113 protein-coding genes, 1 tRNA gene and 1 pseudogene (1 of these 115 running past the window's edge) are annotated in these 113993 nt (G+C 56.2%); 67 read left to right on the top strand and 48 right to left on the bottom strand.

What is annotated here, in order from left to right; translation table 11 throughout:
- The first annotated feature begins 130 nt into the window (after positions 1-130).
- The gene (locus K7B04_RS14490; RefSeq protein ID WP_223802333.1) at positions 131-415 is read left to right on the top strand and encodes a hypothetical protein; all 285 of its coding nucleotides are present in this window, start codon (positions 131-133) and stop codon (positions 413-415) included.
- Between the two features lie 121 nt (positions 416-536).
- On the opposite strand, the gene K7B04_RS14485 is transcribed toward K7B04_RS14490, so the two are convergent.
- The 3 genes from K7B04_RS14485 to K7B04_RS14475 are packed head-to-tail and all read right to left on the bottom strand — an operon-like array spanning position 537 to position 1472.
- Positions 537-821: a hypothetical protein gene (locus K7B04_RS14485; protein ID WP_223802332.1), complete on the bottom strand. Its 285-nt coding sequence runs from the start codon at positions 819-821 to the stop codon at positions 537-539.
- Positions 822-831: 10 nt separating this feature from the next.
- Positions 832-1137, bottom strand: coding sequence for a hypothetical protein (locus K7B04_RS14480; RefSeq protein WP_223802331.1), 306 nt, complete (start codon positions 1135-1137; stop codon positions 832-834).
- A gap of 2 nt (positions 1138-1139) precedes the next feature.
- On the bottom strand, positions 1140-1472 hold the full coding sequence (locus K7B04_RS14475) for a hypothetical protein (protein WP_223804170.1): 333 nt from the start codon (positions 1470-1472) through the stop codon (positions 1140-1142).
- 86 nt (positions 1473-1558) lie between these two features.
- Here K7B04_RS14475 and K7B04_RS14470 point away from each other — a divergent pair.
- Positions 1559-2706 (top strand): IS3 family transposase gene (locus tag K7B04_RS14470; protein ID WP_223802330.1). Its coding sequence is split into 2 segments (ribosomal slippage): positions 1559-1796 and positions 1796-2706, totalling 1149 coding nucleotides; the frame shifts between segments, so codons are not numbered across the junction.
- A 251-nt stretch (positions 2707-2957) separates the two neighbouring features.
- On the top strand, positions 2958-3623 hold the full coding sequence (locus K7B04_RS14465; protein ID WP_223802329.1) for a hypothetical protein: 666 nt from the start codon (positions 2958-2960) through the stop codon (positions 3621-3623).
- Positions 3624-3740: 117 nt separating this feature from the next.
- Here the strand turns inward: K7B04_RS14465 and K7B04_RS14460 are convergent, their stop codons facing one another.
- On the bottom strand, positions 3741-4484 hold the full coding sequence (locus K7B04_RS14460) for an HNH endonuclease (RefSeq protein ID WP_223802328.1): 744 nt from the start codon (positions 4482-4484) through the stop codon (positions 3741-3743).
- A gap of 98 nt (positions 4485-4582) precedes the next feature.
- On the opposite strand from K7B04_RS14460, the gene K7B04_RS14455 reads away from it, so the two are divergent.
- Positions 4583-5341, top strand: coding sequence for a hypothetical protein (locus K7B04_RS14455; RefSeq protein WP_223802327.1), 759 nt, complete (start codon positions 4583-4585; stop codon positions 5339-5341).
- A gap of 45 nt (positions 5342-5386) precedes the next feature.
- Here the strand turns inward: K7B04_RS14455 and K7B04_RS14450 are convergent, their stop codons facing one another.
- The 5 genes from K7B04_RS14450 to K7B04_RS14430 all read right to left on the bottom strand — a co-directional run bounded on the left by K7B04_RS14450 (position 5387) and on the right by K7B04_RS14430 (position 11016).
- Complete coding sequence (locus tag K7B04_RS14450) at positions 5387-6181, bottom strand: hypothetical protein (protein WP_223802326.1); 795 nt, start codon at positions 6179-6181, stop codon at positions 5387-5389.
- 982 nt (positions 6182-7163) lie between these two features.
- Positions 7164-7685, bottom strand: coding sequence for a hypothetical protein (locus K7B04_RS14445; protein ID WP_223802325.1), 522 nt, complete (start codon positions 7683-7685; stop codon positions 7164-7166).
- A gap of 123 nt (positions 7686-7808) precedes the next feature.
- The gene (locus K7B04_RS14440; RefSeq protein WP_223802324.1) at positions 7809-8363 is read right to left on the bottom strand and encodes an HNH endonuclease signature motif containing protein; all 555 of its coding nucleotides are present in this window, start codon (positions 8361-8363) and stop codon (positions 7809-7811) included.
- A 150-nt stretch (positions 8364-8513) separates the two neighbouring features.
- The gene (locus tag K7B04_RS14435; RefSeq protein WP_223802323.1) at positions 8514-8696 is read right to left on the bottom strand and encodes a hypothetical protein; all 183 of its coding nucleotides are present in this window, start codon (positions 8694-8696) and stop codon (positions 8514-8516) included.
- Positions 8697-9132: 436 nt separating this feature from the next.
- A complete protein-coding gene (locus K7B04_RS14430) occupies positions 9133-11016 on the bottom strand; it encodes a recombinase family protein (protein ID WP_223802322.1) in 1884 nt (627 codons plus the stop codon).
- Positions 11017-11072: 56 nt separating this feature from the next.
- Here K7B04_RS14430 and K7B04_RS14425 point away from each other — a divergent pair, with 56 nt between their 5' ends.
- Positions 11073-11462, top strand: coding sequence for a MysB family protein (locus K7B04_RS14425; protein ID WP_223802321.1), 390 nt, complete (start codon positions 11073-11075; stop codon positions 11460-11462).
- Here the strand turns inward: K7B04_RS14425 and K7B04_RS14420 are convergent, their stop codons facing one another.
- The 3 genes from K7B04_RS14420 to mdoG all read right to left on the bottom strand — a co-directional run bounded on the left by K7B04_RS14420 (position 11463) and on the right by mdoG (position 15871).
- A complete protein-coding gene (locus K7B04_RS14420) occupies positions 11463-11690 on the bottom strand; it encodes a YceK/YidQ family lipoprotein (protein ID WP_163448138.1) in 228 nt (75 codons plus the stop codon). It lies immediately after the preceding gene.
- 124 nt (positions 11691-11814) lie between these two features.
- Positions 11815-14343 carry a glucans biosynthesis glucosyltransferase MdoH gene (gene mdoH, locus K7B04_RS14415; protein ID WP_223802320.1) on the bottom strand — a complete coding sequence of 843 codons (2529 nt, stop codon included), beginning with the start codon at positions 14341-14343 and terminating at the stop codon, positions 11815-11817.
- Positions 14336-15871 (bottom strand): glucans biosynthesis protein MdoG, encoded by a 1536-nt coding sequence (gene mdoG, locus K7B04_RS14410; RefSeq protein ID WP_223802319.1) that lies wholly within the window; start codon positions 15869-15871, stop codon positions 14336-14338. Before mdoG ends, mdoH begins: the two co-directional genes overlap by 8 nt.
- Positions 15872-16143: 272 nt before the next feature.
- On the opposite strand from mdoG, the gene mdoC reads away from it, so the two are divergent.
- Entirely contained in the window at positions 16144-17304 is a 1161-nt protein-coding gene (gene mdoC / locus K7B04_RS14405; protein ID WP_163448131.1) for a glucans biosynthesis protein MdoC, read from the top strand.
- Here mdoC and ymdB read toward each other — a convergent pair.
- A complete protein-coding gene (gene ymdB / locus K7B04_RS14400) occupies positions 17301-17858 on the bottom strand; it encodes an O-acetyl-ADP-ribose deacetylase (protein ID WP_163448132.1) in 558 nt (185 codons plus the stop codon). The genes mdoC and ymdB overlap by 4 nt on opposite strands.
- A gap of 633 nt (positions 17859-18491) precedes the next feature.
- On the opposite strand from ymdB, the gene K7B04_RS14395 reads away from it, so the two are divergent.
- Both K7B04_RS14395 and K7B04_RS14390 read left to right on the top strand, forming a co-directional pair.
- Entirely contained in the window at positions 18492-18899 is a 408-nt protein-coding gene (locus K7B04_RS14395; protein ID WP_223802318.1) for a hypothetical protein, read from the top strand.
- A gap of 1 nt (position 18900) precedes the next feature.
- Positions 18901-19143, top strand: a complete 243-nt coding sequence (locus K7B04_RS14390) for a hypothetical protein (RefSeq protein ID WP_167576209.1) — start codon at positions 18901-18903, stop codon at positions 19141-19143.
- 435 nt (positions 19144-19578) lie between these two features.
- Here the strand turns inward: K7B04_RS14390 and K7B04_RS14385 are convergent, their stop codons facing one another.
- Together K7B04_RS14385 and K7B04_RS24530 are read right to left on the bottom strand one after the other, a co-directional pair.
- Positions 19579-19887: a type 1 fimbrial protein gene (locus tag K7B04_RS14385; RefSeq protein ID WP_163448135.1), complete on the bottom strand. Its 309-nt coding sequence runs from the start codon at positions 19885-19887 to the stop codon at positions 19579-19581.
- A gap of 392 nt (positions 19888-20279) precedes the next feature.
- Positions 20280-20582 carry a hypothetical protein gene (locus tag K7B04_RS24530; protein ID WP_223804223.1) on the bottom strand — a complete coding sequence of 101 codons (303 nt, stop codon included), beginning with the start codon at positions 20580-20582 and terminating at the stop codon, positions 20280-20282.
- Between K7B04_RS24530 and K7B04_RS24525 the strand changes: the two genes are divergently transcribed.
- Positions 20581-21822 (top strand): hypothetical protein, encoded by a 1242-nt coding sequence (locus K7B04_RS24525; protein ID WP_275957277.1) that lies wholly within the window; start codon positions 20581-20583, stop codon positions 21820-21822. The genes K7B04_RS24530 and K7B04_RS24525 overlap by 2 nt on opposite strands.
- A 1031-nt stretch (positions 21823-22853) precedes the next feature.
- Positions 22854-23501: a biofilm master transcriptional regulator CsgD gene (csgD, locus tag K7B04_RS14355; protein ID WP_223802317.1), complete on the top strand. Its 648-nt coding sequence runs from the start codon at positions 22854-22856 to the stop codon at positions 23499-23501.
- 62 nt (positions 23502-23563) lie between these two features.
- On the opposite strand, the gene K7B04_RS14350 is transcribed toward csgD, so the two are convergent.
- From K7B04_RS14350 to ghrA, 4 genes are all read right to left on the bottom strand, one after another.
- Complete coding sequence (locus K7B04_RS14350) at positions 23564-24046, bottom strand: DUF1097 domain-containing protein (protein WP_163449622.1); 483 nt, start codon at positions 24044-24046, stop codon at positions 23564-23566.
- A gap of 96 nt (positions 24047-24142) precedes the next feature.
- Positions 24143-24694: a molecular chaperone gene (locus tag K7B04_RS14345; RefSeq protein ID WP_223802316.1), complete on the bottom strand. Its 552-nt coding sequence runs from the start codon at positions 24692-24694 to the stop codon at positions 24143-24145.
- 20 nt (positions 24695-24714) lie between these two features.
- Positions 24715-25452, bottom strand: coding sequence for a phosphatase (locus K7B04_RS14340; protein WP_064549036.1), 738 nt, complete (start codon positions 25450-25452; stop codon positions 24715-24717).
- A 66-nt stretch (positions 25453-25518) separates the two neighbouring features.
- The gene (gene ghrA, locus K7B04_RS14335; protein WP_223802315.1) at positions 25519-26457 is read right to left on the bottom strand and encodes a glyoxylate/hydroxypyruvate reductase GhrA; all 939 of its coding nucleotides are present in this window, start codon (positions 26455-26457) and stop codon (positions 25519-25521) included.
- Between the two features lie 261 nt (positions 26458-26718).
- On the opposite strand from ghrA, the gene K7B04_RS14330 reads away from it, so the two are divergent.
- Positions 26719-26806 (top strand) — tRNA-Ser (locus K7B04_RS14330).
- 83 nt (positions 26807-26889) lie between these two features.
- Here K7B04_RS14330 and K7B04_RS14325 read toward each other — a convergent pair.
- From K7B04_RS14325 to putP, 10 genes are all read right to left on the bottom strand, one after another.
- A complete protein-coding gene (locus K7B04_RS14325; protein WP_223802314.1) occupies positions 26890-27891 on the bottom strand; it encodes a methionine ABC transporter ATP-binding protein in 1002 nt (333 codons plus the stop codon).
- A gap of 10 nt (positions 27892-27901) precedes the next feature.
- Entirely contained in the window at positions 27902-28675 is a 774-nt protein-coding gene (locus K7B04_RS14320) for a MetQ/NlpA family ABC transporter substrate-binding protein (RefSeq protein WP_167576211.1), read from the bottom strand.
- A gap of 21 nt (positions 28676-28696) precedes the next feature.
- Positions 28697-29362 (bottom strand): methionine ABC transporter permease, encoded by a 666-nt coding sequence (locus K7B04_RS14315; protein WP_167576212.1) that lies wholly within the window; start codon positions 29360-29362, stop codon positions 28697-28699.
- Positions 29363-29370: 8 nt separating this feature from the next.
- Positions 29371-30594 (bottom strand): SfnB family sulfur acquisition oxidoreductase, encoded by a 1224-nt coding sequence (locus K7B04_RS14310; RefSeq protein ID WP_223802313.1) that lies wholly within the window; start codon positions 30592-30594, stop codon positions 29371-29373.
- Positions 30595-30878: 284 nt separating this feature from the next.
- Complete coding sequence (phoH, locus tag K7B04_RS14305) at positions 30879-31667, bottom strand: phosphate starvation-inducible protein PhoH (protein WP_064548999.1); 789 nt, start codon at positions 31665-31667, stop codon at positions 30879-30881.
- A gap of 23 nt (positions 31668-31690) precedes the next feature.
- Positions 31691-31945, bottom strand: coding sequence for a hypothetical protein (locus tag K7B04_RS14300; RefSeq protein ID WP_223802312.1), 255 nt, complete (start codon positions 31943-31945; stop codon positions 31691-31693).
- 320 nt (positions 31946-32265) lie between these two features.
- A complete protein-coding gene (gene efeB, locus K7B04_RS14295) occupies positions 32266-33540 on the bottom strand; it encodes an iron uptake transporter deferrochelatase/peroxidase subunit (RefSeq protein ID WP_223802311.1) in 1275 nt (424 codons plus the stop codon).
- Between the two features lie 5 nt (positions 33541-33545).
- The gene (gene efeO, locus K7B04_RS14290; RefSeq protein WP_223802310.1) at positions 33546-34673 is read right to left on the bottom strand and encodes an iron uptake system protein EfeO; all 1128 of its coding nucleotides are present in this window, start codon (positions 34671-34673) and stop codon (positions 33546-33548) included.
- 49 nt (positions 34674-34722) lie between these two features.
- Positions 34723-35556, bottom strand: coding sequence for an iron uptake transporter permease EfeU (efeU, locus tag K7B04_RS14285; protein ID WP_065356260.1), 834 nt, complete (start codon positions 35554-35556; stop codon positions 34723-34725).
- A gap of 269 nt (positions 35557-35825) precedes the next feature.
- Positions 35826-37334 carry a sodium/proline symporter PutP gene (gene putP / locus K7B04_RS14280; protein ID WP_163447948.1) on the bottom strand — a complete coding sequence of 503 codons (1509 nt, stop codon included), beginning with the start codon at positions 37332-37334 and terminating at the stop codon, positions 35826-35828.
- Positions 37335-37744: 410 nt separating this feature from the next.
- Between putP and putA the strand changes: the two genes are divergently transcribed.
- Positions 37745-41707 carry a trifunctional transcriptional regulator/proline dehydrogenase/L-glutamate gamma-semialdehyde dehydrogenase gene (gene putA, locus K7B04_RS14275; RefSeq protein ID WP_223802309.1) on the top strand — a complete coding sequence of 1321 codons (3963 nt, stop codon included), beginning with the start codon at positions 37745-37747 and terminating at the stop codon, positions 41705-41707.
- 38 nt (positions 41708-41745) lie between these two features.
- Here the strand turns inward: putA and K7B04_RS14270 are convergent, their stop codons facing one another.
- The gene (locus K7B04_RS14270; RefSeq protein WP_223802308.1) at positions 41746-43086 is read right to left on the bottom strand and encodes an MATE family efflux transporter; all 1341 of its coding nucleotides are present in this window, start codon (positions 43084-43086) and stop codon (positions 41746-41748) included.
- Between the two features lie 197 nt (positions 43087-43283).
- On the opposite strand from K7B04_RS14270, the gene K7B04_RS14265 reads away from it, so the two are divergent.
- The gene (locus K7B04_RS14265) at positions 43284-43679 is read left to right on the top strand and encodes a lysozyme inhibitor LprI family protein (protein WP_053390155.1); all 396 of its coding nucleotides are present in this window, start codon (positions 43284-43286) and stop codon (positions 43677-43679) included.
- On the opposite strand, the gene rutR is transcribed toward K7B04_RS14265, so the two are convergent.
- From rutR to K7B04_RS14250, 3 genes are all read right to left on the bottom strand, one after another.
- The gene (gene rutR, locus K7B04_RS14260; RefSeq protein WP_053390154.1) at positions 43676-44314 is read right to left on the bottom strand and encodes an HTH-type transcriptional regulator RutR; all 639 of its coding nucleotides are present in this window, start codon (positions 44312-44314) and stop codon (positions 43676-43678) included. The genes K7B04_RS14265 and rutR overlap by 4 nt on opposite strands.
- Before the next feature lie 117 nt (positions 44315-44431).
- Positions 44432-44608: a general stress protein gene (locus tag K7B04_RS14255; protein WP_053390153.1), complete on the bottom strand. Its 177-nt coding sequence runs from the start codon at positions 44606-44608 to the stop codon at positions 44432-44434.
- A gap of 249 nt (positions 44609-44857) precedes the next feature.
- Entirely contained in the window at positions 44858-45160 is a 303-nt protein-coding gene (locus K7B04_RS14250; RefSeq protein WP_163447944.1) for a hypothetical protein, read from the bottom strand.
- A 285-nt stretch (positions 45161-45445) separates the two neighbouring features.
- Here K7B04_RS14250 and wrbA point away from each other — a divergent pair, with 285 nt between their 5' ends.
- On the top strand, positions 45446-46051 hold the full coding sequence (gene wrbA / locus K7B04_RS14245) for an NAD(P)H:quinone oxidoreductase (RefSeq protein ID WP_053390151.1): 606 nt from the start codon (positions 45446-45448) through the stop codon (positions 46049-46051).
- 16 nt (positions 46052-46067) lie between these two features.
- Positions 46068-46295 carry a YccJ family protein gene (locus K7B04_RS14240; RefSeq protein WP_053390150.1) on the top strand — a complete coding sequence of 76 codons (228 nt, stop codon included), beginning with the start codon at positions 46068-46070 and terminating at the stop codon, positions 46293-46295.
- Between the two features lie 62 nt (positions 46296-46357).
- On the opposite strand, the gene K7B04_RS14235 is transcribed toward K7B04_RS14240, so the two are convergent.
- Genes K7B04_RS14235 through K7B04_RS14220 form a run of 4 tightly spaced genes read right to left on the bottom strand, consistent with a single transcriptional unit; the run spans position 46358 to position 49460 of the window.
- Positions 46358-47041 (bottom strand): amino acid ABC transporter permease, encoded by a 684-nt coding sequence (locus K7B04_RS14235; protein ID WP_053390149.1) that lies wholly within the window; start codon positions 47039-47041, stop codon positions 46358-46360.
- Positions 47031-47813: an amino acid ABC transporter permease gene (locus K7B04_RS14230; RefSeq protein ID WP_163447942.1), complete on the bottom strand. Its 783-nt coding sequence runs from the start codon at positions 47811-47813 to the stop codon at positions 47031-47033. The genes K7B04_RS14235 and K7B04_RS14230 overlap by 11 nt, the downstream gene beginning before the upstream one ends.
- Entirely contained in the window at positions 47813-48631 is an 819-nt protein-coding gene (locus K7B04_RS14225; protein ID WP_053390147.1) for an amino acid ABC transporter ATP-binding protein, read from the bottom strand. The genes K7B04_RS14230 and K7B04_RS14225 overlap by 1 nt, the downstream gene beginning before the upstream one ends.
- A gap of 1 nt (position 48632) precedes the next feature.
- Positions 48633-49460, bottom strand: a complete 828-nt coding sequence (locus tag K7B04_RS14220; RefSeq protein WP_053390146.1) for an ABC transporter substrate-binding protein — start codon at positions 49458-49460, stop codon at positions 48633-48635.
- A 428-nt stretch (positions 49461-49888) separates the two neighbouring features.
- On the opposite strand from K7B04_RS14220, the gene K7B04_RS14215 reads away from it, so the two are divergent.
- The 5 genes from K7B04_RS14215 (at position 49889) to K7B04_RS14195 (ending at position 52651) form a co-directional block, all read left to right on the top strand.
- The gene (locus tag K7B04_RS14215) at positions 49889-50299 is read left to right on the top strand and encodes a VirG (protein WP_053390145.1); all 411 of its coding nucleotides are present in this window, start codon (positions 49889-49891) and stop codon (positions 50297-50299) included.
- 41 nt (positions 50300-50340) lie between these two features.
- Entirely contained in the window at positions 50341-50556 is a 216-nt protein-coding gene (locus tag K7B04_RS14210; protein ID WP_223802307.1) for a late histone H1, read from the top strand.
- Between the two features lie 190 nt (positions 50557-50746).
- Positions 50747-51325, top strand: coding sequence for a TetR/AcrR family transcriptional regulator (locus tag K7B04_RS14205; protein ID WP_064548968.1), 579 nt, complete (start codon positions 50747-50749; stop codon positions 51323-51325).
- A 19-nt stretch (positions 51326-51344) separates the two neighbouring features.
- Positions 51345-52133: a winged helix-turn-helix domain-containing protein gene (locus tag K7B04_RS14200; protein WP_223802306.1), complete on the top strand. Its 789-nt coding sequence runs from the start codon at positions 51345-51347 to the stop codon at positions 52131-52133.
- A complete protein-coding gene (locus K7B04_RS14195; RefSeq protein ID WP_014839979.1) occupies positions 52133-52651 on the top strand; it encodes a FidL-like protein in 519 nt (172 codons plus the stop codon). The genes K7B04_RS14200 and K7B04_RS14195 overlap by 1 nt, the downstream gene beginning before the upstream one ends.
- 4 nt (positions 52652-52655) lie before the next feature.
- Here K7B04_RS14195 and fosA read toward each other — a convergent pair whose 3' ends face one another.
- On the bottom strand, positions 52656-53072 hold the full coding sequence (gene fosA, locus K7B04_RS14190) for a FosA3/FosA4 family fosfomycin resistance glutathione transferase (RefSeq protein WP_223802305.1): 417 nt from the start codon (positions 53070-53072) through the stop codon (positions 52656-52658).
- A gap of 449 nt (positions 53073-53521) precedes the next feature.
- Here fosA and K7B04_RS14185 point away from each other — a divergent pair, with 449 nt between their 5' ends.
- From K7B04_RS14185 to K7B04_RS14115, 15 genes are all read left to right on the top strand, one after another.
- Entirely contained in the window at positions 53522-53800 is a 279-nt protein-coding gene (locus K7B04_RS14185) for a BMC domain-containing protein (RefSeq protein ID WP_001540796.1), read from the top strand.
- A 16-nt stretch (positions 53801-53816) separates the two neighbouring features.
- Positions 53817-54101: a BMC domain-containing protein gene (locus tag K7B04_RS14180; protein WP_006821084.1), complete on the top strand. Its 285-nt coding sequence runs from the start codon at positions 53817-53819 to the stop codon at positions 54099-54101.
- Positions 54102-54115: 14 nt separating this feature from the next.
- Positions 54116-54394 (top strand): BMC domain-containing protein, encoded by a 279-nt coding sequence (locus K7B04_RS14175; protein ID WP_015585230.1) that lies wholly within the window; start codon positions 54116-54118, stop codon positions 54392-54394.
- Positions 54395-54447: 53 nt separating this feature from the next.
- A complete protein-coding gene (locus tag K7B04_RS14170) occupies positions 54448-56037 on the top strand; it encodes an acetaldehyde dehydrogenase (acetylating) (protein ID WP_163447936.1) in 1590 nt (529 codons plus the stop codon).
- Positions 56038-56063: 26 nt separating this feature from the next.
- Positions 56064-56321: a EutN/CcmL family microcompartment protein gene (locus tag K7B04_RS14165; protein WP_163447935.1), complete on the top strand. Its 258-nt coding sequence runs from the start codon at positions 56064-56066 to the stop codon at positions 56319-56321.
- A gap of 15 nt (positions 56322-56336) precedes the next feature.
- Positions 56337-57491 carry a 1-propanol dehydrogenase PduQ gene (locus tag K7B04_RS14160; protein WP_223802304.1) on the top strand — a complete coding sequence of 385 codons (1155 nt, stop codon included), beginning with the start codon at positions 56337-56339 and terminating at the stop codon, positions 57489-57491.
- A 25-nt stretch (positions 57492-57516) separates the two neighbouring features.
- Positions 57517-60903 carry a choline trimethylamine-lyase gene (gene cutC, locus K7B04_RS14155; RefSeq protein WP_223802303.1) on the top strand — a complete coding sequence of 1129 codons (3387 nt, stop codon included), beginning with the start codon at positions 57517-57519 and terminating at the stop codon, positions 60901-60903.
- 49 nt (positions 60904-60952) lie between these two features.
- Positions 60953-61900 (top strand): choline TMA-lyase-activating enzyme, encoded by a 948-nt coding sequence (gene cutD / locus K7B04_RS14150; protein ID WP_223802302.1) that lies wholly within the window; start codon positions 60953-60955, stop codon positions 61898-61900.
- An 11-nt stretch (positions 61901-61911) separates the two neighbouring features.
- Complete coding sequence (locus tag K7B04_RS14145) at positions 61912-62325, top strand: BMC domain-containing protein (protein ID WP_223802301.1); 414 nt, start codon at positions 61912-61914, stop codon at positions 62323-62325.
- Positions 62322-62942 carry a phosphate propanoyltransferase gene (locus K7B04_RS14140; protein ID WP_163447930.1) on the top strand — a complete coding sequence of 207 codons (621 nt, stop codon included), beginning with the start codon at positions 62322-62324 and terminating at the stop codon, positions 62940-62942. Before K7B04_RS14145 ends, K7B04_RS14140 begins: the two co-directional genes overlap by 4 nt.
- A gap of 11 nt (positions 62943-62953) precedes the next feature.
- Entirely contained in the window at positions 62954-63634 is a 681-nt protein-coding gene (locus K7B04_RS14135; protein ID WP_223804169.1) for a hypothetical protein, read from the top strand.
- A gap of 19 nt (positions 63635-63653) precedes the next feature.
- Positions 63654-64064 carry a multidrug efflux SMR transporter gene (locus tag K7B04_RS14130; protein ID WP_163447928.1) on the top strand — a complete coding sequence of 137 codons (411 nt, stop codon included), beginning with the start codon at positions 63654-63656 and terminating at the stop codon, positions 64062-64064.
- 17 nt (positions 64065-64081) lie between these two features.
- Complete coding sequence (locus K7B04_RS14125; RefSeq protein ID WP_065356243.1) at positions 64082-64411, top strand: multidrug efflux SMR transporter; 330 nt, start codon at positions 64082-64084, stop codon at positions 64409-64411.
- 678 nt (positions 64412-65089) lie between these two features.
- Positions 65090-66613 carry a sensor domain-containing diguanylate cyclase gene (locus K7B04_RS14120; protein ID WP_223802300.1) on the top strand — a complete coding sequence of 508 codons (1524 nt, stop codon included), beginning with the start codon at positions 65090-65092 and terminating at the stop codon, positions 66611-66613.
- Positions 66614-66776: 163 nt separating this feature from the next.
- Complete coding sequence (locus K7B04_RS14115) at positions 66777-68870, top strand: heparinase II/III family protein (RefSeq protein ID WP_223802299.1); 2094 nt, start codon at positions 66777-66779, stop codon at positions 68868-68870.
- Here K7B04_RS14115 and K7B04_RS14110 read toward each other — a convergent pair whose 3' ends face one another.
- Positions 68871-69566 carry a FadR/GntR family transcriptional regulator gene (locus K7B04_RS14110; RefSeq protein ID WP_163447925.1) on the bottom strand — a complete coding sequence of 232 codons (696 nt, stop codon included), beginning with the start codon at positions 69564-69566 and terminating at the stop codon, positions 68871-68873.
- 316 nt (positions 69567-69882) lie between these two features.
- On the opposite strand from K7B04_RS14110, the gene K7B04_RS14105 reads away from it, so the two are divergent.
- From K7B04_RS14105 to K7B04_RS14095, 3 genes are all read left to right on the top strand, one after another.
- Complete coding sequence (locus K7B04_RS14105; RefSeq protein WP_163447924.1) at positions 69883-71667, top strand: transporter; 1785 nt, start codon at positions 69883-69885, stop codon at positions 71665-71667.
- On the top strand, positions 71645-72421 hold the full coding sequence (locus K7B04_RS14100; RefSeq protein WP_223802298.1) for an SDR family oxidoreductase: 777 nt from the start codon (positions 71645-71647) through the stop codon (positions 72419-72421). Before K7B04_RS14105 ends, K7B04_RS14100 begins: the two co-directional genes overlap by 23 nt.
- Before the next feature lie 181 nt (positions 72422-72602).
- Complete coding sequence (locus tag K7B04_RS14095; protein ID WP_163448013.1) at positions 72603-74165, top strand: EAL domain-containing protein; 1563 nt, start codon at positions 72603-72605, stop codon at positions 74163-74165.
- Here K7B04_RS14095 and K7B04_RS14090 read toward each other — a convergent pair.
- Together K7B04_RS14090 and K7B04_RS14085 are read right to left on the bottom strand one after the other, a co-directional pair.
- The gene (locus K7B04_RS14090) at positions 74162-74539 is read right to left on the bottom strand and encodes a hypothetical protein (RefSeq protein WP_223802297.1); all 378 of its coding nucleotides are present in this window, start codon (positions 74537-74539) and stop codon (positions 74162-74164) included. The two genes, K7B04_RS14095 and K7B04_RS14090, sit on opposite strands and share 4 nt — an antisense overlap.
- Before the next feature lie 170 nt (positions 74540-74709).
- On the bottom strand, positions 74710-76068 hold the full coding sequence (locus K7B04_RS14085) for an NtaA/DmoA family FMN-dependent monooxygenase (RefSeq protein ID WP_223802296.1): 1359 nt from the start codon (positions 76066-76068) through the stop codon (positions 74710-74712).
- Between the two features lie 231 nt (positions 76069-76299).
- Between K7B04_RS14085 and K7B04_RS14080 the strand changes: the two genes are divergently transcribed.
- Genes K7B04_RS14080 through K7B04_RS14025 form a run of 12 tightly spaced genes read left to right on the top strand, consistent with a single transcriptional unit; the run spans position 76300 to position 91731 of the window.
- The gene (locus K7B04_RS14080) at positions 76300-77922 is read left to right on the top strand and encodes an ABC transporter substrate-binding protein (RefSeq protein WP_223802295.1); all 1623 of its coding nucleotides are present in this window, start codon (positions 76300-76302) and stop codon (positions 77920-77922) included.
- Positions 77919-78872, top strand: coding sequence for an ABC transporter permease (locus K7B04_RS14075; protein WP_163447921.1), 954 nt, complete (start codon positions 77919-77921; stop codon positions 78870-78872). Before K7B04_RS14080 ends, K7B04_RS14075 begins: the two co-directional genes overlap by 4 nt.
- Positions 78873-78874: 2 nt before the next feature.
- Positions 78875-79711, top strand: a complete 837-nt coding sequence (locus tag K7B04_RS14070) for an ABC transporter permease (RefSeq protein ID WP_223802294.1) — start codon at positions 78875-78877, stop codon at positions 79709-79711.
- 12 nt (positions 79712-79723) lie between these two features.
- Positions 79724-81364, top strand: coding sequence for an ABC transporter ATP-binding protein (locus K7B04_RS14065; protein ID WP_223802293.1), 1641 nt, complete (start codon positions 79724-79726; stop codon positions 81362-81364).
- 21 nt (positions 81365-81385) lie between these two features.
- Positions 81386-82792, top strand: coding sequence for an LLM class flavin-dependent oxidoreductase (locus K7B04_RS14060; protein ID WP_223802292.1), 1407 nt, complete (start codon positions 81386-81388; stop codon positions 82790-82792).
- Positions 82789-83940 (top strand): LLM class flavin-dependent oxidoreductase, encoded by a 1152-nt coding sequence (locus K7B04_RS14055; protein WP_223802291.1) that lies wholly within the window; start codon positions 82789-82791, stop codon positions 83938-83940. The genes K7B04_RS14060 and K7B04_RS14055 overlap by 4 nt, the downstream gene beginning before the upstream one ends.
- Positions 83941-83967: 27 nt before the next feature.
- Positions 83968-85188 carry an acyl-CoA dehydrogenase family protein gene (locus K7B04_RS14050; RefSeq protein WP_223802290.1) on the top strand — a complete coding sequence of 407 codons (1221 nt, stop codon included), beginning with the start codon at positions 83968-83970 and terminating at the stop codon, positions 85186-85188.
- Between the two features lie 10 nt (positions 85189-85198).
- Positions 85199-86407 carry a GNAT family N-acetyltransferase gene (locus tag K7B04_RS14045; RefSeq protein ID WP_223802289.1) on the top strand — a complete coding sequence of 403 codons (1209 nt, stop codon included), beginning with the start codon at positions 85199-85201 and terminating at the stop codon, positions 86405-86407.
- Between the two features lie 20 nt (positions 86408-86427).
- On the top strand, positions 86428-88182 hold the full coding sequence (locus K7B04_RS14040; RefSeq protein ID WP_223802288.1) for an ABC transporter substrate-binding protein: 1755 nt from the start codon (positions 86428-86430) through the stop codon (positions 88180-88182).
- Positions 88183-88191: 9 nt separating this feature from the next.
- Positions 88192-89832, top strand: coding sequence for an ABC transporter ATP-binding protein (locus K7B04_RS14035; protein WP_223802287.1), 1641 nt, complete (start codon positions 88192-88194; stop codon positions 89830-89832).
- Complete coding sequence (locus tag K7B04_RS14030) at positions 89810-90739, top strand: ABC transporter permease (RefSeq protein WP_223802286.1); 930 nt, start codon at positions 89810-89812, stop codon at positions 90737-90739. The genes K7B04_RS14035 and K7B04_RS14030 overlap by 23 nt, the downstream gene beginning before the upstream one ends.
- Before the next feature lie 2 nt (positions 90740-90741).
- The gene (locus K7B04_RS14025) at positions 90742-91731 is read left to right on the top strand and encodes an ABC transporter permease (RefSeq protein WP_223802285.1); all 990 of its coding nucleotides are present in this window, start codon (positions 90742-90744) and stop codon (positions 91729-91731) included.
- Between the two features lie 10 nt (positions 91732-91741).
- Here the strand turns inward: K7B04_RS14025 and K7B04_RS14020 are convergent, their stop codons facing one another.
- Entirely contained in the window at positions 91742-92350 is a 609-nt protein-coding gene (locus tag K7B04_RS14020; RefSeq protein WP_223804168.1) for a class I SAM-dependent methyltransferase, read from the bottom strand.
- Positions 92351-92501: 151 nt separating this feature from the next.
- Here K7B04_RS14020 and K7B04_RS14015 point away from each other — a divergent pair, with 151 nt between their 5' ends.
- Positions 92502-93317 carry an SDR family oxidoreductase gene (locus K7B04_RS14015; RefSeq protein WP_167576243.1) on the top strand — a complete coding sequence of 272 codons (816 nt, stop codon included), beginning with the start codon at positions 92502-92504 and terminating at the stop codon, positions 93315-93317.
- 16 nt (positions 93318-93333) lie between these two features.
- Here K7B04_RS14015 and K7B04_RS14010 read toward each other — a convergent pair whose 3' ends face one another.
- From K7B04_RS14010 to K7B04_RS13995, 4 genes are all read right to left on the bottom strand, one after another.
- On the bottom strand, positions 93334-94233 hold the full coding sequence (locus tag K7B04_RS14010) for a helix-turn-helix domain-containing protein (protein WP_223802284.1): 900 nt from the start codon (positions 94231-94233) through the stop codon (positions 93334-93336).
- Between the two features lie 184 nt (positions 94234-94417).
- Positions 94418-94747 carry an NIPSNAP family protein gene (locus tag K7B04_RS14005; RefSeq protein ID WP_163447908.1) on the bottom strand — a complete coding sequence of 110 codons (330 nt, stop codon included), beginning with the start codon at positions 94745-94747 and terminating at the stop codon, positions 94418-94420.
- Positions 94744-95859, bottom strand: a complete 1116-nt coding sequence (locus K7B04_RS14000; RefSeq protein WP_223802283.1) for an NADH:flavin oxidoreductase/NADH oxidase — start codon at positions 95857-95859, stop codon at positions 94744-94746. The genes K7B04_RS14005 and K7B04_RS14000 overlap by 4 nt, the downstream gene beginning before the upstream one ends.
- 14 nt (positions 95860-95873) lie before the next feature.
- The gene (locus K7B04_RS13995) at positions 95874-97610 is read right to left on the bottom strand and encodes an FAD-dependent oxidoreductase (protein ID WP_223802282.1); all 1737 of its coding nucleotides are present in this window, start codon (positions 97608-97610) and stop codon (positions 95874-95876) included.
- Positions 97611-97933: 323 nt separating this feature from the next.
- Here K7B04_RS13995 and K7B04_RS13990 point away from each other — a divergent pair, with 323 nt between their 5' ends.
- The gene (locus tag K7B04_RS13990) at positions 97934-98839 is read left to right on the top strand and encodes a helix-turn-helix domain-containing protein (protein ID WP_223802281.1); all 906 of its coding nucleotides are present in this window, start codon (positions 97934-97936) and stop codon (positions 98837-98839) included.
- On the opposite strand, the gene K7B04_RS13985 is transcribed toward K7B04_RS13990, so the two are convergent.
- Positions 98836-100569 carry a cytochrome P450 gene (locus K7B04_RS13985; RefSeq protein WP_223804167.1) on the bottom strand — a complete coding sequence of 578 codons (1734 nt, stop codon included), beginning with the start codon at positions 100567-100569 and terminating at the stop codon, positions 98836-98838. The genes K7B04_RS13990 and K7B04_RS13985 overlap by 4 nt on opposite strands.
- Positions 100570-100608: 39 nt before the next feature.
- Positions 100609-101598 (bottom strand): annotated as a pseudogene (gene benC / locus K7B04_RS13980) (benzoate 1,2-dioxygenase electron transfer component BenC); the annotation flags it as partial.
- Positions 101599-101842: 244 nt separating this feature from the next.
- On the opposite strand from benC, the gene K7B04_RS13975 reads away from it, so the two are divergent.
- The 15 genes in view from K7B04_RS13975 to K7B04_RS13905 are tightly spaced (at most 11 nt apart) and all read left to right on the top strand, a layout consistent with a single transcriptional unit that may run on beyond the window.
- Positions 101843-102565, top strand: a complete 723-nt coding sequence (locus tag K7B04_RS13975; protein WP_223802280.1) for a beta-ketoacyl synthase chain length factor — start codon at positions 101843-101845, stop codon at positions 102563-102565.
- The gene (locus K7B04_RS13970) at positions 102562-103383 is read left to right on the top strand and encodes a lysophospholipid acyltransferase family protein (RefSeq protein WP_163447902.1); all 822 of its coding nucleotides are present in this window, start codon (positions 102562-102564) and stop codon (positions 103381-103383) included. The genes K7B04_RS13975 and K7B04_RS13970 overlap by 4 nt, the downstream gene beginning before the upstream one ends.
- Positions 103358-103615, top strand: coding sequence for a phosphopantetheine-binding protein (locus K7B04_RS13965; protein WP_064548955.1), 258 nt, complete (start codon positions 103358-103360; stop codon positions 103613-103615). The genes K7B04_RS13970 and K7B04_RS13965 overlap by 26 nt, the downstream gene beginning before the upstream one ends.
- 11 nt (positions 103616-103626) lie before the next feature.
- Positions 103627-103878 carry an acyl carrier protein gene (locus tag K7B04_RS13960; RefSeq protein ID WP_064548954.1) on the top strand — a complete coding sequence of 84 codons (252 nt, stop codon included), beginning with the start codon at positions 103627-103629 and terminating at the stop codon, positions 103876-103878.
- A gap of 5 nt (positions 103879-103883) precedes the next feature.
- A complete protein-coding gene (locus tag K7B04_RS13955; RefSeq protein WP_223802279.1) occupies positions 103884-104465 on the top strand; it encodes a hypothetical protein in 582 nt (193 codons plus the stop codon).
- Positions 104462-105820 carry an AMP-binding protein gene (locus K7B04_RS13950; RefSeq protein ID WP_223804166.1) on the top strand — a complete coding sequence of 453 codons (1359 nt, stop codon included), beginning with the start codon at positions 104462-104464 and terminating at the stop codon, positions 105818-105820. The genes K7B04_RS13955 and K7B04_RS13950 overlap by 4 nt, the downstream gene beginning before the upstream one ends.
- Positions 105807-106160, top strand: coding sequence for a hydroxymyristoyl-ACP dehydratase (locus K7B04_RS13945; protein ID WP_223802278.1), 354 nt, complete (start codon positions 105807-105809; stop codon positions 106158-106160). Before K7B04_RS13950 ends, K7B04_RS13945 begins: the two co-directional genes overlap by 14 nt.
- Entirely contained in the window at positions 106151-107842 is a 1692-nt protein-coding gene (locus K7B04_RS13940) for a glycosyltransferase family 2 protein (protein ID WP_223802277.1), read from the top strand. Before K7B04_RS13945 ends, K7B04_RS13940 begins: the two co-directional genes overlap by 10 nt.
- Before the next feature lie 3 nt (positions 107843-107845).
- On the top strand, positions 107846-108268 hold the full coding sequence (locus K7B04_RS13935) for a thioesterase family protein (RefSeq protein ID WP_163447898.1): 423 nt from the start codon (positions 107846-107848) through the stop codon (positions 108266-108268).
- A complete protein-coding gene (locus K7B04_RS13930) occupies positions 108265-108870 on the top strand; it encodes an outer membrane lipoprotein carrier protein LolA (RefSeq protein WP_223802276.1) in 606 nt (201 codons plus the stop codon). The genes K7B04_RS13935 and K7B04_RS13930 overlap by 4 nt, the downstream gene beginning before the upstream one ends.
- Positions 108839-111151 carry an MMPL family transporter gene (locus K7B04_RS13925; protein WP_223802275.1) on the top strand — a complete coding sequence of 771 codons (2313 nt, stop codon included), beginning with the start codon at positions 108839-108841 and terminating at the stop codon, positions 111149-111151. The genes K7B04_RS13930 and K7B04_RS13925 overlap by 32 nt, the downstream gene beginning before the upstream one ends.
- A gap of 2 nt (positions 111152-111153) precedes the next feature.
- Positions 111154-111804 carry a DUF3261 domain-containing protein gene (locus tag K7B04_RS13920; protein WP_223802274.1) on the top strand — a complete coding sequence of 217 codons (651 nt, stop codon included), beginning with the start codon at positions 111154-111156 and terminating at the stop codon, positions 111802-111804.
- Between the two features lies 1 nt (position 111805).
- A complete protein-coding gene (locus tag K7B04_RS13915) occupies positions 111806-112975 on the top strand; it encodes a beta-ketoacyl-[acyl-carrier-protein] synthase family protein (protein WP_223802273.1) in 1170 nt (389 codons plus the stop codon).
- The gene (locus K7B04_RS13910) at positions 112972-113448 is read left to right on the top strand and encodes a 3-hydroxy-fatty acyl-ACP dehydratase (RefSeq protein ID WP_223802272.1); all 477 of its coding nucleotides are present in this window, start codon (positions 112972-112974) and stop codon (positions 113446-113448) included. The genes K7B04_RS13915 and K7B04_RS13910 overlap by 4 nt, the downstream gene beginning before the upstream one ends.
- Positions 113445-113993 carry the 5' portion of a 3-ketoacyl-ACP reductase FabG2 gene (locus K7B04_RS13905; protein ID WP_163447893.1) on the top strand. The gene runs 183 nt beyond the window's last position, so only the first 549 of its 732 coding nucleotides appear in the window; it begins with the start codon at positions 113445-113447; its stop codon lies off the right edge, out of view. The genes K7B04_RS13910 and K7B04_RS13905 overlap by 4 nt, the downstream gene beginning before the upstream one ends.

Raw genomic sequence — 113993 nt, 5'->3', positions numbered from 1 at the left:
ATGTAAACAGTACGGCAAAAGTCGAGCCGTCTACACGCACAGTGCAAATGCTAACCCTCACCTACCAAAAGGTACTGGGGTACAAAACACTATATGGAAATGTGAGAAATAAACTTAACAAGGGGATGAAGTGAAAAACTTTTTATTGTGGTTATGGTGTGGAGTTAAATTTATTCTCCTAGTAGCTTTTTTATTCTTTATTTTAGTCAAACTAAGAGAGTACTATTCATTATCTGTTGCATTAGGTTTAATCTCATTAGCCATGACGGTTTTACCTGGTACTACTATTGTTAAGACATATATACAAACAATTACAACACCAAGTGGTGAAACTCACGATATCTGGATGTTAGCCAGTATCAGCGTAGCCTTCTTTGCAGTTATACAAAGTCTACTGGAAAAAAGAATTAAGTGATGATGACAAAGCATACTTTTGGTTAATTGGGATACTTATCTTAACCATGATTGGCTCTGCCATATTAACAAAAATAAGCCGCAAATAGCGGCTTTAATTTATTGTTTCTTTAATTACTAAGTTATGAACCACCAACCATAATCAAAAGTACCTGTAGGAGTTGTCCTAATGGTACTTGAATAACGACGATCCCGAAATAATCCAGTACTGGTACGATTAACCAGTTATATGCAATAATAATAGTTAGAACAAATCCAAGGGCATTACGCCAATGTAGCGTATTCTTCTGGATTTCAATTTTATTGATTTCAAGCTGTCCCTCTTCTGAGGTTTCCTTTTCGATAGTTTTCGTTTTCACGAAAAATCTAAAGGCAGTTGTTACGAGTTTAATTAATGATAATAACATACGCCCCCCATTATTCATTGATAGCGACGACAACCAAATAGTAGTTATTACCCCTCACAAAAATCTTATCATTAGAAAGTACCGTAACATCCAGTACAACATCCTCTAATGTCCATGTGAGAGAATCCCCAATTTTTATTGCCTGTGGTTTTTCAAATGCAATATTCATTAAGTGCTCGGCGGGATATTGCTTCAATGTCTTTTTAATTAATTTATTCGTAAGTAGAAATTTATGGTACGGTAGACTATTCATAAATGGTGTAATATCGTTAACGCGGATATCCTGCGTTTTACCTTCATAATGATTTTCAATCATGTTTACTTCCCTATGGTATATTGTCCCTTGATTTGCGTAATGATTAAATCGATCCCCTGGTTTCCTTCTTTATACCAGTCATAGAATAAATTACGTGTTTTGTTTTCTTTTAGTGCAATTACTCGTTTGTCAGACTTCTTAACACGTGTATCAATAATTCTTTTAGTACCGTGCGATTCCACAACCTTATATCTACCGGACTTCAAATTACTTTTTAAACCTGTAATGTTACCTTGTTTTGTTAATTTGGCGGCACTGGTCGGAATGAACTTATCAATACTAGAAGGTTTAACTACAACATCGTATAAGTACCTCGCCTGTATATCTTTAACCATCAAGTTGATATTAATTCCCGTTGTGAATCGCCACGGGTTTAACAGACACCCCAGAGTCATTTAAGATGACTTAAAGAGAGGTGCCCATGAGCGGTAAGCGTTATCCTGAAGAGTTTAAAATTGAAGCAGTCAAACAGGTTGTTGATCGTGGTCATTCTGTTTCCAGCGTTGCAACTCGTCTCGATATCACCACCCACCGCCTTTACGCCTGGATAAAGAAGTACGGTCCGGATTCTTCCACTAATAATGAACAGTCAGATGCTCAGGCCGAGATCCGCCGACTCCAGAAGGAGTTAAAGCGGGTTACTGACGAACGGGATATATTAAAAAAAGCCGCGGCGTACTTCGCAAAGCTGTCCGACTGAGGTACGCCTTTATCCGTGACAACAATCGTTGCTGGCCTGTCCGCCTGCTCTGCCAGGTGCTGGATGTGCATCCGAGTGGGTTTTACGCCTGGCTTAAGCAGCCACATTCACGACGGTTTCATGCTGACCTGAAGCTGACGGGACATATTAAGCAGTTCTGGCTGGAGTCGGGCTGTGTTTATGGCTATCGCAAGATCTATCTCGATCTGCGGGATTCCGGGCAACAATGCGGTGTAAACAAAGTCTGGCGGTTGATGCAACGTGTGGGGATAAAGGCTCAGGTCGGATACCGAAGTCCACGGGCGCGTAAAGGTGAAGCCAGTATTGTGACGCCCAACAAGCTCCAGCGGCAGTTCAACCCGGAAGCACCGGATGAACGTTGGGTTACGGACATAACCTACATCCGAACCCACGAAGGCTGGTTGTATCTGGCCGTGGTGGTTGACCTGTTCTCCCGAAAAGTTATCGGCTGGTCAATGCAACCCCGAATGACAAAAGAGATTGTCCTGAACGCATTACTTATGGCGGTGTGGAAGCGTAATCCTCAAAAGCAGGTACTGGTTCACTCTGATCAGGGCAGTCAGTACACCAGCCATGAGTGGCAGTCGTTCCTGAAATCACACGGTCTGGAAGGCAGCATGAGCCGTCGCGGAAACTGCCACGACAATGCGGTTGCGGAAAGCTTTTTCCAGCTACTGAAGCGCGAACGGATTAAGAAAAAGATCTACGGAACTAGAGACGAAGCCAGAAGCGATATTTTTGATTACATCGAAATGTTTTATAACAGTAAGCGTCGGCATGGTTCGAGCGAGCAGATGCCACCAGTTGAATATGAAAACCTATATTATCAACGACTCAGAAGTGTCTAGGTTATCCGTGGCGATTCATATTGATGGGTTAGCATATCTGTCTGCTGAGTACCGGATGAATCAAAGCAGTGAAGAGTATGATTGGTTCTGCGAGCAGGGGGAACTACCTTTCTGAAGATTTCACGTACTGCTCACCCTAATAAAAATAACATACCCAACATGTGAGCAGTACGTGAAGGTATAGTTTACTTGATTGTGTTTCCGATGGTAAAGTATTTGCCCTCCTTCAATTAGTTCAGGAACTGCTCTTCATGGATTGTAGAAAATTAAATATCGCTCTTTTATCCACTGTATCAGTACTACTGGTTTTCACAATTTTAGTACTAATAAAATCACTCTTTGCTGGTTCTGAAGGTTTTGAATGGGGATCTGTCAGTGACTGGTGTGGTTCCATTGCAAATCTCTTAATGGCTGGAGCCGCTATTTATACAGCATGGAAAGCTAACAATTGGTTTACAATTAAAATAAAAGAAAACGCCTTGAATCAAGTTACGACATTCTGGACCAATTGCGATGCATTCTCCTTAGATATGCTCAACGCTTATAGCAATGTACATCGGCTTAATAATACAGAACCGGAGACAGAGTCTAAAAACTTTGCCCATTTGATTTTTACGCAAAGAGAGGATATAGATCTATTAAAGATTAAATTATCTGCTCTGGAAAATCAATTTCAGTCCCTTACTTTCTGGAATGTCTCACCCAAGGATGAAACTATTTTTAGGAACTATTTTCGTACTAACTGTACAGCTTTAGATACATTCAAAGATGCCATCAACTTTGATGTAAATGACATCTCTGAAAGATATGAATACAATATTAATTTTGGGCGGACACTTGCAAACACATACAGAAGCCTTTTAAAAACACACGAAGCATTGAAAAAAAACATGAATAATTTATTCACCCTCCCGTAATAAATCAATATTGAAAAGCGGTGACGATTATCACCGCTTAATTCTACAATTTACATTTAATTTAACGAATTTTGTATTCATAATTTTTAAAACATGCCCTATCAAGCCTAAATCAATTCAGCTTTGATCGCTGTCTTTAAACAACATTTCTTTTAATCTTTCTACACTTAAGACTTCACTACCCCGATGTACCATTGCGTGACAGTTTGGACAGAGTGGAAGCATATCAGTAATTGGGTTTACCACGTAGTCCTCGCCTACTGTATGTAGTGGCTTGATATGGTGAACATGTATAAAACCTTTCCCATGTTTACCATAAACTCTCTCAAAGTCGAAGCCACAGCATTTACAGTTTGTTCCGTGATGGTCAATACATGCCTGTCTTGCTTTGGGATCACGCTCATAGGAGTTTACCGTAACTTGTTTTTTTGCACCCTCAGCATAGTTTTCAGGTGAGGTAATTTCGTCAGGAAACGGATTAGGTAAAAAGTCCGCATACCAAACTGTTCCTTCTTTTCGGAGGTAACGCTTTTCAAGCTTTGGCGTAAAACGTTTGATAACAGCTACATCTCTATCCTCATCGTTTCGTCCCTGTTCCATATCAAACGTGAAAAGATCATAACCTTCAGCTATCAATTGGATATGTTCAATAGCTTGAATATACCCCAGATTTTTTCTTTCCCTACCATCCACTACTTTGGTTCTCCATCGCTCCCTCAGTATGACTGATCTTTCTTGCTCTTTCTGAACATCCCAAGCACCAAAAATCACCATTTTCTTGTCGTGATTCACAAATGACCAACTCCAAGTCCAGTTACTACAAGTAGCACCATGCGACTGGATGAATTGTTTTCTGTTCATATGAAACCTTTGTAAGCTAAATTATTCATATTACTTTTGCCAGCAATATATCCGCATAGTATACTACCAATTCTACATATTCAATAAGAACTATTAGCATGACCAAAATAATTAATAAACAACGTTTAACTTCAACATTGATAACAGCAGCAATCATATTTTTCGTGGTTGCAACCTTAGCACTTATAAAACTATTATTTTCTCATAGTAAGGGTTTTGAATGGGGAAGCGTTACTGATACGTTAAGTGCCGCCGGTTCTGTCGGTACATTAATAATCGCTATCATCGCATTAATGAAAGTACCGGATTGGATGGCACAAAAGCATTATGATATCGCTTACAGTATTATTGAAAATGCTATATATAAAGATCTTGCTGATGTACGCTTAAAAAGTTTACTTGCTAAAAATCTTATTTTAAATTTAACAAAAAATATCGTAGAAACTGTTAGAGTTGATGGCTATAATGACAACCCTACACTTCCTCTTGAAGAATTAATGGAAAAAGTTGAGATTGGTCTTGACGATTTCCTTCGTTCAACTAATGGCGTCTTAAATCAGGTTAAATCTATATCACGCACAGACTATGACATTAGTACCAATGCAATTGAAATAACGAATGCAATTCAACATGTAACTAAAGAATTTAATGCTATCTACAATCGAACTTTTAAAGTTTATGTTGAATACGAAACTTATTTTTTTACTGATATAAAAAACAAAGTTGATTTTGAAAAAGAATTGCATGAAATTCGCCATGATGCAATAAACAATAATAAGTACCTTTCAGACATGATTAATCAAGTTTATTATCTTAATCGACCAATAAAAGATTTCATTATTCGCAAGAAGAAATAAAGCCCCTTTGGGGCTTCTTCTTATACTACAGTTAAGATATGTTTTTTAATCATTCAATAGTGTAGACAGCATCGTTTTAATTTCATCCGTTATAGCCGGATGATTAGAGTTATAGATGATTTTGAGGGCTTCAATATTCTTACCATTTTTGAAAACTCTACGCATAGATGATGCTTTAGTTCTGGCTGTACTTTCCTTCCACTCTGGATGTTCTGTAACCATCTTCTCAACAAGCTCTACAGCATTCATACCTGATTCAACACATTGATAGTACTCAACGAATGTTTGCATTCCTATCGTCTGTACATCCCGAATAGTATTGGAATCTAACCTTTCTACTGTTTTTTCATATGTGACAGGTCTTTCTTGATAAAGAAACTCAATGATATTTTTTACTCGCGGATCAATTAGTAGGGAATTACTAATTCTGAGGGTATATCCATTTTGATGTTGGTTATAAAATCCGTACTCTTTCACTAATTCATGAGGTATAGAAATCGCATATCGAATAGAGAAATCGGTGTTATATATTACTGCAATGAGTTCATCAAATTGGTTTAGTTCATAGTTTCTGATAATACCAAGTACTAATGATTTGTTTTTAAGGTTATTTTTACGTGATTTAATCTGGATTCTTCGACCATCGAGAGTAGTAGCGTCATAACCCTTAGTACTTGGTGCTGCCAGTTCCATTTGCATTTTATCAGCAACCAACCATTCAGTGTACTCACTGACAGGGTTATTCCTGGTTCGAATGACTTCCCTTCGCTCTAACTCATCGAGGGTTAGTTGATTCAATTGCATCAATTCGACAGTACTCAACTGTGATAAATCCATCATCCCGCCCATCATGTCATTTGCACAACTCGTCTACTGGTAGTATGCCCCCATTGTCAGTACTCAAACAAGACATTAGAGGTTGTAACAGCACCATTATGAAGGGGAATTAATGGGATCGGGTATTTTGTCAGTACATAAAGGGCTTAAACAGCCCGATACCCCACCCTTTGAGCGAAGCGGTACAGCAAAATACTTTAGGCACGTAGTGTCGACCCCCTGCTATGAGGTACTTAAATGTTTATGTCCTTAATCAAATAAGTAATATCCAAGAAATGAATCTCTTTTTCTATGTACTCGCAGTATTGGGTACATTCAAGAACATGTACATTTGATACTTAGCGAGTACATAGAAAAAGAGATCGCCATCCGGCGGCCTACTTTCATATATTCCCCAGTACTTTTCTCAAGTACTTAACAACCAATTCTCTGTACTTGATTCTCACTTATCAGTATTGGTTTTCAGTACCTCCCTAATCCCTTTATCAGTACTTAATTGATAAGAGCAAAGCGAATTAAACTGTGTTGTTTTTCGAGTACTAACGAGAAAAAAACGCAGTTTTACGATCTTAAATTTTTGAGTCTGACTGAACGAAGTGAAGTTAGACTTAAGACTTTATGTAAGACATTAGTTCTTCCCTTGTACTTGATTCTCATTTGTCAGTACTTCTATCTGATCGAGCAAAGCGAGAAATCAACCCGGTGTTTGTTTCTCGTACAGCGAGAAAAAACGCAAGGTTGCGATCTAAATTGAGTTTTTTAAGAGACTAACGAGCAAAGCGAGTTAGGCTCTTAAGAGACTTAATTCAGTAAGAGAGTAGGAGATCCAATTAATATTAATATAGGGGGGACTAATTCGGGATAGTACATAAAACGAGCTAAAACATGCCTAAAAAGCCATAATTTTGTGTTTTTTCTAAGTGTTTTATCTTTAATGTACTAGTAATAACCCGAATTAGTACGATGCCCCTAAATTAGTACCCCACTATCGTACTAATTTAGGATGGGTAAATTTTTTGATAAATTCTGAGAGTTCTTTCTTGGTTGGGTTGCTCTCTAACAGACGAGTAAGTTTGTACAACTCTTCACCAGTAAGATATTCACCACCTTTCGGATCGTCAGTACGAATCGGTGTACCATTTTCGAACATCTCCCATAACTCTTTTGATACGCCTGTAAGTACTTTCTTGTAATCGTTCACCCTAGATTTTGAATAATCAGTACCTTCGAATTGTTCACTACGATCCAGTAGTAATTTAGTTTTGTCTAAACTAATATCACCCATCATTGTTAATAGAAAAAGTATGTTCTTTTTCAACATACCTTTTTTAGAACCTTTAGATACAGTCATATTATCAATATGTTTCTTGATAACGTTTTGTGCCGCACTGGTCAACTGATTTAGATTTTTAACACCTGCTAAATGACTACGCAGATCATTATTCTTATGTACCATTTCCTTTCTTCCACGTGGTTTTAGTTCATGTGGTTCTTTCTTTTTTGTCATGATAAATAACCCTGTATAAATAAATTAATCGTGACCCGTAGTGATTACAGGCCATTTAATAAGTTTGGCTTCATTGCCATTAAGTTTTGAAAAAATGCCAGTATTCCAGTACTGGCATTTTTTTTATGGTTTACGTTGAGTGGTTAGGGTTTGAATTCGTTGTCTCTGATTATTCGTGAGATATGTTGAGTACCATTTTGAATAGGTAGTACCCTTGAACATCTTACCTATATTCTGAGGACAAATATTAATACCAGTTAGATTAGAAAACCATTTTGTGATTGCATATTGAGATAGTTGTCCTTTAAGGTACTCTAAAACAATCATTAACCATTGTTTTAGCGTCAACTTCTTAGTACAAGTACCTTTATGTTTTCTATTAGAATTATTAACTTTCTGAGTTACCCAACGTAAATTTGTCACGTTATTATTCATTTTATCGCGGTCGATATGATCTACAGTGTATCGCCCTCCAATGGGTTTAGTACCATTGAATAACGAACAAACCAAAACATGCACGTATAATGACTTTCCATAAATAGAAACTTTTTTGTATCCACTAGATGGGTTTTTCGTCGCTATATACTGTTTTGTGTTATCATTATAAATATCGCCATTTTCAGATACGTAGTAATGTTTTGAATTTGGAATTAATTTCCATGTAATTTTAGGATTCATATAAACTTCCTTGTTGTTATTGCATCACATCCATGTGATGCATCGCTACTACTAGAGGCCAGTAGCATTTAGCCTATGTTCATCCGCCGATTAGGTAACTTCGATGTTACCTAATACTTCTGGATCACCAATTCGTTCATATGTGCTTCTTCATTCATTACCACCGCCATGTAAAATCATGTACTGATTAATTAAGTACTGTACACAGGCTGATAACGAATCCTTCTGTACCTTCCCACTACTAATTAACTGGTTAAGTACTTGTACTTGTTCGTTATTGAGACGTGCGGTTACTACATGATGTTTTCTCTCATTAGGTGTTATTTTTTTCATTTATATTTATCCTTATGGGTGTATTTGTATACTGTGTTTATAAATTCCAAATAAAAAGACACCTCTCGTAAGAGGCAATCTTAATTAAGGAGGGGAATATGATGTCGCTATATTATTTATAGTCAGAGTAGAGGGGAAATGCATTTTTTATGATACTATCAGTATAGCACCAAAATATTTTTCGTTTCATTTTTCTCACTACATATTTATTTATCACTGGGATCTTTAATGGGGAAAGCATTAGTACTAAAAACATAGATAAAAATATTAGTGCTATATATATTGGGAAAAGTACAACCATGTAGAAAAGTGTTGTTATTAGGTTCATAAACATTGTCGAACCTCCTGTTCTGTTTATATTATTTATGCTGAGCCACAAAAAAAGCCGCATAATGCGGCCTTTTCATATATATATATATATATATATATATAGTTCTCACGAAAATAGGGATATTTGATTATCCCTTAACCATGAACCAACTTTCTCTGCCCCTTCCACTCCATCTACATAGTTCATGAGTAGGCTGTAATCTATTAGGTTAAGCGGTTCTTCAGTAGTGATCATAGTAGGTATACTTGGATCATTAATTGTCTTTTCATGTTCTAGAACTACTGCATCATCATGTTCTACGTTGCTATCATTAACTATAAGTTTAAAACTAGGAGTCATGTAGACTGTACACTCTCCCTTTTTCCTGATAGAAATATTTGTTACCAGATTACATCTATTATCAGTTATCAATACATGTCTCAAAATATCTTTATGGTATGCAATATCAAAGATATATCTAACCTCTTCACCATAATCATAACGACCGCATTTGATAGCCTTGATAATCTTGCCAATATGAATGTTGGTTTTTCTTCTTAATGTACTATTGTCGTGATTACATATCTCTTCAACATCATAGTTATAATTAAGTGTTAAAACACTATCTTCATTTTCTAAAAGGTTGATCTTCGTTATTAATTCATCTCGTTCAGCCACACGCTTACGTTTAAAACTTAGTAGTAGGATTAAATCATCCTCATCTACTGCATTTTTCATGTTACCGTTCAATTCATCTATTTTTGCATTGACTGTTACTAGTTGATTTTGAAGTGCATCGATATTATTGTTCTCTGCATCATCCGGTTCAAAGATTAATTCTAAATTTAATCCTTGTATGTAATTTAACAGAAATCGTTCTGTTTCAACATAGCGTATAAGTTTAGATTCACATATTCCATTTTTTGACCGTTCCCGGTAACAACGCAAATATTGTCCCCCTTTTGACATAGCCTGTACAATCATCGGACTTCCGCAGTACATACACTTTGATATACCGTTAAAAAGATTTCTCTGTTTTGATGTAGTACTTTTCGGCTTACGTCCTTGTACATTCTTATCCATTAGTATTTGGACTTTTGAAAATAATTCGTCCTCAATGACAATTGGATAAATTCTAATCGCATTAATATTAGCCTCTTCCTTTGCCTTTTTATTTGATAGAACTCGCTGTTCTGTTTCAGCCGTACTTTCATTATCTTTTTTAGGTATAGTTTTGTACTTTCCTACCAAATAACCATTCAACCGTCTATCACGTAGTTTGTTGTATAGCGTTACTGTATTCCAGTTTCTGCCATTATTCTTATAACCTTCAGAATTCAGTGTTTTAACAATATCTGTCACACCTACACCAGATGCATATAAATTGAACATTCGGGTTATCAGAGTAACCTGTTCATAATCAATATTGTACGACTGTTTATCATCACTTAACGCTAACCAATCAGGTGTATTGTTATTCAATACACCTTTTTTTTCTACAGCTACACTTTTACGGTTTTGCCATGACTTTTTACTAATTCTAGATTTTCGTTTAGATTCTTGATACGCACGTTCTATGCTAGTTGAGAGCATAGATAATTTGTGCTCTAGTTTGTAGCTATAGATCTGACCAGTTTCAACCTCGATAATGTCAATATTGCGTGTTATCAGAAACATGAAATTGCCAACGGCATCATAGCCTTCTAGACGCCCAAATCTATCAACACTTTCTAACAACAGACAACCTTCCGTGATTTCACCACTAGCTACTCTCTCTTTAAATTTGCCAAGAGATCCCTTAGTCCAGTTAACACCTTTATAGCCGCTCAAACCTTTATCAGACTCTAAAACTTCATAGTTATTAGGATCTAATTGATAGCCAAGTTCATCTGGAAGTTTCGCTGAATCCAGGAAATCCATGACAGTATTGATCTGTCGATTAATCCCAAATAAATCAACCTGTTGCAGACTTGAGACTCGTGAATAAATGTACGCTTTGACAGTTTTCAACTCACCACCTATATGTTTTAGTTAAGCAGAACTACTCACGCAATCAGGGAGATAGTATGACATCACGTGATAATGTATTTTACAACACCCTTGAAGAAGCTATTGATGCGGCACGTGAAACTTTTCTCGCCGAGAATCCCGGTCTGGAGGAGAGCGAAGCGGACGTACAGCAGTTCAATATGCAAAAGTACGTTTTACAGGACGGTGACATCATGTGGCAGGCCGAGTTCTTCGCCGATGAGGATGAAGAAGGCGAATGTCTGCCAATGCTCAGCGGCGAAGCCGCGCAGAGCGTGTTTGACGGTGACTTTGACGAGATTGAGCTTCGTCAGGAGTGGGTAGAAGAGAATACGCTACACGAGTGGGATGAAGGCGAGTATCAGCTGGAGCCCTCTCTCGATACCGAAGAGGGCCAGACCGCTGCCGATGAATGGGATGAGCGCTAGTTACTCATAAGGCCCGTGGCTGGCGTCAATCGGCAGCAACAGGGTGTCGAACACCAGCGAGAACGGTAGATCGATAATGGTGACATAGCGCCAGGCGGAATCGCGCAAATCCCACTTTACGCCCGGATAATACTGGTTTCCATGGCCCTGTCCGGGAATCGTTCTACTGATAATGCTGCCGCATCCGCTCAGCACTATCGTCATGACGACAACCAGTAACATTCGTATCACGTTGTTCTTCCTCATTGTTACAGACAAAAAAATACCGGCTGGATGGCCGGTATTTCCTTACGGCAAATATCTCCCCTGACCTTCCCCGGCGGGGTTCCACCTCGACCGGGGACGCTCCGGGTTATTTGGCTTTTAACGCCTGCGGATTCAGCGTCAGCTTATCGTACTCAGCCACCCAGGAGGAATATCTCTCCGGCGCGGCCCAGACGCGGTAGTGCAGACGCGACAGGGTGACCGGGTCGCTCAGCAGCACCAGACGACGATCGCGGTTCAGCTTATCCGGCGTTTCGTTCAGCGCCTGTTCAACGTGGCGATCGCGGGCGATCTCCAGCACATGGCTCGCACGGTGACGCGCGGTTGCCATCGCCGTTGCCAGGGCGTTAAACGACGGATTAAACACCGCATGCATAAAGCCGTCGTCCAGCACGCGTGCGCGGTTCTGTTCCAGATACGCTTCGGTATCAGCCAGAACCTTCGGCGTGCTGTACTCTTCCGGAATCAGGAACAGCTTCCAGCGTTTGGTGCGCAGACCCACGGTCGAGCGGCTGGAGATCACCGACACGAACGGCGACAGAATCAGCGAGAACACAATCGGCGCCAGCCAGAACAGGAAGCGCAGATCCAGCCACGCCATGCCGACAGCCCACACCAGGCCCAGCAGCAGCTGAGAACCGTGACGCATAAAGGCTTCACTCCACGGCGTGGAGTCATCATCACGCTGCGGCGAGTTCCAGACCACTTCCCAGCCCAGGAACGCGCTGACCACGAATACGGTGTGGAACAGCATACGCACCGGTGCCAGCAGCACGGAGAACAGCACCTCCAACAGCAGGGAGACCGTCACACGTACAAAGCCGCCATACTCTTTCGAGCCTTTGCACCACACGAGAATGATACTCAGCAGTTTCGGCAGGAACAGCAGCACCATGGTCGAGGCAAACAGCGCGATCGCCAGCTCAGGACGCCACTGCGGCCAGACCGGGAACAGCTGACGCGGCTGCAGGAAGTACTGTGGCTCGGTTAGCGCATGCACTACCTGCAGCGCGGTCGACAGGGCCAGGAACATAAACCACAGCGGCGCGGAGAGATAGGACATCACACCGGTGAGGAACACCGCACGGTGAACCGGGTGCATCCCTTTTACCAGGAACAGTCGGAAGTTCATCAGGTTACCCTGACACCAGCGACGGTCACGCTTCAGTTCATCCAGCAGGTTCGGTGGCAATTCTTCATATGAGCCCGGCAGATCGTAGGCAATCCACACGCCCCACCCGGCACGACGCATCAGCGCGGCTTCAACGAAGTCGTGCGACAGAATCGACCCGGCGAAGTTACCGTCACCCGGCAGCGGCGCCAGCGCACAGTGCTCGATAAACGGCTTCACGCGGATGATGGCGTTGTGGCCCCAGTAGTGCGATTCACCTAACTGCCAGAAGTGCAGACCGGCGGTAAACAGCGGGCCGTAAACGCGGGTTGCAAACTGCTGGCAGCGGGCGTACAGCGTGTCCATACCGGAGGCGCGCGGCGAAGACTGGATGATCCCGGCATTCGGGTTCGCTTCCATCAGGCGCACCAGGTTGGTCAGGCAGTCGCCGGACATCACCGAGTCGGCATCCAGCACAACCATATAGCTGTACTGATTACCCCAGCGTCGGCAGAAGTCATCGATGTTGCCGCTTTTACGCTTCACGCGACGACGACGACGACGATAGAAGATCTGCCCTTCACCCTGCACCTCGGCAATCAGCTCCATCCAGGCTTTTTGCTCTGCTACGCAGATGTCCGGATTGTAGCTGTCGCTGAGGATGTAAACGTCAAAGTGCTTCTGCTGACCAGTGGCTTTCACTGACTCCCAGGTCGCACGCAAACCGGCGAATACGCGGGACACGTCTTCGTTACAAATAGGCATAATCAGCGCCGTCCGGTGTTCCGGATTCAGCGGCTCATCGCCCACGGTAGACGCAGAAATGCTGTACTTGTCGCGGCCAATTAGCAGTTGCAGGAAGCCCATCAATGCGGTCCAGAAACCGGCGGAGACCCAGCAGAACAGGACGGCAAAGAGGATCAGGATCCCGGTTTGCAGCAGATACGGCAGCAGCTGCATAAAGGAGACCCACAGATTCTGCCCGACCATATCGGCCGGGTTAATCAGCGCCCAGCCCTGATACGGCAGGATGGTCTTCATATACCAGGTCGCGACCACGGTCTGCGCCAGCGTCAGAATCAGCAGCGTGTAACGGCGTAAGGAACCCACCGTACGCCATTTCGCTTCACGTTCCTGCTCTTCTTTGGTCAGACGAGACAGGTAGCGCGGAGTGACATCGCGGCCACGCAGACGATCCCAGAAGCGACCAACCGGGTTGGTACGCCATGGGTCCGGGAACATAGAAGAACGCGTAGCTTTCGGCATCGCCTGCAGCTGCGTGCGCCCTTCCTCGTCTTTGATGAGCTGATCGCCGCCCAGAGAATCTGGCCAGCTCTCTTTCAGACGCGCTTTGACAGACGCCAACGGCGTGTCGTCATCGCGTGCAATTGTCTGATGCTCGTCATCCAGCGCTTCGTGCACGGCGCGCAGCGTCGTGTCCGGGAGCGCCGCTTTTTCTGCATCCGTAAGCGACAGTGCGTCGATATACTTCGTTGTCTTATTCATTTGCAGGCAGCTGATAGCTCCAGGTTTCACTCAGCGCTTGGTCCGCGTTGACCAGCGCAGCGCGCATTTCAGTGGTTTTCTTCGGATCTTTCACCTTCACGCGCAGCGTTAAACGCCAACCTTTGGTCACCGGGTTATAGCGAACGCTGTTTTCAACGATTTCACCGTTATCACCAATGCTCGTCTGCGCCGTTACCGGCGTATCCTGCGGCATTTTACGCATATCGGCACCGGTAAAGTCGACGATGAACGCCAAGGTACCGTCAGGCTGACGAATCAGGTTCGACTGTTTGACATCGCCGGTAGAACGGCGAGTCTGCATCACGTACGCGTTGTCCGTGGCATGCAGTTTGTCTTCGTCACGGGTAAAGGTGATGGTGTACTTGTAGTTCATCTCTTTACCGGCTTCCGGCAGTTTATCCGGCGTCCAGTAAGCCACGATGTTATCGTTGGTTTCGTCGTTGGTTGGGATCTCGACCAGCTCAATGGTGCCTTTGCCCCAATCGCCTTTCGGCGTGATCCAGGCGCTTGGGCGCAGATCGTAGCGGTCATCCAGATCTTCAAAACGAGAGAACTGACGGCCACGCTGCAGCAGACCAAAGCCCTGCGGATTTTCGGTCGCGAAGCTGCTGACGGCCAGATGTTTCGGGTTGTTCAGAGGACGCCAGATCCATTCGTCGTTGCCGGCGTGGATAGACAAACCGTTAGAATCGTGCAGTTCCGGGCGATAGTTGGTCGCGGCGGAAGGTTGGGTCGGCCCGAACAGGAACATACTGGTCAACGGCGCAACGCCCAGTTTACCCACTTTGTCGCGCAGATAAATTTTGCTCTGCACGTCGACGACGGTATCGCGACCCGGCATCACCACAAAGCGGTAAGCGCCAGTTGCACGCGGGGAATCCAGCAGCGCATAGATAGTCAGACGCTTATCGGTCGCTTTTGGACGCTCGATCCAGTATTCACGGAAGCGAGGGAACTCCTCACCGGACGGCAGCGCCGTGTCAATCGCCAGACCGCGGGCAGACAGGCCATACACCTGCCCCTGACCGAGCACGCGGAAGTAGCTGGCACCCAACATGCTGACGATCTCGTCGTTCTTATCTTTGCTGTTGATCGGATACAGCACTTTGAAGCCTGCAAAGCCAAGATCCTTCACGGTGTCTTTGTCATGCTTAACGTCGCCGAACGTGAAGTAGTCCGGGCTGTACTTAATTTTCCGCACGGAGGTCGCCGTGACTTCATTAATGGTCACCGGCGTGTCGAAATACATACCCTGGTGGTAGAATTCGAGCTTAAACGGGGTCTTAATGTTGCTCCAGTATGCCTTATCGTGGTTGAACTGGATTTGCTGGTAGTCCGCATATTTCATATCGCGGAAGACGGAAGGCAGGTTGCTTTTCGGCGCTTCATAGCTTTTATCCGCCAGCGACTTAGCCTGCTTTGCAACGTCATCAATAGTGAATGCCCATGCAGATGAAGTACACAGGGACAACATTACGGCTGCGCCTAACCAACGCAGTTTCATCATCTGTGGTTTCTGTTTCATATAACTAAGCACTTCCCCCTTTGTGTGCTTAAATCGATCCGATCCATTTTACTGGAAATTCAAGCAATCCGACAACATAATCCCCATATTGTTCAGCCCGGTGGCTTAGGTATTAAGCAACCGTCGACTGTGCTTTGCACTTTGCGTGCTTATCCTGGAGACAGGTAACCAGAGTTCGTGTAGGGTTGCCAACGAATGTAAACTTTCTCGTCTTAGTCTGTAAGGCGATTAGTCTGAGAATCGTACCTAACCCTATGAATAACAAACCCGCACAGCGTGAATATTTTCTCGACTCGATTCGGGCCTGGCTAATGTTGCTGGGGATCCCTTTTCACATTTCGCTCCTGTATTCTACCCACACCTGGCATATGAATAGCCCGACGCCGTCATGGTGGCTGACGCTTTTTAATGATTTTGTGCACGCATTTCGCATGCAGGTGTTCTTTGTTATCTCCGGCTACTTTTCCTACATGCTCTTTTTGCGCTATCCCATCAAAAAATGGTGGAAGGTTCGCGTTGAGCGCGTGGGTATTCCGATGCTAACCGCCATTCCGCTGCTCACGCTACCGCAATTCCTGATGCTGCAATACGTTAAGGGTAAGACGGAAACCTGGCATACGCTGTCGTTTTACGAAAAATATAATACGCTGGCCTGGGAACTGGTGTCGCACCTGTGGTTCCTGCTCGTTCTGGTGGTGCTGACGACTCTCGGCATTCTGGTCTTTCACCAGATGCGCCGCCGCCAGATGCGTCGTCGGGCCGATCTCTTCGACAACATGACCATGGGCAAACTTACGCTCATGTTCCTGCTGCTCGGGGTGGTTTACGCCGCTATCCGTCGGACGCTATTCCTTATCTACCCGCCGATACTGAGTGATGGCCTGTTTAACTTCGTAGTCATGCAGACGCTGTTTTACGTGCCCTTCTTTATTCTCGGCGCGCTGGCCTTTATTCATCCGAAGTTAAAAACGCTGTTCACCACCCCTTCACCGTGGTGCATCGTGGCAGCCCTGTTCGGGTTTATCGCCTATCGACTGAATCAGCACTACGGTTCTGGCGATGCATGGATGTATGAAACGGAATATGTGATTACGATGGTATTAGGCGTGTGGATGGTGAACGTGGTGTTCTCATTCGGCCACCGTATGCTGAACTTCCAGTCCGCACGCGTCACCTATTTCGTCAATGCTTCCTTATTTATCTATCTGGTGCACCACCCGCTGACGCTGTTCTTCGGCGCCTGGATTATGCCGAGCATTAGCTCAAATACGCTCGGCTTCCTGACCGGGTTGGTTTTTGTCGTGGGCTGTGCGTTGGTGTTGTACGAAATTCATCTGCGTATTCCCCTGCTGCGTTTCCTGTTTTCCGGCAAACCACAGCAAAAAGCACCTAAACCGCAGACGGCCGGCCACTAGGTGTTGGCGTCGTTGGCCAGCGCGGGGATCCGCGTCTGGCCAAGTATTTCCTGATATAAACGCGTGGTTTCGTCATCGAAGCAGACGAAAAAGACGATTTCCGGCAGGCTACGGCGAGTCAGAAACGCCGCCACCGTACTGATGGCAATTTCCGCGGCCTCACGATGAGGATAGCCGTAGGCCCCGGTTGAAATCGCCGGAAAGGCCAGCGTGCGATAGCCATTATCCAGCGCCAACTGCAAACTGTTGTGGTACGCCTGCTGCAAGAGCGAGGCTTCCTGTTCTCCCCCGCCCTGCCAGACCGGCCCGACAGTATGAATGACAGCTTTTACTTTCAGGTTTCCCGCGTGGGTGATCACCGCATGTCCGGTCGGACAGGTGCCCTGCTGCTGGCGAACAACGGCGCAAGCCTCCTGTAATGACGGCCCGGCGGCGCGATGGATTGCGCCATCCACGCCACCGCCCCCCATCAGTGAAGGATTGGCGGCATTGACGATAACATCCACCTCAAGGCGGGTGATATCCCCCTGCTGCACCTGAATTCGTTCGGTCATGCTCACTATCCTCTTACTAAGACGAATCGATTATCTACCATAGCCGTAGTTTTAAACCTATAAGAATCTGATTGAAATAGGTTTTCCTTAGCAACAACACTACTACTTGTGTAAAGTACCTCTTAGGAATAACTCATATAGCGAGTACCAATATCAAAGAAAGAGCCAGTGCATAAGGCACTATCTCGTTTCAGGTTCAGTTACGTAGTAAAGGCGTAGACAAGGCTTTCTCAAGATCGTTCATCGCTATAGATGCTGCTGAGCGTGAGCAAAAGTATAACGGTGCTACTACATCAAATCTGGAGGGTAAGCACTTTCATTGCAAACTTGATGAACTAATGAACAATCTTGATTTACTTATCTATCTCACGTTCTACTATAAAGGAATTGATTTACTATGCCTGTCTAACAAAAGATAGATAACCACTCTTTAACATTAGTGGCTATCTGTGAATACATTTGCAATCATGGATAGTCAACTTATAAGTAAGAAATCTATTTCCTTTCATGCTAATGAAAAGGTTTAATGTGCAGGGTTATTGCATAGATCCTGTACTACACGGTAAATTATGTTCAGAAAAAAATACAATGAAATATCCTTATTTTTATTTTTCAATATTGATGGTGGTTTAAATGAAAAAGATTGTGTTAGGTTTAACTTTATTAGCATCTGTATTTAATGTAATGGCTATAGGTCATTGTGACAAAGTAATTGTCGAAGATTCAATTCTTAACACTGGTGAAATTACCTCTCAGGGTGTTTCTAAGTATCCATTAGAATTCCTTGAAAATGGAAATTTAATGATGATTAAAATGCATGGAGTGAATTTTGATTTTCAAACTAGCCCTGTACGTAATGACAAGTGGAAGGAAGGGGATAAGATGCAAATGAGAACAGGATTGATTGAAACAAGTGAAGCCAGTAATCAATTAATCTACATCAAAGATGGTGAGACATATTCTGGAATTCAGATGGTCATAAAAGTCAGTGGTAAACAGCGTTCATTGATGGGCGTTGATTGTGTAGTGGATAGTGAATAAAATGAAAAAGATCTTTGCGATACTATGCCTATTTGCCTTGATTGGGTGTGATGATAAGCCAGAAGTAAAACCTGATGCAGAATGTTATTTCTCATCGAATAAAACAACTGCGACGCATTTCACTGATGGTAATGCTACTGATTTTGAGCTAGATTTTGATGGGAATAAAATGTCTGGATGGGGATGGGTTCAGAGGGTAACTAATTCTGTATCAGATGCTACATGCCATGAGATTAAAAAGTGACGGGATGATTTTTTGAGAAATGTATTTGTACTCGATTCACCACCTGTAGTCCGAGATGAACCCAATGATGAATAAAATAATTTGATGTTACTTCATACCCTTGCTGTAATTGCTCATATTGATGATGAGAAAATGTCAACGTTTCTTTATCGGAGTCCAAAATCATCCTTTTTACTCTCCCGTTTGAAGTAGCAAGCCATCTACATGCAATGATGAATTTAACTTACAGTGATTGTGGACAGGTTAGATGAAGAGAAAGCCAGCCCTGAGGCTGGCTTTAGTTGTTATGCTGTTATCACCCATCTCCAGCTTTCACGACATAGCTCAGTTATGTTGTGAACAGGGTTAGCTCTCTTGCTATCAACCAGATCGAAAATGAAGTGGCCAACTAAAACTGCCTACCATAAACAACACGCCCCGTCATTTCGTTTCGGGCTATTTGTACTGTACGGTGAGGATCGCTGCATTTTTATCCGTATTTAGCCAGTGCAGCGTGGCGGTGCTCTTGTCATTGACGAACTGCTGCCCCTGTAGCAGGGATTTCATTGATACTGTCTGAACATGATTCTTACCGTCCTGATAACAGTTCACGCTCATTTTGGTCGGCGAAGGTTGGTAATCACAGGGCGGCTCGACGATCTGCCCACGAAAGTGGATCACACCACTGTTTGCGGCCAGCGCGCTGAAACAGAAAAAGGCAAGCGAGGAGATGATAGCAGTGAAAAATCGCGGGAATGTTTGCATGGTAACTCTCCGATAATTTGAGATCTTCCATGAAGACGTTGCGTCCAGGATCTGCAATTCGAAGCGAGCACTCTAAATGTAAACATTTTTCTCACATTATGCTTACATTAAGACTTTTGCAACTCCGTTTTACATAGAAAATTTATATAGTTAGCTTCATTATCGGCAGTGTCAGTGCATTCTTTATAACGACTCTCAAACATAAAAAGGCCGCAGCACACCGGCTACGGCCTTCTGGAGAATAAACGTATATCGGTATCTCCCGACTAACATTTGACCTGATTAGCGGAAGTTACAGCCAATCGCCCCAGGCTGGTTGCACTTAGACGATCGAGAACTGTTGTTATCCGAGTTGTTATTACCCGCTTGTCCGCCGCGAACGGTTGTCGCGGTTATGCCTGAACCACCGCCGTTGCTACGACCACTGACGTTGTTGCTACCGCCACCGATGTTGTTGCCGCCACCGATGTTGTTGCCGCCACCGCCGTTGTTGCCGCCACCGCCGTTGTTACCGCCACCGCCGTTGTTGCCGCCACCGCCGTTGTTGCCGCCACCGCCGTTGTTACCGCCACCGCCGTTGTTACCGCCACCGCCGTGATTACCGCCACCGCCATGGTTACCGCCACCTCCGTGGTTGTCGCCACCGCCATGGTTACCGCCACCGCCGTGGTTACCGCCACCGCCATGATTTCCATGACCGCCAAACGGGTTATGGCCCTGGCCGCCTCCGTTACCATCACCCCAGCCGCCGCCGTGACCGCCACCATTACCGCCATGGTTGCCATGACCACCAAACGGGTTATGGCCCTGACCACCTCCATGACCATCACCCCAGCCGCCGCCGTGACCGCCACCATTACCGCCATGGTTGCCATGACCACCAAACGGGTTATGGCCCTGACCACCTCCATGACCATCACCCCAGCCGCCACCGTGACCGCCACCCTGGCCACCGCCGTTGCCGCCGCCCTGACCGCCGCCGTTGCCGCCTCCCTGACCGCCGCCATTGCCGCCTCCGTTGCCGCCACCCTGGCCGCCACCGTTGCCGCCGCCCTGACCGCCACCGTTGCCGCCGCCCTGACCGCCTCCATTGCCGCCGCCCTGACCGCCGCCGTTGCCGCCACCCTGACCGCCGCCGTTGCCGCCACCGTCGCCACCACCGTTACCGCCGCCATTGCTGCCGCCATTGCCGCCGCCCTGACCGCCGCCATTGCCGCCGCCGTCGCCACCACCGTTGCCGCCACCCTGGCCACCGCCGTTACCGCCACCCTGGCCGCCGCCGTTACCGCCACCCTGGCCGCCGCCGTTACCGCCTCCCTGGCCACCGCCGTTGCCGCCGCCCTGACCGCCGCCATTGCCACCGCCCTGGCCACCACCGTTGCCGCCTCCCTGACCGCCGCCGTTACCGCCTCCCTGACCGCCGCCGTTACCGCCTCCCTGACCGCCGCCGTTACCGCCTCCCTGACCGCCGCCGTTACCGCCTCCCTGGCCACCGCCTCCCTGGCCACCGCCGTTACCGCCGCCCTGACCACCGCCGCCACCCTGGCCGCCACCGTTACCGCCACCCTGACCACCGCCACCACCGTCGCCGCCGCCCTGACCGCCGCCGTTACCGCCTCCCTGGCCACCGCCACCCTGACCACCGCCGCCACCCTGGCCGCCGCCGTTACCGCCGCCGTTACCGCCGCCGTTACCACCGCCACCACCGTCGCCGCCACCCTGACCGCCGCCGTTATCACCGCCGCCGCCATTACCGTTAGCATTGCCGTTGCCGTTATTGCCGCTTCCGTTGCCGCCGCCTCCATTGCCGTTACCATTCCCGTTGTTACCATTGCCATTGCCTTGGTTATTTGCGTTTTGGCCGCTATTGCCATTTCCACCGCTATTGTCATTACCACCTGCAGCTACGGCATATATAGTCGTTGCAGGGTATAAAACGGTGAGCGCCACAATGATGGCGAGTTGCTTCATTTTCATGATTAACCCTTTCACGCGTTATAAAGTGCTGTGTGCTATTGCCGTAAAAATCGATTATTTTGTAATAAAAACAAAATAGAGCTGGTGATAATCACGACACCCGTTAATTAAATTACATAACGTTCTGGAGGTATGAGTGATAATTAAAAATAGATAATGCCATTTACTTCAATCAGTTATGGCGGATAACTGGAATATTGATATGCGGCGATATAAAATGAGTCGACAGAGATCCAGCGCAATCTATAAAGAAAATTGCGAATTGTTTTCATGGTCAAAAAATATCTTCTCTACCGGTTTCAGATAAAACCATAGTGGCTGATATTTACCATTTATCTGGATAATTCTATTTCATCATGATTTTTGAAGATTAACCGCCTTGCCGCGTCAGTGATACCGAGAGAAAGAGACGTAATGTTCACTGCACCGAAATACTGAGTGACTCGATGCTATACGGATGAGTATGCATATCAGCTTGGTATGACGATCTCAGTTCAAAGGTTGATTTATTTTTGAATAAGTCAACCTTTAGTATTAAACCCGCCATCAACACTCGCTATGAATAAGGTTTACGCAAAACAGTACGTTATAAAAAAGCCGATTCGACTAAAGTTTGAAAAGAGATAAAGGCCACATAAATTCATCATACAAATGTGTCATTGAGTTCTTATCATTACCCTCACCAACTTACCGATCATAATGATATTTAATAAGTTAATGGTAAAAAATCACATATGTATGATCATTAAGATTTCATGTTAAAAACTTAATAAAAATACTACATTTACATTTTGAAATTTATTTTTACATTATGTTTCATGATTATTTCTTGCTTTAGGATTACCAGCGTCTAAATTTTAAATTAAGCAGTGTTGATTCTTATTTTATTATTTTAAGCATACCAACCACACAGCAATCACATTTCAGCAGCACTTAAATTGATGATTTATAATACTTGCCTGCTGTGAAAACGATATTGGGGACTCATCATGGCAAAAGAGCTCACCTTTACTAACCAGACGCTTTCCTTAATCACCAGACCATCGCTGCAGTCATGCGCGTTGTCCCAGAACTTAAGGAAACTACTTAAGATGGATGTTAAAATCATCAACATTCATCTCGTTAGCATTGAGAACTTAAGCTCAGGCATTATCCTTTTCGATATGATGGAAACGGATAAACGTCTTATAAAAGCCTGGCAGGAAGAGCTGTGCAAACTCAGCAATGGCGTAAAGCTACTCCTGTTCAACACACCCGAAGAGTACTCTTACCCGGATATCGAGGTGTGGCCGCACATTAGCGGTATTTTCTATGCGCATGATGAAGAACCTTTTCTGGTGAAAGGTTTGCAGAAGGTTATGGAGGGTGAGTGTTATTTTTCGCGCAAGCTCGCCAGCTACCTGATCATGCATGCCGGCAACTATCGCTATGACAACTTAGAAAGCACTATCCTTACCTATCGGGAAAAAGAGATCCTGAATAAGTTGAGGATCGGCGCGTCCAATATTGAGATAGCCCGCGCGCTATTTATCAGCGAAAGTACGGTAAAAACGCATCTGTATCATCTGTTTAAGAAAATTGACGTCAAGAATCGCACGCAGGCCGTTTCCTGGGCCAACGACAATTTTAAACATTAGCTACGGGCACAAAAAAACGGCGGGAGGATGAATCCCCCCGCCGTTTTGTCCTCTCAACGCCATTACAGCGCCGATTCTTTTGTCTGTTTACTCTCTGCTTTACGGCTCGCCAGCCACAGGCCGCTGTTTTTCATGGCATAGCCAAACAACAGACCGACCAATAGCGAAGGGACTACCGCTCGCCAGTCCCCCTGCCCTGCAAACGTCGCACAAGCGCCGATAAAGGTGCCGGGAACGAAAGACAGCAGCAGCTGTTTTGACTGTATGCACATCAAAAAGGCCACCACCCCGGTCATCACGTAGCTGACGATCTCCAGATGCGGCGCCAGCGCGCTGCCATAGATAATCACCAGCGCCCAGATAACACCGCTCATGGTGGTACAGGCTGAAATAACCAGCCCTTTCAACCCGCCCTGCGGACAGGCGAAATAGGCCGTACAGCCAAGAAAACCGGCCCAGCTTAATAAACCCAGCGATACGGCTACCCATCCCCAGATACCGGAGAGAATGCCTGTCGTGATTGCGATAGCTAAAATAACGTTCATAGCGAGCATCTTAGCAGATGCTCGGCTTTATGATGAGATCACGAGCACGTTATTCTCATCATGTACATTTCATTTGCACTAAAGATGTGACTTAAATCACTCCTCATCTTCTTCCTGCAGTTCATCCCACATCGCCGCTATCGCTTCGCGCGTCATCGGCGCCATAGTACGCCAGAAGGCGGTCGTCGCATGGGCTTCCACTTTACCGAGAAACGTTTCAAACCACGGCAGCAGATACTCAGCAAACAGCGTTTCGAGCGCGTCGCTATCCTCTTCAACGTTATCTTCCAGCCAGGAAGCCGCCAGCAACAGCGTCCCCATCTGATCCGCCGGACCCTCGCCCAGCGGCATACCGTTGCTGGTCAGGAAGGTGCGCACTTCTGCTTCGCTCGCCCCTTCAACCCATGCGCTGCGCACTGGCGGAACGCGACACTCTTCACCCACGAACAGCGCGTTGTAGTCGGCAGCAATCTGCTGAATATCGCAGCTCTTTTGCAGACGAGCCAGCAGTTCATCCTGCTCCAGCGGCCAGTGTGCCGCCAGCTTGCCTTCCCGGATCAGGGTAAACAGCGGCACCAGCAGAGGATCCTGCGGCTGACGATAATACAGGGAACCCAGCGCGCGGCAGAGGATTGAAAACTCGTTCATTCAGTTATTCCAGTTAGTCATTAAAAATCAGCAAATTCAGGAATCGACGGCATCCCGCGCGATTCAAGGAAATTCAGGAAACGTCGTGGGGTGACGTTAAGGATCCGATCCTGTGGGAAATCAACGGCATCAAGGATCTTCTGGCATTCGGTAAACTCGCCCAGCGTAAACGCGGTGTGCGAGTCTGAGCCCAGAGCCAGCCAGCCGCCCGCATCGCGAACCGCAGCGGCTATCGCCTGGCAGTTTTGTTCGCTGCCAACGCGCGAGCTGACAAACGAGGAGTTGTTGATCTCCAACGCCACCTGATATTTCGCAGCGGCGGCGGCAATTGCCGGAATATCCACCGGGAACTTCGGATTACCAGGATGGGAGATCATGTGCACATTACCGCTCGCCATCGCGGCGATCATCGCCTGGGTATGCGTCTCTTTGTCCTGCGGAGCAAAGACCGGCTCGTGGAAACCGGCGATGATAAAGTCGAGCGAGGTTAACATCGGCCCGGTACAGTCGATTTCTCCCGCAATATTTTTGATATTGGCCTCGATACCGCGCAGGATACCGACGCCCTCTACAATTCGCGGCCAGATACGCATATTCACAAAGTGCCAGTAGTGCGGCGCATCAGCCATGTCCGGGCCATGGTCGGTAATGGCGAAGAGTTTAATCCCTTTACGTTTCGCCTCTGCAATATAGTCATGCAGCGTACTGTATGCGTGCGTGCTGGCAACGGTGTGCATATGTAAGTCAACAGGATACATCACTTTCTCCTCTCTCGTGATAAGCCAAGGATAGCAGGAAAGCCTTGCGTTTATTAGCCTGACGCATCAATAGCCACGCACCCGCTCGACCTGCCCGCTCGGCGTTTCGCCACGTTCAAGCTGGGTAATGGTCTGAGCAATATAGGCAATCGCCTCCTGTGGACGCGTCACAGCAGCCACGTGCGGCGTCATGGTGACGCGTGGATGAAGCCATAGCGGGCTCTCTTTCGGTAGCGGTTCACGGCTGAACACGTCGAGCATGGCGGCTTTGAGTTTACCGCTATCGAGAGCCGCCAGCAGGTCGTTCTCCACCACGTGGACGCCACGGGCGAGGTTCAGAACATAGCTGTTGTCTTGCAGCTGTTCCAGTAAGGAGGCATTGATAATACCCACGGTTTCCGCCGTGTTTGGCAGCAGATTAATCAGCACCCGCGTACCGCGTAAAAAATCGCCCAGTTCAGCATCTCCGGCGAAACTGGTCACCTGTGGCCAGCTTTTGCGGCTGCGGCTCCAGACGCGCACCGGGAAGCCCCACGCCAGCAGGCTCTCTGCCACTTTCGACCCCAGAACGCCTGCCCCCATGATCCCAATGGTAAATTCGTCATGGGTATAGTCGGCCAACGGTTGCCACGTAGACTCCCGCTGCAATGCCTGATAATCATCAAAGCGGCGGAACCAGTGCAGCACCTGGCTTACCGCATATTCCTGCATCTGGATACCCATGCCAGTGTCTTCCAGGCGGAACAACGGAATCGACTGGGGCAGCATTTCCGGATTGGCCTTCAGTTTGCTGAGGATGGAATCCACTCCCGCCCCCAGCGCAAACACCGCCTTCAGCGCACGGCCTTGTAACATCTCGACCGGTGGATGCCACACCAGCGCGTAATCTGCCGGCGCATTGTCCCCGCGCTCCCAGCCGCGAATACGCGCGCCGGGTAGCTTTTTGCTTAGCTCAGCAATCCAGTAAGGGGTATCAAACGTCGGGTGATAAAAGATGATCTCCATAGTGACTCCTGCTCAGAGCGCCCGTATTCGCGTCAACCAGGCGCGGTTTTCGATTATTTTTGTGGTTTCACAGAATAACAAATTTCGGATACCCGTCCGGAAAAATGCAGGGGTGATCGCAAAAAAGACGATTTATGAATGTTTAAGAAGCAATTTGCTTGAAGTTTGTCTAAACGCACGATTTTTCGAAAAAGTTTATTGACGCTGACGGCCCTTTTCCCTACATTAGCGCTCGTCCCAGCGATGCTGGGAAGACAATATGGTGAGGTGTCCGAGTGGCTGAAGGAGCACGCCTGGAAAGTGTGTATACGGCAACGTATCGGGGGTTCGAATCCCCCCCTCACCGCCATATTCGAGAAAGAGCTCGTACGCAAGTACGGGCTTTTTTTTCGCATGTTGCATGCCTACGGGAAGATGCCTCCTGTAACCAGGCTATCCCACCGCCACGCTATCCGCGACCTGGGCCGCCAGGCGCAGCGATTCCGCCTTAAGCGGAGTATCAACGCGGATGCGCAGCTGCCCGACGATCCGTCCCTGTATCGCTTCACAACTGCTGTACACCAGCTGTGAGCGACCGCCCAATACGCTCGCAATTTGCTGTAAATCCGGTTCCCGCCCATTCACGCCGTTAAAATGCAGCGTCACCAGCTGCTGCCCTGTGGTTAATAATTCGCGATTCTCCTCCCGCCCATGATGCAACGTTTGCAGCATCCCACGGGTCACCTCGTGCTGCGGGTCGCCAAAGACGCGCCATACCTCGCCTTGTTCGATTACACGCCCCTTTTCCAGCACCGCGACGCGATCGCAGAGCGTGCGAATCACATCCATTTCATGGGTGATGAGGATAATGGTCAGCCCCAGCCGCTGGTTAATCTCTTTGAGTAAACTCAGCACCGCCAGCGTGTTCTCCGGGTCAAGCGCTGAAGTCGCCTCGTCGCACAGCAGGATCTCCGGCTGAGTAACCAGCGCGCGGGCTATACCGGTGCGCTGCTTTTGCCCGCCCGACAACCGCGCGGGCCAGCTGTCACGCAGGACCTCCAGCCCGACCAGGCGCAACATATCGTCCACCCTGCGGCGACGCTCGGCGGCAGGAACCCCGGCCATTCTCAGCGGCAGCTCGACGTTCTCCGCCACCGTCTTCGTCGACATCAGATTGAAATGCTGAAAGATCATCGCCACGCGACGGCGCAGATCCCGCAGTTGTCCCCGCCCACCGCCGCTCATCGGCACCCCATGAATGGCAATCTCGCCGCAATCGGCGGTTTCCAGACGGTTAAACAAGCGCAACAGCGTCGATTTCCCCGCGCCGCTGCGTCCGATAATGCCGAACACCTCTCCGGCATGGATATCCAGATGAATATCGTCCAGCGCCTGCACGCCGTTGGCGTAGGCTTTACTGATGCCCTGCAGGCGAATATGCGGATGTTGCGTCATAGCCACTCTCCTAAAAACCGGGGGCAATTTTTCCCTGATACTTCGTCAGAATGAACTGGCGAACCGCATCGGAGTTCAGCGCTTTGGCCAGTTTCTGAATACCGGGATCGTTAATGTTATCCGGGCGCGCGACGAGGTATTCGATATACAGGCTTTTGCCCTTTTCGACGATCAGCGCTTTATCAGTATCAATACCGGCTTCCAGCGCGTAATTAGCGAAAATAAACGCCAGATCCACCTGACTCACCGCCCGGGCCAGCATAGCGCCTTCCAGCGGGCGAATCTTGAAGTGGTGCGGGTTGGCGGTGATATCCTTCTGGGTCGATTGCGGATCCTCCGGATGCTTTAACGTGATCAGCCCCGCCTCGCTCAGCAGCACCAGCGCTCGCCCGGTATTGACCGGGTCATTCGGAATGGCGATCGTCGCCCCCTCCGGCAGTTCACTCAGGCTTTTGTATTTGGTGGAATAAGCGCCAAACGGCTCGATATGCACGCCGACCACCGGGACCAGATTGGTGTGGCGGTTCTTGTTGTAATCATCGAGGAACGGGCGGTACTGGTAGTAGTTGGCATCCAGATTTTTTTCCGCCAGCTGCTGATTCGGCTGGATAAAGTCGTTAAAGACTTTCACCTGCAAATCAACGCCCTCTTTTGCCAGCGTCGGCTTCACAAACTCCAGAATTTCGGCGTGCGGCACCGGCGTCGCGCCGACCACCAGCGTTTCATTTGCGGCGGCAGAAAAGGAAAACAGCGCCAGCAGACCGGCAATCACAGTTTTTTTCATCGTTTCACCCTGTCGGTATCGTTATTTTCGGCTCATGCGGCGCACCAGACGGTCGCCGCTCATTTGTAATATCTGCACCAACGCAATCAGCAGCACGACCGTGACCGCCATGACATCTGTCTGAAAACGCTGATAGCCAAAGCGAATGGCGAGGTCACCCAGCCCGCCGCCGCCAATCACCCCCGCCATGGAGGTGTAATCCACCAGCACAATCGCCGTGACGGTCACCGCGGCAATCAAACCCGAACGTGATTCCGGCAACAGCGTGTGCCAAATGAGCTGCCAGGTATTGCCGCCCATCGCCCAGTTGGCTTCCACCAGCCCGTGATCGACCTCGCGTAGCGAGGTCTCAACCAGCCGCGCAAAGAACGGTGCGCAGCCCGCCACCAGCGGCGGTATCGTGCCCTGAACGCCCAGCGACGTGCCGGTAATCAGCGTGGTGAACGGGATCATCACAATCAGCAAAATAATGAATGGCAGCGACCGCATTATGTTCACCAGCAACGACAGCACGCGGTGCAGCAAGGGCGCATACAGCAGGCGCGGCTGTCCGGTCAGATACAGCAGGATGCCTAACGGCAAACCTATCAGAATCGTGAAGCCGAGCGCCCAGCCCAGCATGGTTAACGTATCGATTCCGGCTTCGGCCACATCCCGCCAGTCAATCTCAGCAAGAAAAGCGAGCATTCTCTCTCCTAGTTCCAGTCGTGACGCGCCGGAGCCTTGCCGTTGAGCACCCAGTTGCCAAGCAGGTGGTATTTCCAGCGCACCGGGTCGTGCAGCGTATGTACGCGACCATTACGCCAGTGGCGGTCGAAGTTGTAGCGGGGATGGGTTGAGCGCGTTCCCCCTAGCTCAAACAGCCTTGAGGCGGCCTCCAGCGCGGCTTCGGTGGTAAAGATTTTGGCGCGCGCCACGGCGAGCGAAGCCAGCGCCACCGTCTCTTCGCTCAAATGATGTTTATAGCGATCCAGTACCTTCCCGGCCTGCTCCAGCAACGCTTCCGCAGCGGCAATGCGGCTGTCGAGCACGCCAATCTGGTAAATGGTCAACGGATCGTCGCCCGCGCGTTCCACGCCGGCATCAATCCACGGACGCGCAAATTGATTCACAAAACTGACAGTGTCGTTCAGCGCCGCACGGGCAATTCCGGCGTCAATCGCCGCCGTCGTCAGCTGCGCAAACGGCCCGGCCAGGGTTGGCGTGTCGTACGACTTCCAGCTCGCAATCAGATTGAACGGCTCAACCGGCAGATTGTCGACCAGCACCGTGCCGCTCGAGGTTGTGCGTTGCCCCAGACATGCCCAGTCGTTAACCACCGTCAGCCCCGGCGTACGACGCGGCACAAACGCCAGTTGCGCTAGCCCCTCTTCGTCCAACGCCAGCACGCCCAGCCAGTGCGCATACAAAGAACCCGTGCAGTAACCTTTACGTCCGTTGATGCGCAGCCCATCTGCCGTACGGGTCAAGCGGGTCTGAATGTCCTGCACCGTCTTGCCGCCGGTTTCCGACAGCGCGTTGGCAAAGCGGTGGCCGCTGAGCGCCAGTTCAAAGAAATAGCGTCGCTGTTCGTCGCTGCCCTGTAGCCGAATATCTTCCAGCAGGCAGTAATGGTTTTGCGGGATTTGCCCCAGCGCCGGATCCGCCGCGGAGATAATAGCGATGACCGTCGCCAGCGTGGCCGCCGACACCTCCGCACCGCCATATTCACGCGGTATGGTGATGCCCCACAGCCCACTGTTGGAAAAAGTGTTTACCACCTCTGGCGGCACGACGCCGCTGAGATCGCGCTCTGCGGCGCCAGGCTGCAAATACGCGGCAATTTCATGGGCAATACTGATGGCTTCCTCATCGCTGGTAATGCGATAAGCATGAGGAGGGAGTTGAATATAGTCTGGGGTATCCTGGGTTACTGGCATAGCATCTTCTCTTCGATATTATCTGCGCGTGCCAACACAATTATCCGCTTGATATTTGTACATATCCCTTTATGGAATGAATTATTGTGTCTTTACGCTGTTAAGTTATATCTGTTGATAGCAAGCTTTGTGCCAGCCACGATGGTCATACATTTCAATGAATTAGAGAGTATGGGGTGCAATGCGCGGTGTGAAATGCAACTGGCTGGCGCCACGGCTGTCGCATTTGCAACAGCCACAAACAACAAAGCCCGGTTTCCCGGGCTTTGCAGACGTGACAACGGTTAGTAGTAGGCTTTCAGCGTACGCTGGCATAGCGCCGAACGTACGCAATCCTCTTTGGTGAATCGAACGATCCCAATCATCTCATCTTCTTCAAAACGCTCCAGCGCATCGCTAAGACCAGACTGCACGCCGCGCGGCAAGTCACACTGGGTGATATCCCCGTTGACGATAACCGTAACGTTCTCCCCGAGGCGGGTTAAAAACATCTTCATTTGTGCCGCCGTGACGTTCTGGGCCTCGTCCAGAATCACCACCGCATTTTCAAATGTTCGTCCGCGCATATAGGCGAACGGCGCGATCTCTACCTTACCAATTTCCGGGCGCAGGCAATATTGCATAAAGGAGGCACCCAGTCGTTTCACCAGCACGTCGTAGACGGGGCGGAAATACGGGGCGAATTTCTCCGAGATGTCGCCGGGCAGGAACCCCAGGTCTTCATCGGCCTGAAGAACGGGGCGCGTCACGATAATCTTCTCAACGTCCTTGTGGATGAGCGCCTCCGCGGCTTTCGCCGCGCTGATCCAGGTCTTGCCGCAGCCCGCTTCGCCGGTGGCGAAGATCAGCTGCTTACTCTCGATAGCATTCAGGTAGTGGGCCTGAGCGTCATTGCGGGCCGCAATCGGCGAGTGGTCACGGGTATCCCGCGCCATGCCTATCGCTTCCACACCACTCATCTGCACAAGCGAGGTGACCGATTCTTCTTCACGTTGTTTATGACTGCGTGAATCCCGTCTCAGCACACGTTTTGCTTCGCGACGAGCTTTGATCACTGCTTTTTGTCTTCCCATGGATAGCACCTTGAGTTGTTAGTTTACATCACACGCGCTAACAGCAGCGCGATTATGCGCACGAACGTCTGAGGTTTGGCTTCCTTGTAAGCCATAGCAACTGCCTGTCGAAATGACGCCAACGCACGGCTACGCGCACCGCGCATCGGGTCGGGAACTGCGAGTTGAATTTGATACAGGAGAAAATTTGAGGTGACGAAATCGCTGCCGGAGATGGGGCCTCCGCGCTGGATGGTGCGGGCTGTTGGTCTGTTGAGTCCAGTCAAGGACGCTACCATTCGCGATCTCCATAGTGAAACGGAAACTACCGCTTTATTTATTATTACATCTAAATCAACCAAAGATGCAACATAATATTTACACAAACTCAACGATAGATAACAGAGATAGCATCTGACACTTATATGACAGTTTTATATCAATCAGGGAAAAAATGGAAAAAAAGGACTGATTTTTGGCGATATTTTGGTACTGCAGAGAAAGAAAAGGGGCAAACGCACTGACAGCACTGTCCCCTCTCCCCTGTGGGGAGAGGGAGAACATTGTGCTAATACTGTATCTGGGGGATACCTCAGACATCAAAGCCTACAAAGCAATATCACGCACCGAGCAACGTACTCCCCAGATAGCTCTGCTCCGACGCCACGCCCGGCAGCACAAAGAAATACCCGCCGCCAATCGGCTTCACGTACTCCTCCAGCGCTTCACCGTTCAAACGCTTCTGCACCGTCAGAAAACCTTTCTCCAGATCGTGCTGATAGCAGACAAACAGCAGCCCCATATCCAGCTGACCCGAGTTCGTGACCCCCAGTGAATAGCTGTAGCCACGGCGCATCATCAGGCTCGACTGCGTCTCTTTCGTACGCGGGTTAGCGAGACGAATATGGCTGTCCAGCGCAATCACCTCACCGTTCGGATCGCGGCTATAATCCGGCACATCGTGCTCGTTACGCATCCCCAGCGGCGCGCCGCTGTGCTTGTCGCGGCCAAAGATCGTCTGCTGCTCTTTGAGCGGCGTGCGATCCCAGAACTCAACGTGGAACTGGATGATACGCACCGCCTGATACGAACCGCCCTTTGCCCACGCGGGCTCATCCTGATCGTCGGTCACCCACACCACCTCATCCATCAGCGGCTTATCGTGGCTGTCCGGGTTAGCGGTACCGTCCTTAAAGCCCAGCAGGTTCACCGGCGTCTCTTTACCCTTGCTGCGCGCGGCGTGGTCAGAGATAAACCCTTCCCGCTTCCAGCGCACGCTCAGCAGATCCGGCGTGTGCTTGATAATATCGCGCAACGCATGGATCACCGTGTCCTGCGTGTTGGCACAAATCTGCAGCAACAGATCGCCATGGCACAGCGCCGCGTCCAGCGAATCGTTGGGGAAGCGGACCATTTTTTGCAGCTTCTTCGGCGCTTTATCGGCCAGGCCAAAACGGCTATCAAACAGTGAATGTCCGACCGACACCGTCATGGTCAGGTTATCCGGGGCGATAAATGCCCCAAGAATGCCAGAATCCATCGGCGGCAGTCGCGGGTTCGGCGTATCCGGCGCGGGGCCGCCCTTCGTGAGAAAGGCAATACGGTCGGTCAGCAGACGGAACAGGCGCTCAAGATCGGCCTTATCCGCCGCCAGCACATCAAACGCCACCAGCATCATCGACGCCTGCTGTGGCGTCAGCACGCCCGCCTGATGCTCGCCGTAAAACGGCTGCGTCTCCATGCGGCTATTAGCCACCGGCGCGTCGCTGGCCTTCGCCGCATGCGCCACCGGGCAACCGCCGGAAATCGCCAGCGCGCCACCCAGCGCGCCGATCCCTTTTAATAAACGACGACGTGAAGGTTCATTCAGTTCGTCTGCGGAGTGCTTTGCCATCGTACTTAGTCCAGTCCCAGAATCCCACGCAGCTGCGCCAGATCTTCCGCCAGCGTGGTGATCGGCCCTTTCAGCGCATTACGGTCCGCATCGGTCAGCTTATCGTAGGTCTCAAAACCATCTTTGGTGCGATATTTGCCGAGGATACCGTCCACTTTCTTGAAGTTAGCGTCAACTTTTGCCAGCAGCGCACTGTTTTCTTTTTGCAGCTGCGGACGCAGCAGGTCGACAATCTTCTGCGCGCCATCGATATTGGCCTGGAAGTCCCACAGATCGGTGTGGCTGTAGCGATCTTCTTCACCGCTGATTTTGCTCGCCGCCACTTCCTCAATCAGGCCTGCCGCGCCGCCCACCACTTTTGAAGGCGGGAAGGCCAGCTCGTCGATGCGTTTTTGCAGCTCCAGCACATCGCTGTTCAGTTGGTCGGCATAGTGCTCCATCCCTTTGGTGCTGTTATCGCCAAACAGCGCTTTTTCCAGGCGGTGGAAACCGGTGAATTTCGGATCCGCCGCTTTCTGCTCGTAATCGTCTTCACGGGCATCAATGCTGCCGTCAAGGTCGGAGAACAGTTCAGCGATCGGCTCAATACGCTCGTAGTGCTGACGCGTCGGCGCATACAGGGATTTCGCTTTTTCGATATCGCCCGCTTTCACCGCATCGGTAAAGGCTTTGGTGCCCTGCACCAGCGCGGCGGTTTCCGCCGTCACATAGGTTTTATAGGCGGTGATGGCGTCGTTGAGGCTCAACAGCGCGTTGGTCTTCGCCGCGTCTTTGGTGGCTTCGCCTTTAACGATCAGCTTGCCTTTCGGGTTCGTCAGCAGGCCGCAGGTCATGTCATATTCGCCCGGCTGCAGGTTGGCGGTCATCTTCTGGGTGAAGCCCGGCGCGATATTTTCGCGCTCTTCCACCACCATCACCCCTTTGAGAATCTCCCACTCCAGCGCCTTCTGGCTGTGGTTCTGAATGATAAACTGGGTTTTACCGGCGTTCACGGTGATGGACATCGGTTCGCACTGCTTGTCATTGACGGTGACTTTAACCTGCGGAATATCCGCAGCCTGCCCCATAAAAGCGGATGAGAAAAGTGCAGCAATACCCAACTGCAACGCGCTGCGGCGGAAGTTCTTGGTCATGGTCCATCCCTTTCAAAAGTATGTTGTCACTAAGCAACCGTTATCAGCCTTATGGGGCGATACGTGATGTTGAAGTCGTTACGCGCGGCGGCCAGAAGAACAGCGCCAGCGCCGGAATCAGATACAGGAAATAGACCGCCACTTCGCTAACGCTCGGCGCTTCCTGATAACCAAAGATGCCTTCCAGCAGGGTGCCAAAAAGCGAATGCGTGGTCAGGGTGCCGCTAAGATCAAAGGCGACGTCCTGGAAGGCGTTCCACAGGCCAGCCTCGTGGAACGCGCGAATGGCTCCCGCAGCCAGCCCGGCGGCCACCAGCAGAATAAAGAGGCTGGTCCAGCGGAAGAAGACGCCAAGGTTAAGGCGAATTCCGCCCCAGTAGAGCAGAAAGCCCAGTACTATCGCTGTCGCCAGTCCCAGCATCGCGCCTAACGGCGGCCAAATGCCGAGATCCTGCTGGAAAGCCGCCAGCAGGAAGAAGACCGATTCCAGCCCTTCGCGCGCCACGGCGAAAAAGACCATCATAATCAGCGCCCAACCGTGGTTGTTGCCCTTCTGCAACGCGTTATCCACCGCTTGCTCGAGCTGCTGTTTGACGTTGCGCGACACTTTGCGCATCCAGAACACCATCCACGTCAGAATCACGACCGCCACCACGGCCACCAGCCCTTCAAACAGCTCCTGCTCTTTTTGCGGGAACTCGCCGGTGGTTTCGTTAATAAAGATGCCTAAACCTAAGCACAACGCGGCGGCCAGAATCACGCCAATCCACATAACCCCAATCCAGCGACCGCGCTGGGTACGTTTCAGATAGCTGGCAATCAGGCTGACAATCAGCGCCGCTTCCAGCCCTTCGCGCAACATGATGAGAAAAGGAACAAACATGCAAACACCCTTAAACGTGAAACGCCGTCAACTTTTGCAAAGACAGGTAAATGTGAGTGATAGTGATTATCATTAAGCAAAAAGGAAACACAAGCGAAATATGATGGAAATGATGACGAGATGTAAAAGAATAGCGGGGATATAGTTGCGTTAATTATCACTAGCGCGCTATAGCAATACGCGTAAAAAAACCCGCGGAGCCGCGGGTTTAAACAGGCCTGATAAGCGTAGCGCGATCAGGCCATTCGGTGCAGATTATCCCTACAACCTTACTCTTCCTGTAAACGCGACGGCGGCGCAGAGTGGTAATGCGCGTCCGCTTTGGCGAAGCGCTCCTGCATACTGGCCGACGGCGCTTTACCCAGCAGGCTGAACAGCACGATGCCAACGCTGCCGAAGATAAAGCCCGGGATAATTTCGTACAGGCCCAGCCAACCGAACTGTTTCCAGACGATCACGGTGACGGCGCCGATGATCATCCCCGCCAACGCGCCGTTGCGCGTCATGCGTGACCACATGACCGAGAACAGCACCACTGGCCCGAACGCCGCGCCAAAACCAGCCCATGCGTAGCTCACCAGGCCCAGTACGCGGTTTTCCGGGTTAGCCGCCAGCGCAATCGCTACCAGCGCGACAACCAGCACCATCAGACGCCCTACCCACACCAGCTCTTTCTGGCTGGCGTTTTTACGCAGGAATGCCTTGTACAGATCTTCGGTAATGGCGCTTGAACAGACCAGCAGCTGGCAGCTCAGCGTTGACATCACCGCCGCCAGAATGGCTGACAGCAGGATACCGGCAATCCACGGGTTAAACAGAATCTGCGCCAGCTCAATGAACACGCGCTCGGCGTTCTGACTGACCGGGCCCGCAACAGACGGGTTGTTCTGGAAGTAGGCAATGCCGAAGAAACCGACCGCCACCGCGCCAGCGAGGCACAGGATCATCCAGGTCATACTGATACGACGGGCATGCACGATGCTGTGGTGGGAATCCGCAGCCATAAAGCGCGCCAGAATATGCGGCTGACCAAAGTAACCCAGCCCCCAGCCCATCAGCGAAACAATCGCCACGAAATTCAGCCCTTTGAGCATATCCACGTTCTCAATGCTCTTTTGCTTAATCACTTCCAGCGAATCACCCAGCCCGCCAACGGCAAAGATCACGATAACCGGCGTCAGGATCAGGGCAAAAATCATCAGGCTCGCCTGTACGGTATCGGTCCAGCTCACCGCGAGGAAACCACCGATAAAGGTGTAGAGAATCGTCGCCGCCGCGCCGGCCCACAGTGCGGTTTCATAGCTCATCCCGAAGGTGCTCTCAAACAGGCGAGCGCCGGCCACAATCCCGGAGGCACAGTAAATGGTGAAGAACAGCAGAATCACCAGCGCGGAGATAATCCGCAGCACGCGGCTGTTATCTTCGAAGCGACCGGTGAAATAGTCCGGCAGGGTTAAGGCGTTGTTGTTGGCTTCGGTGTGCACGCGCAGACGCCCGGCCACCAGTTTCCAGTTGATCCACGCGCCTAACGTCAGGCCGATGGCGATCCAGCTCTCTGAAATCCCGGCGATAAAAATCGCCCCCGGCAGACCCATCAGCAGCCAGCCGCTCATATCAGAGGCGCCCGCCGAAAGCGCGGTCACGAAGGGACCGAGACTGCGGCCGCCGAGAATATAGTCGTCAAAGTTTTTGGTGTTGCGCCATGCAAAAAAGCCAATGAGGATCATGCCAAAAATATAGACAAGAAAGGTCACCAGCATCGGTGTGCTTATAGTCATTCAACTCTCCAGAATTATGCGTCGGCAACATTCCCATTTGCCGTTTTTATCATTGCCGGAACGGGGCAATAATTTGAAGCGACCGTATCCTGACGGAAGCCGAATTTTTTCACAAACGATTTAACACCGCATTTACATTGAATGCACCAGGGCAGCGATAGCATTTTTCTATAGGTTGCACTCCCTCACGCTTTTTCGGGTTGCACCGGGAATATCTGTTAAGTAGCGCATAAAATCACGTCTTACCGCGTATTGTTCACCGCCTTTATCATAAGTTTTGCCATTAACAATTAATTCATTTTTAAGCCTGCAACGGGCGTCACATTTAACACGGTTGCACAAAGTTGCAACATGGTGGATATTCCTGTTACGCAAAATAATATGACAACCGAGCAACAGGAGTAGATGGCATGGGCACCACCACCATGGGGGTTAAGCTGGATGACGCAACGCGTGAGCGAATTAAGAGTGCGGCGACCCGAATCGACCGTACCCCTCACTGGCTGATCAAGCAGGCAATTTTCAATTATCTGGAAAAGCTGGAAAACGATGAGGTCCTGCCGGAGCTACCTGCTCTGCTGTCCGGCGCTGCCAATGAAAGTGATGAAGCTGGCCATCCGGCGGAAGAAAACCACCAGCCGTTCCTCGAATTTGCCGAGCAAATCCTGCCCCAGTCGGTGACCCGCGCCGCGATCACCGCCGCCTGGCGTCGCAGCGAAACCGACGCCGTGCCGATGCTGCTGGAGCAAGCCCGTCTGCCGCAACCGATCGCCGAACAGGCGCATCAGCTGGCGTGGAAGCTAGCGGAAAAACTGCGCAACCAGAAAACCGCCAGCGGTCGTGCTGGCATGGTGCAAAGCCTGCTGCAAGAGTTCTCCCTCTCCTCTCAGGAAGGCGTGGCGCTGATGTGTCTGGCGGAAGCGCTGCTGCGTATTCCGGACAAAGCCACCCGCGATGCGCTGATTCGCGACAAAATCAGCAACGGCAACTGGCAGTCACACATTGGCCGCAGCCCGTCGCTGTTCGTCAACGCCGCGACCTGGGGTCTGCTGTTTACCGGCAAGCTGGTCTCCACCCATAACGAAACCAGTCTGTCGCGCTCGCTGAACCGCATTATCGGCAAGAGCGGTGAACCGCTGGTGCGCAAAGGCGTGGACATGGCGATGCGCCTGATGGGCGAGCAGTTTGTCACCGGTGAAACCATCGCCGAAGCGCTGGCTAACGCCCGCAAGCTGGAAGAGAAAGGCTTCCGTTACTCCTACGATATGCTCGGCGAAGCCGCGCTGACCGCCGCCGATGCGCAGGCCTATATGGTCTCCTATCAGCAGGCGATCCACGCCATTGGTAAAGCCTCCAACGGCCGTGGCATCTATGAAGGCCCGGGGATCTCCATCAAACTCTCCGCCCTGCACCCGCGCTACAGCCGTGCGCAGTACGACCGCGTGATGGATGAGCTCTATCCGCGCCTGAAGTCGCTGACCCTGCTGGCCCGTCAGTACGATATCGGCATTAACATCGACGCCGAAGAGGCCGATCGTTTAGAGATCTCCCTCGATCTGCTGGAAAAACTGTGCTTCGAACCGGAGCTGGCGGGCTGGAACGGCATTGGCTTCGTTATCCAGGCTTACCAGAAGCGCTGCCCGTTCGTTATTGATTATCTGATAGACCTCGCCACCCGCAGCCGTCGCCGCCTGATGATCCGTCTGGTGAAAGGCGCCTACTGGGACAGCGAAATCAAACGCGCGCAGATGGACGGCCTTGAAGGCTACCCGGTTTACACCCGCAAGGTTTACACCGACGTCTCCTATCTGGCCTGCGCCAAAAAGCTGCTCGGCGTACCGAACCTGATCTACCCGCAGTTTGCCACCCACAACGCCCACACTCTGGCGGCGATTTATCAGCTTGCCGGCAATAACTATTATCCTGGTCAGTACGAGTTCCAGTGCCTGCACGGTATGGGCGAACCGCTGTACGAACAGGTGGTGGGTAAAGTAGCTGATGGCAAGCTGAACCGTCCGTGCCGTATTTACGCGCCGGTCGGCACGCACGAAACGCTGCTGGCCTATCTGGTCCGCCGTCTGCTGGAAAACGGCGCCAATACCTCCTTCGTTAACCGCATCGCCGACCACAACCTGCCGCTGGACGAACTGGTCGCCGACCCGGTGCTGGCCGTGGAGAAAATGGCGCTGCAGGAAGGTACACCCGGTCTGCCGCATCCGAAAATCCCGCTACCGCGCGATCTCTACGGTAAAGGCCGCATTAACTCGGCCGGTCTGGATATCGCCAACGAACATCGCCTGGCGTCGCTCTCCTCCTCGCTGCTCAACAGTGCGCTGCACAAGTGGACGGCCAAACCGATGCTGGAGAACCCGGTTGCCGATGGCGATATGACGCCGGTAATTAACCCGGCGGAACCGAAAGACATTGTCGGTTACGTACGTGAAGCCAGCGAGCAGGAAGTGGAACAGGCGCTGGAAAGCGCGGTCAACAACGCGCCAATCTGGTTCGCGACGCCGCCGCAGGAGCGCGCCGCCATTCTGGAACGCGCCGCCGTGCTGATGGAAGATCAGATGCAGCCATTGATGGGCATCCTGGTGCGTGAAGCCGGAAAAACCTTCAGCAACGCCATCGCTGAAGTGCGCGAGGCCGTGGACTTCCTGCACTACTATGCCGGTCAGGTGCGTGACGATTTTGATAATGAAACCCACCGTCCGTTAGGCCCGGTAGTCTGCATCAGCCCGTGGAACTTCCCGCTGGCCATCTTTATGGGCCAGGTTGCCGCCGCGCTGGCCGCGGGTAACAGCGTGCTGGCGAAACCCGCCGAGCAAACGCCGCTGATTGCCGCGCAGGGTATCGCGCTGCTGCTGGAAGCCGGCGTGCCGGCTGGCGTCGTCCAACTGCTGCCGGGACGCGGTGAAACGGTCGGCGCGCAGCTGACCGCCGATGCCCGCGTACGCGGCGTGATGTTCACCGGCTCCACCGACGTGGCCAGCCTGCTGCAACGCAATATCGCCACCCGCCTCGACGCACAGGGCCGCCCGACGCCGCTTATCGCCGAAACGGGCGGGATGAACGCGATGATCGTCGACTCCTCCGCCCTCACCGAACAGGTGGTGGTTGACGTGGTCGCCTCGGCGTTCGACAGCGCCGGGCAGCGCTGCTCGGCGCTGCGTATTCTGTGCTTACAGGACGATGTCGCGGACCACACCCTGACCATGCTGCGCGGCGCGATGGCCGAGTGCCGGATGGGCAACCCGGGCCGTCTGACCACCGACATTGGGCCGGTTATCGACGCTGAAGCAAAAGCGGGCATCGAGCAGCACATTCAGGCCATGCGCGCGAAGGGACGTACGGTATTCCAGGCCGCCCGTGAGAACGCCGAAGACAGCCGCGAATGGCAGAGCGGAACCTTTATTCCACCGACGCTTATCGAGCTGGAAAGCTTCGACGAGCTAAAAAAAGAGGTCTTCGGCCCGGTGCTACACGTCGTGCGCTACAGCCGTAACCAGCTCGATACGCTGATCGAACAGATTAACGCTTCCGGCTATGGCCTGACGCTGGGCGTGCATACCCGTATTGATGAAACCATCGCCCAGGTGACCGGCAGCGCCAAAGTCGGCAACCTGTACGTCAACCGGAATATGGTGGGCGCAGTGGTAGGCGTGCAGCCGTTCGGCGGCGAAGGGCTCTCCGGCACCGGCCCGAAAGCGGGCGGCCCGATGTATCTGTACCGCCTGCTGGCAAGTCGTCCGGAAACGGCGCTCGCCACCACGCTGGCGCGTCAGGACGCCGGTCAGGTTGTCGATAGTCAGTTAAAAACGCTGCTGGAAAAACCGTTGCTCGCATTGCAGGAATGGATGGCGGATCGCCCGGAACTGCTGGCGCTGAGCAAGCAGTACGGCGAGCTGGCGCAGGCCGGAACCCAGCGCGTGCTGCCGGGGCCGACCGGCGAACGCAACACCTGGACGCTGGTGCCGCGCGAGCGCGTGCTGTGCGTCGCGGATAACGAATCGGATCTGCTGACCCAACTGGCGGCGGTGATGGCGGTGGGTAGTGAAGTGCTGTGGCCGGACGCGCCGTTGCAGCGCGAGCTGGCGAAAACGCTGCCGAAAGCGGTCACTGAACGTCTGCACTTTGCCAAACCGGAAACGCTGATGAACAGCTTCTTCGACGCGGCAATCTACCACGGCGACTCCGACCAGCTGCGCAAACTGTGCGAGCAGATTGCGGCGCGCGATGGCGCGATTGTTTCGGTACAGGGCTTCGCGCGTGGAGAAACCAACCTGCTGCTGGAGCGTCTGTATCATGAACGCTCGCTCAGCGTGAACACCGCGGCAGCAGGCGGTAACGCCAGCCTGATGACGATTGGTTAACCCCTCAAACCCGGCGAAAGCCGGGTTTTTTATGCCCCTTAGAACATTGACTTCGTCGTCCACACCCGGCTGTGCCAGCGACGATACATCAGCATCGCCCGCAGCCCTTCATCAATAATGTAGGCCAGCCACACCCCCACCAGCCCCATGCCAATATAAACACCCAGCAGATATGAGAACGGCAGGCTGACAATCCACATCACAATAATGCCGCAAATAAACGGGAAGCGGACATCGCCGGTGGCGTTGAGGCTGCTGATCACGATGATATTGGTCGCACGCCCAAGCTCGAGCAAAATAGACAACATAAACAGCTTTTTGGTCAGGGCGATAACCTGCGGGTTAGGCGTAAAGAGTTGCATAATCGGCTCGGCCAGCAAAAAGATAATCAGGCTGAGAGAAAAAGCCACCAGCAGCCCCAGCCGCCAACTTTTAACGCCCTGCCGGTAGGCGGATTCTATTTCCCTCGCCCCCACTGCGCGGCCAATAATAATCTGCGAGGCCTGGCCTATCGACATCGCAAACAGCGCCACGAACTGGCTGATGGTTGACGCATACACTTTGGTGGTTAGCGCCTCGGTGCCGAGAAAGGCGATAATGGCGGTCACCACCAGTTGCGACCCGGCGTAGGAGAGATTCTCCCCGGCTGACGGCAGACCAAAACGCAGAATCGCCCCCAGCATTTTGCGCGAGCACTGCCGCAGCTTCTGCCAGCGAAACACGTAGCCGATGTATTTTTTCAGCATCCACGCCGACATCAGCATACCGATGACGTTGGCAATGCATACCGCGATCCCAACGCCGGTGACGCCCAGCCCAAGAAAGCTGAGCTGGCCGTAAAGAAACAGGTAGTTAAATACCACGTTTACCACGCTGACGGTGATCGGCACCAGCATCGCCTGACGCACAAAGCCGTGGGTACGCAGAATAGGTAAGATTGACGAATATAGCGCGATAATTACCGAAATACCGCCGATGATGCGGATAAACGGCGAACCAACCACCACCAGCTCATCGCTTAGCCCGAGCATCCGCAGGAAGGCATCGCCAAACAGCACAAACACCAGGCTCATCGCGACGCCGATCAGAAACGCCACCACCAAACCGTTGGTAATCACCCGCTCAACGCGCCGAAAACGCTTCGCGCCCAATAGCTGCGCCACCACGATTTGTACACCGACGGTGAGAAAACCGTAGAAGATCACCGAAATGGCGAGGATCTGATTAGCGACCCCGGTGGCGGCGACCGCTTCATCCGAATAGTGCCCTAACATGAAGACGCTGACGTAGCCGAGCATTAATCGCAGCAGCTGTTCGACAAATATTGGCCATGCCAGAGTAAACAGCCCCAGCCGAACCTGACTTTCCATGCCCGTCATCGCTGACGCTCTCCCTTTTTCAGTCTACACACGCACCCAGCGCGGGATGATCAACCTTCTACACCCAAGGCGTCTATCCGAACATTGCGCTGGCTTTCAAAATCAGAAAAACACACGGTGGTAAGAGGAGATTCCGGGGTAAAATCGTGTTATATCCAGAGCCTGGACTCTGTAGCAATACTTTGGGGAGTTATCGAATGAAACGTGCATTATCGGCTCTCGCCCTGCTGCTCACCAGCAGTTACGCACTGGCAGACGCGTGCGACAACGCCAACACGCAGGCCGAGCTGAACAGCTGCAGCGCTGAACAATATCAGGCGGCAGATAAGAAGCTGAATCAAACCTGGCAGGACGTGCTCAAGCGCGCCGAGCCCGCGCAGCGCGATTTACTCAAGAAGGCCCAGAGCGCGTGGATTGCCCTACGCGACGCGGACTGCGCGTTTATGAGCTCCAGCAGCCACGGCGGCAGCGTGCAGCCGATGGTCAACAATCAGTGCCTGACGGATAAAACCAACGAACGTGAAGCCTTTCTCGCCTCGCTGCTGCAATGTGAAGAGGGCGACCTGAGCTGCCCGCTGCCGCCGGCCAGCTAGCGTACGCGAATGCCGTCGATGATAATCCGCTGGACGTTTTCGACGGTCTGCTGGAAGAACGCCTCGTCGCGCAGCGTTTTCCCGGTGACCGCCTCCACCTGAGTGGCAAAATCGGCATAGTGCTGGGTGGTCGCCCAAATCATAAAAATCAGATGATGCGGGTCGATGGGCGCCAATTTTCCGCTCTTCACCCACGCCGCGATAATCGCCGATTTATCGGCCACCAGCGTTTTTAAATCGCCGGTCAGTTCATCCATCACCAACGGCGCGCCCTGCAGCATCTCCAGACAGAACAGCTTCGACGCCTGCGGGTAATCACGCGATACCTCAAGTTTGAGACGAATGTATTCGCTAATGGCAACCAGCGGTGCCAGATCTTCGCGAAAAGCACGCAGCGGCGCCAGCCAGATATCGAGGATCTGCTGCATCACGGCAACGTACAGCGCTTCTTTAGACGGGAAATAGTAGAGCAGGTTGGTTTTTGACACCCCGGCCAGCTCGGCAACCTGATCGAGGCGCGTGCCATGGATCCCATACTGGGAAAAGGTGTTCAGCGCGGCGGTGAGAATAGCCTGCTTTTTGGCGCTAACCGCCTGAGAACGTTTGCCGCTTTTCTTTACTGCATTCAGAGCCATACGCCCTCTCCTTGTGATTTTCTCCTATTTTGCGGCTAGCGAGGGCCGGCTTCAACCGGAAAAAGAAACCGCCGGTAAAACCGGCGGTTAGGTGAGAAACCATTACGTCATGCGCCGTTAGGTGCCGCGATGACTACCATGGCTATTTTTCCCGCCTTTTTTGCCCGCTTCTGAGGCGCGCTGGGGATCGTTTTTAAAGTTCCCGCCGCTATGCTGGCCCCCCTTACGACCTGCTTCTGATGCTCTTTCCCGGTCTTCAGCGAAGTTACCTGAACCGCCGCGATGGTTTGCCATTACTGACCTCCAGTTGAGAGAACGACATCGTGCATTACGTAGATGAAAAGCGTAATCACCCGCGATATAACGCGGTAGTGATAAGCATAGTCGCCGTAGGGATGTGAAACGGCAGCTGGTCATATTTTGACATATCTGCCGTCAGGTTTTACCCACTGACGCCGGGGTGTTCCCCTAATCAACTCTTATCATGGGGGAAAATCGGCGACAGAAAAATGTGACATTATGCGTCAGCCGCACATCGCGAGGTTACTTCAGCACGCCCACATAGCTGCCGTCTTTCATCAGCCGGACTTTGCCGGTGCGCTTGTGAAATACCAACCGGTACGGCCCCTGAATATAGACGTCTGCATCGGCGTTATATTCCGCCTTCTCTGCCGCCGCGCCGTTCACCGTCACCCTATCGCCCTGCCGGGTGACCGTCACGCCGAAGCCTTGATAAATTTGCTGAGTGGCCATCTGCGCGTCCTGCGCGATCGCCGGGGCTGATACCAGCGAAATCGCCAGCAGGCTCGCGCCCATCATGACAGCCGCCGCTATTTGTTTCTTCATGCACCTACCGTTGTGTGTGACCCACCAGCGCATATTCTCCGGGAATGAGGCGCAAAAGTTGTTGATAACAATCAACCAAATAAATAGTTAATCGCCAATATTATTTATCATAGTTATTAATGAGTTACTGTTTTGATGCACCGCAGAGCCGGCCTTCGTCTAAAAAACAGGCAATCGCGTTGTTTAAGCGAGAATTTACTGGCGTGATGCAGCGAATCCGTCAGCACGGGCTATGCTTAATGAAGCTTGTTACGTAACCAACGAATTTGACACAGGAGAGTTAAGATGAGTGGAAAAGCAAGTGTTCTGGTGCTCTATTATTCCATGTACGGACACATTGAGACGATGGCTAAAGCCGTCGCGGAAGGCGCAAATAAAGTGGACGGCGTTGATGTCGTCGTCAAGCGCGTACCGGAAACCATGCAAGCAGAAGCGTTCGCCAAAGCGGGCGGCAAAGCGCAGGCCGTCCCGGTCGCCACGCCGCAGGAGTTAGCCGATTACGACGCCATTATTTTTGGTACGCCAACCCGATTCGGCAATATGGCCGGACAAATGCGCACCTTCCTCGATCAGACCGGCGGCCTGTGGGCCTCCGGCGCGCTGTACGGCAAACTGGCCAGCGTGTTTAGCTCAACCGGCACCGGCGGCGGTCAGGAACAAACCATCACCTCCACCTGGACTACGCTCGCCCACCACGGTATGGTGATTGTACCGATCGGTTATGCGGCGCAAGAACTGTTTGATATCTCGCAGGTTCGCGGCGGCACGCCGTATGGCGCTACGACCATTGCCGGCGGCGACGGCTCACGCCAGCCAAGCCAGGAAGAGTTGTCGATTGCCCGTTATCAGGGTGAATATGTCGCTGGCCTGGCCGTTAAACTCAAAGGCTAATTAAGGGAGAAGAGAGATGCCCACACAAGAAGGCAAAGCACATCATATTGGTGAATGGGCGAGCTTGCGTAATACCTCGCCGGAAATTGCCGAAGCGATTTTTGAACTCGCAAAGTATGACGAAAAAGTCGCAGAAAAAATCTGGGAAGAAGGCAGCGATGCCGTTCTTGAGCTGGCCTTCCGTAAAACAGACAAAGATGCACTGTTCTGGGGCGAGCAAACCATTGAACGTAAGAACGTTTAATTCGGACCTGACCAAATAACATCCCAGCCCGGCTGAGCATCACGCGACGCCGGGCTGTTTTTTTATACCGTCACTCGACGCTGCCAGCGCTTCGCCACCCTTTCCAGCCCAAAACAGAGCAGATAGTAGACCACGCCAATAAAGACAAAAATGGCCGTCGGGTAGATTTGTACGCGGTTATTCACCTGCCCGGCTACGGTCGTCAGCTCCGGGACGTTGACGATAAACGCCAGCGAGGTGTCTTTCAGCAGGCTGATGAAAATCCCCACCAGCGACGGCAGCACGTTGCGCAGCGTTTGCGGCAACAGAATTAACCGCAGACTCTGTCCGGCGCTAAATCCCTGAGTGAGTGCCGCTTCATACTGCCCCTTCGGCAACGCCTGCAGCCCTGCCAGCACCGAGTGCATCACCGACGCCGCGGTAAACCAGGCCAGCGCTAAGGTCACCGTGACCGCGCCGGGTAAATCGCTGCCGGTCAGCATTGGCAACAGGTACCACAGCCAAAAGATAACGAATATCAGCGGAATACCGCGAATAATCTCCGCCCACAGGTACAGTAAACGCCGCGTGATGCCGGGGAATCGCCATGCCGCACAGGCCAGCAACACGCCACCCGGCAGCGCTAATGCGCCCGCCCCCAGCGCCATCATCAGGGTCAGCGCGACGCCGCCCGGTTCGCCGTCCGCCAGTCGCCCCCACAGCAGATAGTCGAGGTTATCGACAATGACCGCCAGATTAGCGTTCATGCTGAATCCCTCCCTGCACATCCCTAACCTGACGTCGCCGCTTCGCCTGCCCTACTGGCTTTGGCCCCAGGCGGCTCAATAGCAGCCCCAGCACGACGCCGGTAAACAGGTACAGCACGGTGCCCACGGCAAAGGCTTCCAGCGCATGCGCGTTGTAGCTCTCTATCTGCCGCACCTGATAGGTCAGCTCGGCAAACCCAATACCGCTGGCCAGCGACGAGAGCTTCATCAGGTTAAGATACTGGCCGACCACCGGCTGCCAGGCATTCGCCAGCCCCTGCGGCAACAGGATGTGGCACAGCAACCCGGCGGTGGAAAAACCCTGCGCCAGCGCCGCTTCCCGCTGCCCGTTCGGTACGCTTTGCAGCCCCGCCGCCACCTCCTCAATCAGAAACGCCGAGGTAAAAACGCCAAGCCCCCATGCCGAGCAGAGAAATTCCGGCGTCAACCACCAGACGTCGCCGGGCAGAATCGACCAGTCATGCGGATCGTTCACAAAATCACGCATCCCCTGCGGCAGAAAGTTCCAGGCCGCGAAGTACCAGAACAGCAGCTGTACCAGCAGCGGCGTATTACGAAACAGCGACACCCAGCAGCCTGTAATGCCCTGCCCGAGCCGACCACCCGCCAGCCGCAGCAGCAAAAACAGCGTCGCCAGTACGCTTGCCAGCACAATTCCCGCAAGGGAAACCCACAGCGTGGTGAGAAAGCCCGAAATAATCCATTGCAGAGGCTGCCCGCTGAGCACCCCGAGCCAGTCGAAATTGCTCATCACGCCGTCCGCTCCTGATGCAGCGGATCCAGCACCTTCTGTAGAAAACGTACCGCACGAGGATGCTGTGGCCGGGCGAAAAACGCCGCTGGCGGCGCCACTTCCAGTACGTCGCCGCCGTCGATAAACACCACTCTGTCGGCGATTTCGCGGGCAAACTGCATTTCGTGCGTCACCACGATCATGGTGATACCGCTGTGGGCCAGCGACTGCATCACGTGCAGCACTTCGCCAATCATTTCCGGATCCAGCGCCGAAGTCGGTTCATCAAACAGAATAATCTGCGGCGACGAAGCCAGCGCCCGGGCGATCGCCACCCGCTGCTGCTGCCCGCCCGACAATTGCGAAGGCATAGCGTCCGCTTTTTCCGCCAGCCCCACCTGCTGTAATAGCGCCAGCGCCCGCTGATGCGCATCGCTGCGCGTCCAGCCGTGAACCGACTCCAGCGCCAGCATAATGTTTTGCGCCGCCGTCAGGTGGGCATAGAGATTGAACTGCTGAAAGACAAAGCCAATCCGGCTACGCAGCTGGCGCAGCGCCCGGCCGTTGAGCTGGCGGGTGGCTTTGCCGTCCACCAGAATCTCGCCGCCGCTCAGGCTTTCAAGCTGGTTGATGAGGCGAATCAGCGTCGACTTTCCCGAGCCGGAAGGCCCAAGGATCGCCACCACTTCGCCGGGATTAATCGTCAAATCGATGCCGTTCAGCACGCGATGACTGCCGTATTCCTTCACCACCTGACGGAACTCCACGCTGGCGTTCTGCAGATGTGAAAAATCCGCGGCCTTCGCCGCGGAACGAGAGAGTAAAGCCGACAACATATTATTTTGCTTCTATGGTAAAGGAACGCGGCTGCGGCGCTTTCGTGGAAGGACCAAACCAGACATCATAAATTTTGGCTGCCTCGCCGGATTTCTCCAGCGCCACCAGCTCATCGTTCACCGCCTTCAACAGCGCCGGCTCCCCTTTTTTCACGCCCACGCCGATCTCTTCTTTACTCAGCAGATCCGGCAGAATTTTGAATTTCGCTTTATCCGGCGCTTCGCCCAGCAGGCCCGCCAGAATGGTGCTGTCCTGGGTAATCGCCTGCACGTTGCCGTTGCGCAGCGCGGTCAGCGCCAACGGAATATCATCATAGGAAAGCACGCGCGCCTGCGGGAAGCGCTGGTGCAGCGTCTGCTCGCCGGTGGTGCCTTTCACCGCGCCAATACGCGATTTGCTGTAATCGTCGAGCTTATCGCCGCTGCTCGCTGGCACCAGGAACTGCTGACCGGTGACGAAGTACGGTGTGGAAAAATCAATCACCTGCGCGCGCTCCGGCGTGATGGTGATATCGGCCACGATCAGATCCGCTTTGCCAGACTGCAACAGCGGAATACGGTTGGCCGGGTTGGTCGCCACCAGCTCCAGCTTCACGCCCAGCGATTTTGCCAGCGCTTTGGCGAAATCAACGTCGTAGCCCACCAGTTCATGGGTTTTGGCATCCACCGAGCCAAACGGCGGGTTCGCGTCAAAGGTGGCGACTTTCACCACCCCTTTCGCCTTAATATCCGCCAGCTGATCCGCCTGAGCGGTAAAGGTCGTGAAGCTGGCCGCCACCAGGCCGGTCACGATCGCGAGCTGTGCTACTGTCTGTTTTGTCTTTGCCATAATCTTTCTGGATACCCCTGTTTTTGTATTGTCTTTTTACGCTCCCACACCGTCTTCATCGGCACAAATAACGATTCGCTATGGCTTATAACGAAATATCCTTTAACGAAAGTGATTGTTATATAAAGGTAAAAAATTGATTAGCATGGCTTAACTGCGACAAAAACCGCAAATGCTTAGCGATATTTCGCATTTCCACAGACACCGGGTTTGCTGCTGAAATAGCAGGGAGAGCGCGAAAGATTAAGACGGTCTTAATACGTAAAAAAGGATGATTTCACAGAGTCATTGTTTCCCATCGTTACCAACAGACACAACAATCCGCAAGCATCGTCAGCATCAGGCAACCTATTATTAGCCCGACAATAAATGGGGACTCCCCCGTCTGATGCTTCGGCGTCAATTCAAATGCTTTATGGATGACTACAATGAAAAAATTTACCCGCACGGCTTTACTGGTCGCAACGCTCGCTGGCGCAACCTTCACCGCTCAGGCCGCTGATGTCGCAGCCGCTCCGGCTCCAGCTCAGGACCCGATTGTTCAGCACCTGAAGCTGACCGATGCTCAGGTTTCTAAAATCAAAACACTGCACCAGCAGCTGGAGAAAAACGTTCAGTCTATCTCCATGAAAGATGTTAAAGACGGCATGATCATCGATATGATCCAGTCCGGTAAATGGAACGAAGCGGGCGTGAAGCAGCAGCTGGCGGCATTCAGCAAAGTTGACCAGCAGGTACGCTACTACAAAGTGAAATACTACTTCGACTTAAGCCAGGTGCTGACAGCAGAGCAGCGTAAGCAGGTACAGAACGATCTGGCCCAGGCGGCAGCGGAGTAAGTCCATGAAAAAAAATCACTCTGATGCTGGGAGCATGCGCTATGTTGATTTGCGGCGCAGCAGCGGCGGCTAACGGTCAGGCTGTCAGCAAAGCGAAAACCGCCTGCCAGGACAACCCTACGCAGTGCGATCAGGCCAAAAGCACGGCGAAAGCTAACGCACAGAAAGAGGCGAAAGCCGCAAAAGACGCCTGTGCGAAAAACCAGACCGCCTGTGACAACGCCAAAGCGAAGGCCAAAAGCGCCGCGCAGAAGTAAGTCGTTATTGTCACAAACGCTCGAACGCGGTGAGCCCCCTCACCGCGTTTTTTTTGCCAAAACGCCCCCTGGGTGATAACTGCCTGATTCATACTACGAATTGTGACCTCTCACGCATTAACCACATTCAATCTACTGACATCCCGTACGCCTTGATCGTCGTCAAAAATAATCATACCGTCTGGTCGGTATGATTCGGGCCATGAATATGGAAGCCCAACACCGCAAGAAAGATCCGGTCCGTCTGCACCAACAATTGCTGGAATCCGCGGCAATGATTGCTGGTCGGGATGGCATTGCCGCACTGTCGCTGAACGCCGTTGCCCGCGAGGCAGGTGTCAGTAAAGGCGGTCTTATCCACCATTTCCCGAACAAGCAGGCGCTGATATTCGCCCTGTTCGCGCGTCTGCTGGCGATCATGGAAGAAGCGATTACCGCGCTGATGCAACAGGATGGCGTGAGCTACGGTCGGTTTACCCGCGCCTATCTGAACTATCTGGCGGATCTCACGGACACCCATGAAAGCCGCCAGCTTATGGTTTTGTCGCTGGCGATGCCCGATGAACCGGTGCTGCGCAAATGCTGGCGCGACTGGATGCTGGAGAAACTGGCGCAGGGCGATGAGCTGGATAACAGCCCAACCGGCACGCTGGTGCGCTACGCCGCTGACGGCATCTGGCTTTCGGAGTTGACGGAAGGGATCACCATGAGCGCCGACCACCGTCGCGCGCTGGTTGACTCCCTGAATAAAATGACGCTTCCCGCGTGAAGCACAGACTGAGGCCGCGATGCGCTACAACATCAATGCCCGTTTTATCTACGACGCCACCGACGGAACCCTGACGCTGCCGCAAAGCGATGAACCGGACAGCCAGCTATCCCTCACCGCCAGCGCCCTGTTTAACTATTTTCTGCGCCATACCGAGATTGTCAGCCGGGAAGATGTTCTGAAAAAAGTCTGGGATGACAATGGATTAACCTCATCCAACAGCAATCTGAACCAGTATCTCAGCATGCTGCGGAAGACCTTTCGCCATTACGGCGTCGATAACATCATCGTCACCGTCTCGCGCGGCTATTTGCAGCTTAATCCCGAGGTCATTATCGAAGCGCTGGACGACGCGCCGCCGGTTTCACCACAACAGACGCCTGCCGAATCGCCGCCCGTTGCGACAACGCCAGACGCACCGCGCTCCGCACATGCTCGCGGGATGTGCTGGTACATGGCCGGAGCCTGCTTGCTCACCATTGCCCTGCTTCTGGTTGCCTTCAGTCTGGTCGGCATCAGTGAATCCCAGCCTATCGCGCTGACCCGCCTGAGCCATAGCCAGTGCGAACTGCTGGCCAGCGATGAAATGCGACGTTCGGTCAGCGAAGAGTCCTACGGCAAAAACTTCGATGAGGTGCGCCAGCGGCTGAATATTACCTGTAAACCCGGTGAACGTTTTCTTTTCTTCTACGGCGACCGGCTCGAAACCAACGGGCTGGGGCGCGTGTTCCTTGCCCACTGCGCCATGCATGAAGATAACCCGTTCAGCTATTGCGATAACTACTTTTACTACTCCTGGAAGCCGTAATGAGACTCGCGCCGCGTCCGTTCTTTGCCCTCTGCGTTCTGGTATTTATTGCCGCCGCCGCGTTTAGCGCCTGGCGGCTGCTGCCTGCCGACAACGCGGGTGTCATGAGCTGTTCCACTAAGGGCATCATGCGCTTTGAGAACATGGACAAAGAGAACGTTAACGGCAATATTCACTTCAATTTTGGCGCGCAGGGTAAAGGCTCGATGGTGGTCGAAGGTTACACCGACTCCGCCGCCGGCTGGCTCTACCTGCAACGCTACGTGAAGTTTACCTACAGCAGCAAACGCATCTCGGCCACCGAGCGTCATTACCGCATCAATCAGTGGGAATCGAGCGCCTCCTCGATTGATGAATCGCCGAACGTGATTTTCGACTACTTTATGCGCGAGATGTCCGACAGCCACGACGGGCTGTTTCTCAACGCTCAGAAGCTCAACGAAAAGGCTATCTTGCTCAGCTCTATCAATTCACCGCTGTGGATCTGCACGTTGAAATCCGGCAGTAAGCTGAACTAACCCGTCAATCAAAAAAGACCATCCCCTTGTAGGGGCGTTCGCGACAGGCGGCCAGCCGCTGCGCCAGATTCCCCACATGCAGCTCCAGCTTATGGCCGTCAGGGTCGAGAAAATAGTAAGACGCCCCTTCACTGCGGTTATCTTTCCATACCTCAGCCCCCGCCTGCGCCAGCAGAGCCACCACCCCGGCAAAGTCTTCTTCCGCCACGCTGAAGGCGTAGTGGGTATAGTCGCTTTCCTGAGGGGGCGTTTTACGCCGCTGCTCATCCAGCGACAAGCACAGCCACAGCGCCCCACAGGAGAGATAGGCTCCGCTATCCCAGCGGGCATGCAGACGCATTCCAGGTAACCGCTGGTAAAACGCCAGGCTTAACGCCAGATCGCTGACCGCCAGCGTCAGATGATTCAATCCCTGCAGCATGACTTTTCCTCCCGTTATCAAACCCTGTTGTAAACTGTGATCGGCGACGCATCCCCTCCAGGCCTCACCTCATCACCGGCTAAAAAGCGCATTTTTTGCGTTTAGCCTGCCATCGGAAACCTGCGCCTCGCCACACTAATCCCCGCGCTATGTTACCCCTTTTTTGAAATCATTTAGCAATCCAATAACATTTCATCCCCCCGGAAAAAGCGGGCTAAAAATCGCCTTATTGAAGACCAAATCAGCACCGACATTACAGCATAAAGACATAAATAGACGCCCTAAAAAGACTAAATCACAGAGTTATATCCTAAATAATTACATCTATCGGATTTAAGTTCCATCCAGATTCTCCCCCCCTATAGTGACATTCGAACGCCGCAGCCGTGGGTTAACGCCGTGACACGGCCGGTTTTCCTTAAATCACAACCTGTTCTGAGGAGAGAGCCATGGGTGATGCATTGGGGCTTATCGAAACCAAAGGTCTGGTGGCCTGCATTGAAGCCGCGGATGCGATGTGTAAAGCCGCGAACGTCGAGCTGATTGGCTATGAAAACGTCGGCTCCGGCCTGGTCACCGCGATGGTGAAAGGCGACGTCGGCGCGGTGAAAGCGGCGGTGGATTCCGGCGTCGAGTCCGCACAGCGCATCGGGGAAGTGGTGACGTCGCTGGTGATTGCGCGTCCGCATAACGACATCAACAAAATTGTCATTAAACACAAGGCTTAAGGCCAGGAGAACGCAAATGGGTGATGCATTAGGTCTGATTGAAACCAAAGGGCTGGTGGCCTGCATTGAAGCGGCTGATGCCATGTGTAAAGCCGCCAACGTTGAACTGATTGGCTACGAAAACGTCGGCTCCGGCCTCGTCACCGCGATGGTGAAAGGCGACGTCGGCGCGGTGAAAGCGGCGGTAGATTCCGGCGTTGAGTCCGCACAGCGCATTGGCGAAGTGGTGACTTCACTGGTTATCGCGCGTCCGCATAACGACATCAACAAGATTGTCGCTCACTACAAAATTGCCGAATAACCGGAGAGAACATGATGAAAGAAGCGCTTGGCTTAATTGAAACCAAAGGTCTGGTGGCCTGCATTGAAGCGGCAGATGCGATGTGTAAAGCCGCCAACGTTGAGCTGATTGGCTATGAAAACGTCGGCTCCGGGCTGGTCACCGCGATGGTGAAAGGCGACGTCGGCGCGGTCAACGCGGCGGTGGATTCCGGCGTGGAAGCGGCAAAACGCATCGGCGAAGTGGTCACTTCCCGCGTGATTGCGCGTCCGCATAACGATATCGAAAAAATCGCGTCGCAGCATAAAGCATGACCTGACAGGGCACGCCCCGTCTGCACTCTTTTAGTCTGATGAAGGATAGACTCATGATTGAACTGGATACCGATTTGCTCTCTCGCCAGAACGCGCGAGAACTGGTGCGCAACGCCAAAAAGGCACAAGCCGTGATGGCCACCTTTTCACAGCAGCAAATCGACGCCATCGTGAAAAACGTGGCCCAGGAAGCGGCGCACCATGCCGAAGCGCTGGCGAAAATGGCCGCGGAAGAGACCGGCTTCGGCAACTGGCAGGATAAAGTCCTGAAGAACCGTTTTGCCTCGCTGCGCGTTTACGACGCCATCAAAGATATGAAGACCGTCGGCATCATTCATGACGATCAACAGAAAAAAGTGATGGACGTGGGCGTGCCGCTCGGCGTTATCTGCGCGCTGGTGCCTTCCACCAACCCTACCTCGACGGTTATCTACAAGACGCTGATTGCCCTGAAAGCAGGTAATGCGATTATTTTCTCGCCTCATCCGGGTGCGCGTCAGTGCAGCTGGAAGGCCATCGAGATTGTCAAACGCGCGGCCGAAGCGGCGGGCGCACCGGCGGGGATCGTCGACGGCATCACTGAACTGACGCTGGAAGCCACCTCCGAGCTGATGCACAGCAAAGAGGTGTCGCTGATTCTGGCGACCGGCGGTGAAGGGATGGTGCGCGCCGCCTACGCCTCCGGCACGCCAACCATCAGCGGCGGCCCGGGTAACGGCCCGGCGTTTATCGAGCGCAGCGCCGATATCCACCACGCGGTGAAAGACATCATCACCAGCAAAACCTTCGATAACGGCGTCATTTGCGCCTCCGAACAGTCGATCATCGTCGAACGTTGCATTTACGACGAGGTTCATCGCGAGCTGGAAGCCCAGGGCGCGTACTTTATGAACGAAGGCGAAGCGGCGAAAATGGCAGCCCTGCTGCTGCGCCCGAACGGCACGATCAACCCGAAAGTGGTCGGCAAAACGGCACTCTATTTAAGCCAGATGGCGGGCTTCTGCGTCCCGGCCAGCACCCGCGTGCTGATCGCCGAGCAGACTACCGTTTCACACACCAACCCCTACTCCCGAGAAAAACTGTGTCCGGTACTCGGCCTGTACGTGGAAGAGGACTGGAAAGCGGCCTGCAACCGCGTGATGGAACTGCTGACCAACGAAGGCCTCGGCCACACGCTGGTGATCCACACCCGTAACCAGGATGTTATCCGCCAGTTCTGCCTCGAAAAACCGGTTAACCGCATTCTGATCAACACCCCCGCGGCCCTCGGCGGCATTGGCGCGACCACCAACATCTCTCCCGCGTTAACACTGGGCTGCGGTGCAGTCGGCGGCGGTTCCAGCTCCGATAACGTCGGGCCGATGAACCTGCTGAACATCCGCAAAGTGGGCTACGGCGTGCGCTCCATTGACGAGTTGCGCGCACCGGGTAGCCGCGTCGAGCCACAGCCGACGATCGTCAGCCAGTCGGTCGACCCGCGCCGCAGCATCCTCGACGACGCGCGCTTCACCTCCCCTTCCCCTGCCGCCGCTAGCGCAAGCGATAACCGCTTCGCCAGCGCGACGACAGAGCAGGAAGGCGAGATAAGCGAGCAAAACGTGGAACGCGTCATCCGCCAGGTGCTTGAGCGCTTAGGCAAATAACGCATTGATATAAGGCGATAAAAACGATGATTCTCGCAAAGGTAACCGGACATGTCGTCGCCACGCAGAAATGCGATGAGCTACGCGGCAGCAACCTGCTGCTGATAACCCAACTGGACGACGATCAGCAGCCGATGAAGAACCGCACCTGGGTTGCCGTCGACAGCGTCGGCGCAGGCATGCACGACATTGTGCTGGCGGAAGAGTACTTCGCGCTTAACAAGGACCGTTACAAGGCGATGTCGGTGGTTGCCATTGTCGAGAACGTCTTTCGGGACGCGTAAGGAGTGAATAACCCAATGAGTGAATTTTTGCTGAAACCCCGGATCCGTTTTGGTCAGGACGCGCTTGCCGCCCTGAACGACGTGCCCGCTCAGCGTGCGCTGCTGGTCACCGACCAGGCGATGGTGAAATTTGGCCTCGCCTCCCGGGTGACCGACATCCTGCGCCAGCGCGGTATCGACATGCAGGTCTGGGACGATGTGGTGGCCGACCCGGATATCGCCACCGTGGTGCGCGGGATGAAGCGCATGGACAGTTGCGCGCCGGATCTGGTCATCGCGTTGGGCGGCGGCTCCGTGATTGACGCCGCCAAGGCGGTTATTTTCGCTCTGGCGCAGACCCGTCCGGAGGCAGGACGTGAACGCCCGCAGTTTGTGGCGATCCCCACCACCAGCGGCACCGGCTCGGAAGTGACCAGTTTTTCAGTGGTCAAAGCCCATGCCGAAAAGCTGGTGCTGGTTGACCCGTCGCTGCTGCCGGATATCGCCATTCTTGACCCATCGCTGGTCGCCTCGGTACCGCCCGCCATCACCGCCGATACCGGTATGGATGTCCTGTGCCATGCGCTGGAGGCCTACGTCTCCACCGCCGCCAGCGACTTTTCCGACGCGCTGGCCGAGAAAGTGGTGCAGCAGGTGTTCCGTTATCTGCCCACCTGTTGGCGCAACGGACACGATCTGCTGGCGCGAGAAAAAATGCACAACGCCTCCTGCATGGCTGGCATCGCGTTTACCAATGCCTCGCTGGGCATCACCCACAGCCTGGCGCATGCGCTCGGCGGCGTATTCCGCGTACCGCATGGCCGCGCCAACGCCCTGCTGATGGGGAGCGTAGTGGCATGGAATGCGGACTATCAGGGTCAGTGCGACACCGCCGCCGCCCATAAATATGCCCGGCTGGCTCACCTGCTGGATCTGCCCGCAGCCACGACTCGCCAGGGGGTCAACAGCCTGCTGGTCGCTATTGCGGCGCTGAAAGAAGAAATGACGATGCCGACGGGAATACAGCAAACCGGCATTGATGCCGCCGATTTTGAGCGCCGACTGGCGGAAATGGTCGGCCAGGCGCTGCGCGATAGCTGCACCCCGACCAACCCACGCGCGCCGGACGCCCAGGCTTTAACCGAACTCTATCGCCAGGCATGGAGCGGCAGCGCCGCCCACTGCCGCTGAGAACAAGAACTGGAGAATCTTACCTATGGCACACTATAGCTTAACGCCGCGCGTCAAAGTGCTGGCTGAACGTTTACAGGCACACGCCAGCACCCTGTGCACCGAGCACGCCGCCATTCTGAGCGGCCTGGACGGCGATATTGCCGGCGTTCCCGCTGCCGTTAAACCGGCGCGCCGTTTCTATGAACTGATGCGCCAGCTGCCGCTGACCATCAGCGCCGATGAGCTGATCGTCGGCAACCAGACCCGCAAGCCGCACGGGGCGATTTTCCACGACGAAAACGCCGCGCGCCGCCCATCCGTCTTCCAGTTTCTGAATCTGAACAGCGATCTCGACTCCCCGGATTACAAGCTGGTGGTAGAGAAAGGCGTGCTGGCGATTAAACACCAGCTGGAAGAAAAGACCCGTACGCTCGGCAGCGCGGTTAGCCGCAGCGGGATGGACGAAGTTAACGGCTGTCGCGCGGCCATTTACGCCTGCGACGCGCTGATGGCGCTGGCGCAGAACCTGGCCACCAGCGCGGAACAGCTCGCCGCCGCAGAGACCAACGCCTACCGTAAGGCCGAACTGCTCGACAGCGCCGCTATTTTGCACCATGTTCCAGCCCACCCGGCGCGCAGCTTCAAAGAAGCCTGCCAGGCATTTTACCTGTTCCAGCTGGCGCTCCAGCTGGATAACGGCAGCTACGCGGTCAACCCGGAAGGCGCAGACAAAGCGCTGCTGCCGTACTACCAGCACGACATCGCCAACGGCACGCTGAATGAAGCGCAAGCCTATGAGATCGTCGAATGCCTGTGGTTTAAACTGGCAGAGCTGAGCGAAGTCCGCGCCGCCAGCGCTATCGACGGCTACCCGATGTTCGATGCCCTGCTCCACGGCGCGAGCCTTGAAAACGCGGGTATCAACGAACTTTCCGCCATGTTCCTCAGCGCGCAGCAAAACCTCAGCGCCCTGCGCCTTCCGGTGCGTCTGTTCAGCGGCGAGCAGAAAGTCGCCGCCGTGCCGTTCGCCGCCGCAAGCGAAACTCCCACCACGGAAGGCCTGACTCCGCGCATGCAGCGCCTGCGCAACCACTACCTGACCGTGCGTCCGAGCGTCTCTATCTACCGCGCGCTGGCCTTTACCGAAGTGGTGAAAGCCAATCCAGGCATGCCGACCATTCTGCTGCGCGCCAAAGCCTTCCGCCACGCCTGCGAAACCGCGCCGATTCTGATTCAGGACGACGAGCTGATCGTCGGCCATCCGTGCGGCAAGCCGCGTGCGGGCGCCTTCTCCCCGGATATCGCCTGGCGCTGGGTGCGCGACGAGCTCGATACCATGAGCACGCGCCCGCAGGATCCATTTGAGATCAGCGAAGAAGACAAGAAAACCATCCGCGAAGAGATCGTCCCGTTCTGGGAAGGCCGCTCGCTGGATGAGATCTGCGAAGCACAGTACCGTGAAGCGGGCGTCTGGGCGTTCAGCGGCGAGACCTTCGTCAGCGACCTCTCCTACCACCAGATCAACGGCGGCGGCGACACCTGTCCGGGCTATGACGTGCTGCTGTTCACCAAAGGCATGAACGGCATTAAAGCGGATGCCGAGGCACAGCTCGCCAGCCTGAGCATGGAAAACCCGGAAGATATCGATCGTATTTACTACTACAAAGCGGCGATTGAAACCTGCGAAGGGGTGATTAACTACGCCCACCGTATCGCCGCCCGCGCTCGCGAACTGGCCGCGCTGGAGCAAAATCCTCAGCGTCGCGCCGAACTGCTGACCATCGCCGAAGTGAACCAGAACGTCCCGGCCAATCCACCGAAAACCTTGCAGGAAGCGCTGCAAAGCATCTGGACGGTGGAATCGTTGTTTGAGATTGAAGAAAACCAGACCGGCCTGTCGCTGGGTCGCGTTGACCAGTACTGCTACCCGATGTTTGAAGCCGATATCCGTGAAGGCCGCCTGACCCACGAAACCGCACTGGAGCTGATGCAGGCGTTTATCATCAAGTGCGCCGAGCTGATGTGGATGTCCAGCGAGCTGGGCGCGAAATATTTCGCTGGCTACCAGCCGTTTATCAACCTGACCGTCGGCGGCCAGAAGCGTTCCGGCGGCGATGCCTGTAACGACCTGACCTACCTGATTATGGATGCCGTGCGCTTCGTGAAGGTGTACCAGCCGTCGCTGGCCTGCCGTATTCACAACCAGTCGCCGCAGAAGTACATGGAAAAAATCGTCGACGTGGTGAAAGCGGGCATGGGCTTCCCGGCCTGTCACTTCGATGACTCCCACATCAAGATGATGCTGCGTAAAGGCTTCGATTTCGAAGACGCCCGCGACTACTGCCTGATGGGCTGCGTGGAACCGCAGAAATCTGGCCGCATCTACCAGTGGACCTCCACCGGCTACACCCAGTGGCCGATTGCCATCGAGTTCGTGCTCAACCGTGGCCGTATGGTGCTGTTCGATAGCTATCAGGGGCTGGATACCGGCGACCTGCGCGACCTGCACACCTTCGAAGAATTTGACGCGGCAGTGAAAAAACAGATCGCCCATATCGTCCGCCTGTCGGCCATCGGTACGGTGATCAGCCAGCGCGTCCACCGCGACGTGGCGCCAAAACCGCTGATGTCGCTGCTGGTGGAAGGCTGCATGGAAAAAGGCAAAGACGTCTCCGCTGGCGGCGCGATGATCAACCACGGTCCGGGGCTGATTTTCTCCGGTCTGGCCACCTACGTCGACTCGATGGCCGCAATTCGCAAACTGGTGTACGAGGATAAAAAATATACCCTCGAGCAGATGCGCGATGCGATGCTGGCGAACTTTGAAGGCTTTGAAGCGCTGCGCCGCGACTGCCTGAACGCGCCGAAATACGGCAACGATGACAACTACGTTGACCAGTACGCGCTGGATATCACCGAATGGACCGAGCGCGAGTGCCGCAAGTACAAAATGCTCTACTCCACCCTGAGCCACGGCACCCTGTCTATATCCAACAACACGCCAATCGGTGAGCTAACCAACGCCACGCCGAACGGCCGTCTGGCGTGGATGCCGCTCTCTGATGGCATCAGCCCAACCCAGGGCGCGGATAAGCAAGGCCCGACGGCGATCATCAAGTCGGTGAGCAAGATGAACGTGGAAACCATGAACATCGGCATGGTGCACAACTTCAAGTTCCTCAAAGGGCTGCTGGATACTCCGGAAGGTCGCCACGGCTTGATTACGCTGCTGCGCACCGCGTCGATTCTTGGCAACGGCCAGATGCAGTTCAGCTACGTCGATAACGAGGTGTTGAAAAAGGCCCAGCAGGAGCCGGAGAAATACCGCGACCTGATCGTCCGCGTCGCGGGTTACAGCGCCTATTTCGTTGAATTATGTAAGGAAGTTCAGGACGAGATCATCAGCCGTACGGTGATTGAGAAGTTCTGATAAGACGGACCGCTGTGGACAAGGAAGTCCGATGTTTCAGGAGGCAAGCGTGATAGCAAAGACAGAATTAACCGGGCGTATTTTCAACATCCAGAAATACTCGATCTACGACGGCGACGGCATCCGCACGCTGGTGTTTTTTAAAGGCTGCAATATTCGCTGCCCGTGGTGCGCCAATCCGGAAGGGTTAAGCAGCCAGTTCCAGGTGATGTTCTCGCAGGATAAATGCATTAACTGCGGCGACTGCGTCAACGTCTGCCCGGCGGGCATTCACTACCGGGCCGAAGAAAACGGCGCGATGAAACACTTCGTCAACCGCAATAAAGACTGCATTGGCTGCCGTAAGTGTGAAGAAATCTGTACCCAGAACGCGCTGGATATTATGGGCAAAGACGTCACCGTCAGCGAGCTGATGGACATCATCATGCAGGACTATGACTTTTACGTCTCTTCCGGCGGCGGCGTCACCATCGGCGGCGGCGAAATGAGCCTGCAAACCGACTTTGCCGTGGCCCTGTTCAGTGAATGCAAGAAGATGAGGATCAACACCGCCGTCGAGACGCAGGGCACCACTCCGCTGGCCAATTACCAGAAGCTGGCGCCGGTCACCGATACCTTCTTGTTCGACATCAAACAGATCGACAGCGATCACCACAAAACGCTGTTCGGCATCGGTAACGAAGGCGTACGCCGCAACCTCGAGTGGCTGGTTGATTCCGGCGCGAACGTGATTGTGCGCATGCCGTTGGTGCGCGGCTACAACGATTCATGGGAAGCCATTACCGGGGCGATTGATTACGTCCAGAAGCTGGCGAAACGCGGCAATATTCGCCGTATCGATATGCTGCCGTACCACCAGCTGGGGCGCAAAAAGTACGAACGTCTGGAGATGCCCTACCCGATTCTTGAGGACCCGACCTACAGCGTGGAAGAGCTGAACAAGCTTGAAGCGTTTTTCGCCCAGTTTGAGTTTGATATTCGCTTAGTTCGTCATTAAAGGAGCCGATAATGAAAAGTTTAGGCGTCATTGAAACACGAGGATTAGTCGCCGCCGTTCAGGCCGTCGACGCCGCCTGTAAAGCCGCGGGCGTGGCCTGTATTGGCTATCGCAAGGTGGGTTCAGGGCTGGTGAGCGTCTGCTTTGAAGGCGAAATCAGCGCGATTCATACCGCCGTCGAGCGCGGCGTCGCGGTGGCAAAAATCAGCGATCCGCAGGTCACATCGCTGGTGATTGCGCGTCCGGAACGCTGCGTGGTGGAGGCGCTCAGCAACCTGAAGGGCCACCCGCCACGCGCCGCCGCGCCAACCACCGTGGTCACTGAACCGGCAATCGAGGCTCCCGCCGTTGAGCCGCAGCCGCTGGTGCCCGCGCCGAACGCCGATGAGAAACACGCTGCCAATAAGAAAGGGAAGAAGGCATGATTGACGCCCTGCTACAGGAAAAAATCGCCGCCCGGCTGACCGAGTCTACGCCCGTCATTCCGGTCGGCATCTCTAACCGCCACGTGCATCTGTCGCAGCAGGACGTCGAAGCGCTGTTCGGCAAGGGCTATACCTTGACGCCGTTTAAGCCGCTGCGCCAGCCGGGACAGTTTGCCGCCGAAGAGTGCGTGACCATCGTCGGCCCGAAAGGCTCGCTCAGCAACGTGCGCGTGCTCGGCCCAACCCGGCCTACCACGCAGCTGGAAGTGTCGCGCGCCGACTGTTTCGCGCTGGGCATCAAAGCGCCGGTACGCGAATCCGGCCAGCTGGAGAATGCCGGCAGCGCGCTGCTGATCGGCCCGAAAGGCCACGTTGAACTGCACTCGCAGGTGATCTGCGCCTGGCGGCACATTCATATGTCGCCGCAGGATGCCCGTCAGCTAAACGTCAGCAACGGCCAGAAGGTGAGCGTGTGCAGCCACGGCGAGCGTCGGCTAACGTTTGATGAAGTGGTGGTGCGGGTGCGCGAAGATTTCGCCCTCGAATTCCACATCGATACCGAAGAGGCCAACGCCGCCGGGCTGAAAAACGGCGAGCAGGTGGCGCTGATAGGCTAACGGAGGCCATGATGACCGAGCAACAGATCGACCGTCTGGTGATGCAAATCCTCCAGCGCCTGCAGCCTCCCGTGCTGGTGATGGTGACCGCGGCGGAGGGGTATCGCCACGAGATTTGCCAACGCCTGGCGTGCTGCGGCGAGCGGCTGCATCTGGCGTTAAGCGCCGAGCTGACGGATGCTGAGCGCTGGCAGACGCTTGGCGACGTGCAACCCGCGGAGATCTGGCACCGTGCGTTACCGCCCGCCCCCTACAAGGCGCTGCTGCTACCGTTTCTCGATTATCCGCTGGCGGCGGATCTGCTGAACGGCACGCTGCAAAGCCCGGTAGCGCAAAGGGTACACGATGCGCTACTGGCAGGCATTCCGGTGCTGGCGCTGCGTTATCTTTGCGACCCGCACAGCGAGCTAAACGCGCTACGCGGCGTCGCGCAGCCCGGCTACGCGGCGCAAATGAGCGCAACGCTGGAACGCCTGACGGCCAGTGGCATCACCCTGGGTACGCTGAACGAACTACTGGACAGGCTGACCGCGAACGCCAGGCCGCCAGCCGTCAGTGAAAGCCCACGGCGTTATCTCACTGTCACAGATATCGTCAATAATCCGGCGCTGGCCGAGTCACCCGACGCCGTGTTGACCGATGCCGCCGTCGATTTTTTAAAAGCACAGAAAAAAATAACCTTACCTCGATAACACACCCTGGAGTGTAGATATGTCTTCGAAAACAAAATGCTGGCTATGGATGCTGTTGGTTATCTTGTCGGAAACCTCGGCCACCTCAACGCTTAAAATGTTCGACTCCAGCGAAGGGATGACCAAAACCCTGCTGCTGGCGCTGATCGTGGTGCTTTACTGCATCTGCTACTACTCGCTCTCCCGCGCGGTGAAAGATATTCCGGTCGGTCTGGCCTACGCCACCTGGTCGGGAACCGGCATCCTGGTGGTCTCAACGCTGGGCATGGCCTTCTATGGTCAGCATCCGGATACCGCCGCCATCATCGGCATGGCGGTGATTGCCAGCGGCATTGTCATCATGAACCTGTTCTCGAAAATGGGTCATGAGGAGGCGGAAGAGACGCCGCCGACGCCGGTTTCCACCCTTGATAACAAAATCGCCAACTAACGCAGAAGGAATCGCTCATGTTTAATCTCGGATTTTTATGGCTGGCGCTGTCTATCGGCTCCGAAATCACCGGCACCTCGATGATCAAAAAAACCAACGGCTTTAGTAAACTGGGGCCATCAGTGCTGGTGGTTTGCGCTTACGCGCTGTGCTATTTCGCCCTGACCCGCGCCATGAGCACCATCCCCGTTGGCGTGGCCTACTCACTGTGGTGCGGTTTTGGCATCGTGGGCGTCACCATCTTCTCGATGATTCTCTATAAGCAGAAGCCCGATCTACCCGCGATTTTCGCCATGCTGTTGATCATCAGCGGCGGCGTAATCATGAACGTCTTCTCCGGAATGTAATAGACAATAGAGACCTTCCCTGGCCGGGAAGGTCTCTGCACGGCGAGCGTTTAATATTCCTCAGGATGAGAAATAATTTTTCCCCGTTATATTTACTCCTCTCACCCTTCAGCATCAGAAATCTACCGCCACCTTTCAGGAAATATTGTTTCCGCAAGGAAAGAAGATTTATTTCCTATCGCCGCGAAAAAACACCTCCCCGGAAATCATTCTCCATCAAACAAATGTAAATATCCGAAACATTATTACACAATGGCATTAACGTTCCCCAAAAAGTCATTACACATAGCCTAAGCCATCACTTACGATCATATTTTTATTAGAGTAAAAGACAACAATAGCATTGTTTTAAAAGGAAATTAATCCATATGAAATGATAACAACAGATCGTTTTCGCCAATCAATAAAGGGATATCGATCGTTGTCATCTGGCTTATTGCTAATACCCGTGACGATCGGTTTCAACGATCGATATGAATTAGTTCAATCGCCTTTGACAATGGTATTTACAGGTTGTAACATTCGCAGCCTTTAATTAAAGGCAGTAAATCGAGTGAGTGTGCGTAGCGTATTTACATCGGGAAAATAATAATTTTCAGTGGTTATTTACTACCGTCATACCCAAAAAATCGTTCTTGCGTGAATGGATTTATTGATTTTTTGCTTCTGGAGAAAGCTGTGATTCGGAACCTGAATTTCCGCCGCCCGTTAAATATCTGTTTCCTGAAAACGGCCATTATTTTCACCCTCGCCTGCATCGCAGTGCTGGCGGTGCAGTGGCACGACGTCAAAAGCAGCTATCAACGGCAAAACATGCGCGACGTGCAGAATCTGGCCGCTTACACCGCAAAGTACCTTCACGACTACGACATCATGCTTGATGAAACCATCGAGCAGTTTATCAGCATCAAACAAGATAAGAAGAATGACGACGGCGAACTCCGTCACTGGCTGTTTGAGCGCTTTAGCACCATGCCCGACGCCCGTACCTTGGTCTACGCCGACCAGCAAGGGGGCTTTATCCGTCTGCCCAACGTTGAGCTCAACGACAAAACCGAGGAAGACACCGACCCGCGCCACAAGATCTGGTATATGGCGGCCATTCGCGATGACGGAGGCAATACGCACTATACCCGCAGTCGGGATATCTTTGATGATGCCGTCAGCACCCTCACGCTCTCCAAATCGCTGATCAACAACGTAGACGGCGAAAAGCTTGGCGTGCTGGCCATCCGGCTTAACCAGGAACCCAGCATGGATATCCTGAACGCCGCCTACTCCACCCTGCCGGGGCGCAAGTGGATCATGGATAACGAAGGCCAGCAGATAACCAATGAAAGAGAGGCGGTGAATCCCCAGACGCTGGCCAACGTCGCCCCCCGACTCAATAAACAGACGCCCTTTTTCTATCTGCCTGACAGCGAAAGGTGGTATTTCTGCAGCGCGGTGGGCGACACCACGTGGTTTCTGGTCCATGAAGTGCGCAATAGCGATTTAATCTCGCAGGTCTTCACCCACAGCCTGAACGTTATCTACTGTCTGGCTTTCGGCCTGCTGGCGCTGTTTGTCTGCTGGTGGATGGTGCGCTCTTCTCTCAACGGCCTCTATATCAGCATCGCGAACGGTATTCGCAACGGCGCCATCGAACTTAAAGCTGCGGAGGAGATGCTGTATGAAGAGATCCACAATACCACCGTGCAGCAAGAAATGATTAAAAACGAAGCGCTGACCGATGGTCTCACCGAGCTCAAGAACCGCCGGGCTTTTGATAACGATATTGAATTTCTTCAACAGACCAACGATCTGTGCATCGCCATGATCGATATCGATAACTTTAAGACCATCAACGATACTTACGGCCACGCGGTTGGCGATATGGTCCTCAGGACGGTAGCGGATATCGGGCTGCGTCTGCGCGGAATGGATAACATCACCCTCTACCGCTACGGCGGCGAGGAGATTGTCGCCCTGTTTCACGGGATGATGCAGCACGACGCGTTGGCGTTTCTGGAACGCTGGCGTGAAACCTGCGAGCAGCGACACTTTCGCGAGACGAACCTGCGCGTTACCTTCAGCGGCGGCATTGCCACTAAAGACGATATGCGCGTAGAAGAGGCGCTGGTGCTGGCGGATAAACGGCTTTACGAAGCCAAGCGAAATGGTAAAAACCGCATTATCAGCGAGTCGCTGACCTTCGCTTGAGCATTCTGCGGCTCAGAGCTGATAGCATCTATAGTATGACAAATAATGTTTATTTTGTGACCTCACATGCAACTTAAAGCCATAGCGCTGGCTGTTAATGAGGTGATAGGTTTATTTTTTGCATCAAATAGTCATACTAATGAACATGACCTGGAGATGCTTGATGATCCTCGACCGCTCCCTTTTCCTCTCCCCTTCTGATATTACGGCGCTGCGGGCGTGTTTCACGCACGATACGCAGCCCGGCATCACGCTGCGCCACCAGCGCCAGCAGCTGGAAGCCTGGCTGGCTCGCCCGCAGTGGATCCCCGGCCACGGCGAAGGCGGCGGCCCGGAACATGCCCGGCATAAATACAATTATCAGATGATGGATCTCGCCGGGCTCCACTGGCTGCTGAGCGGCGACGTCCGCTACCGCGACGCCCTGCTCGCGCTGCTGCGCGGCTATGCCGACGTCTACCCGACGCTGGGCAGCGCCACCAGCCGCGACAGCAATCCGCCGGGCAGGCTATTCCACCAGACGCTCAACGAAGATATGTTTTTACTTTACGCCGCCGGAGCGTGGGCCTGCGTGAAAGGCTCGGCCAGCGAGGCAGACCGCGCGCATATTGAAGAAAACTTGCTGTGCCTGATGGTGCGTGAGGCCATTACCGTCCACCGGGACACCTTCGATATCGTCCACAACCATGGCATGTGGTCGGTGGCCGCCATCGCGCTGTGCGGCCTGGCTACCGACCATCCCGAGTGGGTGGAGATCGCCCTGCACGGTAAGCTGCGCGATGACGTCAGCGGCGGATTTTACGCCCAGCTTAACCAGCTGTTTTCTGTCGACGGCTACTATATCGAAGGGCTTTACTACCAGCGTTTCGCGCTGCGCCCCATGCTGCTACTTGCCGCGGCGCTTGACCGCTGCCAGCCGGAACGGGAAATCTGGTCCTACGGCGATCGTTTAATCCAGCGCGCCTGCGTCACGCTGTTCGATATGGCGTTCCCGGACGGCACTCTGCCAGCACTGAACGATGCCTCGAAAACCATGAATCTGCGCGACGAAGGCGCGCTGATGGCGGTCAGCCTGTGTCGCCAGCACTACGGCCCATCGCCGCAGCTTTCGGCTATCGCCCACTATCAGCAGGCATGCTGGCCGTGCCGGGGGGCGCTATTGCTCAGCGAAGATGCGCAAGCACCGGGTGAAGTCACGGTCCGCCGTTCGCAGTTGGTGCGCGACGGCGTGGCAGGCGATCGCGGCGCAGGCGGTATTCTGCGCGCTCAGCCTGACGGAGAATCGGAGAGTATGGCGCTGCTTTGGTGGGGCGGGCATGGCAATATCGCCGGTATGCACAGCGCCCTGAACCACGGCCATTTTGACGGTCTGCACCTCAGCTACTTTACCCGTGGGCACGAAATCCTTCAGGACTACGGCTTCGCCCGCTGGGTTAACGTCGAACCTAAATTCGGCGGTCGCTACGTGGCGGAAAATAACGGCTACGCCAAGAAAACCGTGGCCCACAACACCGTGGTGGTGGATGAAGGCTGCCAGAATCAGGGGGACAAAGAACGGGCGGCGGCGCGTTACGGAAATACCCATTTCTTTACCGGCAGCGGCCCATATCAGGGGATGAGCGCCTTTGCCGACGACTACTGGCCGGGGGTTAACCAACAGCGCACGGTCCTGTTGCTCACGCTGCCGCAGTGCGAGCGCCCGCTGCTGGTCGATCTGTTTGCGCTGTACAGCGATAGCCGCCATCAGTATGACTATTGCCTGCACACGTTGGGGCAAATCATCCACTGCAACCGTGAACTGAAGGCGGAACCTACCCGAGCGCCGCTCGGCACCTCGCAAGGCTATGAGCACCTTTGGCGCTGCGCCTGTGGCCCGGTGCCCGCCGCAGAGGCGGCGCAGTTGAGCTGGCTATACGGCGACAGCTTCTACACGCTGACCAGCACAATGCCACAGCCCGGCGAGCTGATAATCGCCCGGACTGGAGCCAGCGATCCGGCGTTTAACCTGCGCGAGGAGCCCGCGTGGCTGTTACGAACGCATGCGCAAAACACGCTGTTTGCCAACGTGCTGGAGTGCCACGGCGAGTTTGACGAGTCGCGGGAAGTTTCGCGCCAGGCGCGGGGGAACGTACGGGAAGTGATGATTGAGGAACACAGTGCGGCGCAGACGGTAGTGTTAATCGCTTTCCACCAGGGCGAGCCCTGCCGGATAGCGGTAGATAACCGCCGCGGACACGGCGGGTTCAGCGTGGCGTAATCAGAGGCGGTGTTTGCTGGCGTCCATCATGCCGAGGGACGCCTGGAACGCCGCCTCCGCATCGCCCGCCATAATCGCTTTATAGATGCGCTCATGGTCGTCGAGACACATGCCGCCCTCTTTTGAGGAGTGGCTGATAAACCATTTGAACACCGTGGTCAGCACGTTGCCAAACGGCTGATAGAAGCAGTTACCGGACGACATAAAAATGATGCGGTGAAAGCGCGTATCGGCATCCACCCACCGTTCAGCGTCAAAATTTTGCGCAATGCGGCACATTTCTTCCCAGGTCTGTGACAACGCGATGCACTGCTCGCGCGTGGCATTTATCGCCGCCAGACGGGTCGCGTGCGGCTCAATCACCCGCCGGAACTCAAGAAACTGCTGGTACATTTCCAGCGTGCCTTCCATGCCACTCAGCCATTCCAGCAGCTGTACGTCGAGAATATTCCAGTCGGTGCGGGCGCGAACGCGGGTACCGGTTTTCGGCCGCGACTCCAGCAAGCCTTTAGACGATACCAGCTTCAGCGCCTCGCGCAGCGCTGTGCGGCTGACTCCCAGCTGTTCACACAGCTCAACTTCGGCCGGTAATACGGTGCCAGGCTGCAGCTGACCGGAGAAAATCTTGCGGGCAATGTCGCTGGCAATCAGGCCGTCCAGGCCGCGCTGTGTCGTCGTAATCGTCGTGAAGTTCATGCTTTTGTCATACCTGAACAAGAATTATGGCTCAGTGTAACATAGCCAGGGGGATCGATTAGCGCATCCAGCGCAATTTTCTCGGCTTTTTCCGTACATTTAACCATCATTCGACAGCCTGATATCGCATTTAGTCATACTAATAAAGATCGTTTTTACGCCAAATTGTTCAATTACTCAACACAGATCACAAGTCACACTCGATAAAACGCCAAACATTGAAGTGGATCGCAAATCAGCTCACGCCAATTTTATTAGTCATACTAAATGACAAATAATACTTCATCTCCTGATACAACTCGCGAGTGTGGACATAATGGATATCAACATTATTGTGATGGTGGTGTACTTCGTGCTGATGATTGCTATCAGCTACGCGTTCAAAAAAATGGGTACCGGGTCGGCAAGCCACTACTTCCGCGGCGGCGGCAGGATGCTGTGGTGGATGGTGGGCGCGACGGCGTTCATGGCGCAGTTCAGCGCCTGGACCTTCACCGGCGCCGCCGGTCAGGCCTATCGCTACGGCTTTACGGCCATCGGCGTCTTTGCCGGTAACGTCATTGGTTACATCGTCGGCTGGTGGTGGTTCGCCACCCGTTTCCGCCAGCTGCGGGTCGATACGCCCACTCAGGCCATCAGCCAGCGTTTTGGCCCGAAAAACGAGCAGTTCTTTACCTGGATCCTGATTCCGCTCAGCATCCTTAACGCGGGCGTGTGGCTTAACAGCCTGGCGGTGTTTGCCAGCGCGGTCTTTAAGTATGACTTAACGCTGACGCTGTGGATCACCGGTCTGGTGGTGCTGCTGATCTCCCTGCTGAGCGGCTCCTGGGGCGTGGTGGCCAGCGACTTCGTACAAACGCTGATTGTGGCGATTATTTCGGTGGTGTGCGCGGCGGTGGCGCTGTTTAAAGTCGGCGGCCCGGTCAAAATGGTCAACGACTTCCCGTCCGGCTTCTTTACCGGCCCGGACACCGGCCCGCACTATATTCTGATCCTGATCGTCTGCTTCGCCTTCTTCTTTGTGAAGCAACTGCAAAGCTTCAACAACCTGCAGGATTCCTATCGCTATCTGAACGCCAAGGACAGCGCCAACGCCAAAAAAGCCGCGCTGTTTGCCCTGTTCCTGATGCTGTTCGGCACCCTGATTTGGTTTATTCCGCCGTGGGCCACCGCCATTCTCTACCCGGATATGGCGCAGTCGCACCCGGAACTGGGGAAAAACGCCACCGACGCGGCCTATCTGGTGTTCGCCGAACGCGCCATGCCGGAGGGAACCGTCGGGCTGCTGATGGCCGGCCTGTTTGCCGCCACCATGTCGTCGATGGATACCGCGCTTAACCGCAACTCGGGCATTTTCGTGCGCAGTTTCTGGACGCCGGTGGTGAATCGCAATGAACCCAAAAGCGAGCACTACCTGCTGCGCGTCGGCCAGACGGCGTGCATCGTCAACGGCGTGCTGGTGATTCTGGTCGCGCAGTATATGCAATCGCTGCAAGAGCTGAGCCTGTTTGACCTGATGATTCAGGTTGGGACCCTGGCTTCCGCGCCGATTATCGTGCCGCTGTTCTTCGGCATGTTTATCCGCAAAACACCGGACTGGTCCGCATGGGGGACGGTGGTCTTTGGGCTGATTGTTTCTTACGTCATTACCCACTGGATCACGGTGAAAGACGTGAGCGACGCGCTGGGGCTGACGCTGACCAACCGTGAACTGAAAGATCTCTCCGCCGTGTGGAATATCTTCTGCCACCTGGTGTTTACCGGCGGCTTCTTCTGCCTGTCGACGCTGTTTTACCGCGAGCCGGGTAAAGCGCGCGCCTCGGTGCTCGCTACCTTCTTCAGCAATATGGAAACACCGGTCTACGCCGACCACGAGCAGGATGGCTTCGACCGCCTGCAGCGCAGCAAAATCGGCAAGATATCGCTCGCCATGGGTCTGTGCATGCTGCTGATGATCCTGATTCCTAATCCATTGTGGGGACGCCTGCTGTTCCTGCTCAGCGCTGCCGCCATCATTTTGTTCGGCTACGTTCTTTGGCGCAGCGCCTCTTCTGATTCTTCAACACAAGGGAGCAACTATGTTTACCGACCTGAAAAATAAGCGCGTATTAATCACCGGGTCCAGCGCAGGGATGGGGCTGGCCGCCGCGCTGGCGTTTGCCCGCCAGGGAGCCAAAGTCGGCATCAACAGCCATAACGTACCGCCGGAGCTGGAGGAGTCGTTGAGTCTGCTGCGTCAATACGGCGGCGAGGTCGAATTCTTGCAGGCTGATGTCACCCGCTCGGACGAATGCGCTCACCTGGTCGCCGCGTTTGTTGAACGCTTCGGCGGCCTGGACGTGTTGATTAACAACGCCGGCGGTCTCGGAGGGCGAGCCAACCTGGAAGCCATTGACGATGAATTTTACGACCGGGTGATGGATCTCAACGCCCGCTCGGCGCTGATGATGACCCGCTTTGCCATTCCGCATTTACGCGCGGCGGCGAAAGCCCGAGGTGAAACCACCTGCGTTATCAGCACCGGTTCCATCGCCGGGCGCGAGGGCGGCGGCGTGGGTGCGGGCGTCTACGCGGCGTCGAAGGCCTGGTTGCATGATATTCACCGTAACTGGGTGAAAGAATTTACCGTCGACGGTATCCGCTTCAATATCGTCTCACCGGGCACCATCGATACCGCGTTTCATGACGGGAAAAGCGACGAACTGCGGGCCAAAATCGCCGCCAGTATTCCGATGGGCCGCTTTGGCACCGCTGAGGAGGTTGCGCCAGCGTTCTTGTTCTTCGCATCGCACGCCTGCAGCGGCTATATCACCGGGCAGATTCTGGACGTCAACGGCGGACAAATGGCACCATAATGGATAAAAAACGCCCCTTCAGTTCATCCTGAAGGGGTATTTCGCTTCGAGCCAAAATCGGTATCCAGCAGAATGATAGGCATAATCTTTATATTGTTATAGTCTGGAGCCCCCTGCCAACGATATAATCAGCAGCGAATAAATCGCTTAATAACCTCCGCTCGAGCACCAGGAATTTATGATGACCACGCAGCGTCTGGTGAGCATAATCACGGGCGTGCTGATTATCCTAATCATTCTGCCCATTACGCTCAGCCTGTGGCTGGCCCACCGCCAGGCTCACGAACTCTTTGACCAGGAGTTAAACAACTACGCCGCACGGGTCATGGCGCGTTCAGAGCGCGTCAAGCATCAAACGCGTACCGCGCTGGAAGAGGTCAGCCGCTTCCGGGGCGAGACCTGTAGCCTGGCGCATCTGCGTCAGTTGCAAAAGATGTCCTATATTCATCAATACGTGCAGAGCGTGTTTTTCCTTGAAAACGCGGTCCATCCCTGCGCCCTGTTGGGCAATAGTCTGGGCGAAAAAGTCCCTGACTCCGAATTTACCGCCCCCGGCGGTTATCAGGTGTGGCTGGTGTCGCGTCACGACCTGCAAACCGACGACAAAATGGTCGCCGTCAGCAACGGCAGGTACGTTGCCATTGTGGATCCCGATTCACTGATCGACGTCTTGCCGCACCCTCACTACCCCATTCATGCCGCGTTGATCAGTACGAAAGGGTATCAGGTGATCACCAGCAATGCGCCTGTCGACGCGGACTTCTGGCAAAAAAATCTGCATGTCTTTCAGCCGACAATCGAAAAAGACGGCATCGTTTACCACCAGCAGCTTCTGCCAACGGTGGGGGCGATTTTACTGACCTGGTCTTCCCTGCAGCCGATGGAATCCAGCTTGCGCCACCAGCTGATGATTTGGGTGCCGTTGGGCATACTCCTGAGTCTCATCACGGCATTTTTGATGCTGCGTCTTCTGCGCCGCCTGCGTTCATCCCATTACCGCATTCTCGATGCCATACGGACGAAGGAGATCAGCGTGCACTATCAGCCGGTGGTCGACCTGAAGAGCGGACGCATCGTCGGCGCCGAAGCGCTGGCCCGCTGGCAGCAGCCGGACGGCCACTGGCTACCGCCGGATATTTTCATCCCGCTGGCCGAGCAAACCGGCGTTATTAATCAACTGACCGAATATATCGTGCGTACGGTATTTGACGATCTCGGGAACTGGCTGGCCGCGCATCCACAACAGCATATTGCGATTAATTTCTCCGCCGCCGACCTCAGCTCACCTCCTCTACCGACGCTCGTTAAAAAACTGCTCGCGCAGTGGCAGGTTGCCGCCAATCAGATTGCGATTGAAATTACCGAGCGCGAACTCATCACTCCCAAAACCGCGTGCCCGGTGATTCAGGCCTACCGGGAAATGGGCCATACCATTTGTATTGATGATTTTGGCGTCGGCTATTCAAGCCTCAGCTACTTGCAGGATCTGGACATCGACACGCTGAAGATCGATAAATCCTTCGTCGACAGCCTGGAACACAATCGCGTGACCGGCCATATCATCGACATGGCAAAATCGCTCAACCTGACGATGGTGGCCGAAGGGATTGAAACTCCCGCGCAACGCGACTGGCTGCTCGCCCACGGCGTGCAGACCGGACAGGGTTGGCTATTCAGCCCGGCGCTGGCGAAAAAAGCGTTTATCCACTGGGCGAACGATAACCTACAGGCAGGCGAACGTTAATGGTGATAGGCCAGCGTCTGCGCATGGAGCGGGCTTTCGGAAAGCTTCTGGCAGCGCTGTAGTGTCCCCTTCCCCGCATAGCGATATAAAAACTCGCCGCTACGGCTGCGGTGGATAAGCCTGTCGCCATTGCTAAAGCTGACCACCTCGACGCCGTTATCCTGACGGTGGCCAGCGCCGACTTCATAATGCCCCTGCCACAGTTCCGATACATGACCATAGACATGGAGAGTAACCTCCACCAGGCCGCGCGACGGGCAATGAAGCTGCAGCGCCGTCGAGTTAAAATTCAGCGCCAGAGATGAGGGGGAAATTAAAATAAACGATAATAATAACAGCAGATTCTTCATCATTTTATAGGTAAACAGACTCAATATGAGGCGCTACCATACAGGCCTGATGAATATAACGTTTTTGTTCTGACGCAATAAAAACGAAGAAACAGAAATGGATATTACGAAATAAAATAGACTTCACATTCTCATAAGTAATAAGCGGAAATAACATTTCCGCTTATTACTCAAATAAAGAAACTTTATTTCCGCTATTTAATCTGCGCGGGATGATCGGCTGCGGGCTCGGCGCTGCCATCCGGGAATAAGCGCTGACGCAACGTGGCGGCTTCGCCAGCATTGCCCAACAGCCCCCGCTGTTTTAGCGCGGGTATCACCCAGCGAGCGAAATCTTCAAAGCAGCCCGGCGACAGCCATTGCGCCAGGTTAATGCCGTCGGTGTCGCTCTCCTCCAGCCACTGTTCCAGCTGTGCGGCCACGCTGTCGCCGCTGCCGACAAACGTTTTTTGCCGCCCCAGACCCTGTTCAGGATGAAACACTTCACGCAGCGTGCGGCTCGGTTGCCCGTCTTCGCCAGTGACCATTTTCAGCAGCGAACGGTTCGAGTTCGTCTGCTGCCAGGCGAGCGGCGCATCCAGCGAATGACCGGCGAGATCGACCCCGGTGCTGGCCCCGTAGTGAATCAGCGCCCCTTGCAAATCGTAGCGGGCGCGCCGTTCAGCATAGCGCGCCTGCGCGTCATGTTCGCTTTCCCCGGTAATCACCGTCACCGCGCTGATAAACTTAATCGCCCCCGGCGCGCGTCCCAACGCCGCCGCCCGCGCCTTAATTGCCGCCACCTGTCGGCGCACGCCGCTGGCGTCCAGCCCGGCGACAAACACCACTTCGGCATGCTTCGCGGCAAAATCAATGCCGCGCGGCGAGCCGCCGGCCTGGAAAATCACCGGCGTGCGCTGCGGGCTGGGCTCAGAAAGATGGGCATCCGGCACCGAAAACCAGCGCCCGCGATGGTTGACCGCATGGACTTTCTGCGGGTCGCTGTAGATGCCCGCCGCCTTATCGCGCTTCAGCGCCGCACGCTCCCAGGAGTGTTGCCACAATTTATAGCTCACGGTCAGAAACTCATCGGCGCGATCGTAGCGTTCGTCGTGGTCCATCTGTTTTTCCAGCCCCAGATTGCGCGCCGCGCTCTCCAGCTGTGACGTCACCACATTCCAGGCAATACGCCCGCCGGTCAGGTGATCGAGGGTGGTAAATTTGCGTGCCAGCAGATAAGGCTGTTCATAGGTGGTGGAGACCGTGATCCCAAATCCCAGCCGCTGCGTCTGCGCCGCCATGGCGGAAACCAGCAGCAGCGGGTCAATCAGCGGCGACTGAATCCCCTGCGCCAGTGATGCCGCCGGGCTGCCTTGCCAGCTATCAATCAGCCCCAGCGCATCGGCAATAAACAGGCAGTCAAAGCCGTTATCTTCCAGCAGCTTTGCCAGCGCCACCCAGTATTCAATATCGGTATAGCGATAACTTTGGTCCTGTGGGTCACGCCACATGCCGTAGTTAATGTGGGAAACCGCCGCCATCGTAAACCCACTGAGAATAATGTTATTGCGCATGTTATTTACCGAAATAAAAAGAACTGACCTTAAATAAAACAATTTTTATCGACAATGAATAAATCCGGCAAACCAAAGCCAAAAACCGCAAATAAGAAAAGCAGAAAACAAAATCACAAATGCGTATTTATTCTCTTTTTTATCCGGTGCTAGTATCGCCGTCTGACCTGATCCCAATAAAAAAATCAGGCAAATATTAAAAACACCTGCATTCGCAAATCGGACATCGTTATGAAAAACAATCAATTTTCATCCGGGATATCATTATCTCGCCGTAAGCTATTACAGCTCACCGCCATTTCCACCACATTATTTATGGGATTAGGATTACCCGGTTTGTCCTTTGCTGAAGACGGTGATGAGAAATCGCGTTATGGCAAAACGTTAATTATTGGCCAGGCGCTGGAACCGACCATTTACGATCCCAACCGCCAGTATTCTTATGAAACTTACCGGGTAGACAAACATATTTATGAGTCGCTGGTGGCCGAAGATCTCTCGGTTCCGGCGGCAAAGGGCACCCCGCCGATCGTTCCCGGCCTGGCGACCCATTGGGACGTTAACGACAACGCGACCGTCTACACCTTTCATCTGCGTGAAGGGGTTAAGTTCCACGACGGTACGCCGTTTGACGCCGAAGCGGTACGCTTCAACGTGCGCCGCTTTACCGACCCACAGTTCGAATACTTCGATGCCCGCTCACAGGCCACCATGGCCCAGGTTTATCGCGACCTGAAAGCGATTGAGGTTATCGACCCGCTTACCGTGCGTTACACCTTCAACCAGCCCTTCCCTGACTTCCTGCGTTTCCTGCCGCAGGGCAACTGGGTTTCCGGCATTTTCAGCCCGGCGGCGTTGAAAAAATGGGGCCAGGACGGTCTGGCGGAACACCCAACCGGGACCGGACCGTACCGCTTTGTGCTGCGGGTTCGCAACGACCGTACCGAACTGGTGCGCAACGACGACTGGTGGGGCAAAAAACCGTATATGGAACGGCTGATCTTCCGCCCGATTCTCGACGGCAGCACCGGCGTCAGCGCGTTGCAGTCCGGCCAGGTGGATATCCTGTCACGGACCCCGACCGACGCGGTCGATTTGCTCTCGCAGAGCGGCTACACGGTGCATGACAGCACCGAAGCTAACCAGCTGTTCCTCGGCTGGAACTTTGCCAATAAATATACCCGCCAGCTGGCCGTGCGCCAGGCGGTGATCAAAGCCATCAACCGTGAAGAGCTGGTGAAGTCACTGCTGAACGGCCACGCGGTGGCGAGCTACAGCATTCTTAACCGCTCTAACGAAGCCTTCCTCGCCGAGCAGAAAGACTATACCTACGACCCGGAAGGGGCGAAAAAACTGCTGGCCGATGCCGGATATCAGCCCGGTGAAGTGAGCTTCACCATCATCACTTACGATCAAAACCAGCCGGTGATTGAGTGGATCCAACGCGATCTGAGCAAGGTTGGCATTACCGTGAAGGTGGTGTCACAGGAGTGGATTACCTACAGCTCGCACCTGGCCAACCTCGCCGACGACACCGGGCTATTCACTATGGAATGGGGGCTGATTACCCCGCAGTGGCTGAACGTGGCATGGAAAAACTACGTAGTTTCCCGCGGCAAAGGCGAAAAGGTCATTACCGGCGTCGAGCCGCTGATCGCCGAGGCCAGCGTCACCACCGATCGGCAAAAAGCGTTGACGTTGTGGCATCAGGTTAACCAGCAGTTCCAGCAGCAGGCGGCGTTTGTCCCGCTGCTGGAGCTGAACCGCGTGTTTACCTCGTCGCCCGCCGTCCAGGGCTTTAACGTCCCGGCGCAGAATTTCTACGACCTGACCCGCGTGTGGTTGAAACCATGATTCGCATCGTACTGCTTCGCCTGGCGCAGGCCGTGCCGCTGCTGTTTCTGATCTCGCTGCTGGTGTTCCTGATTGCCAAGCTGGTGCCCGGCGACCCGATCGCCAACGCGCTGGCCGGGCAGCTCTCCAGCGAGGCCATCGAGCAAATTCGTCATGTCTACGGGCTGGATAAGCCCGCGGCGGTGCAGTACCTGCTGTGGTTGAAGAACCTGTTCAGCGGCGACTGGGGCACCTCGCTGACCCTGCGCGCACCGGTGATCGAAGTGCTGAGCAGCGCCTTCGCCAATACCGCGATTCTGACCGGCGCGGCGGTGCTGTTATGCCTGATACCCGGCGTCGCGGTAGGCGTAACGTGCGGCCTGTGGCAGGGTACCCGCCGCGACCGCCTGGTGATGCTGCTGGTCCAGCTCGGCCATAACATTCCTATCTTCTGGCTGGCGGTGTTTTTCATCTGGCTATTTGCCGTGAAGCTGCGCTGGTTCCCGGTTTCGGGGATGTACGACATGCGCGGCGACCGCGGGCTGGGCGACCTGTTGCACCATCTGTTTTTACCGGCGCTCTCCACGGCGCTGATCTCGATGCTGATTCTCGCCCGTCAGGTGCGTCACAGCGTCATCGACATCATGAATGCTGACTACATCCGTACCTACCGGGCACTGGGCTATCCCACAGCGCTGTTGCTGTGGCGACACCTGGGGCGAAACCTGCTGGCGCCGATTGTCAGCATCACCGGGCTGCAAATTGGCTACCTGCTCAGCGGCGTCATCTTTATTGAGAAGATTTTCGCCTGGCCCGGCATTGGCACTCAGCTGTATAACGCCGCTGCGGGCCAGGACTACCCCACTATCCAGACCGGGGTGATGTTGATCGCCGTCTGCTTCCTCGCCGTCAATCTGCTGAGCGACATCCTGCAGGACTGGCTGGATCCCCGCCACGAAGGAGCCCGTTAACCATGACCCCTACCCTCTTCCTGCGTCGGCTTTCACGACACGGGCTGGCGCTGCTCGGCCTGCTGATTCTGCTCTGCGCGCTGCTGGTGTCGCTGTTCGCGCCGTGGCTATCGCCCTATGACCCGCTCGCGGCCTTCGACGGCCTGCGTCTGGCGCCGCCGGGTACGCCGGGCCATCTACTGGGGCTGGATAATCAGGGGCGCGATGTCTTAAGCCGTATCATCTGGGGCGGGCGAAGCCTGCTCGCCGCCTCGGTGGTGCCGATAATCTTCGCCGCGCTGGTGAGCCTGGCCCTCGGCATGCTGGCGGGCTTTCGCGCGTCGGCCTTTTCCGAACTGATTATGCGCAGCATGGACATGCTGTTCGCCTTCCCGATGGTACTGCTCGCCATCGGCCTGTCGGCGGTGCTGGGCAGCGGTTATCCCACGCTCATCATTACCCTGATTTGCAGCGTTATTCCCTACCTCACCCGCGTGGTCTATCGCGATACCCGCGCCGAAGTGGCGAAAGAGTACGTCGAAGCGCTACGCGCTCAGGGGGCGTCGACTGCCGACATTCTGTTCCGTGAAATTATGCCCAACGTCGCCACCCCACTGCTGGTGTACACCACCTCGCTGCTCGGCGGCATGGTGGTGTTCCTCGCCGGCCTGAGTTTTCTTGGCCTGGGCGTGCAGCCACCGCAGGCCGATTGGGGGCGCATGGTCGGCGAAGGCGCACAGATGATGATCCTCGGCGCGCCGCACGTCGCTACCGCGCCTGCCGTGGCGATCGTACTGCTTTCGCTGGCGTTTAACTGGCTGGGGGATGGCTTGCGCGATCTCCTTGACCCTTACCAATAAGGAGCGGCAACCATGAGCCTGCTGCAAATTGCCCACCTTAACGTGCTTTTCCACCGCCAGAACGTCCAGGCGGTAAACGACGTCTCCCTGACCATTGCCCCCGGCGAAGTGCTGGCGCTGGCGGGGGAATCCGGTTCCGGTAAAAGCGTCACCGCCGCCGCCATTCTCGGCCTGCTGCCCGCAGACCAGGTGACGGTAAGCGGCAGCATCACCTTCGACGGCCAGCCGCTGCTGCACCAGTCGACGGCACAGCTTAACCGCCTGCGCGGCCACGATATTGCGATGGTGTTTCAGAACTCGCTCTCCACCCTCGATCCCTCGTGGCGAGTGGGCAAACAGCTTCAGCACAATCTGCGTCGCCTGCATCCGACGTTGGGGCGACGCGCCCTGCGCGAAGAGGCGATCGCCTGGCTGGTGCGCATGAAAATCCGCCAGCCTGAGCAGGTGATGGCGCTCTATCCGCACCAGCTCTCCGGCGGGATGCGCCAGCGTATTCTGATTGCGCTCGCCGCCATGTGCCGCCCGCGCCTGCTGATTGCCGATGAACCCACCACCGCCCTCGACGCGACCGTACAGCGCGAGGTCCTCCAGTTGCTCAAAGAGCTGTGCCAGCAGCAGCAAATGGCGCTGTTGATCATCACCCACGATTTCGGCGTGGTGGCGGCATTAAGCGATCGCGTTGCGGTAATGCAGCATGGGCGCATCGTTGAGCAGGCCGCCACAGCAGAACTTATTGCCGCACCACAGCATCCCTATACTCAATCGCTGCTGGCAGCGGTGCCGTGGCCGAATATCTCACCGGTCGCCGCGCGACTCGTTGACGGCGCGCCGCTGCTGCAAACCCGCGCGCTGGGTAAAGATTTCTGGCGACGAGAGCCGCAGGGGTGGTGGCCGAAAAAGGTGCCGGTGACGGCGGTAAACAACGTCAATCTGCGCGTTCAGCGCGGTGAGATTGTCGGCATTATCGGCGAGTCCGGCTCCGGAAAATCAACCCTCGCGCGGCTGCTGGCGCAGCTGATCCCCGCCGATCGCGGCGAGATCCTGTTTGCTGGCGAGCCGGTGCGAACGGCAGATCCGCAGAGCGTCGCCGCCCTGCGTCGTCAGCTGCAATGCGTGTTCCAGGACAGCCTGGCGTCGTTCAACCCGCGCCTGACGCTGGAAGAACAGCTGGTGCGCCCGCAGTTTCGTCTCGGCATCACCACACAGCGCTCGCAGGCGGTGGCCCGCGCCCAGTCGCTGTTTAGCGAAGTGGGGCTGGACGTCGGGCTGCTGCAACGCTACCCGCACCAGCTCTCCGGCGGCCAACGCCAGCGCGCCAATATCGCCCGCGCGCTGGTGGTGAATCCGCGTTTTCTGCTGCTCGACGAACCCACTTCGGCGCTGGATCTCACGGTGCAGGCGCAGGTGATGACCCTGCTCACCCGTATGCATCAACAGCACGCCCTGACCTGCCTGTTTATCAGCCACAACCTGGCGCTGGTGGCCCAGTTTTGCCAGCGCATTGTGGTGATGGCCCACGGCGAAGTCGTCGACGATTTCCCCCGCCACGCGCTGTATGCCACCGAGCGCCATCCGCTCACCCGGCAGCTGCTGGCCGCCAATTATCTGCTGCCACCGGGCGAGACAGAGACGGCCTTAAAACGATTTGCCTGACCAGTTTAATAAGGACACACCATGACAACCGCGAAAAAACAACTGTTATTCAATGGCTTTATGATGAACGTCGTCGGCCACGTCTCCGCCGGGCTGTGGCGACACCCCGACGACCGCGCCAGCGAGTACACCACGCTCGACTACTGGCTGCACATTGCGCGCCTGCTGGATGACGCCGGTTTCGATGCAATGTTTATCGCCGACGCGCTGGGGCAGATTGACGTCTACCAGGGCAAACCGGACGCCGCGCTGCGAACCGCCGCGCAGTCGCCGGTCAACGACCCGCTGCTGCTGGTCTCGGCGATGGCCGCCGCCACCCGTCAGCTCGGTTTTGGCATTACCGTCTCCACCACCTACGAACATCCCTACCTGCTGGCGCGCAAGTTCACCACACTCGATCACCTGACCAAAGGCCGGGTGGCGTGGAACATTGTGACCTCGGTGCTGGAGTCCGCCGCGCGAAACCTCGGGCTGGAAAAACAGATGGACCACGACGAACGCTACGAGCGGGCGCAGGAGTTTCTGGAGGTCACCTACAAACTGTGGGAAGGCTCATGGGAAGACGATGCGGTACGACGCGACCGCGAGGCAGGCGTGTATACCGACCCGGCCAAAGTTCACCCGATTCGCCATCAGGGACGCTGGTTTACCGTGCCGGATGCCCATCTGGCCGAGCCCAGCCCGCAGCGCACGCCGGTGCTGTTCCAGGCCGGCACCTCGGATCGCGGACGGCTGTTCGCCGCGCAGAACGCCGAAGTGGTGTTCCTTGGCGGCACCACGCCGCAGTCCATTGCGCAGAATATCGACAAAATTCGTACCCAGGCGCATGAGCAGGGCCGTGCCGCCGACGCCATTCGTTTTATCACCGCCATCAGCGTAGTGGTGGATGAAGACGACGCCAAAGCCCACGCCAAATTCCAGGACTACCTCAGCTACGCCAGCCAGGAGGCGGCGCTGGCGCTGTTTTCCGCGTGGACCGGGGTGGACTGGTCCGGCTGGTCGCTGGATGCGCCGCTCAAATATATCGAAACCAACGCCAGCCGTTCCGCGCTGGCCGGGCTGACGCGCATCGACGCCGAGCACCAGTGGACGGTGGGCGATATCAGCAACTATATCGGCATCGGCGGCATTCACCCAACGCTGGTGGGCAGCCCGCAGAGCGTCGCCGACCAACTGGAAGCCTTCGCCGACGCTTCCGGCGTGGACGGCTTCAACCTCGCCTACGCCATCAGCCCCGGCAGCTTTGAAGATTTTGTCCGCTGGGTGGTGCCGGAGCTGCAGGCGCGAGGCCGCATGCGCAGCGCCGATGGTTCATCCCTGACCCTGCGCGAACGCCTGCAGGGCAACGGGCAACGGCGGCTGCGTGACGATCACCCCGGCACGCGTTTCCGCCAGCTGAGCGAGCGCTATATCCAGGAGGCGCCATGAGCATTCATCTGCACTGGTATCTGCCGACCAACGGCGACAGCCGGGGGATCGTCGGCGCGGGCGACGACTCCCAACATATCAGCGGCATCCGCGGGCAGTTCCGCCCCGCAACGCTCGATTATCTGGTGGATATCGCCCGCAGCGCCGAACGTCTGGGCTTTGAGGGCGTGCTGACGCCGACCGGTAGCTGGTGCGAAGACGCGTGGCTCAGCACCATGGCCATCAGCCAGCACACCGAACGGCTGAAATTTATCGTCGCCTTCCGCCCGGGCTTTATTTCACCGACCTTGGCCGCCCATCAGGCCGCCAGCTTCCAGCGGCTGACCGAAGGGCGATTGATGATCAATATCGTCACCGGCGGCGATCCCGTTGAGCAACGTCGCTACGGCGACCGACTGGATCACGATCAACGCTACGCCCGCAGCGGCGAGTTTATTGCCGCGTTTAAAGGCGTCAGCCATGCCAGAAATAGCGGCCAGCCGTTCGATTTTCACGGCGAGCACTATCAGCTGGAGCAAGCCACCCTGCTGCCGTCACCGTGGCCCGTGCCGCCGGTGTTCTTTGGCGGTTCCAGCCCGGCGGCCCAGCAGGTCGCCGCCGCCCAGGCCGACACCTGGATTAGCTGGGGCGAGCCGCCGGAGCAGGTCGCACCGCAACTGGAAACCGTGCGCGCGCTAGCCGCAGCCCAGGGGCGCACGCCGAGCTTTGGCATTCGCTTTCACGTTATCAGCCGCGATACCGAGGAGGAGGCCTGGCGCGAAGCCGCACGCCTGCTCAACGGCATTACCCCGGAGCGTATTCACAGCGCCCAGTCGCTGTTGGGGCGCACCGAATCGGTCGGGCAAAAGCGCATGAGCGCGCTGCTGGAAGATATTCAGGCCGAGCAGGTCAATCCGGAAAACGTCCGTCTGCTGGAGGTCGCCCCTAATATCTGGAGCGGCTATGCGCTGGTGCGCGGCGGCGTGGGAACCGCCATCGTCGGCAGCCACCAGCAGGTGGCGGAGAAAATCCAGGCCTTCCACGCGCTGGGCATCGAGCACTTTATTTTATCCGGCCAGCCGCATCTTGAAGAGGCTTACTGGTTCGCCGAGGGCGCAGGCGCCCTGCTACGCCGCAGCGGACTGCTGCATTCATCACATCAACCATAAAAAAACATCGCACCTAAGAGAGGAACTATGAGCCACGCTCAGGACATTTATGCCGGACTTAACCACCAGGAATTCGCCCACTGGAAAGCGGTGGCGCAGGAAGTCGCGGACCGCCTGTACGCCACCTTGCTGGAGCGCGATCGTGCCAACCAGCATCCGTTTGAAGAGATCGACTGGCTGCGTCAGAGCGGCCTGCTCAAATTAGCGGTGCCGAAGTCATTGGGCGGCGGCGGCGCCAATCTGGTGCAGGCGCTGGAGATTGGCCGCATTATCTCCGCGGCGGACGGCTCCCTCGGCCAGTTGCTTACCTATCACTACTCCAACGGCGTCTGGAGCTACATTCTCGGCAACCGCGAGCAGTGGGAATTTATCGCCCGCGGCGTGGCGGAAAAAGGCTGGTTCCAGTCGAGCATCAGCAACCCGCGCGACCCGCGTCTGCAACTGGAATGGGATGGCAGCGACCTGTACGTCACCGGACGCCGTACCTTCGCCACCGGTGCCGCCGTCTCGCAGGTGATGACCATCGCCGTATGGGTGGGCGATGAACTGGTGCAGTATCAGGTCACCGCCGACCAGCCGGGCATTACCTTTAACGACGACTGGGACAACCTCGGCCAGCGCCTCACCGCCAGCGGCACGCTGGAGTTCAACCGCCTGCGCCTGCAGGAGAAAGATCGCCTCACCGGGCTGGAGGAGAAGCCGCACAGCGCGCTGCTACGCAACGCCCTGCGTAACCAGTTCAGCCAGCTGATCTTCGTTCACTTCTACCTCGGCATTGCCGAAGGCGCGCTGAAACAAGCCGCCGCCTACTTCCGCGACACCGTCCGCCCGTGGCCGGAGTCCGGGGTGGAGAGCGCGCTGCAGGATCCCTATCACCGGCTGAAGGCGGGGGAACTCTCTTCCGACCTCGCCGCCGGGATCGCACTGGCGGAAAAAACCGCCCACGCCTTCCAGGACGCTTTCCACGCGGGCGACGATCTCAGCGAAACCCAGTGGGGCGAGCTGGCGCTGTTAACCGACCAGGCCAAGGTGATTGCCAACAACGTGGCGCTGAAAATCAGCAATGAAATCTACGAGCTGACCGGCGGGCGTTCCACCAGCAATCAATACGGGCTGGACGTGTTCTGGCGCAACGTGCGCACCCATACGCTGCACGATCCGGTGGCCTACCGGACGCGCGAAGTGGGCGACTACGTGCTGAGCGGCAAGCTGCCGACGCCGCGCGTCTACGCGCCGCCGAAACGCTAAGGACGTCACGATGCCGGAGATTCGGACTCTTCATGATCCCGCCGAGCTGCTTGCCGCTGCAACGTTGTTTCGCCAGGCGATGTTCGGCCTGCCGGGAGGCGTTACGCCGGTCGATGGCTGGGCCGAGCGCTACGTGGTGCCGGGGCGCGTTTACGCCGCGTCGCTAGACGGGCAACTGGCGGGCACCAGCAACAGCTTTCCCGGCGAACTGACGCTGCCGGGCGGCCAGCGCGTGCCACATGCCGCCGTCACTCACGTTGGCGTACTGCCGCACTTCAGCCGTCGCGGCGTGCTGCGGGCGCTCTTCAGCCAACAGTTGGCGGATCTCTATCGGCAGGGCGTCGCCGTCGCCACGCTGCGCGCTTCACAGGGCACGATTTATGGGCGTTTCGGCTTCGGTATCGCCACCGCGATTCAGGATCTGCGTCTTGATAAACGTGAACTGCCGTCGCTGCCTGCGGCGGAGGGCGACATTCGTCTGCTGCCCGCCGCGAATGCCTGGGAGGCGCAGCAAGCCATCGTCGCTCGCTATCCACACCCTCACGCCGGCACGTTAACCCGCTGGCCGCAGTGGTGGGCGCTCCAGCAGCATCGTCTGGCGCACAGCAGTCTGAACCATTATGTCGCGCTGGCGCTGAAGGACGGCGAGGCGCAGGGTTTTGTCCGTTATCACGCGAAGCCCGACGACAACTGGCTCTACAGCACCGAGCGCACGCTGGTGGTTGACGATCTGCACGCCGCCGATCCACAGCTTGCCGCGCAGCTGCTCGGCTATCTGCTTCAGCTGGATATCGCGCGCTATATCGAACTGCCGCACCGCCCGGTGGATGACCCGCTCCCGCTACTGCTGGCCAACCCGCGCGCGGTTCAGCAAACGGGGCGCATCGACGAGAGCTGGCTGCGGATCATCAACGTCGAGCAGACGCTTAACGCCCGACGCTACGCGAGCGGCGAAGCGGTCACGCTGGCAATTGACGATCCGCTGCTGGCGGAAAACCACGGCGTCTGGCGGCTATCGTCGGACGGCATTCAGCGCAGCGCGAGCCGACCGGATATCACGCTGGGAATCGACGCGCTCGCCATGCTGCTGCTGGGCGAATACACCGCGCAGCAGCTCGCCGCCGCCCGCCGCCTTCAACCGCACCATTCACAGGCCGCCGCGCGTTTAACGTGCCTGCTGGCCTGTCATGAACATCCCTGGTCGGGGATCTTCTTCTAACTTTTTCGGGAGATTTTTTGATGCACAGCATTCGTTGGCCCCTGGCGGGCCAGGCACTTTTCGTCGCGCTGATCACCGGCGCGATAGTTCCGGCATTCGCCGAAGAGGCCGCCCCACAGCCGGGCGGTACCTTAAAAATCGCCTCATTGCAGCCGGACCTCGACGCCTTCGATCCGCTGACCGGCTACTCGGTTGATTCGTGGGAGATTCTGCGCGCGGTCACCCGCCAGCTGGTCACCTACCCCGGCTCGCCACAGAGCCTGAAGGACGACACCACGCTGGTGGGCGATCTGGCAAAATCATGGGACGTCAGCGCCGACGGTAAAACCTATACCTTCCACCTGCGCGACGGCATTCGCTACGCGGGGCCAACCACGCGGCCCATTGTGGCGAAGGACTTCGTCTACGCCATTAAGCGTTTCTGCGACCCCAACAAACAGGTGGCGGCGGTCAACTACTTCAACCTCGCGTTCTCCGGATTTGCCGACTATTGCCAGGCGTTCAGTAAGGTAGCAACCGGCGATCTGGCCGCCAGCAAGGCCTTTATCGACAGCCATGAGATTGCAGGCGTCAGCGCGCCGGACGATAAAACCCTGGTCCTGCGGTCTGACAGCAAGAACTATGACTTCCTCAACATTCTGTCGATGAACTTCGTCACCCCGCTGCCGGAAGAGGTGGCCTCGCGCTACTTCCCGGACTCGCAGGAGTTCCGTAAAAACTTCCCGTCCAGCGGGCCGTACGAAGTCGCCAGCTATGTGAGCGGCCAGAAGCTGCTGCTGACGAAGGTCAAAGACTACAACCACGCGGAAGACCCGGCGCGTAAAGCGTGGGTTGACGCCATCGAAGTGAGCTTTACCGGCAATAACGAAGACAGCGTGATGCAGCGTATTCAGGCCGGTGATGCCGACCTGTCGCTGTACCTCGACGTCCCGCCACAGGCTGCGGTACGCCAGTATCTGGTGCAGAAAAGCCCGTATCTGCATGCCGCCAACAGCGGCGCGGCAAACTTTATCGCCATCAACGCCCAGCCGCAGGCCAAAAGCGCGGGTGCCACCGCGCTGCGCGACCTGCGCGTCCGCCAGGCGTTAGCCTACGCGGTGAACAAGGCGCACCTGGTACAGGCGCAGGGCGGGAAAATTGCCGCCCTGCCGCTGGGGCAGATTATCACCAGCACCCTGCTCGGCCATGAACCGTTCGACCCCTATGCCACCCCTGATAGTAAAGGCGACCCGGAAAAAGCCAAAGCGCTGCTGAAAAAGGCCGGCCTGACTGATGGGCTGGCGTTGGATCTGGTTTATCGCGCCAATAACCAGTTCAGCACGCTGGCGGTGATCCTCAAAGAAGATCTGGCGCGCGCGGGCATTCGCCTGAACCTGATCCCGGTGCCGCCGCCGCAGTTTATGGCCTATCTGCAAAGCCCGGAAAACCGTTGGGATCTGGCGCTCGGCCAGACCTCGCCGGACTGGCAGGGCCCGGCGACGCGCATGCTGCTCGGCGGCTGGCTGAACTCAGACGCCTCACCGTGCGGGCGCGGCAACGTGTATGCCATCTGCTATAGCAACCCCAAACTGAACCAGCTGGCGAAACAGGCCTACAGCTCGGATAACCCCGGCCCTATCTGGCAAGAGGCCGACCGTCTGGTCTCCGCCGACCTGCCATGGATCCCGCTGTTTGAGAAACGCCGCATCGCGGTGACCTCCGAGCGCGTGACCCACTGGACGTGGTCTTCCCTCGCCACGCAGGCCGATATCACCAATATTGCCTTGAAGCCTTAAGGGGGCGTGATGCCATTACTCAATGTACGCGGCTTAACGATTAGCCTTGACCCGCACAGCACGCTGGTCAACGGCGTCAGTTTTCACGTCGAACCGGGTGAAACGCTGGCGGTAGTGGGTGAATCCGGGTCCGGGAAAAGCCTCAGCCTGCTGGCGGTGCTGGGCCTGCTGCCGACGCCGATGCGCGTGCAGGGAGAGATTGTCTTTAACGACCAGCCGCTGCACGCCTATACCCCGGAAAAGAAGCGTCAGCTGCGCGGCGCGCAAATTGGCTATGTGTCGCAGGATCCGCTAAGCAACCTGCACCCGCTGAAAAGCGTGGGGCGACAGATCGAAGAGGCGATTCTCGCTCACCACCGCGTGGGGCGTAAAGCCCTGCGCGAGCAGGTGCTGGCGCTGCTGACGGAGGTGGGCATTGCCGATGCCGCCCGCCGCTATCACGAGCGTCCGGCAAAGTTCTCCGGCGGCCAGCGCCAGCGGGTGATGATCGCCATCGCCATTGCGCTGAATCCGGCGCTGATTATCGCCGATGAGCCCACTACCGCGCTGGACGCCACCGTTCAGGCGTCGATTCTGCGCCTGTTAAAGCGGCTTCAGCAGCAGCACGGCTGCGCGCTGGTGTTTATCAGCCATAACCTGCGGGTGGTTGCCGATGTTGCCGACCGGATCGTGGTGATGCAGCACGGTCGCGTGGTTGAACAGGGGGCCACGCGCGCGCTGTTCGATACGCCGCAGCACGACTACACCCGCTCGCTGCTGCAGGCGGGCTGGCATCCACGCGCGCCCTCGCCGTTTAGCCACGGCGAGGCGACGCCGCTACTCGAGGTGCGTCAGGTTTCGCGCCGCTTCGTTAAACCCTCGCTGTTCTTGTCGGGGAAAGCCGCCGCGCCGGTGCTGAATGACGTGAACTTCCGTTTGCACGAGGGAGAGATCCTGGGGCTGGTCGGCGAGTCCGGATCGGGGAAAAGCACGCTGGGGCGCATTGTCGTCGGGCTGGACGCCCCGGACAGCGGTACGCTGACGCTGTCAGGCCAGCCGTGGCGGGAGCCGGGAAACCATCACCCGGATCGCCACGCGGTGCAGATGGTGTTTCAGGATCCCTACAGCAGCCTGAATCCACGGCGACGCATCGACGACACGCTGGCGCAACCGCTACAGCTCACCGCCCTGCGCGAACGCGGCCGGCTGCTGTCATCGACGGCGCTACGGGTGGCGATTGACGATCTGCTGGCGCAGGTGGAACTCCCCGCGGCCACCGCCTTCCGTTATCCATCGCAGCTCTCCGGCGGCCAGCGTCAACGGGTGGTGATTGCCCGCGCGCTGGCGATGAAACCGAAACTGATCGTCGCCGACGAGGCGGTGTCGGCGCTGGACATCACCACCCAGCACCGCATCATCCAGCTGTTCACCCGTCTGCGCAGCCGCTATGGGCTGTCGCTGCTGTTTATTTCCCACGATCTCGACGCGGTGGCGGCGCTGTGCGACCGCGTACTGGTGCTCCAGGCGGGGCAAATCATCGAGCAAGGCAGTACCGAACAGATCTTCCAGCGGCCGCAGCAGGCGTGGACCCGGCAGCTGCTGGCGGCCATTCCCGGCGCCGCCTACCGTTTTAGTGAGGAGGTCGGCTATGAGCCAGCCGTTGCTCTCTGAGCCATTAGCCCTCGTACCGTCGTCGTTCTGGCAACGGTTATGGCGAGAGCCGAGCGCCCGCCGCGGGCTGGTGATTGTCGCGCTGATGGTTTTAGCCGCGCTGGCCGCGCCGCTGGTTGCGGCATGGCTCGGTCACGGTGAAACCGAGCAGTTTCGCGACAGCGCGCTGTCGGATATGGGGATTCCGCTGGGGCCAACGGCGGCGTTCCCGCTGGGCGCGGACGATAATGGCCGCGATGTGCTGGTGCGCACGCTGTACGGCACCCGCATTTCGCTGCTGATCGCCGTGCCCGCCACCACGCTGGCAATGGTGATTGGTCTGTTCGTCGGGCTGATTGGCGGCTATCGCGGCGGACGCATCGACGCGCTGTGCCAGCAGTTGATCAACCTGGTACTCTCCTTCCCCTTCGTGGTAACGGCGCTGAGTCTGCTGGCGCTCAACCAGGGTGGCGAGAGCGGGCCGCGCGTCGATCCGCTGTGGGTAGTGATTTTCGTCATCACCTTCTTCTCCTGGGGCTATTTCGCGCGTCTTAGCCGGGGGCTGGTGCTGGATATTCGCCAGCAGGAGTTCGTCGCCGCCGCCACGCTGATGGGAGAAAGCCAGTGGCGCATTCTGTGGCGCGATATCATTCCCGGCGTGCTGCCGACGATGGGCATTTACTGGGCCATCCAACTGCCGACCAATATTATCGCCGAGGCCACCCTTTCGTTTCTCGGCGTCGGTATTCCGGCCCCCGCCGCCAGCCTGGGCAATATGATTGCCGACGTGCAGCGCTCGGCGATGTATCAGGTGCAGCCGTGGTTTTTAGCCGCTCCCGCGCTGGCGCTGTTTATTACCGTCCTGGGCTTTAACTGCCTGAGCAGCGGCCTGCGTAACGTCCTGGACCCTCATCTGGAGCGCCGATAGTCATGACTTTTTCTACGTTAGTGAACACGCTGTTGCGTAGCGCCCTGACGCTGCTGCTGGTGCTCATTGTCGCCTTTGCGCTGACCCGTATCGCCTATCAGGATCCGGCGGTAATGCTGGCGCCGCGCAACGCCACGCCGGAGGCCATCGACGCCATTGCCCGGGCGCTGCACCTTAACGATCCCTGGTACCAGCAGTTGCGCTATTTCCTGCTGCGCGGACCGGAGATTCAGGGAGCGCCAGTAGGCATGCTGCACTGGCCTCCCGCGCTGGGTTACTCGTTCCGTTTCCAGACGCCGGTCACCCAGCTCATTTTGCAAAAAGTGCCGGTGACGCTGTCGCTGGCGCTGGGCGCGCTGGTCATCTGGACGGCGATATCGCTGCTCACCGGCGTGCTGGCGGCGCGCTATCGCGATCGTTTTGTTGACCGTCTGCTGGCATTCTTCGCCTATATTGCGCTGTCGCTGCCCACCTTCCTGAGCGGTATGCTGATTATCTTTTTCCTGTTTTATCAGCTGTCTTTGCACAACCTTAACTGGTTTCCGGCGGGCGGCTATGTCGCTCTACGCGAGGACCCGTGGCAGTGGGCGCGTCATCTGGCGCTGCCGTGGTTGACGCTGGCGCTGGCAGAGATGGGGATTTTCCAGCGCGTGCTGCGCAGCAGTATGCTGGACGTGCTGCACCGGGACTATATTCGCACCGCGCGGGCTAAGGGTGTCAGCGAGTGGCGAGTTTACTTCGACCATGCGCTGAAGCCGGCCCTCAGCCCGGTGCTGATGCTCACCGGGCTGGAGCTGGCGGCGATTATGGGCGGGGCGATTGTCACGGAGAAGATGTTTGGTCTCGACGGCGTCGGGCGGCTGGCGATTGACGCGGCGCTGGACGGCGATTTTCCGGTAGTGATCGGCACCACCATTTTCGCCGCCTGTGTGTTCATCGTCTGTAATCTGTTAACCGATGTGCTTCACCGACTGTTTTTGCGCAGCCATTAACGAGACATCATCATGCGGTTTTCTGCGCCAGCCACACGGTATGACCACCGCATTGCGGATCTTCCGCGCGCATCTCAAGCACCGTAAAACCGTGCTCTGCCAGCAGCGCCCGATACGCCTCGGGCGCAAGGCTGGCGTGGAATAGCGGTTCGCCTTCAAACTCGCCCATCGCAATGCCGTCGCCGGGGCCGCTGGTGAACATCAGCGCGCTGCCGGGATGGCTGTGGCGGACAAAGACCGCAAACATGGCGCGCTGATCCGCCTGGGTAAGATGGAAAAAACTGTCCCAGGCAATCAGGCCGTCGAAGGTTTCGCCCAGCGCCAGACCGCGCATATCCTGCTGTAGCCAACGCTGCGCAGGAAACTGCGCGCGGGCGTAAGCCAGCATCGCCTCGCTACCGTCGACGCCGGTCACGGCATATCCCCCGGCAATAAAATAGGCCGCGATCGGATCGCCGGTACCACAGCCCATATCCAGAATGCGCCCCGGTTTGCCAACGGCGGCGAGGAATTTATCCAGCCAGCTTTTTTCAAACAGCGCGCGCGAACGCAGGCGCACGAAGGCGTCGGCGTGACGCTGATAAAGGTTGAGAATTTGCTGCGCGGCAGGATGCTCCATCATGAACCTCATGGCGATGATTGACGAACGTCGAGGTTAGCGAAATCGCATCCAAAAGTCCCGGTCTGCTTTTCGTTCGTGCCTTCTCTTTCATCGCTCCACACCAAACAATGTCAGGGCATCTGTACACAAGAAAAACGTGGAGAAAACCATGACTGAATTACACGTATCCCCGGACTGGCTGGGCCTGCGCGGCCAGGTGTTTGCCGTCACCGGCGCAGCAAGCGGCATTGGCGAAGCCATCGCCACGGCGCTGGCGCAACAAGGGGCCAACGTCGCCCTGCTCGACGCGCAGCCGCAGCGCGCCGACGCGGTGCGCCTGAAGCTTGAACATCTGCCGGGAAAACGGGTGGCGCTGGCCTGCGATGTTAGCCGAGAAGAACAGGTCAAAGAGGCGGCGCAAAGCGTGCGCGCGCTGCTCGGGCCATGCCATGGGCTGGTCAACGCGGCGGGTATTTTACGCCCGGCGGGGCTGGCGGACATCAGCCTTGAGCAGTGGCAAACGCAGCTTAACGTCAACCTGACCGGCTATCTGCTGTGCGCGCGCGAGTTCGCCCACGATATGCGCGCGGCAAAACGCGGCAGCATTGTGCATATTGGTTCAATTTCCGGACGCATTCCCCAGCCGTGGAGCGGCGCCTATAGTCCCGGCAAAGCCGCCGTTGGCCTGCTGTCGCAGCAGATTGCCGTCGAATGGGGGCAGGATGGCATTCGCAGCAATCTGGTGGCGCCGGGGATGATTGAAACCGCGCTGACCGCCGACTACTACGCCCAGCCGGGCGTGCGCGAAAGCCGCGAAGCGTTTACCGCCAGCCAGCGCATTGGCAAGCCGGAAGATATCGCCAACGCGGTGCTGTTCCTGCTGAGTGAAAAATCGAGCTATATCAACGGTGCGGAGATTGGCGTCGACGGCGGCCTGCCGACCATGCTGATGGGCAAACTGCCGCGTCCCGGCTTCACCCGCTAATGACGGGCCTGCCCGGCTACAGCGCGTGGGCAGGCTCAGCGCAGGTTTGCGTCGGTTTATCGCGAAAATCACGCGGTGAAAAGCCCGTACTGCGGCGGAAAAAACGCGAGAAATAGGTGGCGTCGCTGAAACCGAGATAATCGGAAATCTGGCTGACGGTCATGCTGGTGTACAGCAGGCTGCGCTTGGCTTCCAGCAGCAGACGCTGATGCAGTACGCTGAGGGCGCTACAGCCGTGAAACTCGCGACACAGGGTATTGAGATGCACCCCGGACATGCCGATCTGGCTGGCGTAATGCGCCAGCGGGAAGTGTTCGCGATAGTGATTTTCCACCAGCTGATTAAAACGGCGTATCGCGGCACGCTTGCGCTCCACTTTATCGCTCACCGCGACCGGCGCGGCGGCCTGGCGATTCAGCCAGACCATCAGCGCGCTGAGCAGCGAATGCAGCATCATATCGCGCGCTTCGTTCTCCGCCTGATACTCCAGCTGTAACGTTTGAAACAGGGTATGAATTTGCTCGCCCGCCTCGCCCACCGGCACGCGGAAAGCCCGGTTCAACACCTGTAACGAGCGGCCAAACTGCTGTTCGAACTGCGCCACCAGCGGCGCGGCCAGCGACAGCGAAAAACCCTGGGTTCCCGGCGAAAAGCGAAAACCGTGAACGCAGAGCGCGGGGATAATCTGCACGCAGGCGCCCGCGAACGGCTGGCGGAGGCCTTCGATTTCAATCTCGCCCTGCCCTTGTTGAACGTAGAGGATCTGCACCAGATCGGTGTGCTGATGGGCGCGAATGCTCCAGTCGTAGAGGCTGCTGCGGCTTTGGATCGATTCACAATGCAGGAGATCCGGCGTCGGCCAGTGCCAGCTTTCGCCGTACAGTTTGAAGACCGGGATGCTGTTTGCCAGGTTCATGGTGCCTCCGTGAGTGTGGTGAGCGGTTTTCCCCTCACCCTAACCCTCTCCCCAAAGGGGCGAGGGGACCGATCGGCGCGGTTTGTCACCCTGCCACCCAACATCCAGGAAAACTGAGCGGCGCGGGTTTTCTCCCTCTCCCTTCCAGGGAGAGGGCCGGGGTGAGGGTTATCGCCGCACAAAACTACCCCGCCAACGACGGCATCGCCGTGGCGCGAATCAGCCGCGTCTCCTGCGCCACAATATACGGCTCCGACGCTTTAAGGTAGGCGGCAAAATCCGGATGCGCGTCGCGTAAACGGCTACGGCGCTCGTACTCCGCCAAGCTTTCATAACCCCACAGATGCACGAACTGGTTCTGCGGCCCGACAAAGCTGGTGTAAAACCCCAGCGGATTGCCCAGCGTCTCGCGCAGGACCGGCATCGCCAGGCGGTCAAACACCTCAATAAATTCGTTCATTTTACGCAGGCGAATGGTGTAAATACGGTGATCGATAATCGGCAACGTCATCATTTGGCCTCCTGAGCACGGTGCGTTGGCCAGCCCAGCGGCCCAAAGCGGTCGTACGGTTTCGGCCACGGCGCGTTCTCGCCCAGCGCAATCGCCGCATGAATCGGCCAGTTGGGGTCATCAAGCATCCCGCGGCCAATCGCCACCAGATCGGCCCGCCCCTCGCGCACGATCGCCTCGGCCTGCGGCGCTTCGTAAATCAGCCCCACGGTAATCACCACCGCCTCCGGCAGCGCCTTTTTCACCGCTTCGGCAAACGGCACCATATAGCCCGGTTGGTCGGCATTGGGCGTCTGATGATAGATGTTATAGCCGCCGGAAACATGGAGATAATCGTAGCCCAGCGCGTGCAGTTCTCGGGCAAACTGCACCGCTTCATCCAGCGACAGCCCACCGTCAGCGAATTCACCGCCATTAAAGCGCACACCCAGCGGGCGGCTTTTCGGCCACACTTCGCGCAGCGCGCGAGCCACCTGCAACGGGAAACGCATGCGATTTTCCGGGCTACCGCCGTATTCATCCTCACGCTGGTTGCTGAGCGGCGACAAAAACTGGTTCAGCAGATAGCCGTTGGCCGCGTGCAGCTCGATAAAATCGACTCCGGCGTTTAATGCGCGCTGCGCGGCGTCGACGAAGCCCTGGGTAATACGCGCCATTCCCGCTTCATCCAGCACCTGCGGTACGCGCCAGCCGGGTTTGTAAGGCATAGCCGAAGGAGCGACAGTCGGCCAGCCGCCTTCCTCATCGCCGAGCGATGCGCCCTGATTGCGCCACGGCGCATTGGTGCCCGCTTTACGGCCCGCGTGGTTAAGCTGAACGCCGATGGGCGTGTTGCTGTAGGTGCGAATATCGGCCAGCAGTTTTTGCAGCGCCTGCTCCTGTTCGCGATTCCACAGCCCCAGACAGTGCGGCGTAATCCGCCCGTCCGCGGTCACGCCGTGGGCCTCGCAAATCACCATCCCCGCGCCAGAAATCGCCAGGCCGCCAATGTGCTGCGCGTGCCAGGGCGTGGCGATACCGTCCGCCTGCGCCGAGTATTGCGACATCGGTGGGACAACGATGCGGTTCGCCAGCGTCAGCGGGCCAACCTGTAGAGGGCTAAAAAGTGTCGACATAGTGTTCTCCTGATTTATGAAGCTTCGCGGTCGAGCTGCATTGCGGTTTCACCGCGCGCCGCCATGCTGTGGGCGGCGATATAGCCAAAGGTGGCCGCCGGGCCGAGGGTAATCCCCGCGCCGGGGTAGCTGCCGCCCATCATGCTGGCCATTTCATTACCGGCGGCGTACAGGCCCGGAATCGGCAGCCCCTGGTTATCCAGCACCCGCGCTTCGCCGTCGGTTTTCAGGCCGTGGAAGGTGCCAAGGTCGCCCATGTACAGCTTCACGGCGTAAAACGGCCCCTGCTCAATGGGGGCGACGCAAGGGTTAGGCTGATGGGTGGCGTCGCCGAGATAGCGGTTATACGCCGACTCGCCGCGGCCAAACTGCGAGTCTTTGCCAAGACGGGCATCGGCGTTGTAGCGACTCACCGTCTCTTCAAACGCCGCCGTCGGGACGCCCATTTTTTGCGCCAGCTCAGCCAGCGTTTTTCCTTCGACCAGATAGCCGTTTTTCAGGTAGAGCGAGACGGGAATCGGCGCGGGCTTGGCAAACCCCATGCCGTATTTGCGCAGCGCGCGGCGGTCGCAAATTTGCCAGGCGAAGGTTTCGCTGTCGTCACGGCAGGTTTCAATCATCGCGATACCCACGTCATGGTAGGAATCCGCTTCGTTGCAAAAGCGCACGCCGTGGCGGTTGATCATGATAAAGCCCGGCTTGTAGCGGTCGACAAGATGCGGGAAGACATACGACTGACGGCCAATCTGCACTTTTGATGCCGGGATCCACGCCGCGCCGTTGGCGTAGCTGTCGTCAAAGCGCGCGCCAATGCGCTCGGCCATGGCGATGCCGTCGCCGGTATCCACGCCGGGCGGCGTTGGCGACAGCTGAATACCACCGCGTCGAACGTGCGGGTAGAGCTGCTTCAGCCGCGATTCATCACGGGCAAAACCGCCGGATGCCAGCACCACGCCGCGTCGGGCAAACAGTCTGACCCGCTCACCGTTGAGTTCAACCTCCACACCGCGCACGACGCCGCGTTCAACGATCAGATCTTTCGCCGCGACGCCGGTATGGATCGGAATACCGAGATCCCGCGCCGAGCAGGCAAGCCGTGCCACCACCGCGTTACCGCCGTTGGCGGTGATGCCGCGCCCGTAGCGCGCCACCTCCAGCAGATGTCGACTCAGGCGCTTCACCACGTAGGCGAATGATGTCAGCGAACGGGTGGCGTTGAAAAAGTGCTTCAGATCGTTGTTTGATGAGCTGAACATCATGCCCATAAAGGTGATGGTACGCAGCGGTTTGCGCAGGCGCGGCATCGCGTCGCCCAGCTCGCGGATATCAAACGCTTCAGGCACTACCGAACGGCCGCGCATCACCCCGCCGGGGGCGTCCGGATGGTAGTCAGGGTACTGGTACAGATTGCAGCGAAAACGGGTTTTTTCTTCGAAAAAGCGCAGCATTTCCGGCCCGTTTTTCAGGAAGGCATCCACCACTTCCGGGCGGAAGTTCTCCCCGGCTTCGCTTTGCAGATAGGTGCGCGCGGCGGCCTGGCTGTCGTCGATGCCCTGCTGGCGCGCCAGATGGTTGTCGGGGATCCACAGCACGCCGCCGGAAAACGCGGTGGTGCCGCCAAAGACCCGTTCTTTTTCGATAACCTGGACGTCTAACCCATTCAGGCCCGCGGTCACCGCGGCGGATAGCCCGCCGACGCCGCTGCCAATCACCAGCACGTCGCATTCGCGAGCGGGAAGTTCTACAGCCATAGGGTACCTCGCAGATGAATAATTTTTATTGTTTTGTTTGTGTTATAAAAACGTTACATATGCATTTTTCACAGCCCGCCGGGGAAACAGAAGGCCACTTTCACACCAAAACCTGCACTTTTCGACAATTGCGAAGAACTGTGTGCCAGCGCAAATTTTTGCCTGCGCCGCTATAGAGAAGCGCCCGCGTTGCCACCCGTTCCACATCACAAGATGAAGATTCCGCACTTGCGCGATCGCGCATTTTATCGCCGAATTTAATCTCATCCCCTTATCGGAGCATTGCCACATGCGGCACATAAAAACAGGACAAAACCGGCATCATGCCCGCTAACGCCGCGCGGAAAACGCTGCCCAACTACGCGCTGTATGGCGCGCAGGCCGCCGTCGATAGCGTCCATCACGAGCGCATTCCCGCACGCGCCAGCCGTTTTGGTTTTGAGATCGAGCCGCACTTTCACGAGGCGCTGATTCAGGTGCTTTACCTGACTGACGGCGGCGGCGAAACCTCGATAGACGGCCAGCTCTGGCGCCTGGAAGCGCCGTGTCTGGTGGTGATTCCCGCCCGCTCGGTGCACGGCTTTCGTTTTCACGAAGCGGTGGACGGCCACGTCATCACCACCGCGCAGTCGGCGATCGAGTCGATCGCCATGACCGCCGCGCCCGAACTGCTGGCGTTTGTCCGCACGCCAGCGGTACTTACGGTCGACCCACAGAGTCGCCGCGGCGCGCCGCTGGAGGCGCTGTTCGATGCCATCGGTCGCGAAGCGGAGCATCCAGAACGCTGGCAGTACACCGCCGGGCTGGCGCTCACTATTGCCCTGTTTGTGCAGATTGCGCGCCAGAGCGAGCAGGCGCGGCGGGCGGGCAACCCTGCCCGCGCCGCCCTGGTGGCGCGTATTGAGCGTTTCCGGCTGCTGCTTGATGAACGCTGCCGTACCCGCCAGCCGGTGGCCAGCTATGCCGACGCAATGGGCATTTCCGCCGGTCAGCTCACCCGCATTTGCCGCGAGGCGTTTGGCATTTCGGCCATCGAAGCCATTGACCGGCGCGCCGTACACGAAGCCCGTCGGCTGCTGGTTTACTCGACGCTCAGCGTCAAGCAGATCGCCCGCGAGCTGGGGTTTCGCGACGAGGCCTACTTTGGCCGTTTTTTCCGCAAGCAAACCGGGCTGCGGCCCACGGAATACCGGCATCAGGAGCAGGGCCGCCTGTCGCACTCCGTTTAATCCACCCGCGCGGTCATCTGCACATACAGGTGTTCAGGGCCGGAGTTGGTGAGGTTATTGCCGCGTACGTACTGGATAGGCCGCGCCGGGTCGAGGCGAATATCACCCACTTTGCGGGCGATAAGCCGGGTGGCGATCAGCGTTTCGAGCTTGGCCAGCGGCTGCCCAAGGCACTTGTGAATGCCGTTGCCAAAGCCGAGATGCCCGCTGGTATCGCGATCGATATCAAACGTTTCGCCGTTGACGAACTTGCGGCTATCGCGGTTCGCCGCCGACAGCAGCAGACGTACCACCGCCCCTTTCGGGATCTCAACGCCCGCCACCGTCGTGGCCTCCGTGGTGATGCGGCTCACCCGCTGGACGGTGCCGCGATAGCGCGCCACCTCTTCCACAAAGCGATCGGCATCGTCCAGGTTGTCGTGAATACGCGCCACCAGCTGCGGCTGCTCGGCAAACATACGGAAGGCGTTGGCCACCAGAATGGTGGTGGTGTCATGCCCGGCGATAAAGACAAAGGCACACAGCTCTTTGGCCTCTTTCTCTGACAGCAGGCCCTCTTTCCACATGCGGGCAATGTGGCCGCCAATCGACTGGCTGTTGCTGAGATACAGCCGTTCCATCGCCTCTTTCAGATAGGCGAAGAAAGCCATTGCGCTCTGTTCATCGGTGCCGGTACCGGGGGCGTTACGCGCCAGACGGCCAAAATAGCTGAAGGTTTCGTCCGACCAGAACTTCATCTTCTCTTCGTCTTCGTTCGGCACGTCGATCATCGTCGAAATGGTGGCGATACTGAGCGGAATGGCAAAATCTTCCACCACATCGCCGCCGCCGTTCGCCAGCATCTGGTCAATCAGCGCCTCGGCGCGGCGTTCAATTTCCGGAATAAACGGCTCTAACGCGAGCGGCATAAACGACGGCTGCGCCACTTTGCGCAGACGAGTATGCCCCGGTGCGTCGAACAGGGTCAGGAAGGTCAGCGGCGGCGGGCTGACCACTTCGGACGAAAACAGTTTGGGGTTACGAATGGCCTGATACACGTCGTCATAACGCGACAGGAACCAGACATCGGTGGTCGCCGACTGGCAGCGCAGCACCGGCGCGTGTTCGCGCATCCAGCGGTAGTGCTCGTAGGGGTCGCCCTGCGAGCCGTCGTCCACCACCTTAAACGGCGCCAGCCCTTCCGGCCACGCCAGCTCATGTGAGTAAGGCGGCAGCGATGGCTGCAGGTCATGGAACGGACAGCGCGGCGCTTCGGGTTCCGGCACGGGCGGCGTGACGACGACAGGCGCCGTCTTCAGCGCCAGCGCCCGGCTCATGGTGGTACGGGAATGGTGCGCGTGCTGCGCCAGCACGTCGCGGGCGGCGTTGAGGTCGCCATATTCAAAGGCCGAGACTAAATCCCGGTGCTGCTGCACAATATCGCCGACGATTTCGACGCTGGCGGTCAGCGCGCGGTCAATGTAGTCACGCACCGTCAGCTGGGCGTAGAGCGCAATCAACTGCGCGTTGCGGGTGGCCTCAATCAGGAACTGATGGAAAGCGTGGTTGGCCGCCACATAGCCCGCCACGTCGAGGAAACGCCGCCCGGAGACAAACGCCGCGGTAGCGTCAGCCAGATGCCGGAAAGTGGTCAGCTGTTCGCCGGAGAGACGCCCCATGGTCAGCTGCACCGCGCCAAGCTCCAGCGCCAGGCGCAGGTCGAACGCGTCATCCACGTCCGCCGCCACCATGTGCTGCTCGCCGCTCTGCACAGGCTGCGTCGCCCCGGCAAATTTTTCATAGTAGAAGTTACGCGGCATCACCCCGGCGTTGTCCAGATAGCTGCGCACCGCGTCCACCATCGGCGGCGGGCCGCAGAGATAGACATCCACCTCGCCGGCGTTAAGCAGGCGGGCATCAATGTGCTCGGTGACATAACCTTTATGCGGGTAACGGCTTTCCGGGTCGGCAACGGTGCAGCGGTAGCTGAAGTTCGGCATACACGCGGCATAAGCGTCGAGAGTCTCCAGCGCCACCAAATCTTCGTCACGGGTCACACCAAAAATCAGATGTACCGGCTGCGTGGTCTCGCCGTCGTCCGCCAGCTTCGCCAGCATCGACAGGAACGGAGCCAGCCCGGTCCCTCCCGCCAGAAACAGCGCCGGGCGCTCGAGAGGGCGCAGGTAGAAGCTGCCCATCGGCCCGCGAAAAGTCATCGCCTCACCGACGCGGGCGTGCTCGCTCAACCAGGTCGACATCAGTCCCTGCGGCACGTTGCGGACCACGAACGACACCTCATTTTCTGAGGGGCCGGAACTGAAGGAGTAGGAGCGCGTCAGGTCGCTGCCGGGTACCTGCACATTGACATACTGCCCCGGCAGGAAGCTCAGCGCCTGACGGTCATCGAGGGCAATCGAGAAAGTCAGGGTCGACGGCGACAGCGCGCGGCTGGCGGTGAGGTGCCCGTGGAAGGTTCCCACGCCAGCGGCGTCCGACGCGGCGGCAATCTCAATCACGCAGTCGCTGGACGGACGCATCTGGCAGGTCAGCACCCTCCCCGCCTGCGCTTCTTGCGCTGAAAGCGCTTCATCAACGTAGTCGCCGTGCTGATAGTCACCGGCAGCGCAGGTGGCCTTGCAGGTACCGCAGACGCCGTCACGGCAGTCCAGCGGAATGCTGACGCGGGCGCGCAGCGCCGCATCGGCGACGGACTCACCGGCGCGACAGTCAATCATCTGCGTCGCGCCATCCTCAAAACGAAGGGTAATCTGATGGGTCATCTCTTCTCATCCTCCAGTCAGTTGCGGTCGGAAAATCCGATGCCTCATCAAATGCTGGATGCCGTTTTGAATCAACGGACAGAGATGACATTAAACAGGACAAAACCGGCATCCTGGCCGGTTAGCGCGCGCGGTCACATTTGTGAGCGGCCGGGATGTCATAAGAAATCGCGTTAAGACGGCGTGGTATGGTATTTTGACGTTCACCCAAAGGCTGGTTGACTCATAAATTGGGCGCGAATGCATGAAATTATCACTCAACATCATTGACTGGCAGGCCGCTGCGCCAGGGCTCGCCAGCGATGAGCAATGGCGAGGCTGGTCGCTGCACGCACAGGCTATCGACCCATCGGCGCCGCTGGCCAAACCCACGGCGCTGCCGATGATGACCGCGCGCCGCCTCAGTTCGGGCAGCAAGCTGGCCGTTGAGTGCGGTCTGACGCTTCTGCGCCGCCAGCCGGTCGATGCCGTGTTGTTCACCAGCCGCCACGGCGAACTGGAACGCAACTTCCGTCTCCTGCAGGCGCTGGCGACGGAACAACCGCTTTCGCCGACCGATTTCGCCCTTTCGGTGCACAACTCGTCGGTCGGCAATCTGACCATTGCCGCCCAACAGCCGCTGGTCTCTTCCTCGCTTTCGGCAGGTAGAGATACGTTTCAGCAAGGGTTATGTGAAGCCATCGCCCTGATTCACGCGGGATACCGCCGCGTTTTGCTGGTCGATTTTGATGGTGAGTTGCCCGCGTTTTATCGTCCGCATTTGCCGCCGACGATGCCGACCTGGCCCTATGCCGTCGGGCTGGTGCTGGAAGCCGGGGACACATGGCGCTGCCAGACGCAGCCGGGTACCACGCAGGATGAGCCCGCGCTGCCGCAAAGCCTGCTGTTCCTCAGGCACTACCTTCAGGATGCCCGAGCCTTTACCGTCGACGGCGAGCGTATGCAGTGGTGCTGGAGCCGGACATGAGCGGGAAAAGTGGTCGTCTGAATCGCCTCTGGCGCGCCGCGATGACCGGCGTCTGTTTCGCCCTGTTTGGCGTGGGCGGTCTGCTGCTCTCGTTGATTTGGTTTAATTTATTACTGCTGGTCGTGCGCGACAAAACGCGCCGCAAGCGGCTGGCGCGGCGCAGTATCTCGGCCAGCTTTCGCCTGTTCTTAGCGGTGGTGAAAGCCGTTGGCGTGCTGGACTACCGCATTGAAAACGCCGACGCGTTGCGTGAGGATCGCGGCTGTCTGGTGGTGGCGAACCATCCTAGTCTGATTGACTACGTCATGCTGGCCTCTATCATGCCGGAAACCGATTGTCTGGTAAAAAGCGCGCTGCTGCGAAATCCCTTCGTTAGCGGCGTGATTCGCGCAGCGGATTACCTGATTAACGACCGGGCCGATATCCTGCTGCCGGCCAGCTGCCAACGCGTGCAGCAGGGCGACACAATTTTGATTTTTCCCGAAGGAACGCGTACCGTGCCGGGCGAAAAAATGACGCTCCAGCGCGGCGCGGCGAATATTGCCGTCCGCTGCGGCTGCGACATTCGCATCGTGGTGATTCGCTGTACCGAATCTATGCTAAGTAAACAGCGTAAATGGTACGATGCGCCCCCCACCCGACCCCGGTTTACCGTTACGGTGGGTGAACGGGTCAGCGTCGAGGCGTTTTATCCAACAGAAGAACAAGAACCGGCGCTGGCTGCAAGACGATTAAATCGGCACCTTTTGCTGAAATTACAAACAAATACTGAGACTGGCATAGGAATTAATGATGCAAGCGCTTCATCTCGAAATTAAGCATCTCATCATCAACACATTAAATCTGGATGAGCTTACCGTTGAGGATATCGATAGCGAGGCGGCGCTGTTTGGCGACGGACTCGGTCTGGACTCGATTGACGCCCTTGAGCTGGGTCTGGCGGTAAAAAATCAGTACGGCGTGGTGCTCTCCGCGGAAAGCGACGAGATGCGCCAGCACTTTTTCTCGGTCGCCACCCTGGCGTCTTTCATTCAATCACAGCGCGCATAAGGAGCCAGGCTATGAACGAACAACACGCAATTTACGCCGAAGTCTCCGCGCTGCTGGAGACGCTGTTTGAGATAGATCCGCAGGATATTAAGCCGGAAGCCCGTCTGTATGAAGACCTTGAGCTGGACAGCATTGACGCTATCGATATGGTCGTGCAGCTGCAAAAAAAGGTCGGTAAAAAAATTAAGCCGGAAGAGTTCAAAGCCGTTCGTACCGTGCAGGATGTGGTCGATGCGGTGGCCGGCCTGCTGAAAGAAGCGTAACCGCCGTGTCGAGCGCGCGCTCGCTGCCGTTTGTTGCCCTGATAACGGGCGCACTCCTGCTCGCCTGGCCTCTGCTGATTGGCTACGCGCTGGCGCATCATCGCCTGCAATGGCTGTTGCCGCTCATGGCGCTGCTATTTCTCCTGCGTTTTTGCCAGACCGGTCGGCAGGCCGGGCCGCTGCGCGTGGTTACGCAGATCGTCGCCGCGGCTGGCGTTACGCTGTGCGTGGCCAGCTACCTGCTGAAAACCCATCAGCTATTGCTGCTATACCCGGTGGTGGTCAACGCCGTGATGCTGGCGGTATTTGGCGGTTCGCTGTGGTCATCTATGCCGATTATTGAACGGCTGGCGCGACTGCAAGAGCCCAATTTGCCCCCGCAGGCAGTGCGCTATACCCGGCGGGTGACGCAAATCTGGAGTGGTTTCTTTATCGTTAACGGCAGCGTGGCCCTCTTTACCGTGGTGTACGGCGACATGACGCTATGGACGCTGTGGAACGGCATGATCGCCTATCTGTTGATGGGCGGGCTCATGGCGGGAGAATGGCTGATTCGCCGTCGCCTGAGAAAGCGGGGGTCTCAGTGAAGCCGCCGCTGACGCTTGCCGAATGGCTTACCGCACCCCGCCCTTCGACGACGCCCATCGTCTGGCAGCACGATCGCCTGTGGACGCTGGCGCATTTACGCAGCGACGTTGCGCGGTTGATGGCGCGCTTGCAGCACCAACAGGGCGACCGCTGGGCGCTGTGCTGTGAAGACGGTTATCGGTTTATCATCGCCCTGCTGGCGACCCTGCTCGCGGGCAAAATCCCGGTGCTCCCCGGCCATAGCCGCCCCGCGCTGCTCAATGAACAGCGCGCGCTGTTCGACGGCGTACTGAGCGATGCCCCGCTGGAGTGGCCGGGAACGCAGCTGGTAGTGGACACCGCGTCAACGCTCAACAACGTCGTTCACTTTCCGCCCTTGCGCGACGATGCCGTGATCGAGCTGTTCACCTCCGGCTCCACCGGGCAGCCCAAGCGTATCGTCAAGCCGATTGTCTGCCTCGACCGTGAGGCCGGGCTGCTGTCCGCGCAGTTTGCCGAACGCCTTGCCGGTTGTCGTGTCGTCGCGTCCGTCACGCCGCAGCATCTTTATGGCCTGACGTTTCGCATTTTCCTGCCGATGGCGCTCGGTCTGCCGTTGCATGCCACGATGCTCGCGTTCCCCGAGCAGTTGGCTGCACTGAGCCACGCGCATCGCTACGCGTTTATCAGCAGCCCGGCCTTTCTCAAACGCCTCGATCCACAGCTGGTGCCGCCGCCGTTGGCGCTGGCCCTCTCCGCTGGCGGCGTGCTGGACTGGCAGGATGCGCAGCGCAGTGCCGCCTGGCTGAAGGTCTGGCCGGATGAAATTTACGGCAGCACCGAAACCGGCGTGATCGCCTGGCGCTACCGTGAACGGGAAAATCCCCGCTGGCAGCCTTTCCCGGGTATCCATTTCGACCGGCAAGGCGCGGCGTTTCGCGTATATTCGCCGCTGATCGCCGACGTTAACGGTTTTATGCTCGAAGATGTTTTACAGCTTTCCGCGAACGGTCATTTCCATCTGCTTGGCCGCCATGGCCGGGTGGTTAAAATTGAAGAGAAACGCGTTTCACTCAGCGAAATTGAGCAACGGCTACTGACGCTGGAGGGCATTCGCGAGGCCGTGGCGCTGCCCGTCACCCGCCACGGTCGCCAGAGCGTAGGCGTGCTGCTGGTGCTGGACGATGACGCCCGTCAGCGCTGGCAAAACGGCGGCGGGAAAGCCCAGGAGCGGGCGTGGCGACGCGCGCTGCGGCCATGGCTGGAGCCGGTGGCCGTGCCGCGCTACTGGCGCATTATCGATGAAATTCCGGTTAACAGTATGAATAAGCGTGTCTATGCGCAATTGCAGGAGTTATTGCATGAAACCCCGTGAAATTGAGCGTCATCAGGCACCGCCACAGCAGCTTGAGATTGTGCTCTCTCTCGATCCCGATCTTTGCTGGTTCCAGGGGCACTTTGCCATTCAGCCCCTGCTGCCCGGCGTGGCGCAACTAGACTGGGTGATGCATTACGCCGCCACGGAGTTAGCCCCCGGCTGGCGTTTTCACAGCCTGCAGAATGTGAAATTTCAGGCTCCGCTCCTGCCATCGATGGTGGTCACGTTGACCCTGAACTGGCAGGAAGCGCGCGGGCTGCTGACGTTCAGCTACCTGCGTCACGATGGCGACGCGCGCCACACGGCCAGCAGCGGGAAGATTCGGTTATGTCGTTGACCTTTTCCCCCTGCGTGGTCATTCCCTGCTACAACCACGGCCCGATGATGGCGAGCGTGCTCGCACGCCTGCAGCCGTTTGGCCTGCCCTGCATCGTGGTCGACGACGGCAGCGATGCCGCCACCCGCGAAGCGCTGCAACAGCTGGCCGCGCAAACCGAGAACCTGACACTGATTCGGCAGGCGGAAAACGCCGGTAAAGGCGCGGCGGTGATCCGGGGGCTACAGGCGGCGGCAGCGGCGGGCTATAGCCATGCCGTCCAGCTGGATGCCGACGGTCAGCACGCGATTGAAGATATTCCCGGACTGCTGACGCTGGCGAAAGCACACCCAACGGCGCTGATTTCCGGGCAGCCGATTTACGACGACTCAATTCCCCGTTCGCGCCTGTATGGCCGCTGGGTGACCCACGTCTGGGTATGGATTGAAACGCTGTCGCTGCAGCTGAAAGACAGCATGTGCGGTTTTCGTGTCTACCCGCTTGCCCCCACGCTCCAGCTCGCTCAACGGGTGAGGCTTGGTCAGCGGATGGATTTTGATACCGAAGTGATGGTGCGGCTCTACTGGCAGGGCAACACCAGCTATTTTGTCCCGACCCGCGTGACCTATCCGTCGGACGGTCTTTCCCATTTCGATGCCTTCAAAGACAACCTGCGCATATCATGGATGCACACACGGCTGTTCCTTGGCATGCTGCCGCGCCTCCCAACACTGCTATTTCGCCGCGCCTCGCCGCACTGGGCGCGCCAGCAGGAGGTCAGAGGCTTATGGGGGATGCGCCTGATGCTGCAAGTGTGGCGCTTACTGGGACGAAAAGCCTTCACGCTGCTGCTCTACCCGGTGGTGGGCGTCTACTGGCTGACGGCCCGCCGCGCTCGCCACGCTTCACAGCGCTGGATAACGCGCGTGCGTGAACAGCTCACCGAGCGCGGCATGCCGGTGCCGAAAAACCTCACCAGCTATCAGCACTTCCTGCGTTTTGGCAACGCGATGCTCGATAAAATCGCCAGCTGGCGCGGCGCGCTGCAACCGGGCCGCGACGTGGTCTTTGCGCCTGGCGCACAAGCGACCTTAAACGGCGGCGAGGGCCGCGGCAAGCTGCTGCTGGTCTCGCATCTGGGGGATGTTGAAGTGTGTCGCGCGCTGGCGCAGCGGGAGGGCAGCACGGTTATCAACGCGCTGGTGTTCAGCGATAACGCCCAGCGCTTTAAACAGATTATGCAGGAGATGGCCCCGCAGGCCGGGATTAACCTGCTGCCGGTGACCGATATTGGCCCGGACACCGCCATGCTGCTGCAGGAAAAACTGGACCGCGGCGAGTGGATCGCCATAGTCGGCGACCGCATTGCGGTCAGTCCGCAGCGCGGCGGCCAATGGCGCGTATGCTGGAGCCGTTTTATGGGCCAGCTCGCGCCGTTCCCGCAGGGGCCGTTTATTCTCGCCGCCCTGCTGCGCTGTCCGGTCGAACTGCTGTTCGCGCTGCGCCAGCAGGGGCAGTTGCACATTCACTGTGAACCGTTTGCCGACCCGCTGCCGCTACCGCGCGCCGACCGCCAGCAGGCGCTTCAACACGCCATCGACCGCTATGCCGAACGCCTCGAGCACTATGCGCTGCAGTCACCGCTCGACTGGTTTAACTTTTTTGATTTCTGGCAGTTGCCGGATCCGCAACACAAGGAGTAAAGGGTGCTAAACGATCCCCGTTTTACGGCTGAAGTTGAGCTGACCATTCCTTTTCACGACGTCGACATGATGGGCGTCGTATGGCACGGCAACTACTTCCGCTATTTCGAAATCGCCCGCGAAGCGCTGCTAAACCAGTTCAACTACGGCTATCGGCAGATGAAAGCCTCCGGCTTCCTGTGGCCGGTGGTCGATACCCGCGTGAAGTACCGTCACCCGCTGACCTTCGAGCAGCGCATTCGCGTCCGCGCGCGAATCAACGAGTTTGAGAACCGCCTGCGCATCAACTACGACATTTTCGATGCCGAAAGCGGCCAGCGCGCCACCAGCGGCTACACCATCCAGGTGGCGGTGGACGACGCCAGCGGCGAGATGTGCTTCGTCAGCCCGGATATTCTGTTTGAACGTATGGGGGTCACGCCATGAGATGGCTGCCGCTGCTGGCGCTATTGATAAGCCCGTTTGTCAGCGCACTGACGCTCGACACGCTGCAACAACGCTTTACCGAACAGCCGGTGATTCGCGCGCACTTCGACCAGACCCGGACCATCAAGGATCTGCCGCAGCCGCTGCGTTCTCAGGGGACGATGCTGATTGCCCGCGATCGGGGGCTGCTGTGGGATCAAACCAGCCCGTTCCCGATGCAGCTCCTGCTCGATGACAAACGTATGGTGCAGGCCATTAACGGCCAGCCGCCGCAGACCATCACCGCGGAAAACAACCCGCAGATGTTCCAGTTTAACCACCTGCTGCGCGCGCTGTTCCAGGCCGATCGCGCCGTGCTTGAGCAAAACTTCCGCGTCGATTTTAAAGACCAGGGCGCAGGCCGCTGGACGCTGAGCCTGACGCCAACCACGACGCCGCTGGATAAAATCTTCGCCACCATTGATTTGGCCGGTAAAGACTATCTGCAGCGCATTGTGCTCAACGATAAACAGGGCGATCGCACCGATATTGTCCTCTCTCAACACCAGCTGACGCCCGCCCAACTGACCGATGACGAACGCCAACGCTTTGCCGCCCAGTAAACGCCCGGCGCTGCTGTGGGCTTTCTGCTGTCTGCTGATGCTGGCGGCGCTGCTGACGCTGCTGCCGAAAGCGCGGCTGAACAGCAGCGTGCTGGCCATGCTGCCGAAACAGGCAATGGGCGCGATTCCGCCGAGCCTTAACGACGGGTTTATGCAGCGCCTCGACCGTCAGCTGGTCTGGCTGGTCAGCCCCGGCAAACAGGACGACCCGCAGGTCGCCCGCGACTGGCTGGCGCTATTGGAAAAATCGCAGGCGCTGGCGGAAGTCAAAGGCCCGATGGATGCCGACAGCCAGCAAGCCTGGGGTGATTTTTTCTGGCAGCACCGTAACGGCTTGATTGACCCGGAGACCCGCGCGCGGCTGCAAAACGGCGGCGCAGCGCAGGCGCAGTGGATCCTCTCCCAGCTCTATTCGGCCTTCTCCGGCGTGAGCGGCAAAGAGCTGCAAAACGACCCGCTGATGCTGATGCGCGGCGCGCAGCTGGCGATGGCGAAAAATGGCCAGCGGCTAAGACTGATGGACGGCTGGCTGGTGACGCAGGATGGCGACGGACGCTACTGGTATCTGCTGCACGGCGAGCTGTCCGGTTCGTCGTTCGACATGCAGCAAACGCACCGGCTGGTAACCACGCTGAGCGCGCTGGAAAGCGAGCTGAAGGCCCGTCATCCGCAGGCACAGCTGCTGTCGCGCGGGACGGTGTTTTACAGCGACTACGCCAGCCAGCAGGCGAAGCAGGATATCTCAACGCTCGGCACAGCAACGATACTCGGCGTAGTGCTGTTGATCCTTCTCACTTTCCGCTCGCTGCGCCCGCTGCTGCTGTGTCTGACCTCCATCGCCATCGGCGCGCTGGCGGGCACCGTGGTCACGCTGTTGGCGTTCGGCGAGCTGCACCTGATGACGCTGGTGATGAGCATGAGCATTATCGGTATTTCCGCCGACTACACGCTCTACTATCTGACCGAGCGCATGGTGCATGGCGCGGAAGCCTCGCCGTGGCAAAGCCTCGCCAAAGTGCGTAACGCGCTGCTGCTGGCGCTGCTGACCACCGTGGCGGCGTATCTAATCATGATGCTCGCCCCCTTCCCCGCTATTCGGCAGATGTCGGTATTTGCCGCCGTCGGCCTTTCCGCCTCCTGTCTGACGGTGATTTTCTGGCATCCGTGGCTGTGTCGTGGTTTGCCGGTGCGCCCGATTCCGGCGCGGGGGCTGATGCTGCGCTGGTTGGCCGCATGGCGACGCAACCGAAAACTGTCCGTCGGCCTGCCGGTGGCGCTGGCGATTTTCTCGCTGGCGGGCCTCGCCGCGTTGCGCGTCGATGACGATATCTCGCAGCTTCAGGCGCTGCCGCAGCACATTCTGGCGCAGGAAAAAGCGATTACCGCGCTAACCGGGCAGCGCGTCGATCAAAAATGGTTTGTGGTTTACGGCACTTCTGCACAGCAAACGCTGGAGCGGCTGGAAGGGTTTATTCCCGCGCTGGAGCAGGCGAAAGAGCGCGGCTGGATGAGCGGCTATCGCACTCTTCCACTGAATTCCCTCGCCCGGCAGCAGCAGGACCTCAAGGCGTTGCAAACCGCCGCGCCCGCCATCGCTCAGGCGCTAGGCCGTGCCGGGATCTCCATGGTGAATCCGGACCTCAAACCTATGCCGGTGACGGTCGATAGCTGGCTGAGCAGCCCGGCCAGTGAAGGCTGGCGTCTGCTGTGGCTGACGCTGCCCAACGGTGAAAGCGGCGTGCTGGTACCCGCTGAAGGGGTCAAAGAAAGCGCGGCGCTGGATGCGCTGAGTAAAAAACAGCCTGGCGTGGCGTGGGTGGATCGTAAACACACTTTCGATGCACTGTTCGCGCTCTATCGCCATATTCTGACCGGCCTGCTGGGCGTGGCGCTGGCGGTGATTGCCTGCGGCGCAATCGCCCGCCTCGGCTGGCGGAAAGGGGTCATCAGCCTGGTCCCCTCACTGCTGTCATTAGGCTGTGGGCTGGCGGTGCTGGCGTTCAGTGGACATCCGCTGAACCTGTTCTCGCTGCTGGCGCTGGTGCTGGTGTTGGGGATCGGTATTAACTACACCCTATTTTTCAGCAACCCGCGCGGCACGCCGCTGACGTCGCTGCTGGCAATTACGCTGGCGATGCTGACGACACTGCTGACGCTTGGCATGCTGGTCTTTAGCGCCACGCAGGCCATCAGCAGTTTCGGTATCGTGCTGGTGAGCGGCATTTTCACCGCCTTTCTGCTATCGCCGCTGGCGATGCCGACGAAAAGAGAGAAGAAATAACGATGATGACAGCGACCTTTTTTGCCGGATGGCGGCGTCGCCTTATCCGGCCTACAGCGTACCGCGACGCGTGTCGCCATCCGGCAATCCGCGCCCTTTTTCTGATCGGCACTCTGCTGCTGACCGCTTGCAGCCACACGCCACCGGCGCCATCCGCTCGCCCGCAGGCGTGGCTGGAGCCGGGAACCCGCGTGACCCTACCGACGCCGGGCATCTCCCCGGCGCTCAGTTCTCAGCAGTTGCTGACCGGCAGCTTCAACGGTCAGACCCAGTCGCTGCTGGTCATGCTGAACGCCGATGATAAAAAACTCACCCTCGCGGGCCTGTCGTCGGTCGGTATTCGTCTGTTTCTCGCCACCTACGACGAACACGGGCTGCACACCGAGCAGTCGATCGTTGCGCCACAGCTGCCGCCCGCCAGCCAGGTACTGGCCGACGTGATGCTCAGCCACTGGCCCATCAGCGCCTGGCAGCCGCAGTTGCCCGCCGGCTGGACGTTGACCGACAGCGGCGATAAGCGCGAGCTGCGCAACGCCCGTGGTAAGCTGGTGACCGAAATCACCTACCTCAACCGCCACGGCAAACGTGAGCCAATCAGCATTGCGCAGCACGTTTTTAAATACCACATCACCATTCAATATCTGGGTGACTGAGATGATCTATATTTCGGCAGTCGGCATGATCAATGCGCTGGGCAACACGCTCGATGAGATCGCCGCGAACCTGACGCGCGGCGTGGCCCCCGGCATGCGCCCAAGAACCGGCTGGCTTCAGGGACATCCCGAGGCAGTGCTGGGCGGCGTCGACGGCGAGCTGCCCGTCATTGCTGATACCTTTCGCGACCACCGCTCGCGCAACAACCAGCTGCTGCTGGCCGCGCTGGCGCAGATTCAGCCGCAGGTGGATGCCGCCATCACGCAGTATGGCCACGAGCGGGTTGCCGTGGTGCTCGGAACCAGCACCTCCGGACTGGATGAGGGCGACGCACACGTCAACCTGACCCTGAACGGCGAAGCCAGCACCGCGTGGCGCTATCCGCAACAGGAGCTGGGCGACCCGTCGCGCTTTCTCAGCCACTGGTTAGCGCTCGACGGCCCGGCGTTTACCCTTTCAACCGCCTGCTCCTCCAGCGCCCGCGCGATCATCAGCGGTCGTCGTCTGATTGAGGCCGGACTGGCGGACGTGGCGATCGTCGGCGGCGCGGACACCCTGAGCCGGATGCCGATTAATGGTTTCCACAGCCTGGAATCGCTCTCCACCACGCGGTGCCAGCCGTTTGCTCAGGATCGTTGCGGCATCACCATCGGTGAAGGCGCGGCGTTGATGCTGCTGACGCGTGAGCCGCAGCCTATCGCGCTGCTGGGCGTCGGCGAGTCGAGCGATGCTTACCATATTTCCGCGCCGCATCCCCAGGGCGAGGGCGCGATTCGCGCGATTCAGCAAGCGCTCAACGACGCGGAGATGGCCGCTGCCAATATCGGCTACATTAATCTCCACGGCACCGCAACGCCGCTGAACGATCGGATCGAATCTCGCGTGGTGAACGCGCTGTTTGGCGAAGCGGTGCCCTGTAGTTCCACCAAGCACCTGACCGGCCACACGTTGGGCGCGGCAGGCATCACCGAGGCGGCGCTCAGCATGTTAATATTACAACGAAATTTACCGCTTCCTGCCCAGGACTTTAGCCTGTCGCCGCGCGACCCGGCACTGGCACCCTGCGGGATTATTACGCAGCCGCAGACGCTGAAGCGCCCGGTTATCCTGTCAAATTCGTTCGCGTTTGGCGGCAACAACGCCAGCATCCTGCTCGGGAGGGTTTCATGAGCCGCTATTTATCACCCGGCGACTATCTGCCGCACGACGCCCCGATGCAGCTGCTGGAAGAGGTGGTGAGCGTGACCGAGGAAACCGCCATGTGCCGCGTCGCCGTGACTTCCGACGGCGTGCTGGGGCCGTATCTCGATCCGCAAGGAAACCTCCCCGGCTGGTTCGCGCTGGAGCTGATGGCGCAGACCGTCGGCGTGTGGTCCGGCTGGCATCGTCAGCAGAAAGGGCTGGAGGCGATGGCGCTGGGGATGGTGCTCGGCGCCCGTGAGCTGGTTTGCGCCGCGGGCGCGTTGCCAGGCGGAAAAACGCTTTCTGTCGCCATCAGCCGTCTGATGCAGGACGAACGTTTCGGCAGCTTTGAATGCACAATTCATGTCGGCGCGGAGCCGCTGGCATCGGGTCGTGTGAATACCTTCCAGCCGACGGCGGAAGAACTTCATTCTCTCTTTCAACAAGGAGCGTGCTCATGAGTCGTTCAGTTTTAGTGACCGGTGCCAGCAAGGGGATCGGGCGCGCCATCGCCCAAAAGCTGGCGACGGAAGGTTTTGTGGTCGGCGTTCATTATCACCATGACGAGGCCGGCGCGCAGGAGACATTGGAAGCGATTCACGCCCTTGGTGGCACGGGTCGTTTGCTGCAATTTGACGTCGCAAATCGTGCGCAGTGCCGCACGGTGCTGGAGCAGGATATTGCGGCGCATGGCGCATGGTACGGCGTGGTGAGCAATGCTGGCATAACGCGCGACGCCGCCTTCCCGGCGCTCGGCGATGACGACTGGGATGCAGTGATCCACACCAATCTCGACAGTTTCTACAACGTCATTCAGCCCTGTATTATGCCGATGATTAGCGCGCGCCAGGGAGGACGCATTATCACGCTCTCTTCCGTCTCTGGCGTGATGGGCAACCGGGGCCAGGTGAACTACAGCGCCGCCAAAGCGGGCATTATTGGCGCCACCAAAGCGCTGGCGATAGAGCTGGCAAAACGCAAAATCACCGTCAACTGCATTGCGCCG

The sequence above is a fragment of the Kluyvera sp. CRP genome, assembly GCF_019930565.1.
Taxonomy (GTDB): domain Bacteria; phylum Pseudomonadota; class Gammaproteobacteria; order Enterobacterales; family Enterobacteriaceae; genus Kluyvera; species Kluyvera georgiana_A.
Note: the sequence above shows the minus strand (reverse complement) of the source record. Positions and strands in the feature narration are given on the sequence as shown.

Coding starts and splice junctions, on each gene's coding strand:
- K7B04_RS14040 (WP_223802288.1), top strand. CDS start 86,428: ATGCACAGCATTCGTTGGCCCCTGGCGGGCCAGGCACTTTTCGTCGCG.
- K7B04_RS14440 (WP_223802324.1), bottom strand. CDS start 8,363: ATGAATCCTAAAATTACATGGAAATTAATTCCAAATTCAAAACATTAC.
- K7B04_RS14020 (WP_223804168.1), bottom strand. CDS start 92,350: ATGGAGCATCCTGCCGCGCAGCAAATTCTCAACCTTTATCAGCGTCAC.
- K7B04_RS13960 (WP_064548954.1), top strand. CDS start 103,627: ATGAACGAACAACACGCAATTTACGCCGAAGTCTCCGCGCTGCTGGAG.
- K7B04_RS14075 (WP_163447921.1), top strand. CDS start 77,919: ATGATTCGCATCGTACTGCTTCGCCTGGCGCAGGCCGTGCCGCTGCTG.
- K7B04_RS14100 (WP_223802298.1), top strand. CDS start 71,645: ATGTTTACCGACCTGAAAAATAAGCGCGTATTAATCACCGGGTCCAGC.
- K7B04_RS14390 (WP_167576209.1), top strand. CDS start 18,901: ATGAAAAAGATCTTTGCGATACTATGCCTATTTGCCTTGATTGGGTGT.
- K7B04_RS13930 (WP_223802276.1), top strand. CDS start 108,265: ATGAGATGGCTGCCGCTGCTGGCGCTATTGATAAGCCCGTTTGTCAGC.
- K7B04_RS14385 (WP_163448135.1), bottom strand. CDS start 19,887: ATGCAAACATTCCCGCGATTTTTCACTGCTATCATCTCCTCGCTTGCC.
- cutC (WP_223802303.1), top strand. CDS start 57,517: ATGGCACACTATAGCTTAACGCCGCGCGTCAAAGTGCTGGCTGAACGT.
- K7B04_RS14480 (WP_223802331.1), bottom strand. CDS start 1,137: ATGATTGAAAATCATTATGAAGGTAAAACGCAGGATATCCGCGTTAAC.
- efeU (WP_065356260.1), bottom strand. CDS start 35,556: ATGTTTGTTCCTTTTCTCATCATGTTGCGCGAAGGGCTGGAAGCGGCG.
- K7B04_RS14160 (WP_223802304.1), top strand. CDS start 56,337: ATGAGTGAATTTTTGCTGAAACCCCGGATCCGTTTTGGTCAGGACGCG.
- K7B04_RS14030 (WP_223802286.1), top strand. CDS start 89,810: ATGAGCCAGCCGTTGCTCTCTGAGCCATTAGCCCTCGTACCGTCGTCG.
- K7B04_RS14395 (WP_223802318.1), top strand. CDS start 18,492: ATGAAAAAGATTGTGTTAGGTTTAACTTTATTAGCATCTGTATTTAAT.
- K7B04_RS14310 (WP_223802313.1), bottom strand. CDS start 30,594: ATGCCAGTAACCCAGGATACCCCAGACTATATTCAACTCCCTCCTCAT.
- K7B04_RS13940 (WP_223802277.1), top strand. CDS start 106,151: ATGTCGTTGACCTTTTCCCCCTGCGTGGTCATTCCCTGCTACAACCAC.
- K7B04_RS14450 (WP_223802326.1), bottom strand. CDS start 6,181: ATGATGGATTTATCACAGTTGAGTACTGTCGAATTGATGCAATTGAAT.
- K7B04_RS13920 (WP_223802274.1), top strand. CDS start 111,154: ATGATGACAGCGACCTTTTTTGCCGGATGGCGGCGTCGCCTTATCCGG.
- K7B04_RS14105 (WP_163447924.1), top strand. CDS start 69,883: ATGGATATCAACATTATTGTGATGGTGGTGTACTTCGTGCTGATGATT.
- K7B04_RS14000 (WP_223802283.1), bottom strand. CDS start 95,859: ATGTCGACACTTTTTAGCCCTCTACAGGTTGGCCCGCTGACGCTGGCG.
- K7B04_RS14350 (WP_163449622.1), bottom strand. CDS start 24,046: ATGAACGTTATTTTAGCTATCGCAATCACGACAGGCATTCTCTCCGGT.
- K7B04_RS14240 (WP_053390150.1), top strand. CDS start 46,068: ATGCCCACACAAGAAGGCAAAGCACATCATATTGGTGAATGGGCGAGC.
- K7B04_RS14085 (WP_223802296.1), bottom strand. CDS start 76,068: ATGCGCAATAACATTATTCTCAGTGGGTTTACGATGGCGGCGGTTTCC.
- K7B04_RS14345 (WP_223802316.1), bottom strand. CDS start 24,694: ATGAACGAGTTTTCAATCCTCTGCCGCGCGCTGGGTTCCCTGTATTAT.
- K7B04_RS14170 (WP_163447936.1), top strand. CDS start 54,448: ATGATTGAACTGGATACCGATTTGCTCTCTCGCCAGAACGCGCGAGAA.
- putP (WP_163447948.1), bottom strand. CDS start 37,334: ATGACTATAAGCACACCGATGCTGGTGACCTTTCTTGTCTATATTTTT.
- K7B04_RS14180 (WP_006821084.1), top strand. CDS start 53,817: ATGGGTGATGCATTAGGTCTGATTGAAACCAAAGGGCTGGTGGCCTGC.
- K7B04_RS14225 (WP_053390147.1), bottom strand. CDS start 48,631: ATGTTGTCGGCTTTACTCTCTCGTTCCGCGGCGAAGGCCGCGGATTTT.
- K7B04_RS14095 (WP_163448013.1), top strand. CDS start 72,603: ATGACCACGCAGCGTCTGGTGAGCATAATCACGGGCGTGCTGATTATC.
- K7B04_RS14455 (WP_223802327.1), top strand. CDS start 4,583: ATGACCAAAATAATTAATAAACAACGTTTAACTTCAACATTGATAACA.
- K7B04_RS14445 (WP_223802325.1), bottom strand. CDS start 7,685: ATGACAAAAAAGAAAGAACCACATGAACTAAAACCACGTGGAAGAAAG.
- K7B04_RS14005 (WP_163447908.1), bottom strand. CDS start 94,747: ATGATGACGTTGCCGATTATCGATCACCGTATTTACACCATTCGCCTG.
- K7B04_RS13910 (WP_223802272.1), top strand. CDS start 112,972: ATGAGCCGCTATTTATCACCCGGCGACTATCTGCCGCACGACGCCCCG.
- K7B04_RS14435 (WP_223802323.1), bottom strand. CDS start 8,696: ATGAAAAAAATAACACCTAATGAGAGAAAACATCATGTAGTAACCGCA.
- K7B04_RS14025 (WP_223802285.1), top strand. CDS start 90,742: ATGACTTTTTCTACGTTAGTGAACACGCTGTTGCGTAGCGCCCTGACG.
- K7B04_RS14145 (WP_223802301.1), top strand. CDS start 61,912: ATGAAAAGTTTAGGCGTCATTGAAACACGAGGATTAGTCGCCGCCGTT.
- efeB (WP_223802311.1), bottom strand. CDS start 33,540: ATGGCAAAGCACTCCGCAGACGAACTGAATGAACCTTCACGTCGTCGT.
- K7B04_RS14315 (WP_167576212.1), bottom strand. CDS start 29,362: ATGCTCGCTTTTCTTGCTGAGATTGACTGGCGGGATGTGGCCGAAGCC.
- K7B04_RS14010 (WP_223802284.1), bottom strand. CDS start 94,233: ATGAACCTGGCAAACAGCATCCCGGTCTTCAAACTGTACGGCGAAAGC.
- K7B04_RS14015 (WP_167576243.1), top strand. CDS start 92,502: ATGACTGAATTACACGTATCCCCGGACTGGCTGGGCCTGCGCGGCCAG.
- K7B04_RS14325 (WP_223802314.1), bottom strand. CDS start 27,891: ATGACGCAACATCCGCATATTCGCCTGCAGGGCATCAGTAAAGCCTAC.
- K7B04_RS14070 (WP_223802294.1), top strand. CDS start 78,875: ATGACCCCTACCCTCTTCCTGCGTCGGCTTTCACGACACGGGCTGGCG.
- csgD (WP_223802317.1), top strand. CDS start 22,854: ATGGCAAAAGAGCTCACCTTTACTAACCAGACGCTTTCCTTAATCACC.
- K7B04_RS14050 (WP_223802290.1), top strand. CDS start 83,968: ATGAGCCACGCTCAGGACATTTATGCCGGACTTAACCACCAGGAATTC.
- K7B04_RS14130 (WP_163447928.1), top strand. CDS start 63,654: ATGTCTTCGAAAACAAAATGCTGGCTATGGATGCTGTTGGTTATCTTG.
- K7B04_RS13945 (WP_223802278.1), top strand. CDS start 105,807: ATGAAACCCCGTGAAATTGAGCGTCATCAGGCACCGCCACAGCAGCTT.
- K7B04_RS14340 (WP_064549036.1), bottom strand. CDS start 25,452: ATGTATCCTGTTGACTTACATATGCACACCGTTGCCAGCACGCACGCA.
- ghrA (WP_223802315.1), bottom strand. CDS start 26,457: ATGGAGATCATCTTTTATCACCCGACGTTTGATACCCCTTACTGGATT.
- K7B04_RS14065 (WP_223802293.1), top strand. CDS start 79,724: ATGAGCCTGCTGCAAATTGCCCACCTTAACGTGCTTTTCCACCGCCAG.
- K7B04_RS24530 (WP_223804223.1), bottom strand. CDS start 20,582: ATGGAAATCATGGCGGTGGCGGTAACCACGGCGGTGGCGGTAACCATG.
- K7B04_RS14115 (WP_223802299.1), top strand. CDS start 66,777: ATGATCCTCGACCGCTCCCTTTTCCTCTCCCCTTCTGATATTACGGCG.
- K7B04_RS14220 (WP_053390146.1), bottom strand. CDS start 49,460: ATGGCAAAGACAAAACAGACAGTAGCACAGCTCGCGATCGTGACCGGC.
- K7B04_RS14060 (WP_223802292.1), top strand. CDS start 81,386: ATGACAACCGCGAAAAAACAACTGTTATTCAATGGCTTTATGATGAAC.
- K7B04_RS13975 (WP_223802280.1), top strand. CDS start 101,843: ATGAAATTATCACTCAACATCATTGACTGGCAGGCCGCTGCGCCAGGG.
- K7B04_RS14485 (WP_223802332.1), bottom strand. CDS start 821: ATGTTATTATCATTAATTAAACTCGTAACAACTGCCTTTAGATTTTTC.
- K7B04_RS13915 (WP_223802273.1), top strand. CDS start 111,806: ATGATCTATATTTCGGCAGTCGGCATGATCAATGCGCTGGGCAACACG.
- efeO (WP_223802310.1), bottom strand. CDS start 34,673: ATGACCAAGAACTTCCGCCGCAGCGCGTTGCAGTTGGGTATTGCTGCA.
- K7B04_RS14045 (WP_223802289.1), top strand. CDS start 85,199: ATGCCGGAGATTCGGACTCTTCATGATCCCGCCGAGCTGCTTGCCGCT.
- K7B04_RS14205 (WP_064548968.1), top strand. CDS start 50,747: ATGATTCGGGCCATGAATATGGAAGCCCAACACCGCAAGAAAGATCCG.
- K7B04_RS14270 (WP_223802308.1), bottom strand. CDS start 43,086: ATGACGGGCATGGAAAGTCAGGTTCGGCTGGGGCTGTTTACTCTGGCA.
- mdoC (WP_163448131.1), top strand. CDS start 16,144: ATGAATAACAAACCCGCACAGCGTGAATATTTTCTCGACTCGATTCGG.
- wrbA (WP_053390151.1), top strand. CDS start 45,446: ATGAGTGGAAAAGCAAGTGTTCTGGTGCTCTATTATTCCATGTACGGA.
- K7B04_RS14265 (WP_053390155.1), top strand. CDS start 43,284: ATGAAACGTGCATTATCGGCTCTCGCCCTGCTGCTCACCAGCAGTTAC.
- K7B04_RS14320 (WP_167576211.1), bottom strand. CDS start 28,675: ATGAAAAAAACTGTGATTGCCGGTCTGCTGGCGCTGTTTTCCTTTTCT.
- K7B04_RS14035 (WP_223802287.1), top strand. CDS start 88,192: ATGCCATTACTCAATGTACGCGGCTTAACGATTAGCCTTGACCCGCAC.
- K7B04_RS14140 (WP_163447930.1), top strand. CDS start 62,322: ATGATTGACGCCCTGCTACAGGAAAAAATCGCCGCCCGGCTGACCGAG.
- K7B04_RS14195 (WP_014839979.1), top strand. CDS start 52,133: ATGAGACTCGCGCCGCGTCCGTTCTTTGCCCTCTGCGTTCTGGTATTT.
- fosA (WP_223802305.1), bottom strand. CDS start 53,072: ATGCTGCAGGGATTGAATCATCTGACGCTGGCGGTCAGCGATCTGGCG.
- K7B04_RS14460 (WP_223802328.1), bottom strand. CDS start 4,484: ATGAACAGAAAACAATTCATCCAGTCGCATGGTGCTACTTGTAGTAAC.
- ymdB (WP_163448132.1), bottom strand. CDS start 17,858: ATGACCGAACGAATTCAGGTGCAGCAGGGGGATATCACCCGCCTTGAG.
- K7B04_RS13925 (WP_223802275.1), top strand. CDS start 108,839: ATGACGAACGCCAACGCTTTGCCGCCCAGTAAACGCCCGGCGCTGCTG.
- K7B04_RS14125 (WP_065356243.1), top strand. CDS start 64,082: ATGTTTAATCTCGGATTTTTATGGCTGGCGCTGTCTATCGGCTCCGAA.
- K7B04_RS14215 (WP_053390145.1), top strand. CDS start 49,889: ATGAAAAAATTTACCCGCACGGCTTTACTGGTCGCAACGCTCGCTGGC.
- K7B04_RS13985 (WP_223804167.1), bottom strand. CDS start 100,569: ATGGTGGCGGCGGACGTGGATGACGCGTTCGACCTGCGCCTGGCGCTG.
- rutR (WP_053390154.1), bottom strand. CDS start 44,314: ATGGCTCTGAATGCAGTAAAGAAAAGCGGCAAACGTTCTCAGGCGGTT.
- mdoG (WP_223802319.1), bottom strand. CDS start 15,871: ATGATGAAACTGCGTTGGTTAGGCGCAGCCGTAATGTTGTCCCTGTGT.
- K7B04_RS14185 (WP_001540796.1), top strand. CDS start 53,522: ATGGGTGATGCATTGGGGCTTATCGAAACCAAAGGTCTGGTGGCCTGC.
- K7B04_RS14200 (WP_223802306.1), top strand. CDS start 51,345: ATGCGCTACAACATCAATGCCCGTTTTATCTACGACGCCACCGACGGA.
- K7B04_RS14080 (WP_223802295.1), top strand. CDS start 76,300: ATGAAAAACAATCAATTTTCATCCGGGATATCATTATCTCGCCGTAAG.
- mdoH (WP_223802320.1), bottom strand. CDS start 14,343: ATGAATAAGACAACGAAGTATATCGACGCACTGTCGCTTACGGATGCA.
- putA (WP_223802309.1), top strand. CDS start 37,745: ATGGGCACCACCACCATGGGGGTTAAGCTGGATGACGCAACGCGTGAG.
- K7B04_RS14230 (WP_163447942.1), bottom strand. CDS start 47,813: ATGAGCAATTTCGACTGGCTCGGGGTGCTCAGCGGGCAGCCTCTGCAA.
- K7B04_RS14255 (WP_053390153.1), bottom strand. CDS start 44,608: ATGGCAAACCATCGCGGCGGTTCAGGTAACTTCGCTGAAGACCGGGAA.
- K7B04_RS13990 (WP_223802281.1), top strand. CDS start 97,934: ATGCCCGCTAACGCCGCGCGGAAAACGCTGCCCAACTACGCGCTGTAT.
- K7B04_RS14425 (WP_223802321.1), top strand. CDS start 11,073: ATGACATCACGTGATAATGTATTTTACAACACCCTTGAAGAAGCTATT.
- K7B04_RS13995 (WP_223802282.1), bottom strand. CDS start 97,610: ATGGCTGTAGAACTTCCCGCTCGCGAATGCGACGTGCTGGTGATTGGC.
- K7B04_RS14465 (WP_223802329.1), top strand. CDS start 2,958: ATGGATTGTAGAAAATTAAATATCGCTCTTTTATCCACTGTATCAGTA.
- K7B04_RS13965 (WP_064548955.1), top strand. CDS start 103,358: ATGCAAGCGCTTCATCTCGAAATTAAGCATCTCATCATCAACACATTA.
- K7B04_RS14055 (WP_223802291.1), top strand. CDS start 82,789: ATGAGCATTCATCTGCACTGGTATCTGCCGACCAACGGCGACAGCCGG.
- K7B04_RS14175 (WP_015585230.1), top strand. CDS start 54,116: ATGAAAGAAGCGCTTGGCTTAATTGAAACCAAAGGTCTGGTGGCCTGC.
- K7B04_RS14210 (WP_223802307.1), top strand. CDS start 50,341: ATGTTGATTTGCGGCGCAGCAGCGGCGGCTAACGGTCAGGCTGTCAGC.
- K7B04_RS14110 (WP_163447925.1), bottom strand. CDS start 69,566: ATGAACTTCACGACGATTACGACGACACAGCGCGGCCTGGACGGCCTG.
- K7B04_RS14250 (WP_163447944.1), bottom strand. CDS start 45,160: ATGAAGAAACAAATAGCGGCGGCTGTCATGATGGGCGCGAGCCTGCTG.
- K7B04_RS13970 (WP_163447902.1), top strand. CDS start 102,562: ATGAGCGGGAAAAGTGGTCGTCTGAATCGCCTCTGGCGCGCCGCGATG.
- K7B04_RS14135 (WP_223804169.1), top strand. CDS start 62,954: ATGACCGAGCAACAGATCGACCGTCTGGTGATGCAAATCCTCCAGCGC.
- phoH (WP_064548999.1), bottom strand. CDS start 31,667: ATGGGAAGACAAAAAGCAGTGATCAAAGCTCGTCGCGAAGCAAAACGT.
- K7B04_RS24525 (WP_275957277.1), top strand. CDS start 20,581: ATGACCGCCAAACGGGTTATGGCCCTGGCCGCCTCCGTTACCATCACC.
- K7B04_RS14235 (WP_053390149.1), bottom strand. CDS start 47,041: ATGAACGCTAATCTGGCGGTCATTGTCGATAACCTCGACTATCTGCTG.
- K7B04_RS14300 (WP_223802312.1), bottom strand. CDS start 31,945: ATGGTAGCGTCCTTGACTGGACTCAACAGACCAACAGCCCGCACCATC.
- K7B04_RS14165 (WP_163447935.1), top strand. CDS start 56,064: ATGATTCTCGCAAAGGTAACCGGACATGTCGTCGCCACGCAGAAATGC.
- K7B04_RS14475 (WP_223804170.1), bottom strand. CDS start 1,472: ATGGTTAAAGATATACAGGCGAGGTACTTATACGATGTTGTAGTTAAA.